At 60.8% G+C, this 82614-nt stretch carries 72 protein-coding genes and 1 pseudogene (1 of these 73 running past the window's edge); 29 read left to right on the forward strand and 44 right to left on the reverse strand.

Annotation, left to right across the window (positions count from 1 at the left end):
- Together htpX and AC3WJW_RS22685 are read right to left on the reverse strand one after the other, a co-directional pair.
- Nucleotides 1-476: the 5' portion of a protease HtpX gene (htpX, locus tag AC3WJW_RS22680; RefSeq protein ID WP_007973520.1), read on the reverse strand. It extends 415 nt beyond the left edge of the window; the window shows 476 of its 891 coding nt (coding positions 1-476); the start codon lies at nt 474-476; its stop codon lies off the left edge, out of view.
- A 317-nt stretch (nt 477-793) separates the two neighbouring features.
- A complete protein-coding gene (locus AC3WJW_RS22685; protein WP_007973513.1) occupies nt 794-2005 on the reverse strand; it encodes a pyridoxal phosphate-dependent aminotransferase in 1212 nt (403 codons plus the stop codon).
- Nucleotides 2006-2231: 226 nt separating this feature from the next.
- On the opposite strand from AC3WJW_RS22685, the gene msrB reads away from it, so the two are divergent.
- From msrB to AC3WJW_RS22700, 3 genes are all read left to right on the forward strand, one after another.
- Nucleotides 2232-2627 (forward strand): peptide-methionine (R)-S-oxide reductase MsrB, encoded by a 396-nt coding sequence (gene msrB, locus AC3WJW_RS22690; RefSeq protein WP_493727470.1) that lies wholly within the window; start codon nt 2232-2234, stop codon nt 2625-2627.
- A gap of 226 nt (nt 2628-2853) precedes the next feature.
- Complete coding sequence (locus tag AC3WJW_RS22695) at nt 2854-3339, forward strand: glutathione peroxidase (RefSeq protein WP_008002671.1); 486 nt, start codon at nt 2854-2856, stop codon at nt 3337-3339.
- Complete coding sequence (locus tag AC3WJW_RS22700) at nt 3336-3797, forward strand: MarR family winged helix-turn-helix transcriptional regulator (RefSeq protein WP_007973507.1); 462 nt, start codon at nt 3336-3338, stop codon at nt 3795-3797. The genes AC3WJW_RS22695 and AC3WJW_RS22700 overlap by 4 nt, the downstream gene beginning before the upstream one ends.
- On the opposite strand, the gene AC3WJW_RS22705 is transcribed toward AC3WJW_RS22700, so the two are convergent.
- Entirely contained in the window at nt 3781-6144 is a 2364-nt protein-coding gene (locus AC3WJW_RS22705; protein WP_493727471.1) for a hybrid sensor histidine kinase/response regulator, read from the reverse strand. The genes AC3WJW_RS22700 and AC3WJW_RS22705 overlap by 17 nt on opposite strands.
- A gap of 110 nt (nt 6145-6254) precedes the next feature.
- On the opposite strand from AC3WJW_RS22705, the gene AC3WJW_RS22710 reads away from it, so the two are divergent.
- Together AC3WJW_RS22710 and AC3WJW_RS22715 are read left to right on the forward strand one after the other, a co-directional pair.
- Complete coding sequence (locus AC3WJW_RS22710; RefSeq protein ID WP_218482884.1) at nt 6255-7145, forward strand: ATP-binding protein; 891 nt, start codon at nt 6255-6257, stop codon at nt 7143-7145.
- The gene (locus AC3WJW_RS22715; protein ID WP_493727472.1) at nt 7142-7624 is read left to right on the forward strand and encodes a GAF domain-containing protein; all 483 of its coding nucleotides are present in this window, start codon (nt 7142-7144) and stop codon (nt 7622-7624) included. The genes AC3WJW_RS22710 and AC3WJW_RS22715 overlap by 4 nt, the downstream gene beginning before the upstream one ends.
- Here AC3WJW_RS22715 and AC3WJW_RS22720 read toward each other — a convergent pair whose 3' ends face one another.
- From AC3WJW_RS22720 to AC3WJW_RS22755, 8 genes and pseudogenes are all read right to left on the reverse strand, one after another.
- Complete coding sequence (locus tag AC3WJW_RS22720) at nt 7625-10570, reverse strand: HD domain-containing phosphohydrolase (RefSeq protein WP_493727473.1); 2946 nt, start codon at nt 10568-10570, stop codon at nt 7625-7627.
- A 49-nt stretch (nt 10571-10619) separates the two neighbouring features.
- Entirely contained in the window at nt 10620-14261 is a 3642-nt protein-coding gene (locus tag AC3WJW_RS22725; protein ID WP_493727474.1) for a transporter substrate-binding domain-containing protein, read from the reverse strand.
- 8 nt (nt 14262-14269) lie between these two features.
- The gene (locus AC3WJW_RS22730) at nt 14270-14896 is read right to left on the reverse strand and encodes a response regulator transcription factor (protein ID WP_007973494.1); all 627 of its coding nucleotides are present in this window, start codon (nt 14894-14896) and stop codon (nt 14270-14272) included.
- Nucleotides 14897-15152: 256 nt separating this feature from the next.
- Nucleotides 15153-15536 (reverse strand): annotated as a pseudogene (locus AC3WJW_RS22735) (response regulator); the annotation flags it as partial.
- 176 nt (nt 15537-15712) lie between these two features.
- Nucleotides 15713-17041 (reverse strand): deoxyguanosinetriphosphate triphosphohydrolase, encoded by a 1329-nt coding sequence (locus tag AC3WJW_RS22740; RefSeq protein ID WP_493727475.1) that lies wholly within the window; start codon nt 17039-17041, stop codon nt 15713-15715.
- A gap of 215 nt (nt 17042-17256) precedes the next feature.
- The gene (locus tag AC3WJW_RS22745) at nt 17257-17601 is read right to left on the reverse strand and encodes a hypothetical protein (protein WP_126050018.1); all 345 of its coding nucleotides are present in this window, start codon (nt 17599-17601) and stop codon (nt 17257-17259) included.
- Nucleotides 17598-17987, reverse strand: a complete 390-nt coding sequence (locus AC3WJW_RS22750) for a phage holin family protein (RefSeq protein ID WP_102700817.1) — start codon at nt 17985-17987, stop codon at nt 17598-17600. The genes AC3WJW_RS22745 and AC3WJW_RS22750 overlap by 4 nt, the downstream gene beginning before the upstream one ends.
- 1 nt (nt 17988) lies before the next feature.
- Nucleotides 17989-18303 (reverse strand): ElaB/YgaM/YqjD family protein, encoded by a 315-nt coding sequence (locus AC3WJW_RS22755; protein WP_007973485.1) that lies wholly within the window; start codon nt 18301-18303, stop codon nt 17989-17991.
- A gap of 328 nt (nt 18304-18631) precedes the next feature.
- Here AC3WJW_RS22755 and AC3WJW_RS22760 point away from each other — a divergent pair, with 328 nt between their 5' ends.
- From AC3WJW_RS22760 to AC3WJW_RS22775, 4 genes are all read left to right on the forward strand, one after another.
- A complete protein-coding gene (locus tag AC3WJW_RS22760; protein ID WP_493727476.1) occupies nt 18632-19840 on the forward strand; it encodes an ammonium transporter in 1209 nt (402 codons plus the stop codon).
- A gap of 105 nt (nt 19841-19945) precedes the next feature.
- On the forward strand, nt 19946-20182 hold the full coding sequence (locus tag AC3WJW_RS22765; protein WP_007973483.1) for a glutaredoxin family protein: 237 nt from the start codon (nt 19946-19948) through the stop codon (nt 20180-20182).
- Nucleotides 20183-20353: 171 nt separating this feature from the next.
- On the forward strand, nt 20354-20671 hold the full coding sequence (locus tag AC3WJW_RS22770; protein ID WP_015094058.1) for a hypothetical protein: 318 nt from the start codon (nt 20354-20356) through the stop codon (nt 20669-20671).
- A 63-nt stretch (nt 20672-20734) separates the two neighbouring features.
- Complete coding sequence (locus AC3WJW_RS22775) at nt 20735-21625, forward strand: pseudouridine synthase (protein WP_493727477.1); 891 nt, start codon at nt 20735-20737, stop codon at nt 21623-21625.
- Between the two features lie 85 nt (nt 21626-21710).
- Here AC3WJW_RS22775 and AC3WJW_RS22780 read toward each other — a convergent pair whose 3' ends face one another.
- Both AC3WJW_RS22780 and mobA read right to left on the reverse strand, forming a co-directional pair.
- On the reverse strand, nt 21711-21932 hold the full coding sequence (locus AC3WJW_RS22780; protein ID WP_007973479.1) for a YgdI/YgdR family lipoprotein: 222 nt from the start codon (nt 21930-21932) through the stop codon (nt 21711-21713).
- 76 nt (nt 21933-22008) lie between these two features.
- The gene (gene mobA / locus AC3WJW_RS22785) at nt 22009-22611 is read right to left on the reverse strand and encodes a molybdenum cofactor guanylyltransferase MobA (RefSeq protein ID WP_493727478.1); all 603 of its coding nucleotides are present in this window, start codon (nt 22609-22611) and stop codon (nt 22009-22011) included.
- A gap of 81 nt (nt 22612-22692) precedes the next feature.
- On the opposite strand from mobA, the gene moaB reads away from it, so the two are divergent.
- Together moaB and AC3WJW_RS22795 are read left to right on the forward strand one after the other, a co-directional pair.
- On the forward strand, nt 22693-23232 hold the full coding sequence (moaB, locus tag AC3WJW_RS22790) for a molybdenum cofactor biosynthesis protein B (protein WP_007973474.1): 540 nt from the start codon (nt 22693-22695) through the stop codon (nt 23230-23232).
- Nucleotides 23216-24442 carry a molybdopterin molybdotransferase MoeA gene (locus AC3WJW_RS22795; RefSeq protein ID WP_493727479.1) on the forward strand — a complete coding sequence of 409 codons (1227 nt, stop codon included), beginning with the start codon at nt 23216-23218 and terminating at the stop codon, nt 24440-24442. Before moaB ends, AC3WJW_RS22795 begins: the two co-directional genes overlap by 17 nt.
- 65 nt (nt 24443-24507) lie before the next feature.
- On the opposite strand, the gene AC3WJW_RS22800 is transcribed toward AC3WJW_RS22795, so the two are convergent.
- Nucleotides 24508-24762 carry a hypothetical protein gene (locus AC3WJW_RS22800; RefSeq protein ID WP_493727480.1) on the reverse strand — a complete coding sequence of 85 codons (255 nt, stop codon included), beginning with the start codon at nt 24760-24762 and terminating at the stop codon, nt 24508-24510.
- Between the two features lie 207 nt (nt 24763-24969).
- On the opposite strand from AC3WJW_RS22800, the gene yegS reads away from it, so the two are divergent.
- The gene (yegS, locus tag AC3WJW_RS22805; RefSeq protein ID WP_493727481.1) at nt 24970-25887 is read left to right on the forward strand and encodes a lipid kinase YegS; all 918 of its coding nucleotides are present in this window, start codon (nt 24970-24972) and stop codon (nt 25885-25887) included.
- On the opposite strand, the gene AC3WJW_RS22810 is transcribed toward yegS, so the two are convergent.
- From AC3WJW_RS22810 to AC3WJW_RS22820, 3 genes are all read right to left on the reverse strand, one after another.
- On the reverse strand, nt 25871-26530 hold the full coding sequence (locus AC3WJW_RS22810; RefSeq protein ID WP_102700825.1) for a response regulator: 660 nt from the start codon (nt 26528-26530) through the stop codon (nt 25871-25873). The two genes, yegS and AC3WJW_RS22810, sit on opposite strands and share 17 nt — an antisense overlap.
- A complete protein-coding gene (locus tag AC3WJW_RS22815) occupies nt 26527-27420 on the reverse strand; it encodes a sensor histidine kinase (protein ID WP_493727518.1) in 894 nt (297 codons plus the stop codon). Before AC3WJW_RS22815 ends, AC3WJW_RS22810 begins: the two co-directional genes overlap by 4 nt.
- Nucleotides 27421-27865: 445 nt before the next feature.
- Nucleotides 27866-28336 carry a hypothetical protein gene (locus tag AC3WJW_RS22820; protein WP_493727482.1) on the reverse strand — a complete coding sequence of 157 codons (471 nt, stop codon included), beginning with the start codon at nt 28334-28336 and terminating at the stop codon, nt 27866-27868.
- A 461-nt stretch (nt 28337-28797) separates the two neighbouring features.
- Between AC3WJW_RS22820 and AC3WJW_RS22825 the strand changes: the two genes are divergently transcribed.
- Entirely contained in the window at nt 28798-29733 is a 936-nt protein-coding gene (locus AC3WJW_RS22825) for a chemotaxis protein CheV (protein ID WP_007973464.1), read from the forward strand.
- A 190-nt stretch (nt 29734-29923) separates the two neighbouring features.
- The gene (locus AC3WJW_RS22830; RefSeq protein WP_493727483.1) at nt 29924-30730 is read left to right on the forward strand and encodes an MOSC domain-containing protein; all 807 of its coding nucleotides are present in this window, start codon (nt 29924-29926) and stop codon (nt 30728-30730) included.
- An 84-nt stretch (nt 30731-30814) separates the two neighbouring features.
- Here AC3WJW_RS22830 and ppnP read toward each other — a convergent pair whose 3' ends face one another.
- The 8 genes from ppnP to AC3WJW_RS22870 all read right to left on the reverse strand — a co-directional run bounded on the left by ppnP (nt 30815) and on the right by AC3WJW_RS22870 (nt 40133).
- Nucleotides 30815-31099, reverse strand: coding sequence for a pyrimidine/purine nucleoside phosphorylase (gene ppnP, locus AC3WJW_RS22835; protein WP_007940055.1), 285 nt, complete (start codon nt 31097-31099; stop codon nt 30815-30817).
- A gap of 69 nt (nt 31100-31168) precedes the next feature.
- A complete protein-coding gene (locus tag AC3WJW_RS22840; RefSeq protein ID WP_223446357.1) occupies nt 31169-31711 on the reverse strand; it encodes a 3'-5' exonuclease in 543 nt (180 codons plus the stop codon).
- A 70-nt stretch (nt 31712-31781) separates the two neighbouring features.
- Nucleotides 31782-33743: an acetyl/propionyl/methylcrotonyl-CoA carboxylase subunit alpha gene (locus AC3WJW_RS22845; protein ID WP_493727484.1), complete on the reverse strand. Its 1962-nt coding sequence runs from the start codon at nt 33741-33743 to the stop codon at nt 31782-31784.
- A gap of 109 nt (nt 33744-33852) precedes the next feature.
- Nucleotides 33853-34650, reverse strand: a complete 798-nt coding sequence (locus tag AC3WJW_RS22850; RefSeq protein WP_493727485.1) for an enoyl-CoA hydratase/isomerase family protein — start codon at nt 34648-34650, stop codon at nt 33853-33855.
- Entirely contained in the window at nt 34647-35804 is a 1158-nt protein-coding gene (atuD, locus tag AC3WJW_RS22855) for a citronellyl-CoA dehydrogenase (RefSeq protein ID WP_095968084.1), read from the reverse strand. The genes AC3WJW_RS22850 and atuD overlap by 4 nt, the downstream gene beginning before the upstream one ends.
- Before the next feature lie 24 nt (nt 35805-35828).
- On the reverse strand, nt 35829-37445 hold the full coding sequence (gene atuC, locus AC3WJW_RS22860; RefSeq protein ID WP_493727486.1) for a geranyl-CoA carboxylase subunit beta: 1617 nt from the start codon (nt 37443-37445) through the stop codon (nt 35829-35831).
- Between the two features lie 3 nt (nt 37446-37448).
- Nucleotides 37449-38318, reverse strand: a complete 870-nt coding sequence (locus AC3WJW_RS22865) for an SDR family oxidoreductase (protein WP_493727487.1) — start codon at nt 38316-38318, stop codon at nt 37449-37451.
- A gap of 12 nt (nt 38319-38330) precedes the next feature.
- Nucleotides 38331-40133, reverse strand: a complete 1803-nt coding sequence (locus AC3WJW_RS22870) for an acyclic terpene utilization AtuA family protein (protein WP_493727488.1) — start codon at nt 40131-40133, stop codon at nt 38331-38333.
- 177 nt (nt 40134-40310) lie between these two features.
- On the opposite strand from AC3WJW_RS22870, the gene AC3WJW_RS22875 reads away from it, so the two are divergent.
- From AC3WJW_RS22875 to AC3WJW_RS22885, 3 genes are all read left to right on the forward strand, one after another.
- Nucleotides 40311-40937, forward strand: a complete 627-nt coding sequence (locus AC3WJW_RS22875; RefSeq protein WP_493727489.1) for a TetR/AcrR family transcriptional regulator — start codon at nt 40311-40313, stop codon at nt 40935-40937.
- Between the two features lie 153 nt (nt 40938-41090).
- The gene (locus AC3WJW_RS22880; RefSeq protein ID WP_493727490.1) at nt 41091-41849 is read left to right on the forward strand and encodes a substrate-binding periplasmic protein; all 759 of its coding nucleotides are present in this window, start codon (nt 41091-41093) and stop codon (nt 41847-41849) included.
- Nucleotides 41850-41925: 76 nt separating this feature from the next.
- Nucleotides 41926-42939 (forward strand): GNAT family N-acetyltransferase, encoded by a 1014-nt coding sequence (locus AC3WJW_RS22885; protein WP_493727491.1) that lies wholly within the window; start codon nt 41926-41928, stop codon nt 42937-42939.
- Between the two features lie 97 nt (nt 42940-43036).
- Here the strand turns inward: AC3WJW_RS22885 and AC3WJW_RS22890 are convergent, their stop codons facing one another.
- Entirely contained in the window at nt 43037-43585 is a 549-nt protein-coding gene (locus AC3WJW_RS22890; protein WP_102700836.1) for an RNA polymerase factor sigma-70, read from the reverse strand.
- A 385-nt stretch (nt 43586-43970) separates the two neighbouring features.
- Here AC3WJW_RS22890 and AC3WJW_RS22895 point away from each other — a divergent pair, with 385 nt between their 5' ends.
- Together AC3WJW_RS22895 and AC3WJW_RS22900 are read left to right on the forward strand one after the other, a co-directional pair.
- A complete protein-coding gene (locus AC3WJW_RS22895; protein ID WP_493727492.1) occupies nt 43971-56969 on the forward strand; it encodes a non-ribosomal peptide synthetase in 12999 nt (4332 codons plus the stop codon).
- A 196-nt stretch (nt 56970-57165) separates the two neighbouring features.
- Entirely contained in the window at nt 57166-57984 is an 819-nt protein-coding gene (locus tag AC3WJW_RS22900; protein WP_493727493.1) for an alpha/beta fold hydrolase, read from the forward strand.
- Between the two features lie 63 nt (nt 57985-58047).
- Here the strand turns inward: AC3WJW_RS22900 and dsbG are convergent, their stop codons facing one another.
- The 4 genes from dsbG to AC3WJW_RS22920 all read right to left on the reverse strand — a co-directional run bounded on the left by dsbG (nt 58048) and on the right by AC3WJW_RS22920 (nt 62250).
- Nucleotides 58048-58815 (reverse strand): thiol:disulfide interchange protein DsbG, encoded by a 768-nt coding sequence (gene dsbG, locus AC3WJW_RS22905; protein WP_102700840.1) that lies wholly within the window; start codon nt 58813-58815, stop codon nt 58048-58050.
- Complete coding sequence (locus tag AC3WJW_RS22910; RefSeq protein WP_493727494.1) at nt 58791-59645, reverse strand: TlpA family protein disulfide reductase; 855 nt, start codon at nt 59643-59645, stop codon at nt 58791-58793. Before AC3WJW_RS22910 ends, dsbG begins: the two co-directional genes overlap by 25 nt.
- Complete coding sequence (dsbD, locus tag AC3WJW_RS22915; RefSeq protein WP_493727495.1) at nt 59645-61381, reverse strand: protein-disulfide reductase DsbD; 1737 nt, start codon at nt 61379-61381, stop codon at nt 59645-59647. The genes AC3WJW_RS22910 and dsbD overlap by 1 nt, the downstream gene beginning before the upstream one ends.
- Nucleotides 61382-61476: 95 nt before the next feature.
- Entirely contained in the window at nt 61477-62250 is a 774-nt protein-coding gene (locus AC3WJW_RS22920) for a hypothetical protein (protein ID WP_493727496.1), read from the reverse strand.
- 250 nt (nt 62251-62500) lie between these two features.
- Here AC3WJW_RS22920 and AC3WJW_RS22925 point away from each other — a divergent pair, with 250 nt between their 5' ends.
- From AC3WJW_RS22925 to AC3WJW_RS22940, 4 genes are all read left to right on the forward strand, one after another.
- The gene (locus tag AC3WJW_RS22925) at nt 62501-63181 is read left to right on the forward strand and encodes a response regulator (protein WP_493727497.1); all 681 of its coding nucleotides are present in this window, start codon (nt 62501-62503) and stop codon (nt 63179-63181) included.
- On the forward strand, nt 63178-64503 hold the full coding sequence (locus AC3WJW_RS22930; RefSeq protein WP_493727498.1) for an ATP-binding protein: 1326 nt from the start codon (nt 63178-63180) through the stop codon (nt 64501-64503). The genes AC3WJW_RS22925 and AC3WJW_RS22930 overlap by 4 nt, the downstream gene beginning before the upstream one ends.
- A gap of 198 nt (nt 64504-64701) precedes the next feature.
- The gene (locus AC3WJW_RS22935; protein ID WP_493727499.1) at nt 64702-66102 is read left to right on the forward strand and encodes an aspartate aminotransferase family protein; all 1401 of its coding nucleotides are present in this window, start codon (nt 64702-64704) and stop codon (nt 66100-66102) included.
- A gap of 81 nt (nt 66103-66183) precedes the next feature.
- Nucleotides 66184-66414, forward strand: a complete 231-nt coding sequence (locus AC3WJW_RS22940; protein ID WP_493727500.1) for an MbtH family protein — start codon at nt 66184-66186, stop codon at nt 66412-66414.
- A 94-nt stretch (nt 66415-66508) separates the two neighbouring features.
- On the opposite strand, the gene AC3WJW_RS22945 is transcribed toward AC3WJW_RS22940, so the two are convergent.
- The 10 genes from AC3WJW_RS22945 to soxR all read right to left on the reverse strand — a co-directional run bounded on the left by AC3WJW_RS22945 (nt 66509) and on the right by soxR (nt 74025).
- Nucleotides 66509-67420 (reverse strand): metal ABC transporter substrate-binding protein, encoded by a 912-nt coding sequence (locus AC3WJW_RS22945; RefSeq protein ID WP_493727501.1) that lies wholly within the window; start codon nt 67418-67420, stop codon nt 66509-66511.
- Nucleotides 67421-68320: a metal ABC transporter permease gene (locus AC3WJW_RS22950; RefSeq protein ID WP_493727502.1), complete on the reverse strand. Its 900-nt coding sequence runs from the start codon at nt 68318-68320 to the stop codon at nt 67421-67423.
- A complete protein-coding gene (locus AC3WJW_RS22955) occupies nt 68320-69165 on the reverse strand; it encodes a metal ABC transporter ATP-binding protein (protein WP_493727503.1) in 846 nt (281 codons plus the stop codon). Before AC3WJW_RS22955 ends, AC3WJW_RS22950 begins: the two co-directional genes overlap by 1 nt.
- Nucleotides 69162-70088 carry a metal ABC transporter substrate-binding protein gene (locus AC3WJW_RS22960; RefSeq protein ID WP_493727504.1) on the reverse strand — a complete coding sequence of 309 codons (927 nt, stop codon included), beginning with the start codon at nt 70086-70088 and terminating at the stop codon, nt 69162-69164. Before AC3WJW_RS22960 ends, AC3WJW_RS22955 begins: the two co-directional genes overlap by 4 nt.
- A gap of 35 nt (nt 70089-70123) precedes the next feature.
- Nucleotides 70124-70696, reverse strand: coding sequence for a DUF6162 family protein (locus tag AC3WJW_RS22965; protein WP_493727505.1), 573 nt, complete (start codon nt 70694-70696; stop codon nt 70124-70126).
- Nucleotides 70693-71022 (reverse strand): hypothetical protein, encoded by a 330-nt coding sequence (locus AC3WJW_RS22970; protein ID WP_095968110.1) that lies wholly within the window; start codon nt 71020-71022, stop codon nt 70693-70695. Before AC3WJW_RS22970 ends, AC3WJW_RS22965 begins: the two co-directional genes overlap by 4 nt.
- Nucleotides 71019-71561, reverse strand: coding sequence for a PA2404 family protein (locus AC3WJW_RS22975; RefSeq protein ID WP_493727506.1), 543 nt, complete (start codon nt 71559-71561; stop codon nt 71019-71021). The genes AC3WJW_RS22970 and AC3WJW_RS22975 overlap by 4 nt, the downstream gene beginning before the upstream one ends.
- Entirely contained in the window at nt 71558-72760 is a 1203-nt protein-coding gene (locus AC3WJW_RS22980) for a PepSY-associated TM helix domain-containing protein (RefSeq protein WP_493727507.1), read from the reverse strand. Before AC3WJW_RS22980 ends, AC3WJW_RS22975 begins: the two co-directional genes overlap by 4 nt.
- Before the next feature lie 224 nt (nt 72761-72984).
- Nucleotides 72985-73443, reverse strand: coding sequence for a VOC family protein (locus AC3WJW_RS22985; RefSeq protein WP_104448869.1), 459 nt, complete (start codon nt 73441-73443; stop codon nt 72985-72987).
- A gap of 126 nt (nt 73444-73569) precedes the next feature.
- The gene (soxR, locus tag AC3WJW_RS22990) at nt 73570-74025 is read right to left on the reverse strand and encodes a redox-sensitive transcriptional activator SoxR (protein ID WP_493727508.1); all 456 of its coding nucleotides are present in this window, start codon (nt 74023-74025) and stop codon (nt 73570-73572) included.
- A gap of 95 nt (nt 74026-74120) precedes the next feature.
- Here soxR and AC3WJW_RS22995 point away from each other — a divergent pair, with 95 nt between their 5' ends.
- The 5 genes from AC3WJW_RS22995 (at nt 74121) to AC3WJW_RS23015 (ending at nt 78833) form a co-directional block, all read left to right on the forward strand.
- The gene (locus AC3WJW_RS22995) at nt 74121-74492 is read left to right on the forward strand and encodes an antibiotic biosynthesis monooxygenase (protein ID WP_493727509.1); all 372 of its coding nucleotides are present in this window, start codon (nt 74121-74123) and stop codon (nt 74490-74492) included.
- A gap of 117 nt (nt 74493-74609) precedes the next feature.
- A complete protein-coding gene (locus tag AC3WJW_RS23000; RefSeq protein WP_007973410.1) occupies nt 74610-74879 on the forward strand; it encodes a hypothetical protein in 270 nt (89 codons plus the stop codon).
- Nucleotides 74880-74980: 101 nt separating this feature from the next.
- Complete coding sequence (locus tag AC3WJW_RS23005) at nt 74981-75595, forward strand: LysE family translocator (protein WP_493727510.1); 615 nt, start codon at nt 74981-74983, stop codon at nt 75593-75595.
- A 206-nt stretch (nt 75596-75801) separates the two neighbouring features.
- Complete coding sequence (locus AC3WJW_RS23010; RefSeq protein WP_493727511.1) at nt 75802-76959, forward strand: cysteine desulfurase family protein; 1158 nt, start codon at nt 75802-75804, stop codon at nt 76957-76959.
- Between the two features lie 65 nt (nt 76960-77024).
- The gene (locus AC3WJW_RS23015; RefSeq protein ID WP_493727512.1) at nt 77025-78833 is read left to right on the forward strand and encodes an aminopeptidase P family protein; all 1809 of its coding nucleotides are present in this window, start codon (nt 77025-77027) and stop codon (nt 78831-78833) included.
- Between the two features lie 83 nt (nt 78834-78916).
- Here AC3WJW_RS23015 and AC3WJW_RS23020 read toward each other — a convergent pair whose 3' ends face one another.
- Nucleotides 78917-79507 carry a 2-hydroxychromene-2-carboxylate isomerase gene (locus tag AC3WJW_RS23020; RefSeq protein WP_493727513.1) on the reverse strand — a complete coding sequence of 197 codons (591 nt, stop codon included), beginning with the start codon at nt 79505-79507 and terminating at the stop codon, nt 78917-78919.
- Nucleotides 79508-79543: 36 nt separating this feature from the next.
- A complete protein-coding gene (locus AC3WJW_RS23025) occupies nt 79544-80272 on the reverse strand; it encodes an SDR family oxidoreductase (protein WP_407800394.1) in 729 nt (242 codons plus the stop codon).
- A gap of 92 nt (nt 80273-80364) precedes the next feature.
- Here AC3WJW_RS23025 and AC3WJW_RS23030 point away from each other — a divergent pair, with 92 nt between their 5' ends.
- A complete protein-coding gene (locus AC3WJW_RS23030) occupies nt 80365-80925 on the forward strand; it encodes a TetR/AcrR family transcriptional regulator (RefSeq protein WP_493727514.1) in 561 nt (186 codons plus the stop codon).
- 14 nt (nt 80926-80939) lie between these two features.
- Here AC3WJW_RS23030 and AC3WJW_RS23035 read toward each other — a convergent pair whose 3' ends face one another.
- Both AC3WJW_RS23035 and rhtA read right to left on the reverse strand, forming a co-directional pair.
- Nucleotides 80940-81221, reverse strand: a complete 282-nt coding sequence (locus tag AC3WJW_RS23035) for a hypothetical protein (RefSeq protein ID WP_493727515.1) — start codon at nt 81219-81221, stop codon at nt 80940-80942.
- A gap of 168 nt (nt 81222-81389) precedes the next feature.
- Nucleotides 81390-82277: a threonine/homoserine exporter RhtA gene (gene rhtA, locus AC3WJW_RS23040; protein ID WP_102700863.1), complete on the reverse strand. Its 888-nt coding sequence runs from the start codon at nt 82275-82277 to the stop codon at nt 81390-81392.
- Nucleotides 82278-82614 lie beyond the last annotated feature (337 nt).

Below are 82614 nucleotides of genomic sequence, written 5' to 3' on the forward strand. Positions count from 1 at the left end.
GTAACCATGTCGCCATTGGCCACGTGGCCGATTTCGTGGGCCAGGACGGCTTTCACTTCATCGGGCGAAAATCGCTCGAGCAAGCCCTGGCTCACGGCGACCAGTGCGTCGTTCTTGTTCCAGCCGGTGGCGAAGGCGTTGGCCTCGTAGGCGGGGAAGATACCGACTTCGGGCATCTTGATCCCGGCTTCGCGGGACAGTTGCTCGACGGTTTGCAGCAGCCATTGCTCGTGACGGGTGCGTGGCTGGGTGATGATCTGGGTGCTGGTGCTCATCTTCGCCATCCACTTGGAGATGAACAGCGAGAACAGTGAACCGGCGAAACCAAAGACCGCACAGAAAATCAGCAGCTGATTGAGGTTGAGGTCAACCCCATTGGCCGCCATGAACCCGTTGAAGCCGAAAAGGCTCAGGGTGATGCTGGCAATCAGCACGACCGCCAGGTTAGTGGCCAAGAACAGCAGGATGCGCATCATGGTTGTAGAAATCTCCTCATGCTTAAGATGTAGCGTACTGCGGGGTATATAAGGTGCTGCACCGGGGTATTCAACCGGGTGACTATTTCAAACTGTGTCCTACGGCAATAGTTTAGCTGCTTGCAGGGCATTTCCGACGCGAGTGCGGAAAGTGTTTGTCAGTCAATTCCTGTCGAAGGCCCCGCCTTTGTTGGGCGCGAGCAGGCGCGGCGTTGTCCGGCAGCGGGCAAGACGACTGCCGGTGACGCAATGCAAACAAATGTTGCCGGATGAAAATCACCGTGCGACGCGCAGGCGTGTCGCACGGTGGCGGGCGCTTACTGGCGGTAGGACTTGAGGAAGCCGCCGATGCGTCCGATGGCCATCTCCAGGTCATCGACACGTGGCAGGGTCACGACGCGGAAGTGGTCTGGCCATGGCCAGTTGAATGCGGTGCCTTGAACCACCAGCAGCTTTTCGGAGAGCAGCAGGTCGAGGACGAATTTCTCGTCGTTGTGGATCGGGCAGACTTTCGGGTCGATGCGCGGGAATGCGTACAGCGCGCCCATCGGCTTGACGCAGCTCACGCCCGGAATGTCATTGAGCAATTCCCAGGTGCGGTTGCGCTGTTCGAGCAGGCGACCTTGCGGAAGCACCAGGTCATTGATGCTCTGGTAGCCGCCCAGGGCGGTCTGGATCGCATGCTGGCTCGGCACGTTGGCGCACAGGCGCATGTTCGCCAGCATGTCGATGCCTTCGATGTAGCTCTGGGCGTGGTGTTTCGGACCGGAAATGGCGATCCAGCCGGAACGGAAACCGGCCACGCGATAGGACTTGGACAGACCGTTGAAGGTCAGGCACAGCAGGTCTGGCGCCAGGGAGGCGGTGCAGATGTGCACGGCATCGTCGTAGAGGATCTTGTCGTAGATCTCGTCGGAGAACACCACCAGGTTGTGTTGGCGGGCCAGTTCCAGCATGCCCAGCAGCACTTCCTTCGAATACACAGCGCCAGTCGGGTTGTTCGGGTTGATGATCACCAGGGCCTTGGTGTTCGGGGTGATCTTGGCCTTGATGTCGGCCAGGTCTGGCCACCAGTTGGCTTGCTCGTCGCACAGGTAATGCACCGGGTTGCCGCCGGACAGGCTCACGGCGGCGGTCCATAGCGGGTAGTCAGGCGCAGGTACCAGCACTTCGTCGCCATTGTTGAGCAGGGCCTGCATCGACATCACGATCAGTTCGGAAACACCATTGCCCAGGTAGATGTCTTCAATGCCGACGCCTTCTACCTGCTTTTGCTGGTAATACTGCATCACGGCCTTGCGCGCACTGAACAGGCCCTTGGAGTCGCTATAACCCTGGGCGGTCGGCAGGTTGCGGATCACGTCCTGGAGGATTTCATCCGGCGCTTCGAAACCAAAAGGCGCCGGGTTGCCGATGTTCAGCTTGAGGATGCGATGGCCTTCCTCTTCCAGGCGCTTGGCGTGCTTGAGCACCGGGCCGCGAATGTCGTAGCAGACGTTGGCGAGCTTGTTCGATTTGCTGACCTGCATGGCGATGTGTTCCCGAAAATGAACGATCCAGACGGCGTTTGGACAGCCGTGCTGGGAATCCTGCGTATTCACACAGGCCCGGCGCCTTGAGATGCAGCACCCATATTTCCGTTTGAATGCGCGTGGTCTGGCTGCCAGACTGGCGTTTTACGAGGCGCAATCATACGTGCCGCCCGATCCGTGGAAAAGGTACAGATCGGGCTTTTTCAGCCGCTGAGGTGTGATGATGGAAAAGTTGGAAAAAACCCTGGAAGAATGGAAGGCGATGCTCGATCCAGAGCAGTACAACGTGTGCCGCCTCAAAGGCACCGAACGGCCGTTTTCCGGTAAATACAACGCCACCAAAATCGACGGTGTCTACCACTGCATCTGCTGTAGCGAACCGCTGTTCGACTCCACGACCAAATTCGATTCCGGCTGCGGCTGGCCGAGTTTCTACGCGCCGATCGGCGACAGCGCCATGACCGAGATCCGTGATGTCAGCCACGGCATGATCCGCACCGAAGTGGTCTGCGCCAAATGCGACGCGCACCTGGGGCATGTTTTCCCTGATGGCCCGCCGCCGACAGGCCTGCGTTATTGCATCAACTCGGTGTGCCTGGACCTGGTTCCTCGCGACTGATCCGAACCGAGCGGACCATGCGCTGAACCTGTAGGAGCTGCCGCAGGCTGCGATCCTTTGATCTTGATCTTCTGCAATCCAGAAAAAACAAAATCAAAAGATCGCAGCCTGCGGCAGCTCCTACAGGGTTGCGTGCCGGATAGCTGGCCTGACTTGATTAATAGATTGCACACAATTCAATTGCTCGCTATTTTGTTGGCTCTGGCATTCACTCGGAACCTCAAACATGAGCGACAACCTGCTGAGCATTCCTTGCACCACGATCAAGGGAGAGCAAAAGACCCTGGCGGATTTCGCCGGCAAGGCCGTGCTGGTGGTCAACACAGCCAGCAAGTGTGGTTTCACCCCGCAATACAAAGGCCTGGAAGAGTTGTGGCAGACCTACAAGGACCAGGGCCTGGTGGTGCTCGGTTTTCCCTGCAACCAGTTCGGCAAGCAAGAGCCGGGTAATGAAGGGGCGATCTCCGAATTCTGCGAGCTGAACTTCGGTGTCAGCTTCCCGCTGTTCAAAAAGATCGAAGTCAACGGCGCCGGCGCCCATCCCTTGTTCGTGCAGTTGAAAAAGCGCGCTCCGGGTGTGCTGGGTTCCCAGGGCATCAAGTGGAACTTCACCAAGTTCCTGATCGGCAAGGACGGGCAACTGGTCAAGCGCTTCGCCCCGGCGACCAAGCCGCAGGACCTGACCCGCGAGATCGAAGCCCTGCTCAAATGAACACCTTGTCCGTCGATTCCCTGAAGCTCGACAGCCAGCTGTGTTTCAAGCTGTACGCCGCTTCCCGTGCGGTCATTCGCGCCTACAAGCCAATGCTCGATCAGTTGGGCCTGACTTACCCTCAGTACCTGGCGATGCTGGTGCTGTGGGAGTGGCAGGAAGCGGCCCCCGAGCAACCGACCGTGAAGGCATTGGGTGAGCGTCTGGCCCTGGATTCCGGCACGCTGACCCCCTTGCTCAAGCGCCTCGAACAACTGCAACTGGTGCAGCGTCAGCGTTCGGCGCGCGATGAGCGTGAAGTGCACCTGAGCCTGTCGCCAGCCGGAACGGCCTTGCGCGATCAGGTCGGGCCACTCAAGGCACGGTTGTTGTGCGACAGTGGGGTCGACCTGAATCGTCTCAACGACTTGCGCGATGGTCTCGATCACCTGCTGGGACAGATCAGGGCACTGTCGTAGCGGGGATCCACAAGTCCAGCAGGGCGGCCAGTTCTTCGCGCCGGAAGGGTTTGGCCAGGTAGTCGCTCATGCCCGCGGCACGACAGCGTTCGCGCTCCTCCGACATGGCGTTGGCCGTCAGGGCGACGATGGGCAGTTGGGGCCAGCGTCCGCTGCGGCGGATTTGCCGGCTGGCTTCATAGCCGTCCATCACCGGCATATTGCAGTCCATCAGCACCAGGTCGAACTCCCGTTGTTCGAGTTGATCCAGGGCCTCGGCACCATGGGCCGCGGTGGTGACCTCGCAGCCGAGTTTGCCGAGCATGCCCTTGGCCACCAACTGGTTCACCGGATTATCTTCCACCAGCAGCACGCGCCCGCGCCGTAGCGGGCTTTGCGTTTCGTGCCGGACATCGTTGATCGGCTGGGTTTCCGGCTGCAGGATCCGTCGCAAGCTCTGATACAGCGTATTGCGGGCCAGGGGGCGGGCCTGTTGTTGCAAAGGGGCGAGGGCGTTTACCTCTTCGCCGGGCATGAAATTGCCATACGCGGTGATCAGCAGGATCGGCGCGCTGAGGGCAGGGCGCAAATTGAACAGGCATTCGGGGCAGTCGGTGATGAGCACGTCGGCTGCCAGGCCAAGCAGTGAGTCATCCATGGAGCGCCGTTCATAGTCCAGCCCCCAGCCAGGCAACAGGCTGTTCAGCAGTTCGCCCAGCCCGCTGCTGGCGGCCGTGATGGCGACGACTTTGCCATTGAGCGCAACAGCAGGCATTGCGCGGGTATGGCTGGGTAATGGCAAATCCGCGCAGAACTGACTGCCAAAACCCGCTTCGGAGCTGATCGTCAGGCGCCCTTGCATGGCTTCGCAAAGGTTGTAGGTCAGTGCCAGGCCCAGCCCGGTGCCGCCAAATTGGCGGGTAATACCGGCTCCGGCCTGGGTGAAGGGCTGGAAGATCCTGGCCTGGGCTTCCTGAGGGATGCCGATGCCGGTGTCGCACACCTCGATTCTGACGCCGTCCCCGAACGTCGACAGGCGTACGTCGACACGCCCGAAACGGGTGAACTTGAGGGCGTTGGACAGCAGGTTACTGACGATCTGCCGCACCCGGGTCGGATCGCCGAGCACCAGTGCCGGGAAATGCGGATCGATCAGACAGGTCAGTTCGACGCTGGGGGCGGCGTTTTGCGACAACAGGTTGGCGGTGTCCTCGATCAGTGAACCGAGGTCGAAGGGAATGTGTTCGAGTTCGAGTTGACCGGCATCGAACTTCGACAAATCGAGGATATCGTTGAGCAGTTCCACCAGTACCTTGCCCGAGTCATGGGCAATCGACAGCTGTTGCTGTTGTTCGGCATTCAGTGGTCCGTCGAGGGACAGCGCGATCATGCCGAGCAAGCCATTGAGGGGCGTGCGTATTTCATGGCTCATGTTGGCCAGGAACACCGAGCGGGCTTCGGCCATGTCGAGGGCGGTGCTGCGCGCGGCTTCCAGTTCCTCGTTGGATTGGCTCAGCCGGGCGTTGATCGCCTTGAGTTCGGCGGTGCGGGCCGAGACGATGTTTTCCAGTTGGCCCAGATATTCGGTCAGGCGGTTTTCCGCGTTGCGCCGCTGCCGGATTTCGGTGGCGATGTTTTTGAATTGCTGGTTGGCGACCTTGACCAGTACACCGATCTCATCGTTGGCGTGCCCGGCGGGACACTCCAGCGACGTCGGTTCGGTGTTGCCCGGGTCGCGACCGCTGAGCTCACGGATCACCCGCACCAGGGGTTTGGTCAGCATCACATAGAACAACGCCAACAGGATGCCGGACAGCAGCAGGCTGCGGGCGAAGCCATTGATCAGGGTTACTTCGGCCCGGCGCAGGAACCGGTTGCCGAAGGCGTAAGTATCGACCTTCAGCCGCAGCGTACCCAGGGATTCGCTGGGTAAATGATCCAGGTAAAGCCGGTCTTCGAACTGTCGGCTGGCACCGAACAGGAAATCACTGAGCATCCGGTAGCCGTTTTGCACCTCGGGTCGCTTGGAGTTGGCCAGCACGGTGCCGTTGTTGTCGGTCAGTTTCGCGCCGATGATCGCCGGCGAGCGCAGCAGGCCCTGGGTCAGTTCCTTGGCGAGTTCGGCGTCGATGTTGTAGGCGATTCGCGAGGCCGGGTTGTGGCTGATTTCCAGTAATGAAAGGATTTCACGATTGATGGAGGCGTCTTCACTGGCATAATCGATGCCTATTTGCAGCAGGCTGAGCAGCGTGCCCAGAATGAAACCGACCAGCACGGTAAGCCGGGCTTGCTTGAATGACAGCCGGTTGGTGAATTTGATGTCCATGGGGGGGTGAACCACTTCCGTTTCCTTTCGCTGCTCAAGCATAGTCGATCATGCCTGCCTGTTGATGTTCTCGCGAGGCCTGTACCGCGGGGGCAGCCGCTTTTGTGACGCTGTATCACCATCATTACTGTGAACGTGCCCGAGGAGAAGTCGTGGATTCCCGATTGAATGCTTTTCTTGAACGCGCCGATGCCGTTCTGGCCCGTATCGAGCCGTTGCTGCCGGCACCCCGGCCAGCCATCGACTGGACGCAATGCCTGGCGGCGCGCTGGCAGCGTGAGTCTCGCGGCGGTTATCTGATGCCGCTGCAGGTCAGCCTCGACATGCGCCTGTCGGACCTGATCGGCGTCGACCGGCAAGTTGAGCAGCTTGGGCGCAACACCCAACAGTTCCTCGATGGCATGCCCGCCAACCACGCCTTGCTCTGGGGCTCGCGCGGCACCGGCAAGTCGTCGCTGGTGCGTGCCTTGTTGGCCGAGCACGCTCAAGCCGGTTTGCGTCTGATCGAGATTGAACGCGATCACCTGGCAGACCTGCCGCGCGTGGTCGAACAGATCGGCAAACTGCCCCAGCGTTTCGTGCTGTTTTGCGATGACCTTTCGTTCGAGTCGGGCGAGGGCGATTACCGAGTGCTCAAAAGCGTACTCGATGGCTCGCTGGAACAGGCGCCGGACAACGTCTTGCTGTACGCCACGTCGAACCGTCGCCACCTGGTGCCGGAAAAGGAAAGTGACAACGAGAACTGGAAGCGGGTCGACGGCGAGCTGCATCCGAGCGAGGCGGTGGAAGACAAGATCGCGCTGTCTGACCGCTTCGGCCTGTGGCTATCGTTCTATCCGTTTACCCAGGAACACTTCCTCGACGTCGTCGAGCACTGGATCGGCCAGTTGGCCGGCAAGGCCGGACTGGCATGGCAGCGCAGCGAAGAGCTGGACATCCTGGCGGTACGCTGGGCCACCGGCAGAGGCAATCGCAATGGACGTTGCGCTTATCAATTTGCCCGTTACTGGGTCGGGCTGAAACTGTTGGAGCACAAGGCATGATCGATTTACAAAAGAGCGGCCAGGGCCTCGAAGGTTACGGCATGCTGCACGCGCAGCTGGAGTCCTTGCTGGCGGACGAGCGGGACTTCATCGCCAATGCCGCGCAGTTCTCGGCGTTTCTGTTCAATCAGCTCGATGACCTGAACTGGGCCGGTTTCTACCTCAACCGCCATGAGGAGCTGGTGCTGGGCCCGTTTCAGGGGCAGATCGCTTGCGTGCGGATTCCGTTCGGGCGTGGCGTCTGCGGAACGGCAGCCGCCACCTTGCAGACCCAGTTGGTCGAAGATGTGCACGCGTTCCCCGGCCACATTGCCTGTGACAGCGCCTCGAACAGCGAACTGGTGGTACCGTTGGTCAAGGACGGCCGATTGATCGGCGTGCTCGACCTCGACAGCCCGAAACTGGCGCGGTTCAGCCCGCAAGACCAGGCCGGTATCGAGCAACTGGCGGCGATTTTCCTGCGTCTGACCGACTGCTGATCAAGACGCCAGGCCCGCCTTGGCCAGCAGGCCCGATGCGTCCACCGCATCGATCTGCGCAGGGTCGAGGAAGCGCCTGGCGTACTGCAAATAGATCTGTGCCTTGATGAACAGCCCGAACAGTTCCGGGTCGATGTGGGCATCACGGCACATGAACGCCATGATGCCCAGTGCCTCGCTCAGGGGCTTGGCTTTTTTGTAGGGGCGGTCGGCGGCCGTCAGGGCTTCAAAAATATCGGCAATCGCCATCATTCGCGCCGGCAGGCTCATGTCTTCTCGCTTCAAGCGTTTCGGATAACCACTGCCGTCCATTTTTTCGTGATGCCCGCCGGCTATTTCCGCAACGCTGCGCAGGTGCCCGGGGAACGGCAGATGGTTGAGCATCAGAATCGTCTGAACGATATGGTTATTGATGACATAACGCTCCTCGCTCGTCAGGGTGCCCCGGACAATGCTCAGGTTGTACAGCTCACCCCGATTGTATTTGTGGGGCGGAACGTCGAGTTTGAAGCCCAAGGGGTTGTCTTGCGGTATCACCTCGTTTTCGCCGCGTTCGAACAGGTGCTCGGGTTTGTCCGCCAGTAAGGGTTCGCTGACGGGCAGGGTGGGGGCGGGTGTTCGGGCCTGACGCCGGTTCTCTTCCCAGGACACGCCCAGCCGGTCATCCAGGGTCCGGGTCCAGGTGCGTTCAGCCACGTTGCGCAGGCGTTGCAGATCAGCGTCGGCCATGGCTTCGCCACCCAGATTGCAACGGGCAATGAAGGCGAAATCATCATCCAGTCCGGCGAGGCTGGCATCACGCAGTTCTGCCAGCGCTTGCTCGTCACCGCCCAGGGCAATGGCCTGCCAGTAGCTGATCCAGGCATCGCGCTTGAGTACCTCGAAGCGAGTGCGGATTTCGTGGATGCGATCGGTCAGGGTTTCCAGCTTCGTGGCTTTGTCGACGACGTATTCCGGCGTGGTGATCTTGCCGCAATCGTGCAGCCAGGCAGCGATGTGCAGTGCCTCCCATTCATCTTCGGTCGGCTGATAGGCGCTGAAGGCGGGGTCCTGGCTGGCTGCCGCCGCCCGAGCAAGCATCAGGGTCAGTTCCGGCACGCGCTGGCAATGACCGCCGGTATAGGGGCTTTTGGCGTCGATGGCACCGGCCAGCAGTTGAATGAAGGCGTCCAGCAGCTGTTTTTGCCGGGCTTGCAGGCGCTGGCTTTCAATACACACGGCCGCCGCGCCGGACACTGCCTGGAGAAACGCAATGCGGTCCGGCCGCAGTTTGTCCAGATCGCTTTGCTCACCGCTGTCGGCCAATAGCAACACCAGCAGGCCCACGGTTTCGTTGTGACGATTATGCAGGCGGATTCCGATCAGATGGACCCGGGGACTTTTCAGCGCGAGCAAGATTTTCTGCAGATCGCCCGCTTGCTCGAACCCCAGGTTACTGACGACGTTGTCGACGTTTGCCAGCTGCTGCAGCCATGGGGGGCTTTGCGGGTTTTCCAGTGAGTGTCCGCGGATGTCGAAGGATTGCAGGCTTTCGGCGGTGTCATTGATGACCAGTCCGTGGGGTTCCATGTGCCCGCCATCGCCTTCGCGCAGATAGATCAGGCCGGCCTGGGCCTGACCGATTTTCACGGTTTCAAACAACACCCGTTCCAGCAGCGGGGCGAAACGGGTTTCGGCGCTGAGGCTGTCAGTGATCTGGAAGAAGCTCGCCAGTGTGTCCTTCATCCGTGCCATCGATACGCTCAGTTGGTCGACTTCGAGCACCGGCGAGCGACGGGAAAGCGGAAAATTGAAATCGAAACTGCGAATCGCATCGGCCTCCTGCACCAGGGCGCGCAAGGGTTTGACCAAGACTCTGGAGGTCAACCAACCCAGCGGCACGCATAACAGCAGCGTGGCCAGGGTAATGAGCGCACCTTGCCAGCGCATCCGGTAAGCATCGACGAGCAACTCGTCTTCCGGTACCAACAGTGCCAGTTGCAGGCCTTGGGGGCCGCCCTCCTGAATGCTGCTGCGGGCCACGATCCACTGCCGGCCGTTGGCCTCCAGGCGACTGCCTTGAGAGGGGTTGTTGAGCAACGCACCCAAGCTGGGGCTCAGGTCCGCGGCCTTGATCAGCCGGGATGTCTGATCATCGATGATCAGCCTGCGGCTGTCGGGGTAGGCAATGGCATTGCCTTCGGCATCGAACAGCACGATTTCGGTATGGGGGGTCACGACGTGCTTGGCCAGGGTCGCGCTGAGTTCGGCCAGGGTCAGGTCGGCGGCCATGATCGCCTTGTCGCCACTGCGTCGTGCCAGCGTCGTGCCAATGTCATGGGTGGAAAAAAAGATATAGGGTTCGGTCGTGATCTGGTCATTGTCACTACGGGCGCTGGTAAACCAGGCACGGCTGCGAGGGTCGTAGGTGTCGTTCAGGTTGTCCTGGCGGCTGACGAGGGCCAGGTTCCGGTCGAAAAACAAAGACTGGGAGCGAGCCTGGCCGCTGCTGTCGTGCTCAATGCTCCAGACCTGGTAAGCCGCAGTGTCCGGGGCCTTGACCAGGGCTTTGACCTCCGGGGCATACAGCGGGCGGACCATGAAAAAGTCGCCGTTGTCGTAGCCCAGGTACAGCGACGCCAGGTCGGGGTTGTCCTCGAGTGACTGACTGAACGGTTCGAGCAGTGCCAGGCGGTGTTCCAGATCAGCGGACTGGCCCGCCGGATTGAGTGCCAGCAGGCTCAACAGGTGGCGAATGGGTTCATAGGTGGCGTGCAGGTCCAGCCGCACATCCTGCTCAATACGGTTGAAGAGTTTTTCACTGCTGGACAGTATGATCTGGGTTGTTTGCCGGTAGTTGAAAAGACCCAGCAGCACTCCGGTCAGCAACAACAGAAAGGTGAACATCACACTGATATGGACATGCAGTGGAAACCGGCGTGGGTCCGTGCGCAGTGGGTCAGGCATTGCGGGTTTCTCCATGAGGGTCAACACACTGCCGAGGGTCCAAGCATAGTTAAGGGTCTGTCTTTTTGCCTTCGTCGTAATGCTTGATCTGACGTAGTAACGCGTCCTCCAGCTCAAGCATGGTGCGTTCCATGGATTGGCAGCATCCGGCCACTTTTTCGCGATCGAAATCCGCATGGCAGGCTGCTTCGAGGGCCTCGCAGCGGTCGATCAGTGGAGAGGCTTGCACTATCCGGGCTGCGCCTTTGATTTTGTGGGCAATGTCCTGCAGCGCCTGCGTATCCCCGGAGCTGGATAGCGACAGCAGCGTTTGCAAATCCTGGCGGTTGCTGTTGACCAACTCGTTGAGCAATTTGCGATTCAACATGGGGTTGCCCCCGGTCAGCAGTTTCAACCCATGCAGGCTGAACGCCGGGGCTGCATGGGTGGGCTCAATGTTTTCCATCCACTGGCTCAAGGCGCCGAGGCTAAGGGGTTTGAACAGGCAGTCATCCATTCCGGCCTGTTTGCAGCGCTGTATTTCTTCCGGTTGCGCGTTGGCGGTAAACCCGAGCACGGTGCAGGAAGGGCGATGGTTTTGGCTTTCATGCTGGCGAATGGCACGGGCCAGCTCGTAACCGTTCATGACCGGCATGTTGCAATCGGCGATCACCAGATCAAACGGTTGGTCTTTCCATGCCTCCAATCCCTCTTGGCCATCGGCCGCGACGGTAAATCGATGGCCTAGAAACTCCAGTTGCTGGCAGGTGAGCAAACGATTGGCCGAGTGATCGTCGACGACCAGAACATTCAATGGGGTTGTGGCGACGACAATTTGCGTTTCGGCCACCTGGGCAGATTGTTGCAGCGGCAACGTTTCCAGGTGCAGCAATACCTCCACTTGAGTGCCGACACCCGGCTCGCTGCGCAATTGCAGACTACCGCCCATCATCTCGCAGAGATTGCGGCTGATGACCAGCCCCAGCCCTGCGCCCCCCCTGGCCGATTGAATGGCGTTGTCGGCCTGGGCGAAGGGCTCGAACAGCCGGTATTGATCCTGTTCGCTGATCCCGATGCCACTGTCGTGAACCTGCACCCGCATTTGCACACGATCTGGCTGCACTGCCGGGTGCAGGTCGACAATGACCCTGACCTGGCCTTGCTCGGTAAACTTGATGGCATTGCTGATCAGGTTGGACAGCACCTGCTTGAAGCGCAAAGGGTCCAGCAACACATCGAAGGTCGGCTTGGCCGGAGAAAACTCCAGCTTCAGTTCGAGTTCCTTCTGTCGGGCAAGGCCATCGAAAATCCGTACGACCGAGGCCACGAGTTCACCCGGATTAACGCGCTCCGGACTCAGGCTCAAGCGCCCGGATTCGATTCTGGCAATGTCGAGGATGTCGCCAATCAGCTCCAGCAACCCTTTCGCCGAGTTGTACGCGACATCGATGGCCTGACGTTCCGGGTGCCGATGATCAAGACGCTTGAGTGTCAGTTCAAGCATGCCGATGATTGCATTCATCGGCGTGCGGATCTCATGGCTCATCGTGGCCAGAAACGTGCTTTTGGCCCGGTTGGCGTTATCGGCGTGTTCTTTCGCGCAACGCAGATCATCGAGCAGTTGCCGGCGTTCGCTGATGTCGATCCAGCCACCGATAATGCCTTGCACTTTCGCGCTGGAATCGCGGTAGGGAAGAATCCAGTGATAGATCGTCAACCGCCGGCCACCAATATGCAGTTCGCGATCGACGATCAACGGTCTGCCCTCGGTCACCACGCGCTGGTAGTCAGCCTGGTACTCCCGGGCTTCGAACACATTGCTCATCGCCCCCTGCATGACGCTTTTGCCGATGACATCTTCGCGCCTGGCGCAGAACGCCTGCAGGTAACTGTCGTTGCAACTTTGCAGCAGCCCCTGGCGATCACGTACGTAGATCGGATGGGGCGTGCCATTGACCAGCGATCGCATGAACTCGAACTGATCGTTCAATGCACGCTCGGCGGCCTTGCGCTGCTTGATCTGGCGTCGCATGTAGTCGTTCCACGCTATGGAAATCAGCAATAGCGCACCGGCACCGATGGCGATTTGGTAGAACAGTCTTTGATAGTTGCGCCAGGTGCTTTGCGAGGACGCCGAATAGCCGCGCCAGCGACTGTTGATGATGCCCAGTTCCTCCGGCGAGATGCTCAGCAGCGCCTTGTTCAGAATGGCGTTCAGCTCTTTGGCGCCCCGTGCAGTGGCCAGCGAGAACGCTGCCTGCTCGGTGCCGATGGTGGTACTGATTTGCAAGGTGTGTTCGAACAGCCGCGACGAAATGAAGTAATTGGCAATGACCAGTGAGTTCACCACGCCCTCGGCCTGGCCTTCGGCGAGCATCTCTACGGCGCTGAAGGTGTCCGGGGTTTCGATCAGCTTGATCCGGGGAAACTCTCTGCGCAGGTAATCCTTGAGTGGATTGCCGCGGGCAATGGCCAGGCGTTTGTCCTGCAACTGCACGAGATTGGTCGGGCTGTCGGCGGCTTTACGGGTCAGCAGGACGTAGGAATTTTCCAGAAAGGGGCGGGTAAAGTTCAGTTGGGACTGACGTTTGGCGCTGGGGAGCAACGCGGCGATCACATCGGCCTGGTTGTTTTTGATCTGTTTGATCATCTCGTCATCGTTTCGACTGCGCTGGATGTCAAAGCGCAAGCCGGTGCGCAGCCTGATCAGCTCAAGCAAATCCGCGCTGACCCCGCGAAAGTTGCCATTGCTATCGAAAAACGTCAGTGGCGCATAGGCTTCGTTGACGACGACGCGCACTGTCGGGTGGTGTGCCAGCCAGCGTTCTTCCCGGTCAGTGAGTTGCAGCTTTTGATCGGTCAGCAGAATGTCGCTGCCGGCGCTCCAGCGTTTGGCGATGTTTTCTCGCTCACTGGAAGGGACGGCCCTGATCATCGCGTTGATGATGCCGAGCAGCTCGGGGTTGTTCCTGTTGATGGCAAAGCTGAAGCCATGGGCTTCATGTTTGCCAAAGTTGGCCATCCGGATGTTGTTCAAGTACCCCTTGTTGATCATGTAGTGAGTTGAAATCGTGTCGCCGAGAAACACATCCGCCTGATCGAAGGCAACGGCATTGATCGCATTCTGGTAGGACGGATAGGACGTGATGATCGCTTTTGGGTACAGCGCCTTGACTTCCTCTAGCGGCAAATAGTGATACACCATGCTCAGGCGCAATCCGGCCAGGCCATCGGTGAGGGATCGGGTTTCTCCTTCGCGGGTCACCAATACGGGCTGGTCGACGGCATAGGGTATGGACAGGGCAATCTCGGCAATGCCTGCTTCGAATCCATTGGCGCTACCAAGCAGATCGACATCGCCGTTCTGCAGCGCGGTGATCGCGGCCCCTCGGGATTCGAAACGCTGAACCTTGACCGGCAACCCGGTGGCTTTTTCCAGGAGGCCAGCGTAATCGGCGGTAAAGCCTTCATAGTCCTGACCACTGGTGGTCAGGTCGAAAGGGGGATAGTCCGGGGCCGACGTGCCGAGCGTCAGTTGATTTTTATTGTTTATCCATTGTTGCTGGGATTCATCCAGTCGAATCTCCAGCGCCCCGACCTTCGAGCGGCTGAGCAGTGTGTAGTGTTCATTGCCCGGTGCTCCGAACAACGAGGTGCTCACGCATAGACCTGCGGTCACTTGAATCAGATAGACCATCAAACGGCTGGGCATCCAGGTTCTCACACGAGTGCGTTACGTTTTGCCATCTCGATCAGTTCAACCAGGGATTTGGCTTTGAGTTTCTGCATGAGGCGCTTTTTGTAGGTGCTCACGGTCTTGTTGCTCAGAAACATGCCCTTGGCGATTTCCTTGTTTGTGCGACCTTGGGCAAAAAGTTGCAGGACCATCAGTTCCCGGTCGTTTACGGACTTGAACAGTTCCAATTCGATGCAGCGTGTTTCATCTCCGTGGATGGGGTTCAAGGCTTCACTCGGGAAATAGTTGTAACCTGAAAATACCGCTTTTATGGAACTCACCAGTTCACTGATGTCCTCTTGTTTGCAGACATAACCCGAGGCTCCGGATTGCATGCAACGAATACCGAAGAGTGTCGGGCACTGTGCGGTCAGTACCAGTGTTTTAGGAGGGTTACTCATTGCGTTGAACCGGGACAGTACTTCCAGGCCATCCAGCTTTGGAATGCTGATGTCGAGAATGACCAGGTCCGGCATGCATTCGCGAACCATCTGCATGGCGTCGACCCCATTGTCAGTTTCGCCGACGACTTTGTAACCTTCGTGTTCCAGTAACATTCGAACGGCAAGGCGGATAACCGGGTGATCGTCGACAATAAAAACGGAGTTCATAATCAAGTCCCATGCGAGCTCAAATAAAGCGCGCACCTTAGCTCAGATACTTGAAGGGACGCATGAACGGACCGGGCTGTAGCAGCAATATAGGAGAAGTCCTACAAATTAAAAGGAATTGGACTACGTATTAACTAGGTTTCTTAATAGGAAGTCCGGGGAAGTTTGGCGGTCTGGTGCACTTTTCAAGGAAGTTGTTTGTAGGTTTTACGCTGTGAATTTGTCGATTTTCATATGTGCTTTTTGTTTGTGTTGGTGCCATGGTCAACAGGTATCTAAATTCAGATTGTTTCAATGGTTTTATCAAGTAACCCAATAACGGCAGTCTGTGTTCAGTGGCCGTTTTTACAAGTTCATCCAGTTCAGACGTCGTCAGGCTGCTCAGTATGATCGCCTGTCTGACCAGTCCTTGCTGACTGGCGAACCGGACCAGATCGAGTCCTGTCAGATCGGGCAGGCATTGATCGCATAAAAGGATGTCGAATGGCTGGTCGACCCCGAGCATTTGCTGCATGGCGCATTTGGCGCTGTCGGCGGTAGTCAGTCGGGTGAAGCCATAACTTTCCAGCAGGTATTGAGTGGCTATCAGTTGGAAGGGATGGTCCTCCACCAGGAGGATGCGTAGATCGTCTTCGGCCATGGTGCGCACTTCATCTGTCGAACAGAGGGAGGCCGATTGTTTCGCGAGAGTGCCGGACAGGCGATCAGTTCGCTCGCCATGTGTTGTAGGGCGATTCGACGAGACTTGAGTGCTGTTGGAAGTTGAAGGGGGATCAGCCAAAACGAACGCCGTAATGGCTGATCAAACGAAGCACCTCAGTGGCTGGCACGCCCCGTCATTTCCAGGGCCATGTCACTGGCATAGCTGTCGGTCATGCCGGCGATGAAATCAATCATGCGCAAAAACGACGTGTGCAGCGGGCCGTGAGGATCGGGCGCATTGTTACCCAGCAGATCAAGGATGCGGCGGCTTTTGAATGACGGGGTCCGACCGTTGTGCTGCTCCAGTGCTGCGCCGCAAAAGGCGTTGAGGAGGATTTCCAGCGTGGTGTAGGCGCCGATCTCGTGCAGGGTCTTGCGCTTGTCCTGGAAGATTTTCTTGCGGGCCATGTCCTTGGCGTTCAGCACGCAACGCTTGGCGGGCCCGTGCATGTGCTCCACCAGGTCGCCGGGCAATGTGCCGGCCAGCAGCGCGTGCTGTTGCTCGACGAAAGCGCGGGCCGCGGCATTGGTCAAGTGTTCGATGGCCTTGCCGCGCAGGATCGCCAGTTTGCGTCGGCGCGAATCGCCGGGACCGAGCTGGCGGTAGGTCTCCGGCAAGTCGTCGCCCACCAGGTCCAGCAGCAGGGACTCGACTTCGGCATATTCCAGCAACTCCATTTCCAGGCCGTCTTCCAGGTCGATCAGTGCATAGCAGATGTCGTCGGCGGCCTCCATCAGGTACACCAGCGGATGCCGCGCCCAGCGTTGCTCTTCAAGTTGCGGCAGGCCGAGTTTATGGGCGATCTGCTCCAATAGCGGCAGCTCACTCTGATAACAGCCGAACTTGTGTTTCTTGTAGCCCAGCGAATCGGCGTGCCTGGCCGTCCATGGATACTTCAGGTAGGTGCCCAGGGTTGCGTAGGTCAGTCGGGTGCCGCCGTCGAACTGGTGATACTCCAGTTGAGTGAGCACCCGAAAGCCCTGGGCGTTGCCTTCGAAATTCAGGAAGTCATTGCGCTCGGCCTCACTCATCGCATCCAGCCAGCCACGCCCGGCGGCTTGCTGGAACCAGTGACGGATCGCGTCTTCACCGGAATGGCCGAAAGGCGGGTTGCCGATGTCGTGTGCCAGGCAGGCCGATTGCACCACCATTCCCAGATCGCTGGGTTCGCACCAGTCGGGCAGGGCGCTGCGGATGGTTTCGCCGACCCGCATGCCCAGCGAGCGCCCCACGCAACTGACTTCCAGCGAGTGGGTCAGGCGCGTATGAATGTGATCATTGCTGGACACCGGATGGACCTGGGTCTTGCGCCCGAGGCGGCGGAAAGCCCCCGAGAAAATGATGCGGTCGTGGTCTTTGTGAAAAGGGCTGCGGCCGAGTTCTTCAGGGCTGTGCAGAGGCTTTCCGAGGCGTTCGCGGGTAAGCAGGGTGTGCCATTCCAAGGCGGGACTCTCCGTCAGGTGACTGATGGCCTAGCTTCCCGTTTCGCGTCATGACCTGCAAGCGGAACTACAATCCGGCGGCGTCGATATCGAGGTCACCTTGCAAGAACTTTTTTCGCAGGGGGGCCAATTGACCGGACAGGCGCACAGGATTGCCCCCTCGATAGAGGGGGCATTCCGTCGACACTGCAAGAGCGTAGCCAGAAGGAAACTGGTCAGTCTTTGCGCGAAGAGCCCTGCATGATCAGTTTGATCAGTGGCCCCAGTGTGGTGCCGAGGCGGATCAGCCGGGTCAGGCTGCTGAGGCCCCCCCCGTTCTTTGCGCCCTTGCCGGTCAGAAAACCCAGCAAGGTGACGGCGGCCACGCCCCAGAGTGGAGCGTGTTTGATGCCGAAACCGTCCTGCAGGTTCTGCGTCATCCCGCGCACGCGTTTCAACGGTTGCAGCAGTTGCGCGGATTCGTGGCGGATTTCCTGGCGGTGCATTTCCATGCGCAGGCGAATCAGGGCCTTGCGCATTTCCGTGCGTGAGCTGTTGTGTGGCAATTCGGGCAGGTTCATGGCAGCAGGCGCTCCCGATCGTTGGCCAGCTCTTCCAGCGTACCGTGGAAGGGCGAGGACTCATCGAAAATCGCTGCCCTCAAACGCATCGCGCAGAATATGGCGGCGAGGGTGTAGAACACGCAGAGCCCGATGATGGCGGTCAGGCGATAGGTGTCCCAGAACACGATCAGCACCAGCGTCGACAGCCCTACCAGCAGCAGCAACGCAAACACCAGCGCCAGACCGGCAAACAGCAACAGGCTGACGGTGCGGGCTTTCTGTTCCTGCAACTCGATGCCGAACAGTTCGACATGGCTGTGCAGCAACCCCAGGAAGGCAGCACCCAGGCGCCGCGATGAGGAGCTTGTTCCCGTCGCAGACGGGTCGGATTCACCGATCGACATATCAGCGCCGGCTGGCCAGCAGGCCGATCAGGAAACCCACGCCGGCCGCGATCCCGACCGATTGCCAAGGGTTGGCCTGGACATAGTCTTCGGTGGCGGTGACAGCCGCCTTGCCGCGTTCGCGCAGGGAGTCTTCGGTCAGCTTCAGGGTTTCACGGGCACGCAAGAGACTGTCGTGAATCTGCTCGCGCAATTCGTCGGCCTGATCGCCGGCCAGGGTCGCGGTGTGCTCCAGCAACCGCTCGGTGTCACTGACCAGTGTCTGAAAATCGTTCATCAGGATTTCTTGAGCAGTCTTTGCCTGGATGCGGGCCATGGTGGATCTCCATAAGTGGCTTTCTGATGCGTTCGAGTATGAGCCTTCGGCGAAGGTTCAGTACAAATGACTGGTACAACTTTTGCTGTGTCGTGGTGCGCCGGTCCGCACCATTGCGCTATAGCCGGGCATGATTTCAGTAAAACCGTAGGACCAACAATCAAAAACTCGCGCAAACGTCCGGGTCACGTTTTTCCCGGACGGTGTCCGTGCACCAAGGCGGTTCAGCAAGATCAGTCTTCTGAGGCTTCGAAGCTGCAACTTGGTGCGTGGGCGGTCATCGCGAACTGCTTTGGTGCTTTTTTCTGCCATAAGGTCTGCCCATCCCATGGAAAATCTGCAAAGCGCCGTGGACACCCTGGTCCATAGCTCCAACACGCTGTTCATTCTGATCGGTGCGGTCATGGTTCTGGCCATGCACGCCGGTTTTGCCTTTCTCGAAGTCGGAACCGTGCGACAGAAAAACCAGGTCAACGCCTTGTCGAAAATCCTCAGCGACTTCGCGGTATCGACACTGGCCTACTTCTTTATAGGCTATTGGATTTCTTATGGCGTGACGTTCATGCAATCGGCGGCCGTGCTCAATGCCGACCATGGTTATGGACTGGTGAAGTTTTTCTTCCTGCTGACCTTTGCCGCGGCTATCCCCGCGATCATTTCCGGAGGAATAGCCGAGCGCGCCCGGTTTGTCCCGCAACTGTGTGCAACCGCGTTGATTGTCGCGTTCATCTATCCGTTCTTCGAAGGCATGGTCTGGAACGGCAACCTGGGTTTGCAAGCCTGGCTGCTGGAACGCTTTGGCGCCGGTTTCCATGATTTCGCAGGTTCGGTGGTGGTGCATGCCATGGGCGGTTGGCTGGCACTGGCGGCGGTGCTGTTGCTCGGGCCGCGCAATGGCCGCTATCGCGACGGTCGGCTGGTCGCGTTCGCGCCTTCGAGCATCCCGTTTCTGGCGTTGGGCTCGTGGATCCTGATTGTTGGCTGGTTCGGCTTCAACGTCATGAGTGCGCAAACCCTGCAAGGTGTCAGTGGACTGGTGGCGGTGAACTCATTGATGGCCATGGTGGGCGGTACGGTGGCCGCGTTGATTGTCGGGCGCAACGACCCCGGCTTTCTGCACAACGGACCCTTGGCGGGACTGGTGGCGATCTGCGCCGGTTCCGACCTGATGCATCCGGTGGGGGCGCTGGTGACCGGCGCCGTCGCGGGGGCGTTGTTTGTCTGGTGCTTTACCGCCGCTCAGGTCAAATGGCGCATCGACGATGTATTGGGTGTCTGGCCGCTGCATGGCTTGTGCGGCGTCTGGGGCGGTATTGCCTGCGGCATTTTCGGCCAGAGCGCTTTGGGCGGGCTGGGAGGAGTCAGCCTGATCAGCCAGTTGATCGGCACGGCACTGGGCGTCACCGTTGCACTGGCCGGCGGGTTCGCCGTTTATGGCGTGATCAAGGCTCTTCATGGATTGCGCCTGAGTCAGGAGCAGGAGTATTACGGCGCGGACCTGTCGATCCACAAGATCGGCGCCGTGAGCCAGGACTGACACAGGTCTCATCATCGTCGGTGGCATCAGGACAGGAGACTCAATGGCTCGACGGTTTTTCGGTGCAGGCCTAGAATGGTCACTTCATTTTCTGGTTGAGCGCTCATGCTTCCCGAATGTCAGCTGTTCGGCACCCTTGGATGCCATCTCTGTGAAGTAGCCGAAGCCATGTTGATGGAGTTTGTCGAGCGCGGTCTGCTGGTGGAGCTGGTGGATATCGCCGACGATGAAACCTGGTTCGCCGCCTACAGCCTGCGTATTCCGGTGTTGCGGCGGGTCGACACCGGCGCTGAACTGGGCTGGCCGTTCAGTGCCGATGAGGTGGTGGCGTTCTTGCGTTAGGCGGTTTTTGCGCTGGCGGTTTTTCCCGCCTGTCGAACTTTGCGATTGATCCCCTTGGCTTATCCGGCATTGATCGGATACTGTATGTGCATACAGTTATTCGTGTGCCTGTGTTGCCGCTGCTGATTTTCGGCAGCGAGCAGACAAGCCCGGGCGTGAGAGGGATGAATCGTGGTCAATGTCGAACAGTTGAAGAACAGCGTGAACCGGATGTCCGCAGACGTCGTGAGTGAAGCCGTTCTTGAGTTGCGTCTGGATGGTCTGGTGACCGAGGGCAAGACGCCCTTCAATAAAACGCATTTCAATACCTGTTTCGCAGAAATCGAAGCCTTGTTTCAACGCGCGGGTTATCACCGGCAACTCGATGTCGTGGGTTATCAGGGGTTGTTGTACGCCCTCTATGACCCCGCTCGCTGGGAGGCAGTCGATGTATTGCGCTGGCTCAAGGAATACACCGAAGCGGCGGCGCGCACACGGATTCCGGCTTGAGGCTAGGCTCATTCCCCGTGCTGTTGGATAATGCCGCTCTGCACTGAGGGTTAGAGCTTTCGTATGTCCACTTCTTCTTTTTCTGCGGCACACAGCCAGGCCAGTACGCTGTACTTGCCACCTGGCCCGTGGCAGACCGTTGTCGATTGCCTGTGCGAGCATTTCAGCGCCATCGGTCGTGAACAATGGCTGGACAGAATCGCCCGTGGTCGCGTCCTCGATGGGCAGGGCATGCCGATTGCCCTCGATCTGGCCTACCGGGAAGGTTTGCGGATTCATTATTTTCGCGAAGTGCCGGATGAAAAGCCGATCCCGGTGATCGAGTCGATTCTGTATGCGGACGAGCATCTGGTGGTGGCCGACAAACCGCACTTTCTGCCGGTGACGCCGGCTGGCGAATACGTCGAACAGACGTTGCTCAGGCGCTTGATCCGTCGCCTGGACAATCCGCATCTGGTGCCATTGCATCGCATCGACCGGCATACCGCAGGGCTGGTACTGTTTTCCGCCAATCCGCAGAGTCGTTCGGCTTATCAGTCGTTGTTTCCAACCCGGCAGATCGAAAAACGCTACGAGGCCATCGCAGCGGCGTTACCTGAACTTGCTTTCCCGCGGGTTCATAAAAGCCGGCTGGTCGATGGCGAGCCGTTCTTCCGCATGCAGGAAGGGCCTGGGGCCTGCAACACCGAGACGGCGATCGAAGTCAGGGAGAAACAGGAGAAGCTCTGGCGGTATGGTCTTTACCCGGTGACGGGCAAGAAACATCAGTTGCGGGTACACATGGCGGCGTTGGGCGCCGCTATCTGCAACGACCCGTTTTACCCCGAGGTGCTCAAGGATGCGCAGGATGACTACGCCAATCCTTTGAAACTGCTGGCTCAGGGACTGAAATTCATCGATCCGGTCTCGGGCCAGGCGCGTGAGTTCGAGAGTGAAATCACCCTGCAATGGTGATCCTGAACGGCGCTCCTGAAGTGCTGTTCTTCAGGCATGAAAAAGCCCGCATCAAGCGGGCTTTTCTGTATCCGGTGGCACCCGATTACAGCTCTTTAACGGTACGGACCTGATCTTTGTTGATGCGGGTCTGTTTGCCATCGAGCTGTTCGAATTCGTAGAAACCGGAATCCTTGTCGAATTCTGGCGTGTCGACGGCCTGGATTTCGCGACCGTCATTCAAGGTAATCACCGTAGGCGATGCGCAACCGGCGAGGGTGGCGAGGCCCAGTGCGAGCATGAAAGTGGCGAGGGTCCGTTGCATCATGAGTGTGTCTCCGAATAAGAATTCTTTGGTTGCTGAACTTGAGACGTGAACCGTCCGCGCAAGTTCCTGATCAATGTCAGTCTGACACAGTGTCATGGCCGCTTAATAGTTCCGGTGTGTTCAGATTGGCCAGCCGAGGGTCTTTGTCGGGGCATTGCAGCGCGGTCGCGCCGAGCTTGCGCATCAGCCGGCCAGGGCTGCGCTCACCCTCGTTCCAGGCCTTTTCAAAGGCTGCCCTGTGCAGCACCGGAATCACACACAACAACGGCTCCCAGTGGTCATCGTGCCGCACCATCAACGGCTTGTCGGGATTCAGGTTGGCGGTCTCGCGCATCGTGCCGATCAGCGCCGCATCAATGCCCGGAACGTCACAGGGCAGGACCAGCATATGAGTATGGCGAGCAGCTTCCAGGCCCGCCCGAATTCCCGCCAGGGGGCCGGGGAAGTCACCTTCATCGTCGTGGACCAACTGGTCGGCGTAAGGCGCATACTTCTCGAGGTTGCGGTTGCAGGAGATGATCAGGTCATCGGTCAGCGGGCGGGTCTTGCGATGCAAGTGAGCAATCAGCGGTTCGCCGCGCCAGTCCAGCAACCCTTTGTCACGCCCCCCCATGCGTTGGCCGCGACCGCCCGCCAGGAGCAGAATGGAGCAGGGTGGCAATTGTGAATTCATGGTCATGGCAGGTCTCCATGGGAGCGGCGAAAAAACGGAGCGCTGTGATATAACACCGGGCTGTTTCTCCTACAACTGGACGAGCCTATGAAAGCCAAGGCTGATGTACCTTTCGCACCGCTGAACATTGCAGTGCTGACTGTCAGCGATACCCGCACGCTGGACACCGACACCTCGGGCCAGCTCTTTGTCGACCGCTTGACCGCTGCCGGTCATTACCTGGCAGCCCGGGTGTTGCTCAAAGATGACCTCTACAAAATTCGTGCGCAAGTCGCCAACTGGATTGCCGACGATGTCGTGCAGGTGGTGCTGATCACCGGCGGAACCGGTTTTACCGGGCGTGACAGCACACCGGAAGCCGTCAGCTGCCTGCTGGACAAGCAGGTCGATGGATTCGGTGAGCTGTTCCGCCAGATCTCGGTTGCCGATATCGGCACCTCGACCGTCCAGTCCCGGACGTTGGCCGGTCTGGCCAATGGCACGCTGGTTTGCTGTTTGCCGGGTTCGACCAATGCCGTGCGCACCGGTTGGGACGGCATTCTGGCCGAACAGCTGGATTCGCGGCATCGCCCGTGCAATTTCGTGCCCCACCTGAAACAGGCCGCGCCTTGTGAATCCCGTGGGTAAGCCGGGCAAGACCGGCAGCTTGATGCCTGTCGAGGAGGCGTTGGCCCGCTTGCTGGAAATGGCCGAGGCCTCGAGGATCGTCGAGCGTGAACGTTTGCCGTTGGCGCAGGTGCAGGGGCGTGTACTGGCTGAAGACCTGCTGTCGACCCTTGATCTGCCGCCCTGGCCCAACAGTGCCATGGATGGGTATGCCTTGCGCATGGCTGACTGGACGGGAGAGCCGTTGGTGGTCAGCCAGAAGGTGTTTGCCGGCCAGGCCCCCGATCCGTTGCAGCCTGGAACCTGTGCGCGCATTTTCACCGGCGCGCCTGTACCCGCCGGTGCCGATTGCGTCGAGATGCAGGAAAACGCCGAGGTCCAGGCGGATGAGCGAGTGCGTTTCACGCAAGCCTTGACCGAGGGCCAGAACATCCGTCCGCAAGGCCAGGAAGCGACCGTCGGCGAGTTGATTCTGCCGGCAGGCACGCCGCTGGGGCCGATCGAGCAAGGATTGGCTGCCTCATTGGGCTGCGCCGAGCTGGAGGTCGTTCGCAAGGTGCGTGTGGCGGTGCTGTCGACCGGCGACGAATTGATTGAACCGGGCCAGGCGCTGGGGCCGGGACAGATCTACAACAGCAACCGTGTGTTGTTGTGCAGCTGGTTGCAGCGTCTGGGCTGTGAGGTCGTCGACGCGGGCATTCTTCCGGACGATCTGCAAACCACTCGTTCCCGATTGGGTGAGTTGAAGGATGTCGACCTGATCCTCTCGACCGGTGGCGTATCGGTGGGAGAAGCCGATTTTCTGGGTATCGCCTTGCGCGAAGAGGGCGAACTGACGCTGTGGAAACTCGCCATCAAGCCTGGTAAACCACTGACGTTCGGGCATTTCCGCGGTGTACCCGTGATCGGCTTGCCGGGCAATCCGGCATCGACCCTCGTGACCTTTGCCTTGTTGACCAGGCCCTACCTCCTGCGTCGTCAGGGTGTAAGGGAAATCGAGCCGCTGAAGGTGCAGGTACCGGCGGGGTTTGACTGGCCCCAACCTGGCAATCGGCGGGAATATTTGCGTGGACGGCTGGAAAACGGCAGGGCGACGATCTACAAAAACCAGAGCTCCGGCGTACTGCGCAGCGCTGCCTGGGCTGATGGGCTGGTAGAAGTCCTGGAAGGTCGCACGCTGGTTCAGGGCGATAGCGTTTTCTTCATTCCGTTGAGCGAAGTCCTGGGCTGACCGCTTCGGCGGATTGGCCAACCAGAAACCCGGTTGATTGAACCGGGTTTCTGGTTAATGGCCATTCAATGTGCCAGGAACAATGAAATGACCTGCTCGAAGCGGCTATTGGCGATCCAGCCAAGGAGACCGAGGATCACGACCGTTCCGCAGGCGGAGTAGGCAAGCCTGTGCTTGATGGATTTGACGTCACCGCGGATGTCGTCCAGGTCCCTGCGTATGTGCTTGAGGTGTGTTTCCAGCTCGGTGACGCGAGGTTCCATATCATTTTCTCCCGTGGCTTTTGTGCTGGCCGGTAATCCAGGGTTTTGGCCTTGCATGGCACGTCCCTGTGGGGTCCTGCTGAAGCCCCAAGGTCTACCAATTCGGATTTCCGGTCAATTGAGCAGATTCCTCACGTTTTGTAAGAAAAGTCCTGCCGTGGGGGATCAAGTTGCCTGACTGGAAATAATTGGTTTTCTGGCGACCTTTAACGGCGCCTGCGCGGTCAACATCTCCCAGATGCCATTCAACCCGGGAGTGAAGTAATGAGCGATCGCAAGGCACTGTTGATTCTGCATGGCAAACAGGCACTCAACGAGGCGGTTCGTGCCGCCGTCGAAAGCCGGCGTGAGCAAGGTTGGGAGCTTGCTGTTCGATTGACCTGGGAAGCTGGCGATGCACAGAGACTGGTGGACGAAGCGTTGGCGGCCGGTTATCGGCAGATCATTGCCGGTGGCGGTGATGGCACTTTGCGCGATATCGCCGAGGCCATGGCGGAGCACTCGAAAAAAGCCAGCCTGGTACTGATGCCGCTGGGAACTGCCAACGATTTTGCGCGTGCGGCGGGCGTGCCCCTGCAGCCTGATCAGGCGCTGGCGCTGCTGGATGCCGTGCCGACCGCCATTGATCTGGGGGAGGTCGACGGGCAGATATTCCTGAACATGGCGACCGGTGGGTTTGGCAGTCATGTCACGGCGAACACCCCGGAGGAGTTGAAGAAAATCCTCGGCGGTGCTGCGTACCTGTTCACCGGCCTGTCACGCTTCAATGAGCTGCATACCGCCTACGGTGAATTGCAGGGTCCGGATTTCCACTGGAGCGGCGATCTGCTGGCGCTGGGCATCGGCAATGGCCGGCAGGCCGGCGGTGGGCGGGAATTGTGCCCACAGGCCCTGGTCGATGATGGTTTGCTGGACATCAGTATCCTGCCGGCACCGCAGGAGGTGGTCGGTACCTTGAAAAACCTGCTGACCGAAGGTTTTGGCATCGACAGCATGTTTGTCCGGGTGCGCCTGCCCTGGGTCGAGATCAAGGTCTCGGAAGGGCTCTGCATCAACCTCGATGGTGAACCGCTGGTCGGGGACAACCTGCGTTTCTCGGTCCGCCCGGCGGCGTTGCTCGTGCATTTGCCTGAAGATTCGCCGCTGCTACGGGCCAGTGAAGTGGCTAGTCATCAAGGCTGATGATTTGTTCACGCACGGCGAACAGCACCAGGCCGGCCACATCGTAGATCTGCAAACGCTTCATGATCTGCGAACGGTGGGTTTCGACGGTCTTGACGCTCAACCCCAGGCCGTTGGCGATCTCTCGGGTGGATTTGCCGCGAACGATCAACCGCAGGATTTCCAGCTGGCGTGCCGTCAGGTTGTGCGAGTCGGCAGGTTCGGGCTGGTGCTTCTGATTCCGGCTCAGGGCCTGGGTGATCACCGTGTGGGCAATGGCCGGGCTCAGATAGCGCTCGTTGTTGCGCAAGGCGTCCAGCGCGTGCTCGAGTTCGGTCGCCGTGGTGTCCTTGAGCAGGTAGCCATGGGCGCCGGACTCCAGGGCCTGCATGATGAGGGCCGGGTCGGTGTGCATCGACAGGATCAGGACCTTGCTCTGCGGGCGCACCCGCTTGAGCTGTTGCAAGGCTTCGAGGCCGCCGGTCTGGCGCATCGAAATATCCAGCAGGACAATATCCGGGGACAGATGCCCGACCATTTCGAGCAACTGCGAGCCGTCATTGGCCTCACCGATGACGGCGTAGCCGGGCAGGTCCATTACCAGGGCGCGCACGCCAGCCCTGATCAGCGAGTGGTCATCCACCAGTAGTAAATTACAAGTCAATGCATAACCTTATTCGAACTGGCCCGTTCGAGCGCACGGGGCGCCCAGGGAAATAGAGCTTCGATTTGAGTGCCTTTGCCCGGCTCGCTGGTAACGGTCAGCGTGCCGCCCAGTTGATCGATCCGTTCCGACATCCCGGCCATACCGCGTTGCCCTTCGCGACCTGGGTCCGTTGCGGGGGCGAAGCCCTGACCATCATCGCTGATCTGCAACCTCAGGCCTTGGGGCAGGCGCTGCAGGCATACCAGCAGGTTCTTGGCCTGGGCATGTCGCAGGATGTTGGTGACCGCTTCCTGGGTAATGCGAAAAGCCGCCACGGCCATTTCCTCCGGTATGCCGGTCAGGCGCTGCTGGCATTCCAGGCTCCAGTGCACCGGGGTGTTGGCCAGGGTCTTGAGCAGGTGTGCCCGCAGACTGGCTTCCAGCCCGAGGCTGGTCAACTGCCGGGGATTGAGAATGGCGGATACGTCACGAACTTTGGCCAGGGTTTCTTCCAGCGTGTCGCAGAGGACCGTGCATTGTCCCTGGAGCTCTTCGGGCATCCGGCGTTTGAGCCAGTCACTTTGCAGTTTTGCGGCAGTCAGCAATTGACCGATGTCGTCATGCAGTTCACGGCTCAGTCGGTGACGCTCGTTTTCCTGGACCTGCAACAACCGGTCGGCCAGCTCCTGAGGCTGGAATTTGATCGATTTGCGCGAAAGGCAGTACTGCACGGCAACACTGGTCAGCGCCGCAATGTTGAGCACCAGCAATGACAGGGGCAGCGGAATGGACAAGCCATGGACCAGCAAACTGCCGAGGGTCGAGCAGGCGCAAAGCAACAGCGTGAATCTGCGAGCATTTTCCCGGGAGGGTGGCCACTTGGCGATTGACTTGAGGCTGGCGTACATAGCGGATGGAGCCAATGGATGTTCGCTGCGGGCCGACCGGTCATGCTGGCTGACTGGTCCCTGTTTTTATGTGGAGCGCCGACGAGTTCGGCTGCGATCACACAGCCATTAATTGGCGTCAACTAACAGGCGGCATGGTAGCACTTAAGATACCGTTGGTCGCGTCCGTATGCATGTCCGAAAAGTCAGGAATCCAGTCGTTTAGACCATGCTTCCCTTACGGAACAAGTTGGTTGTTGCCATCGCAAAATACCGATAGCCCCGAGGGGGCTGTTGATACCAGGCAATACCTGATCAAGACTGGCGCGCAATTGCCGATGGGCAATAGTGATTGTTTTGAAGATGTCGCTTATAGCTATGAAATATTCATTTGCGACATATGCGCACTCAAGTAAACAGTGCGGTACTGATAACCAAACCACACCATAGGCATAGTTGGATTAGTTCAAGCCCGTCGTTCCGAATAGGGCACGAGGGTGAGCGGCCTGGCATTGACCGGTGGCTGAAACCGGCTTTGTCCGACCTGAAAGGCAAAGGCTTCGATAAGGGTGGCCTGCTCGCTGTCGTCGAGGCTGAGCTGCCCGGTGGTCTGGTCGATGAGTTCGAGTTGCCAGGCAATCAGGGTCAGGCAGTCTTTCAGGGCGCTCAGCGCCTCGTCGTGCAGGCTCATGGTGTTCTGTGCGTGGTTCAGCAAACCATGAATATGCAGCGAAAACTCAGACACGGCCGCCAACGCCAGGGTATCGGCCTTGTTGGCCAGCTTGAGCAGCGTGCTGAGCATGCAGTCGATGGCATCCTTGTCATTGCTGATCAACTGCAGATGGCTCAAGCATTCCTCGGTTTTAGCCAGGAGTGTTTCAGCCTCGACGAGAAACTCCGGGAGCTGCTGGGCCCACTCTTTACGGTCGTTCGGCATACTTATCTCCACAACGTCATGTCAAATGAGGGGATATCGTGTGTGTCGACGAGGGCGGTCGGAACCCCGGCATTGCCGAGTCGTCGGGTGAACGAACGGCGGCTGGCCCGGAGGCAGGCTGGGGAACACGAGTGGGTGGTTGGCCACTGGCTAGCGATCGCACACAAAAGCCTGACTCCGTTCATGCAATGAGAATGGCGTCACATTAATGGCTATTGGATATTGCGAATATCAGGTTGCACCTGATTGTTGATAGGGGAATCCCTTACACAGCGGAACCTTTCGCAAGAATCGGGGTCGCGGCGCAGAAGTGCAGCAGATGTAATCACAGCGCCAGTAAAGCATGATGTTAATGTGACATCAATGCCCGTGCGTGGCATTTTAGAGTGGGTCAAGCTTCGGCAAAAACAGCCGATAACCTTCTCTAAGTGAATTCATCCGAACAAGACCAGGAGTCATTGATGGCCGGCATTCTCGACACGGTAGACCAACGCACGCAACTGGTGGGTGAGAATCGCCTGGAAATTCTCATGTTCCGGCTCGCCGGACGGCAATTGTTCGCGATCAACGTCTTTAAAGTACAGGAAGTCCTGCAGCTGCCAAAGTTGACGCTGATGCCGCAGCGCCATCCTTTTGTCTGCGGCGTGGTCAACCTGCGCGGACAGACCCTGCCGGTGATCGACCTGTCCCAGGCCATTGGCATGCGTCCGTTGGTGCCGGGGCCTGGCAGCACAATTATCGTCACCGAATACAACCGTTCGGTTCAGGCCTTCCTGGTCGGTGGCGTGGACCGGATCGTCAACATGAACTGGGAAGCCATCCTGCCGCCACCGAGCAGTGCCGGTCGCCAGCATTACCTGACCGCCATCAGCAAGGTCGATGATCAACTGGTGGAAATCATCGACGTCGAAAAGGTCCTGGCCGAGATCGTTCCGTACAACGCCAAGGTTTCCCGTGACAAGCTCGAGGATCCGGTACTGGAACGCGCCCGTGGCCGTGAGGTGCTGCTGGTGGACGACTCGAACGTGGCCCTGGCGCAATTGCGCGATACCTTGGGACAGTTGGGCGTGAAGATGCACATCGCCAGCGACGGATTGAAGGCCTTGAACATGCTCAAGGCCTGGGCCGATACCGGCGTGGACATGACCGAAAAACTGCTGATGGTCTTCACCGATGCGGAAATGCCGGAAATGGATGGCTATCGCCTGACCACCGAAATTCGCAACGATCCGCGCCTGCGCGGCTTGTACGTGGTGCTGCACACCTCTTTGTCCGGCAGCTTCAACGATTCGATGGTGAAAAAGGTCGGCTGCGACAATTTCCTCTCCAAATTCCAGCCGGACAAACTCGTCGACGTGGTACGTCAACGCCTGATGCTTGACGAAGTACCGGCATAAGCGGGGCCTGCACAACCTGTGGGAGCGGGCTTGCTCGCGAAGGCGGAGTGACAGTTGGCATAGTGATCGACTGACACTCCGCTTTCGCGAGCAAGCCCGCTCCCACAGGGTTTACGGTGTTTGGTTATCAGTCTTTGATTCAGTGATCAAGCTCGTATAGGGTGGCGTTTTGCCTAACAGGGAGCTGGCCATGTTGCGTCTGAGCGCGCTGTATCGTTATCCGTTGAAGTCCGCCAAGGGCGAGACGCTGCAACAGACCGGTCTGGATAAACTCGGTCTGGACGGCGATCGCCGCTGGATGCTGGTGGATGAAGCCAGCGGTCGTTTCCTGACCCAGCGTGCAGTGGCGCAGATGAGCCAGTTGTCGGCGTTGTGGAATGCCGAAGGCGGCTTGACCCTCAGTGCGCCTGGTCATTCGCCGATCGAGGTAGCCTTGCCCGGTCGTGATGCAGAACTGCGTGGCGTGACGATCTGGCGCGATACCTTGCGGGTCCCCGATGCAGGCGATGAAGCCGGAGCCTGGGTCAGCCAGTTCATTGGTAAACCGACACGCCTGGTGCAAGTGCCGCTGGATCGGGCGCGGATGACGGAGGCGGGCTACGGCAAGGATGACGACCAGGTGGCCTTCGCCGATGGCTATCCGCTGCTGCTGATTGGCCAGGCCTCCCTCGAGGACTTGTCGAAACGGGTCGGGCGTCCGTTGGAGATGCTGCGTTTCCGGCCCAACCTGGTGATCGAAGGCAGTGAAGCCTTCGCCGAGGACGGCTGGAAGCGTATCCGCATCGGCGATGTCGAGTTCCGCGTGGTCAAGTCCTGCTCACGCTGCATCCTGACCACCATCGACCCGCAAACCGGCGAGCGCAGCGAGGACCGCGAACCCCTGGCAACCTTGCAGAAATACCGTTCGCAGGCGGACGGCGCGATGTTTGGCCAGAACCTGGTCAACGACGGCAACGGTCGACTCGAAGTCGGCATGCCGGTGGAGATCCTCGAATAATTTTGCGCAGAACAAAAAAATGCCCGTGTCGGAAAACACGGGCATTTTTATTGCGCTGACCTTTACTTCGGCAAAGCCTGCGGTTTAGCCGCGGTATTCACACAGGTAAGCGGTGTCGACGGCCACTTTCAACTGGAACTTGCTGTTGGCTGGCACGTTGAACTGGCTACCGGCGGCGAAGGTTTCCCAGTCGCTGCTGTCTGGCAGTTTGACGGTCAATGCGCCGCTGACCACGTGCATGATTTCACGCTGGCTGGTGCCGAATTCGTATTCGCCCGGAGCCATGACGCCGATGGTCGCTGGACCTTCTGCGGTGCCAAAGGCGATCGACTTGACGGTGCCGTCGAAGTACTCGTTGACTTTAAACATGGGCGATTCCTCGAAAAGGGCTAAAAAGGGCCGGCCAGTATGCACAAGGCCCTGAGTGGCGTCACCTGTCTAAAGCGGAAGAACCAGTGGCAGCAGGCGTGCGGTATTGCGCGCATCTTCCAGCGCCCGGTGTTGCTGGCCGGTGAACTGCAGACCGGCCAGTTGCAGGGCGCCGTTGAGCCCCAGCGGGCGTTCCAGGCGTCGGGCCTTGGCAAAGCGCTGTTTGAGGTTCATGTGGGGCACGTTGGCCAGCACACTGGCGAGCCCGAGCCGCTGCCATTCCTGAAGCAGCTGTTTGCGATCGTAGTCGCCCCAGCTGACCCAGCCTTCAAGTCGCGTGTGGTGTTGGCCGAGCCAGCGTTCAAACGCCGGCCAGACTTCGCCCAGCGGTTGCGCCGCATCGATGTTGGCTTGGGTGATGTGCGTCAGCTCGCGGCAAAACGGCGTCAGCAACGGCCGCCGCAAGGGGCGGACGAAGCGCTGGAACTGGTCCAGCTCACGTCCCTTGCGGTCCACCAGGGTGGCACCGATTTCAATGATTTCCATATCCGTTACGGGCCATCCACCCTCATCGGTGGTGGCCTCCAGATCAATGACCAGCCAGTGAGGCATTGCAGGGTTCCTGGTATCCGCGTCCTGTAGGGTTTGAGCGTAGCCAAACCCGGCGGTTCCGCCTAGCGCCTTATTCGACCTCCAACAGTATCTGCCGGTTTTTCACCTGATCCCCGACTTTGACCTGCAAGCGTTTCAGGACACCGTCGATGCCCGATTTCAAGGGGTGCTCCATTTTCATCGCTTCCAGTACCACCAGCAGCTGGCCCTTGATGACCGGGCTGCCTTCATTGACCAGGACGTCGACAATCGCACCGTCCATCGGGGCCTTGAGGGTGCCGGAACTGACACTGGCCCGGCTGGAAACCTGCGCCTGAGTGCGATCGGCAAACTGCAAGCTGCCCGGCCGGGTAAACAGCCAGAGTTGCCCGGCCTCCAGGCGATAGGCGTGGCGCTGGCGGATGCCATCGATTTCGAGGGTGGCCCGGCGTCCGTCGCAGTGGAGGACCTTCAGCTCGAGGCAGCGTTCGGCGACCTGAATGCGCAATGGTTCACCCGGGATTGCCTGCAACGTCACCACCCAGTCCTGATCCTCAAGGCCGATGCGATAGTGCAGGGGCACACTGGCATTGTTGCGCCAACCACCCAGCGGGGCGGGATGAGCCTGTGCCGAAGCCTGGTAGAAGAGGGCGGTTGCGATAGCCAGGTGTTGCGCGCCCGGGGCATGGGACTGCAGGCAGGCATGGTCTGCAAAGTGCTGTGCGATGAACCCGGTACTGAAGTCACCGCTGGCGAACTGCGGGTGCTCCAGCAGGCTTTCGAGCAACCGCTGATTGCTTTGCACCCCCAGCAGTACGCTGTCCTGTACCGCCCGCAGCAATTTGCGCCGGGCCTCCTCGCGGGTGGCGCCGTGGGCGATGAGCTTGCCGAGCATCGGGTCGTAGAAGGGACTGATGAGCTGACCTTCGATCAGGCCATGGTCGATCCGCACGTCCTCCTGCAATCCCGGTTCCCAGGCCACGACGCGACCGGTTTGCGGCAGGAAACCCTGGGCCGGGTCTTCGGCATACAGGCGCACTTCCATGGCGTGGCCCGTGAGTTGCACCTGCTCCTGGCGCAAGGGCAGCGGTTGTCCTTCGGCGATGTTCAATTGCCAGGCCACCAGATCCAGCCCTGTGATCAATTCGGTCACCGGGTGTTCGACTTGCAGTCGGGTGTTCATCTCCAGGAAATAGAACTGCCCGCGGGCATCCAGCAGAAACTCCACGGTGCCCGCGCCGACGTAATGCACCGCCCGGCCGGCCTTGAGCGCTGCTTCGCCCATGGCCTGCCGCAGTTCAGGGGGCATCACCGGGCAGGGGGCTTCCTCGATGACTTTCTGATGCCGACGCTGCACCGAACAATCGCGCTCGCCGAGGTAAATCAGGTTGCCATGCCGGTCACCGAACAGCTGAACCTCGACATGACGGGGTTCGATCAATGCCTGTTCGAGAATCAGTTCGTCGCTGCCAAACCCGTTCAGAGCTTCGGAGCGCGCGGTGCGAATCTGTTCCAGCAGATTGCCGGCTTCTTGCACCAGGCGCATGCCACGTCCACCGCCGCCAGCGCTGGCCTTGATCATCAACGGATAGCCGATGCGCTCGGCTTCGCGGCTCAGGGTGGCGTCGTCCTGTTCGGCACCTTGATAACCGTCGATGCAGGGCACGCCGGCTTCGATCATGGCGATCTTCGACAGGCGCTTGCTGCCCATCAGTTCGATGGCCTCGGGGCTGGGGCCGATGAAGGTGATGCCGGCGTCCTGGCAAGCGCGGGCAAACCCGGCGTTTTCCGAGAGGAAACCGTAGCCCGGATGGATCGCATCCGCCCCCGTGCGCCGGGCGGCGTCGAGAATGGCCGGGATGTTCAAATAAGACTGTTGCACCGCGGCCGGACCGATGTTGACCGCCTCGTCGGCCATCTGCACGTGCAATGCATCGGCGTCCGCGTCGCTGAACACGGCGACCGTGCGATAGCCCAGCGCCTGGGCCGTGCGCTGGATGCGGCAGGCGATTTCACCGCGGTTGGCGATGAGGATTTTCTTGAGTCCGGGCATGGGCTGTTCCCTTGGGTTTATCGGTGAATGTGATGGCCTCATCGCGAGCAGGCTCGCTCCCACAGGGGAATGCATTTCAAATGTGGGAGCGAGCCTGCTCGCGAAGCTTTTAAATGGCCCAGCCCGGTTTGCGTTTTTGCACGAAGGCCATCGTTCCCTCGACGCCTTCTGCCCCGGTCACCGCTTCGCTGAACCATTCGGCAGCTTGATCCAGCAGGGCATCCGACGGTTGTCCGGCACTCGCCAGCAGGAGTTTCTTGGTCGCCGCATTCGCCCCCGGCGCACAACACAAGACATGGGCCAACACCTCATCGAGACGCTCGGCCAGGGCCTGCGGATCATGCTCGACAAAATGCACCAGCCCCATGCGCCGTGCCTGGTGGCCATCAAACCGGGCCGCAGTCAGGGCCAGGCGCCGGGCTTGGGTCAAGCCGATGCGTTGCACCACGAACGGTGCGATCTGCGCCGGCAACAGTCCCAGGCTGGTTTCCGGCAGGCCGAATTGCGCCTGGTGATCTGCCAGGGCGATATCGCTGACGCAGGCCAGGCCGAGTCCACCGCCGAGTACCGCGCCTTGCAGCACCGTGATCACCACTTGCGGTGCGTGTTGCACCTCTTGCAGCAGTGCGCCGAACACCCGGTTCAGGTCCCGGTGCGCAGTGGGGCCCTGAGCGCGGGCGTTGGCCATGTCCTTGATGTCGCCGCCAGCACAGAAGTGCCCGCCGACACCACCGATCACCAGTGCGCGAACCCCTGGTTTATCGCGTACCGCCGCCAGCACCGAGCGCAACTCGGTGACCATCTGCAAGCTCATCGCATTGCGGCATTCCGGACGGTTGAGGGTGACGTGCAACACGCCGTTGTGCAGTTCCAGCAGCAAGGTCTGGCAAACCGGTAGGTTGTTCATTTCCTTTTCCCCGGCAGGATGCCCATTAACTTGCAGATGATCCCCAGCATGATTTCGTCGGCGCCGCCGCCAATCGACACCAGCCGCACATCGCGGTAGGCGCGGGCCACCGGGTTGTCCCACATGAAGCCCATGCCACCCCAATACTGCAGGCAGCTGTCGCTGACTTCGCGGCCCAGCCGCCCGGCCTTGAGCTTGGCCATCGAAGCCAGGCGCGTGACGTCCTGGCCTTTGACGTATTGCTCGGTGGCCTGATAGACCAGTGCCCGCAGGCATTCGATTTCGGTTTGCAGCTCAGCGAGACGGAAGTGGATGACCTGATTGTCGATCAGCGCATTGCCGAAGGTTTTGCGTTCCTTGCAGTATTCGATGGTGCTGTCGACGCAATATTCCAGGCCCTTGATCATGTTGGCCGCGCCGAACAGGCGCTCTTCCTGGAACTGCAGCATCTGCATCATGAACCCCGCGCCCTCATGGCCGATGCGGTTGCGCTGCGGCACGCGCACGTTGTCGAAAAACACCTGGGCGGTTTCCGAACTGCGCATGCCGAGCTTGTCCAGGTGCGAACTCAAGCTGATGCCCGGCGTATTCATCGGCACCATGATCAGCGACTTGTTGATGTGCGGCTTGTCGTCCGACGTATTGGCCAGCAGGCAGATGAAGTCAGCGCTCGGCGAGTTGGTGATCCACATCTTGCTGCCGTTGATCACGTAATCGTCGCCGTCCTTGCGCGCAGTGGTTTTCAATCCGGCCACGTCGGAACCGGCACCGACTTCGGAAACACCGATGCAGCCGACCTGCTCGCCGCTGATGGCCGGGCGCAGGAATTCCTCGCGCAGCTCATCGGAGCCGAAGCGGGCCAGTGCCGGCGTGCACATGTCGGTCTGCACGCCGATGGACATCGGGATGCCACCGCAATGAATGGTGCCGAATTCTTCGGCAGCGACGATCGAATAGCTGTAGTCGAGCCCCATGCCGCCGAATTTTTCCGGTTTGGATATCCCCAGCAAGCCGAGATCACCGGCCTTGCGGAAGATGTCGTGGATGGGGAAGCGCCCGGCCTTTTCCCATTCCTCGACGTGCGGGTTGATCTCGTGCTCGACGAATTGGCGCACGGTGCGGCGCAGTGCTTCGTGTTCCTGGGTGAAGATCATTTTTATTGTTCTCCTTGAGCCGGCCTAGAGCCGGGCTACGCCAAAACTGTTGGCTTGCAATGGCCGCACCTCGGCCTCGTGACAAATGTCCAGCAAGTAACCGAGCAAGGTCCGGGTATCGCGCGGGTCGATCAAACCGTCGTCCCACAGATTGGCACTGCCGTAGAGCGCCGTGGACTGGCTGTCGAGTTTCTGCGCGGTGACCTGTTCGAGCATGTCGAGCATTTTCGGATCGGGCACCAGGCCGTCCTTGGCCTGTTTGGCCTCGGTGACGATGCGCAGCACCTTGCCCGCTTGCGCGCCGCCCATCACCGCGGTGCGGCTGTTGGGCCAGGCGAAGATGAAACGGGGGTCGAGGCCGCGCCCGCACATTGCATAGTTGCCGGCACCGTAGGAGCCACCAACGACGATGGTCAGCTTCGGCACCCGGGCGTTGGCCACCGCTTGAATCATCTTCGCGCCATGCTTGATCACGCCCTGCTGTTCGGATTCGGTGCCGACCATGAACCCGGTGGTGTTGTGGAAAAACAGCAACGGCGTCTGACTCTGGTCGCACAACTGAATGAATTGCGCAGCCTTGCTCGCGCCCTTGGGCGTGATCGGGCCGTTGTTGCCGATGAAGCCACAGGCGCGACCCTGAACTTTCAGGTGACCGCAGACGGTCTGCTGATCGAACTCGCCCTTGAACTCAAGAAAGTTCGAAGCGTCGGCAATCCTGGCGATGATTTCGCGTACGTCGTAGGGTTTTTTCGGGTCATCCGGGATCAGGCCGAGCAGTTCGTCGATAGGGTACAGCGGCTCCTGCCAACGTCGTTCGGGCGGTTGGGGCAACTGCTCGTTCCACGGCAGCAGGCTGACGATCTCGCGTACCTGGCGCACACCGTCGGCGTCGTTTTCAGCCAGGTATTCGGCGGTGCCGGCGATTTGTGCGTGCATCTCGGCGCCGCCCAGTTCTTCATCGGTCGCGACTTCGCCGGTGGCGGCCTTGAGCAATGGCGGGCCAGCCAGAAACAGCTTGGCCTTGCCGCGCACCACCACCACGTAATCCGACAAACCCGGCTGATAGGCGCCGCCCGCCGTGGCCGATCCGTGCACCACAGTCACCTGCGGCAAACCCATGGCCGACATCCGCGCCTGATTGGCAAAGCTGCGCGCGCCTTCGACGAAAATCTCCGCCGCGTAATTGAGGTTGGCGCCGCCGCTTTCGGCGAGAGTGATCACCGGCAGTTTGTTTTCCATGGCGATCTGTTGCAGGCGCAGGGATTTCTTCAAGCCGGTGGGGGAGATGGTCCCGCCCCTGATCGCGCTGTTGTTCGCCACCACCAGCACGCGCACGCCAGACACATAGCCGATGCCGGCGATCAAGCCGCCACCGGCAGAGCTGCCGTCCTTGTCGTCGTGCAGCTTGTAGCCGGCCAGACTCGCCAGTTCGAGAAACGGCGCGCCGGGGTCGAGCAGCAGATTGAGGCGCTCGCGGGGCAACAACTGACCGCGTTTTTCAAACCTGGGTTTGGCTTCGGCGGCCTTGTCCAGCAGGTTCTGTTCGAGCACGCGGACTTGTTCGATGGCGCTCAGCATCGCCGTACGGTTCTGGGCGAACGGCTCGCTGTGGGGATCGAGTTGCGACTGAATCACCGGCATGGGTTATTCCTTGTCCTTCAACACGTCGGGTATGTAGGCGCGGTGGAAACCGTTGTACGACTCGCTGTTGGTCGCCTTGTGGATCGGCCAGGCGCGCCCGCCGAGGCTGGCGGCGCCGTCGATGCGTAGGGTGCTGCCGCTGACGAACGCCGCAGCCGGACTGAGCAGGAAAACGATCGCCGCGCTGACTTCCGATTCGGTGCCGATGCGCTTGAGCGGTACGTGTTCGCGCAGGGTCGGGATCACGGCCTTGAATGCGCCTTCGTAGGTGTCCATGCCGCTGGAGGCAACCCAGCCTGGCGCCACGGCATTGACCCGCACGCCGGCATGACCCCATTCGTACGCGGCGGTCTTGGTCAGGTTGTCCATGCCCGAACGTGCCGCGCCGGAGTGGCCCATGCCGGGCATACCGCCCCACATGTCGGCAAGCATGTTGACGATGGCGCCGCCGTGCTGGCTCATGGACTGGTTGAACACTTCCCGGGCCATCAGGAAGCCGCCCACCAGATTGGTGCGCATCACGGTTTCGAAACCCTTCTGGTTGATCGAGGACAACGGCGACGGGTACTGACCGCCGGCGTTGTTGACCAGGCCATGAATGGGGCCATGCTTGCGGATCAGTTCGCTGACCAGGTGCTGCACCGATTCCTCCTCGCGGATATCGCAAACGGCCCAGTCGGCCTTGCCGCCGTCTTCGGCGATCTCGGCCGCAACGGTTTTGAGCTTGTCGGCCTTGCGCCCGACCAGCAACACATGGGCGCCGAGGGCCGCCAGTTCGTGGGCGGTGCAGCGGCCGATGCCACTGCCGCCACCGGTGACGATGATGTTTTGGCCGGCAAACAAATCGGCTTTGAAAATCGAATCGTAGGCCATGGCGGCAATCCTCTAGTTGAACTGGTCGGCGATGCGCTGCGGCACCGGGATCTGGATTTCCAGCAGTTGCTGGGCGAAAGCCTTGCCTTGCGGGTCGATGCGCAGGCTGGCGACACCGCCGCCGCCGAGGGCGTTTTCCAGCAGGAAATTCAGGCTGTGGCTGGCGGGCAAGTACCAGCGTTCGACCCGCCCGTGGATGGGATCGAGGACGTGGCCCATCCAGTCGACGATCACCTCCGGGGTCAGGGCTTCGGCGATCCATGGCAGGAATTCGGGATCGCGGGCCATGACGCCGATGTTGCTGTGGTTGCCCTTGTCGCCAGAGCGGGCGACCGCCAGCTTGACCAGGGCCACGCTGGCGTCGGCCTGGCCGGTCGGCTTCGGCGCAGCGAGCGGGACTGGCAGGTCCAGCGGGTCGAGCGTATCGAGGGCGGGCAGGGCACACGGGTGGCGCCGGCCCATGAAATCAATGTCCAGCGTGCAGGCGGTTTTGTCGATGAGGAACGAGAACAGTCGGATCAGCGGATACACCGTCGGCCGGCCACCGACAATGCCGGTCAGCCCTGGCGCCATGCCGGTGGCGGCCTGGGCAATCTCCCGGGAAAACACGATCAAGGCCTGCTTGTCCGGATGGCGCACGGCGAGTTTGATCACCACTTCGCGACTGTCCTGCCGCTGGCCGTGGGGGCCGTAGGTGGCCTCGCTGCCCAGCAACTCGATATTCACCTCGCTGTACGGCGCCCAGCCGCGCTGGCTGAACATTTCCGAGGTCTTGTCGATGATCGCCGCGCTGACCCGTCGCGCCTTGTCGACGGCATCGATGCCGGCAATCAGGCAACTGGCGGTACAGCGAAAACCATCGGGATACGTGGCGCTGACCTTGTATTGAGCCGTCGGCGGCAGGCCTTTGGCGCCGTGCACCTGCACCGCGTTCTTGCCTTGTTGCAGCAGTTTGACCTGAGTGAAGTCGCACACCACGTCGGGCAGCAGATACGCGCGCGGGTCACCGATTTCATACAGCATCTGTTCACCCACCGTCAGCGGCGTGACCAGCCCGCCGGTACCTTGCGGTTTGCTGACGATGAACTGGCTGTCGGCGCTGACATCGACGATGGGAAAACCGATGTGTTCGTAGTCGGGCACGTCGCGCCAATCGGTGAAGTTGCCACCGGTGCACTGGGCGCCGCATTCGATGATGTGCCCGGCCAATGCGGCCTGGGCGAGCTTGTCGTAGTCGTGCCACGACCAGCCGAATTCATGCACCAGCGCAGCGCTGACCACGGCACTGTCGACCACGCGCCCGGTGATCACGATGTCCGCGCCCAGGCGCAGGGCTTCGACGATACCGGGTGCGCCGAGGTAGGCATTGGTCGAGACGCACCTCGATGGCAGGGGCGCACCGCTGAACATTTCATGAATGCCTTGGCTGCCCAGCTGTTTGAGTTGCGGTTGCAGGTCGTCACCCAGCAGCACGGCGATCTTCAGCGCCACGCCGGCCTTGTCGCAGGCCGCTTGCAGGGCGGCGGCGCAGGCTTGGGGATTGACCCCGCCGGCATTGCTGATGACCCGGATGTTGTGCTGCGCGAGCTGCGGCAACAAGGGCGCGAGCACTTCGATGAAGTCACCCGCATACCCGGCCTGGGGATCTTTCATCCGTGCGCCGGCCATGATCGACAGCGTGATCTCGGCCAGGTAATCGAAGACCAGATAGTCCAGATGCCCGTGTTCCACGAGTTGTGCGGCAGCGGTCGAGGTATCGCCCCAGAACGCGCTGGCGCAACCGATGCGAATTGATTTTGGCGCAGTCCGTTCCATAGCCACCTCCAACCCAAGTGCGTCGACATTACCAAGCAAGCGCTTGGTTTGTAAATGACCGGGTTATCTTCTGCCAAGCGCTTGCTTGGTTGCATCCATCAGCTTAAATTGCCCGCGCAACCCCGTTGTTTTCGGGGTGATCGGCGTTATTGATTGATCGACTGTAGGAGAGAACGGGTGGACGAGCAAAAAGCCCTGAGGGTCATGCGTGAATTGGTGGACGACGGCCAATTGACCGACCCGGACAGCGCCCGTGGCAAGCTGCTGCAAGTGGCGGCCCACCTGTTCCGCAATAAAGGCTATGAGCGCACGACCGTGCGCGATCTGGCGGGTGCCGTGGGCATTCAATCCGGGAGTATTTTCCATCACTTCAAAAGCAAGGACGAAATCCTGCGCGCCGTGATGGAGGAAACCATCCGCTACAACACCGCATTGATGCGTGCGGCCATCGCCGAGGCCGGCAATGTGCGCGAACGGGTGCTGGCGCTGATCCGTTGTGAATTGCAGTCGATCATGGGCGGTAGCGGCGAGGCCATGGCCGTGCTGGTCTACGAATGGCGCTCGCTGTCCGAAGAAGGCCAGGCCAAGGTCCTGGCACTGCGCGAAATCTATGAAGGCATCTGGTTGCAAGTACTGGGCGAAGCCAAGAGCGCCGGGTTTATCCGCGGCGATGTGTTCATCACCCGTCGCTTCCTGACCGGCGCATTGTCCTGGACCACCACCTGGTTTCGCGCCGGCGGTAGCATGAGCCTTGATCAGTTGGCCGATGAAGCGTTGATTCTGGTGCTGGAAGACCGGCAATAAACTTGTGTTGGCCAGCATTAAACTGGCTAACTTGACGAAAACGCCTAGCTTGAAGGCATCGATGCCGTTTTATTGGGGAGTGAGCTTGTTTTGAGGGGGTCGCCAATTCGGACAGCTTCGCGGCTTTTGCTCGCGACACTTGCGGTGTCAACGATGCTGCCATCCCAGGCTGCGCAACTGGTGCGCATTGGTGCCGCGCATTTTCCGCCCTACACCGTGCGCCCGGAATCCGGGGCCGATACCGGGTTGCTGCCGCAGTTGGTAGAGGCCCTGAACGCAGCGCAAAGTGACTATCAGTTTGTCCTGGTGCCCACGTCCATTCCACGGCGTTTCGGTGACTTGAAGCAGGGCCGGGTCGACATGGCCATCTTCGAAAATCCGGCCTGGGGTTGGGAAGACATTCCCCATACCGCCGTCGACATGGGGCTGGAAGACGCCGAGATTTTTGTCGCGCAGCGCCTGCCCGATCGGCAGCAAAGCTATTTTGCCGACCTGAGCGGCAAGCGCCTGGCACTCTTCAGCGGCTATCACTATGAGTTCGCCAACTTCAATGCCGAGCCCCAGTACCTGGCGAAAAACTACAACGCCACGCTGACCTATTCCCATGACAGCAATCTGCTGATGGTGTTACGCGGTCGCGCCGACATCGCCCTGGTCACGCGCTCTTACCTGAACGACTACTTTTTGCGCAATCCGAATGTCGCCAAGGAGTTGTTGGCGTCCGATCGCATCGATCAGGTCTATCACCATTACGCCATCCTGCGCCCGGCGGCCCCCATCAGCGGCGAGGCCTTTGGCAAGTTGTTGCAAGGCTTGCGGGACGGTGGCCAGATGCTGAGGATTTTCGATCCGTACAAGATTGCGGTGGTGCCGGTCCCGCACAAAGAACCGCCACCTCAAGTCGTCAATTGACGTTCTTTTCCTAAATTTCCCGCCGTGGCTGACGTCACCTCGTTGAACTGTCGACGATTATCGTGAGCCCGCCCCCATGTCCAATCTGAATGAACTGATTGCCCTGTGCCTGCCGACCGGCCGTTGTCTTGCCGCTGATGAAACGCAAGGCCGCCTGAGCCTCAGCCTGGAAGGGCAGCCCTTGCTCACCCTGCGGCTCAATCGTGACCCCGAGTTGCACGTGCAATTGCTGGAGCGCTTCAGTCACCCCGAAGGGCAAGCGATATGGGCGGCCTGTTACTGGCTGTTCGCTCGCGACCCCGACTGTCAGCGCCTGGTCTGGCAACTGCAAGAGGTGCCGCACGAAGCCGTGCTCAGTGGTTTGCTGATTCCGGCTTCCGTCAACGGCCAGTATTGCTGCGAGCGCACCTTGTTCTGGCAGTTGCCGCAGCCATGGCTGGGGCATTCCCTGACCGGCAGCTTCCCACAGCAAATGGTCATCACCGGCGGCAAGCGTCACCCACTGCGAGCGGTGAAACCCCGGGGTGAGGTGTATCGACGATTCGATGCGCGGCTGGGCGCCTGGGTTTCCCTGCGTACCCTGGAAATCGAGCAAGACCTGGCGCGTTTCAATCGCTGGCAAAACAGCCCACGCGTCGCCAGCTTCTGGCAGGAGGAGGGCAGCCTCGAACAACATCGCCAATACCTGAACAAACTCGAGGCCGATCCGCACACCCTGACGCTGATCGGGTGTTTCGACGATCAGCCGTTCGCTTACTTCGAAGCCTACTGGGCCAAGGAGGATCGCATCGCACCCTTCTATGATGCCGGCGATTACGACCGTGGCCTTCACATGCTGGTGGGTGAGGAAAACCATCGCGGTCCGCACAAGGTGGCGAGCTGGTTATCGGCGCTGGTGCATTATCTGTTTCTCGATGATCCGCGCACGCAGCGCGTGGTGGCCGAGCCTCGTGCCGATAACGCGAAGATGATCGGGTACATGCACAACCAGTGCTTTCACTGCGAGAAAGAGTTCGACTTCCCGCACAAGCGCGCGGCCTTGATGGTGTTGGGGCGGGAGCGGTTTTTCGATCGGTGCAGTCTGGCCTGAAAAAAAGATCGCAGCCTTCGGCAGCTCCTACATGGAATTGCGTTCCCCCTGTAGGAGCTGCCGAAGGCTGCGATCTTTTAGAGCGGACAACACAAATTCAACGATGGGAAAAGCTATCCGCCCGATTCCCCGACACCTTGCGGCAGTGCACCAGCGCATCGCGAATCATGAAGTTCACCAGGGTCGGCGAGACCCCGAGTTCCTTGGCGATGTCTTTTTGCGGTACGCCGTGCAGGCGATACATCTCGAAGGCGTAGCGGGTGCGGCTCGGTAATTCGGTCAACGCATCGGCAATGTGCTCCAGCGTCGAGAAATTGATGTGCGAAGTTTCCGGTGACGCACCCTGGATCACCACATTCAGCCCTTCCTCTTCAGGGCCGGAATACTTCTGCTCCAGCGCCTGCTTGCGGTAGTGGTCGATCGCCAGGTTGCGCACGATCTGGAACAGGTAGCTGAGCTGGGCCTTGATCGAACTGGTGATGGGCGGGGCCGACTGCAACCGGAAGAACGCGTCCTGCACAACATCTTCGGCACGTGAGCGGCAACCGGTAATACGGGCTGCGATCTTCACCAGAATCAGTCGATTGTCGACGAATGCCTGAAGTAGCGGTGTATCGCACCTGCTTGTGGATACTGGTTCCATCATGGAAATCACCTTGCTGCCAAAAGGTTAGTGGGACGGGGATAAACCGGGGGGGCCGTCCTGCACAATCGAGCGACAAACTAGGCTTAATGATAATGATTGTCAAATGAGAAAGATAATTACTGCGTAGCAGGGGCGCAGAGTGCGAACTGCGACACGTTGACGCCCCCTTCAGCCCGCCTGGCGTTGCAACCTGGCGACTAATTATTTCAAGACGTCATCCGTTCTCATTGGTGAATTGCACAGCGCAACCCTCATCACCCCGTAGGAGCGAGCTCGCTCGCGATGGTCGTCAACGATGACGATGGGCGCCTGACACCCCGCGGTGTTCTCCGGATTTTCGCGAGCAGGCTCGCTCCTACCAAGCCGAAATCAGGCAGGAAACCTCATGACCGACGCGTTCGAACTCCCCAGCACAATGGTCCAAGCCCTTCAGCGCCGCGCGGCCCTGACGCCGGATCGGGTGGCCCTGCGTTTTCTTGCCGAGACCCCGGAACAGGCTGTGGTGCTCAGTTATCGCGAGCTGGATCAGCGGGCGCGGATGATTGCCGGCGCCTTGCAGGCTCAAGCGGATTTCGGCGACCGCGCCGTGTTGTTGTTCCCCAGCGGCCCGGATTACGTCGCGGCGTTCTTCGGTTGCCTGTACGCCGGGGTGATCGCGGTCCCGGCCTACCCGCCGGAGTCGACGCGCCGTCATCACCAGGAGCGCCTGCTGTCGATCATCAGCGATGCCCAGCCGCGCTTGCTGCTGACCAGCGCCGGGCTGCGCGATGCATTGCAGCAAATCGAAGGGGCGCCGCCGTTGCTGTGTGTCGACACCCTCGACGGTGCACTGGCCGAACGCTGGGTCGCGGCGGATTTGCAGGACGATCACATCGCCTTCCTGCAATACACCTCCGGTTCCACCGCGATGCCCAAGGGCGTGCAAGTCAGCCACGGCAATCTGGTGGCCAACGAATTGCTGATTCGTCACGGGTTTGGCATCGACCTCAACCCCGACGACGTGATCGTCAGCTGGCTGCCGCTGTATCACGACATGGGCCTGATCGGCGGCTTGCTGCAGCCGATTTTCAGCGGCGTGCCTTGCGTATTGATGTCGCCGGCGTACTTCCTCGGCCGGCCGTTGCGCTGGCTGGAAGCGATCAGCGAATACGGCGGCACCATCAGCGGCGGGCCGGATTTTGCTTATCGCCTGTGCAGCGAGCGGGTCAGCGAATCGGCCCTGGAACGGCTGGACCTGAGTGGCTGGCGCGTGGCGTATTCCGGTTCCGAACCGATTCGCCTCGACACCCTGGAACGCTTCGCCGAGAAGTTCGCGACCTGCGGTTTCACCGCGGACAGCTTCATGGCCTCCTACGGTCTGGCCGAAGCCACCTTGTTTGTGGCCGGTACAGCGCGCGGCGAAGGCATCGGCAACCTGCGGGTGGACGATCAGGCCCTGGCGCAGAACCGGGTGGAAGCGGGCGAGGGCAGCCCGATCATGAGTTGTGGCATCAGCCAGCCGGCTCACGCCGTGCTGATCGTCGACCCGGTCTCGCTCAGCGAACAGGCCGACAATGCCGTCGGCGAAGTCTGGGCCAGCGGGCCGAGCATCGCCCTCGGTTTTTGGCGCAACCCTGAAGCGTCAGCCAGGACGTTCGTCCGGCACGCCGGCCAGACCTGGCTGCGAACCGGTGACCTGGGTTTCATGCGCAACGGCGAGCTGTTCATCACCGGCCGCCTGAAGGACATGCTGATCGTGCGCGGGCACAACCTGTACCCGCAGGACATCGAGCAGACCGTCGAGTGCGAAGTGGAAGTGGTGCGCAAGGGCCGCGTTGCCGCCTTTGCCGTCACGGTCGATGGTCAGGAGGGCATCGGCATCGCCGCCGAAATCAGCCGCAGCGTGCAGAAAATCCTGCCGCCCGCGTCCCTGATCAAGGCCATTCGCCAGGCCGTCGCCGAGGCGTATCTGGAAGCACCGAGCGTGGTGGTGCTGCTCAATCCGGGTGCGCTGCCCAAGACGTCCAGCGGCAAACTGCAACGCTCGGCGTGCCGCAGTCGACTGGTGGACGGCAGCCTCGACAGCTACGCGCTGTTCCCGTCGGCCAGCACCGACAGTGCAAGCCAGGTCGAGTCGGGCTCTGAGCTGCAAAGCCTGATCGGCGGCATCTGGTGCGAGCAATTGCAGGTTGGGCAGGTGAGCGCCGACGATCATTTCTTCCTGCTCGGCGGCAACTCCATTGCAGCGACGCAAGTGGTGGCGCGCCTGCGTGAAGCGCTGGGACTGGAGTTGAACCTGCGCCTGCTGTTCGAAGCCCCGACCCTCGGCGCATTCGCCGATGCCGTGGCCCGTCAGCAACAGGACGGTGGCCTGGCCCAGGGCGCGATCACGGCGCTGTCGCGCCAGCAACCTATACCGCAATCGCTGGCACAAAACCGTTTGTGGATCACCTGGCAACTCGCCCCCCACAGCAGCGCCTACAACATTCCGGGTGCCTTGCGCTTGCGTGGCGAGCTGGACGAGGACGCATTGCGCGCCAGTTTCCAGCAGTTGATCGAGCGCCACGAATCCCTGCGCACACGCTTTTTCGAACGTGATGGCGTGGCCCAGCAGCAGGTCACTGCGGGTGCTGAGTTCAACCTGCAAATGATCGACATCAGCGATCTGCCGGCCGCCGAGCGTGAAGCCCGCGCACTGCAAATCCGTGAGGACGAGGCGCATACCCAGTTCGATCTGGAGAAAGGCCCGCTGCTGTGGGTGACGCTGGTTCGCCTCGACGATGAAGACCATCAGTTGTTGGTGACGATGCACCACATCATTGCGGACGGCTGGTCGCTGAATGTGCTGATCGACGAGTTTTCGCACCTGTATGCGGCGGCCTCCCAAGGCCAGCAAGCGCTGCTGGCGCCATTGCCGACGCAGTACGCCGATTACGCCAGCTGGCAGCGCCAATGGCTGGCGCAAGGGGAGGGCGAGCGGCAACTGGCCTACTGGAAAGGCCGTTTGGGCGATGAGCATCCGACCCTGAGCCTGGCCAGCGATCATCCACGCTGCGCACAACAACTGCACAGCGCCGCCCGCCATACCTTGCGTCTGGATGCGGCCCTCAGCGATAAAATTCGCCAGACCGCCCAGGCCCACGAATCGACCTCCTTCATGCTGCTGCTCGCCGCATTCCAGGCCTTGTTGCATCGCTACAGCGGTCAGCGTGACATCCGCATCGGCGTGCCGAACGCCAACCGTCCGCGCCTGGAAACCCAGGGCCTGATCGGCTTTTTCATCAACACCCTGGTGCTGCGCGCCGAGGTGGATTCGCGGCTGCCATTCACTGAACTGCTGGGGCAAACCCGTGAGGCAGCGCTGGGTGCGCAAGCGCATCAGGACTTGCCGTTCGAACAGCTGCTTGAAGCCTTCCCGCAGGCCCGTGAACAGGGTTTGTTCCAGGTCATGTTCAACCACCAGCAGCGCGACCTCAATGCCTTGAAACGTCTGCCGGGGTTACTCGCCGAAGAGTTGCCGTGGCACAGCCGGGAAGCCAAGTTCGATCTGCAATTGCACAGTGAGGAAGATCGCAACGGTCGCCTGAGCCTGTCCTTCGACTATGCCAGCGAGCTGTTCGATGCGGCGACCATCGAACGTCTGTCCGAGCATTACGCCAACCTGTTGCGTGCAGTCTGCGAGCGTCCGCAAACGGCCCTCGGTGATCTGCAACTGCTCACTGAGCCTGAGCACCATCAGCAAGCGAACTGGTCCGTTGCGCCCTGCACACCGGCCAGTCAATGGCTGCCGGAACGGCTTGACCAACAAGCCCGACTGACCCCGCAGCGTACGGCGCTGCTGTGGGACGGCGGTCAGTTGGACTTCGCCGGACTGCACACCCAGGCCAACCGCCTGGCCCACTACCTGCGCGACAAGGGCGTCGGTCCGGACGTGTGCGTGGCCATTGCCTGCGAGCGTTCGCCGCAACTGCTGATCGGCCTGCTGGCGATCATCAAGGCCGGTGGTGCCTATGTACCGCTGGACCCGGACTACCCGGCCGAGCGCCTGTCCTACATGCTCAGCGACAGCGGTGTCGAATTGCTGCTGACGCAAACCGGGTTGCTCGATCGCATGCCGGCCAGCCAGGGCGTCAGTGTGATCGCCATGGACACCTTGCACCTGGACAACTGGCCAAGCCAGGCGCCGGGCCTGCATCTGCAGGGCGACAACCTCGCCTATGTGATTTATACCTCGGGATCGACTGGTCAACCCAAAGGCGTCGGCAATACCCACGCGGCGCTGGCCGAGCGCCTGCAATGGATGCAGCAAACCTATCAGTTGAACGAAACCGATGTGCTGATGCAAAAGGCGCCGATCAGTTTCGACGTGTCGGTGTGGGAGTGCTTCTGGCCGCTGATCACCGGCAGTCGCCTGTTGCTTGCCGGCCCCGGCGAACACCGCGATCCGCATCGCATCGCGCAGCTTGTGCAAGCGTACGGCGTGACCACGCTGCACTTCGTGCCGCCGCTGCTTTCGTTGTTCATCGACGAACCGCTCAGCGCGCAATGCACGAGCCTGCGCCGCGTATTCTCCGGCGGCGAAGCCTTGCCAGCGGAGCTGCGCAACCGCGTGCTGGCGCAACTGCCGGCCGTACAGTTGCACAACCGCTACGGCCCGACCGAAACCGCGATCAACGTCACCCATTGGCAGTGCTCCAGCGCCGATGGCGAACGCTCGCCGATTGGCCGGCCACTGGGCAATGTGATCTGCCGCGTGCTCGACAGCGAGCTCAATCCGGTGCCGGCCGGTGTACCGGGTGAGTTGTGCATCAGTGGCAGCGGTCTGGCGCGTGGCTACTTGGGCCGTCCGGGCCTGACGGCCGAACGTTTTGTCGTCGATCCATTGGGCGAGCACGGCGCGCGTCTGTACCGCACCGGTGATCGTGCACGCTGGACTGGCGATGGCGTGATCGAGTATCTCGGTCGCCTCGATCAGCAGGTCAAGCTGCGGGGCTTGCGCGTCGAGCCGCAGGAAATCGAAGCCCGCCTGCTGGCGCAGGAGGGTGTCGCCCAAGCGGTGGTGCTGGTGCGCGAAACGGCGATGGGTGGACAACTGATCGGTTACTTCACCACCACCGAAACTGCTGAATCCATCGATGCTCAAACGACTCGCCTGAAAGCGGCGCTGACGGCGCAGCTGCCGGAATACATGGTCCCGGCCCAGCTGATGCATCTGAACCAAATGCCCCTCGGCCCGAGCGGCAAACTCGACCGTCGCGCCTTGCCGGAACCGCAGTGGCAGGTTCGCGAACACGTCGAGCCCGTGACCGAACTGGAGCAACAGATCGCCGGCATCTGGCGCGAAGTGCTGGGCCTGACGCCAGTCGGCCTGCGCGATGATTTCTTTGCCCTCGGCGGCCACTCGCTGCTGGCCACGCAAATCATCTCCCGCACCCGTCAGGCCTGTGACGTCGAGTTGCCGCTGCGGGCGCTGTTCGAACACAGCGAACTGGGTGCATTTGCCGAACAGGTCCGCTTGATCCAGGCCAGCGGCGGCACCAACAAACAGCCGCCGATTGAAACAATCGACCGTCGCCAGGCGGTGCCGCTGTCCTATTCCCAGCAGCGCATGTGGTTCCTCTGGCAGATGGAGCCGGACAGCCCGGCCTACAACGTCGGCGGCATGGCGCGGCTACGCGGTGTGCTGGATGTCGCGCGTTTCGAAGCGGCGCTGCAAGCCTTGATCATGCGCCATGAAACCCTGCGCACGACGTTCCCGAGCGTTGACGGCGTCGCCCGCCAACAGGTGCACATGCAGACCGGCGTGCGCATGGCGTGGAAGGATTTCACCGCGCTGGATGCCGAAGGCCGCGAGTGGCAGGTCCAGCAACTGGCCGATGACGAAGCGCACCAGCCGTTTGATCTGGAAACCGGTCCGCTGTTGCGTGCGTGCCTGGTCAAGACCGGCGAGCAGGAACACTACTTCGTTCTGACCTTGCACCACATCGTCACCGAAGGCTGGGCGATGGACATCTTTGCCCGGGAGCTCAGCGCGCTGTACGAAGCCTTTGTCGACGACCGTGAGTCGCCGCTGGCGCCGTTGCCGGTGCAGTACCTGGATTACAGCGTGTGGCAACGGCAGTGGCTGGAGTCGGGCGAGCGTCAGCGTCAGCTCGATTACTGGACCACGCAACTGGGCCGTGAGCATCCGTTGCTGGAGTTGCCGGCCGACCGTCCGCGTCCGCCGGTACAAAGCCATCAGGGTGAGCTGTATCGCTTTGACCTGAGCGACGAGCTCGCGGCACGGGTGCGTGCCTTCAATGCCCGGCACGGCCTGACCCTGTTCATGACCATGACCGCCACACTGGCGACCCTGCTGTACCGCTATAGCGGCCAGACCGATCTGCGCATCGGCGCACCTGTGGCCAACCGCATTCGTCCGGAAAGCGAAGGGCTGATCGGCGCATTCCTCAACACCCAGGTGTTGCGCTGCCAGCTCGACGGGCAGATGTCTGTCGGCGAGCTGTTCGAGCAGGTGCGGCACACGGTGATCGAAGGCCAGTCCCATCAGGACCTGCCGTTCGATCATCTGGTGGAAGCCTTGCAACCGCCACGCAGTGCGGCCTACAACCCGTTGTTCCAGGTGATGTGCAACGTGCAGCGCTGGGAGTTCCAGCAAAGCCGCACCCTGGCCGGCATGACGGTCGAGTACCTGGCCAACGATGCCCGCGCGACCAAGTTCGACCTCAACCTGGAAGTCACCGACCTCGACCATCGCCTGGGTTGCTGCCTGACCTACAGCACCGATCTGTTCGACGAACCGCGCATCGCCCGTATGGCCGGGCATTGGCGCAACCTGCTGGAGGCGCTGATTGCCGATCCGCAACAACGCTTGAGCGAACTGCCGCTGCTGGCGTCCGGCGAGCAACAACGTCTGCTCGACAGCCTCGGCGTCGAGGCGGGCGAACATCGGCTGGATCAGTGCATCCATCACCTGTTCGCCGAGCAAGCCCTGGTGCGCCAGGACGCGCCGGCCCTGACTTTCGCCGGGCAGACCCTGAGCTACGCCGAACTCGATAGCCGCGCCAACCGCTTGGCCTGGATGCTGCGCGAGCGAGGTGTCGGACCGCAGGTTCGTGTGGGCCTGGCACTTGAGCGCTCGCTGGAAATGGTGGTCGGCCTGTTGGCGATCCTCAAGGCGGGCGGCGCCTATGTGCCGCTGGATCCGGAATACCCGCTGGACCGCTTGCACTACATGATCGAAGACAGCGGCATCGGTTTGCTGCTCAGCGATGCGGCGATGTTCAAGGCCCTGGGCGAGTTGCCGGCGACCGTCGGCCGCTGGTGTCTTGAGAAAGACGCCGCTGCGCTGGCCAATTTCCCGGCCACCGAGCTGCCGCCGATCAGTCTGGCGCAGCATCAGGCCTACCTGATCTACACCTCGGGCTCGACCGGAAAACCGAAAGGCGTGGTGGTGTCCCACGGTGAAATCGCCATGCATTGCCGCGCGGTGATCGAACGTTTCGGCATGCGCCCCGACGACTGTGAACTGCACTTCTATTCGATCAACTTCGACGCCGCCACCGAGCGGTTGCTGGTGCCGCTGCTCAGCGGCGCGCACGTGGTGTTGCGAGCGCAAGGGCAGTGGGACGCGGAAGAAATCTGCGGCCTGATCCGTCGTCATCGGATCAACGTACTCGGTTTCACGCCGAGCTACGGCAGCCAGTTGGCGCAATGGCTGGCGACCCAGGACCAGACCCTGCCGGTGCGCATGATCATCACCGGCGGCGAAGCGCTGACCGGTGAGCACCTGGCACGGATTCGTGCAGCGTTCAAGCCGAGCCGGTTCTTCAACGCCTACGGCCCGACCGAAACCGTGGTCATGCCGCTGGCCAGTCTTGCTCCGCAAGTATTGGAAGAGGGCGCCGGCAGCGTGCCGATCGGCAGTGTGATCGGCGACCGCGTGGCCTACATTCTCGACGCCGACCTGGCGTTGGTGCCGCAAGGCGCGACGGGCGAGCTGTACATCGGTGGCGCGGGTCTGGCCCAGGGGTATCACCAGCGTCCGGGCATGACAGCGGAGCGCTTTGTGGCCGATCCGTTTGCCGCCAATGGCGGGCGTATCTACCGCACCGGTGACCTGGTGCGCCAGTGTGCCGATGGCCTGGTGGAATACCTTGGACGCATCGACCATCAAGTGAAGATTCGCGGATTCCGCATCGAACTCGGTGAAATCGAAACCCGCCTGCTGGACCATGATTCAGTCCGTGAGGCGGTCGTGCTGGCGCTTGACGCACCGAGCGGCACGCAACTGGTCGGCTATCTGGTGACGGATGTCGCCGAACAGGGCGAAGCGCAGCAATCGATGTTGCGTGAAGCCCTCAAGGCGCATCTGAAATCGCAACTGCCGGATTACATGGTGCCCACGCACCTGATCCTGCTGGCGAGCATGCCGTTGACCGGCAACGGTAAACTCGACCGCCGCGCGCTCCCGGCACCGGACCCGGAGCTGAATCGCCAAGACTACGTGGCGCCAAGCAACGAGCTCGAAGTCACCCTGGCGCAGATCTGGTGCGAAGTACTGAACGTGGAGCAGGTCGGTCTCAACGACAACTTCTTCGAACTGGGCGGCGACTCGATCCTGTCGATCCAGGTGGTCAGCCGGGCGCGGCAGCAGGGCATTCACTTCAGCCCTCGTGACCTGTTCCAGCACCAGACCGTGCAGACCCTCGCCGCCGTGGCCACCCGCAGCGAGCAGGTCAACGCCGAGCAGGGTTTGATCATGGGCGAGTCGCGCCTGACACCCATCCAGCACTGGTTCTTCGACACCGATATCGCGCAACGCCAACACTGGAACCAGGCGTTGTTGTTGCAACCGACAATGGTACTTGAATCTCATCGCCTGGAGCAAGCGTTGCTGGCGGTGATCGAACAGCACGACGCCTTGCGCTTGCGCTTTGGCCAGGTTGCCGGCCAGTGGCAGGCCTTGCACCAGCCGGTTTCCGATGCGCCGGTGTTGTGGCAAGTGCGTGTTTCGTCGATGGATAAATGCGCGGCCTTGTTCGCCGATGCCCAGCGCAGTCTCGACCTTGAACAGGGACCGTTGCTGCGCGTGTTGCTGGTCGACGGCCCTGAAGGCCAGCAACGCTTGTTCATCGCCATTCATCACTTGGTGGTGGATGGTGTGTCGTGGCGGGTGCTGCTGGATGACCTGCAAACCGTGTATCGCCAACTGGAAGCACGGCAGTCGGTGAAACTGTCGGCGAAAACCAGCGCCTTCAAGGACTGGGCCGTACGCTTGCAAGCCTACGCCGGCAGCGAGTCCCTGCGCGAAGAGCTGGGCTGGTGGCAGGCGCAACTGGCCGGACCAAGTGCCGATCTGCCCTGCGATCATCCTGAAGGCGGGCGGCAAAACCGTCATGCGCAAACCGTCAGCGTGCGTCTCGACAGCGAGCGTACGCGGCAGTTGCTGCAGCAGGCGCCAAGTGCCTATCGCACCCAGGTCAACGACTTGCTGTTGACCGCTTTGGCCCGCGTGCTGTGCCGCTGGAGCGGTCAGCCATCGGCGCTGATCCAGCTGGAAGGCCACGGCCGCGAAGCGCTGTTCGACGACATCGACCTGACCCGCACGGTGGGCTGGTTCACCAGTGCCTATCCGTTGCGCCTGACGCCGTCGAACATCGAAGAAGCCGCCGGGCAGGGGGCCTCGATCAAGGCGATCAAGGAGCAGCTGCGTGCCGTGCCGCATAAGGGCTTGGGTCATGGCGTGCTGCGTTACCTCGCCGATGAGCCGAGTCGCCACAGCATGGCGGCGTTGCCGCAGGCACCGATTACCTTCAACTACCTCGGCCAGTTCGACCAGAGCTTCGGCGCGGACGCGCTGTTCCATCCACTGGATGAAGCCGTCGGCGCCGCCCACGATGCCCATGCACCGTTGCCCAACGAGCTGAGCGTCGACAGTCAGGTGTATGGCGGTGAACTGGTATTGCGCTGGACGTTCAGCGCCGAACGCTTCGATCCATCAACCATCGGCGAGTTGGCCGATGCCTACCTCGGTGAGTTGAGCAGTCTGATCGAGCATTGCCTGCGCGACGACGCCGGTGGCCTGACGCCGTCGGACTTCCCGCTGGCGCAGCTCAATCAGACGCAACTGGATGCGCTGCCAGTCCCGGCCACCGCTATCGAAGACGTCTACCCGTTGACCCCGATGCAGGAAGGCATGCTGTTGCACACCTTGCTGGAGCCGGGCACCGGCCTGTACTACATGCAGGACCGCTACCGCATCAACAGCGAGCTGGATCCGCAGCGTTTCGCCCAGGCCTGGCAAGCCGTCGTCGCCCGCCACGAAGCGTTGCGCGCGTCGTTCTGCTGGAACGTCGGCGCGGACATGCTGCAGGTGATCCACAAGCCGGGCAGCACACCGATCGAGTACCTCGACTGGCGTGATATCGCCGAAGCCGAGCAAGAGCCGAAGCTGCAAACCTTGCTCAGGACCGAACGCGAGGCCGGGTTCGATCTGCTCAACCAGGCGCCGTTCCACTTGCGCCTGATCCGGGTCGGCGCGGCGCGCTACTGGTTCATGATGAGCAACCACCACATCCTCATCGATGCCTGGTGCCGCTCGCTGCTGATGAACGATTTCTTCGAGATCTACAGCGCCCTCGGCGAAGGCCGGGAAGCGCAGCTCGGGCCTGTATCGCGTTATCGCGACTACATTGGCTGGCTGCAACGCCAGAGCCTGGACGAAGCGCGGCAATGGTGGAAAACCAACCTGCAAGGGTTTGAGCGGACCACGCCGATCCCGAGCGACCGGCCGTTCCTGCGTGAACATGCCGGCGACAGTGGCGGCATGATCGTCGGCGACCGCTACACCAGGCTCGATGCCTGTGACGGTGCGCAACTGCGCGAACTGGCCCAGGCCCATCAGCTGACCATCAACACCTTCGCCCAGGCGGCGTGGGCGCTGGTGCTGCGGCGCTTGAGCGGTGATCGCGACGTGCTGTTCGGCGTCACCGTGGCCGGGCGTCCGGTGGAGATGCCGCAGATGCAGCGCACCGTCGGCCTGTTCATCAACAGCATCGCGCTGCGGGTGAAGATGCCCGAGGACGGCCAGCGATGCAGCGTGCGCCAGTGGCTCACCGGTCTGCTCGACAGCAACATGCAATTGCGCGAATACGAATACCTGCCGCTGGTGAACATCCAGGAACAAAGCGAGCTGCCCAAGGGCCAGCCGCTGTTCGACAGCCTGTTCGTGTTCGAAAACGCCCCGGTGGAAGTCTCGGTGCTGGACCGTGCGCAGAGCCTCAACGCGACCTCGGACTCGGGCCGGACCCACACCAACTTCCCGCTGACGGCCGTGTGCTATCCGGGTGATGACCTGGGCTTGCACCTGTCCTACGACCAGCGCTACTTCGATGAAACCACGGTCGAGCGCATGCTCGGCGAGTTCAAGCGTTTGCTGCTGGCGCTGGTGGAAGGTTTCCATGGCGACATGGCCGACCTGCCGTTGCTGGGGGCCGAGGAGCAGGACTTCCTCCTCCATGGCTGCAACCGGAGCGAACACGAATATCCACTGGAGCAGAGCTACGTTTCATTGTTTGAGACGCAGGTCGCCCGACACCCGCAGCGCATTGCGGCCAGTTGTATTGACCGGCAGTACAGTTATCTGGAGCTGAACCAGCGCAGTAACCGTCTCGGTCATGCGTTGATTGCCGCCGGTGTCGGGCGCGATCAACCGGTGGCATTGCTGGCCGAACGCAGTCTCGATTTGCTCGGCATGATCATCGGCAGCTTCAAGGCCGGCGCGGGTTACCTGCCGCTGGACCCGGGCCTGCCGAGCCAGCGTCTGAGCCGGATCATCGAACTGAGCCGAACGCCACTGCTGGTGTGCACACAAGCGTGCCGTGAACAGGCGCAGGCCTTGCTTGACGAGTTCGGCTGCGCCAGCCGGCCACGGCTGCTAGTCTGGGAGGAGGTCCAGGCCCTTGCGCTGTCGGCGGACAATCCCGGCATCTACAGCAGTGCGGACAACCTGGCCTATGTGATCTACACCTCCGGTTCCACCGGTTTGCCCAAAGGCGTGATGGTCGAGCAGCGCGGCATGCTCAATAACCAATTGAGCAAAGTGCCGTACCTGAACCTGAGCGACGCCGACGTGATCGCCCAGACCGCCTCGCAGAGCTTCGACATTTCCGTGTGGCAGTTCCTCGCCGCGCCGTTGTTCGGCGCACGGGTGGACATCGTGCCGAACACCATCGCCCACGATCCGCAGGGGTTGTTGGCGCATGTTGCAGCCCAGGGCATCACCGTGCTGGAAAGCGTACCATCGCTGATCCAGGGCATGCTCGCCCAGGAGCGCATGAGCCTCGACGGCCTGCGCTGGATGCTGCCGACTGGTGAGGCGATGCCGCCGGAGCTGGCGCATCAATGGTTGCTGCGTTATCCGCAGATCGGCCTGGTGAATGCCTACGGTCCGGCGGAGTGCTCGGATGATGTGGCGTTTTTCCGCGTTGATATGGCTTCGACTCGCGGCAGCTATTTGCCGATCGGTACGCCGACCGACAATAACCTGTTGTATGTGCTCGATGGCGCACTGGAACTGGTACCGCTGGGTGCCGTGGGTGAACTGTGCGTCGCCGGCACCGGGGTCGGACGCGGTTATGTCAGCGACCCGCTGCGCACGGCTCCGGTGTTTGTGCCGAACCCGTTCGGCGCGCCAGGCGAGCGCCTGTATCGCACCGGCGACCTGGCCCGCCGTCGCAGTGACGGCGTGTTGGAGTACGTGGGGCGCATCGACCATCAGGTGAAGATTCGCGGCTACCGCATCGAGCTGGGTGAAATCGAGGCTCGCCTGCATGAACAACCGGAAGTCCGCGATGCGGCGGTGGGTGTGCAGGAAGGGGCGAACGGCAAGCATCTGGTGGGCTATCTGGTCGCGGCGGAGGTTGCGTTGAGTCCGGCCGAGGGATTGGAGCGGATCAAGCAACGCCTGCGCGCCGAATTGCCGGAATACATGGTGCCGCTGCATTGGCTGTGGCTGGGCAAGATGCCGCTCAACGCCAATGGCAAGCTGGACCGCAAGGCCCTGCCGGCGCTGGAGATCGGCCAGATGCAGAGCCAGGATTACCAGGCGCCGCGCAATGACCTGGAGCAGACCCTGGCGGACATTTGGGCCGAAGTGTTGAAGGTCGAAAAAGTGGGTGTTCGCGACAACTTCTTCGAACTGGGCGGGCATTCGTTGCTGGCGACGCAGATCGCCTCGCGGGTGCAGAAAACCCTGCAACGGGACGTGCCGTTGCGGGCGATGTTCGAGTGCAGCACGGTGGAGGAGTTGGCGACGTACATCGACGGGTTGGCGGCCAACGAAATCACCGAGGAGAAGGTGGATCGCCTGAATGACCTGATGGCGGAGCTGGAGGGGTTGTAATCTCCAGCGGCTTTACCGGCCTCATCACGGGCAAGCCCGCTCCCACAGGTTCAGTGGTGTATGTATGAACACCTGAAACCTGTGGGAGCGGGCTTGCCCGCGAAGGCGGTGGTACAAACGCATACATTCTCGCGATTGACTGTGATCCGTGAGCCGCTCAGTCTTCGGGCTCCCTTTTTGCTCGCGGAGACAGTCGATGCCCTTCGTAACGATAGACGGACAAGCCCTTCACTACATCGATCAAGGCACCGGCCCCGCTGTACTGCTGGCCGGCAGTTACCTGTGGGACCAGGGCATGTGGGCGCCGCAGATTGCCGCGCTGGCGCAACAGTATCGCGTGATAGCCCTGGACCTGTGGGGGCACGGTCAATCCGGGCCGTTGCCTGTCGGCACTGAATCGCTGGATGACCTGGCGCGTCAGGCATTGGTCTTGCTCGATCATCTGGACATCGAGCGGGTCACGCTGGTCGGTTTGTCGGTCGGTGGCATGTGGGGAACGCGCCTGGCCTTATCGGCTGCACACCGGATCAACGGGCTGGTGCTGATGGACACCTACGTCGGCGCTGAACCCGAGCCGACTCGCCAGTATTACTTTTCACTGTTGAAGCAGATCGAAGAGGCAGGCGTCATCACTCCTGCGCTGCTGGACATCGTGGTGCCGATCTTCTTTCGCCCCGGTATCGACCCGCAATCGGCGCTGTATCGTAACTTCCGTGCGGCGTTGGCTGCCTTGCCCGCCGATCGCCTGCGTGAAAGCATCGTGCCGATGGGGCGCATTACCTTTGGCCGTGATGACTGTATGAACCGGCTGGGCGAGCTGGACGGTGCCAGCACACTGGTGATGTGCGGTGATCAGGACATCCCGCGTCCACCGGAGGAAACCCGTGAAATGGCTGAGCTGATTGGCTGCCCGTGGGTGCTGGTGCCGGAGGCGGGGCATATTTCCAGTCTGGAGAATCCGCAGTTTGTCACCCAGGCGCTGCTGGAGTTTTTGGCTGAGCGCAATCCGGCGTAGGGTTTTCGAAAAAAGATCGCAGCCCTGTAGGAGCTGCCGAAGGTTGCGATCTTTTGATCGTGCTTACTTCGGCCCGAGAATCTTCACCAGTTTGTCCGGTGACGGCGCGCCTTGCTGTTGTTGCAGGTTACCCTTGTCGTCCATGTAGAAAATCGCCGGGGTCGCCTGCAACTCCAGCTCTTCCATCAATTGCATGTTGGCCGCGAACTTTGCCTGAATCGCTGGCGGCACTTCCTTCAAGGCCTTGAGCGAGCTGCCCTTGCCGGCGGCTTCGTGGTCTTGCAGGGCTTTTTCCGGGTCTTTGGCGGCGAGCAGTGCGGCGGATTTCCCCGGGCTGTCTTCGCGGATGATGCCCACCATGATGTGGCGCAACTGCACCTTGCCGGCCTTGACCCAAGGCCGCGCCTGTTCCCAGAACATGTTGCAGTACGGGCAGTTCGGGTCACTGAACAGGTACACCACGCGCGGCGCATCCTTCTTGCCGTCGCCGATCCAGTTACTGGTTTCGAACTTGGCCCAGACTTCCTTGGCCATCGGCGCGTACACCAGTTTCTGCAATGGCGCGCTGCTCAGGTCATTACCCTCTGCGTCGTACAGGTTGCCCAGCAACACGTGTTTACCGTCCGGGGTCAGGTACAGCGCCATGCCGCGGCCCTGGTATTGCGCGGCATAACCGCGCAAACCGTCGGGGGCGTCGAACTGGCCGACGATTTTCGCGCCCTTGGCCTCGATTTTCCTGATCGCATCGGGCAACTCTTCGGCCTGCACCGACGGCAGGTGCAATAGGGCAGCACCGAGGCTCAGGGTCAGCAGGTGGCGGAGGCGGGGCATGGCAGTTTCCTTGAAGAGGTGGCGGGTACGGTGTCGAAGTTTTCCAGTGCGCGAGCCAGGCTGGCGTTTGACAGCTCACCCAGATGGCTGCCCAGCAGGCGACCTTCGGGGCTGTAGAACAGCGTAGTCGGTAATGCCATGGAGCCGACGGCCTGGCTCAGTCGCCCGCCGCCGTCGAACAGCACGTTGGACAGGCTCAGGCCCTGGGTTTCCAGAAAGGTCGCGACGCTTTGCATGCTTTCCGCCTGGTTGACGAACAGGAACGTCAGGTCCGGACGTTGTTGCTGGGCGCTTTCCAGCACCGGCATTTCACGGCGGCACGGCGGGCACCAGGTGGCCCAGAGATTGATCACCAACGGGCCGCCCTTGTAGTCGGCCAGTTGCACGGTTTCGCCGGCGGCGTTGCGCAGGGCGATTTCCGGCAGGCGTGTGCCTTGTTCATAAATCGACAGGGAGTACGTTGCCAACAACCAGAACGCCAGGCCGCTGGCCGCGCCAAAGCCCAGTGGGCGGCGCAGACCCGGGCGACGCCAGCCGCGATACAGCGTGGTGAGCAGCACGACAATCACCCCCGGCCAGGCGAGAAAACCGCCATCGCGCAGGTCGATGATCTGCCACGGATCATTGCGGTAGTGCGCCCAATAGACCACCACGAAACCGATCCTGGCCGCCAGCATGCCCAGTAGGAACAGGCTGAACAGCGCGGACTCGGGGTTATCACCGCCACGCTTGGCCACCCGCCAGCCGACAAAAGTGGCCAGCGCCAGCGCACTGATCAGCAGCAGGTGATTGAGCGCGATGGCAAAGGTGCCGAGGGTGAAGGTCAGCATTAACGGGCGTCTCGGGTGGTGATCCAGCGTTGCAGGAAAGTGTCGGCATCGACCTCGCCGGTGATGCGCTGGCTGCGCCGCTCTTCACCGTCAGCGCCAATCCACAGCAGGCTCGGTGGCCCTGGCACTTTGTAACGGCCGAGCAACTCGCGGCTGGCGGCATTGTCGGCGGTGACGTCCAGGCGGAGCAAGCGCACATCGCTCAAGGCTTCAAGCACTTGGGGTTTGCCAAACACCTGCTTTTCCATGACTTTGCACGACACGCACCAGTCGGCGTAGTAATCCAACAGCACCCACTGGCCCTGAGCCTGCGCCACATCGAGCTCCCTTTGCAGCGCAACCGGGTCCTTGATCGTAGTGAACGCATCGTGGCCGGTCGGCATGGCAGCGACGGCAGAATTGGACGCGCGGAAGACCTGTAACGGCTTGAGCAGATCATCACTGCCGCCGGCCGCACCGATCATCAACAGACTGCCCCACAAGCCGAGCAGCAACGAGCTGGCACCGAATAGGTGAGCAATGCGACCGAAGCCATCCGACTGTTTCCAGGCACTGTACGCCGCAATCAACAACAACGCCCCGCACAGGCCGACCCACAGCGACTCATCCAGCACCGGGCGCAACATCAGCAGCGCCGTGGCGAGGAACAGGAAGCCGAAAATGCCTTTGACCAGGTTCATCCATGCGCCCGGCTTGGGCATGAAGCGATTGCCAACGGTCACCAGCAACAGTAGCGGCACACCGATGCCGATGCCCAAGGCGAACAGAATCAATCCACCATGCAATGCGTTACCGCTTTGCGCGATGTACAGCAGCGCGCCGGCCAGGGGGGCGGTCATGCACGGGCCGACCAACAACCCCGACAACGCACCCAGCACACCAGCGCCGACCAGGCTTCCGCCGCGCTGATTACGCGAAACGTTTTCCAGTCGATCCCGCACAGCCACCGGCAGTTGCAGCTCGAAGTAGCCGAACATCGGTAGCGCCAGCAACACGAAAATCGCCGCGAAACTGCCCAGCAGCCAGGGGTTCTGCAACCAGGCTTGCAGGTTCGCCCCGAGGGAGGCGGCCAGGACACCCATCGCCGCATACACCAGCGCCATGCTGATCACGTAACTGCCGGCCAGGGCGAAACTGCGTTTGGGCGAGGCGCCGCTGCCAACGATCAGCCCGGCCAGAATCGGCAGCATCGGCAGCGAGCAAGGGGTGAAGGCCAGCAGCAGACCCAGACCGAAGAACACCAGCAGGCTCCAGCCCAGCGCCCGTTGTTGCAGGTCGCTGGCCAAGGCCTGATCTGGCGCTTCGGTGGCTGAATTAACGGTGGCACTGTCGCCCAGGTCCACGATCTGGGTTTGCGGTGGATAACACAAACCGGCATCCGCACAGCCCTGGAAGCCTACCTTGATCTGGCCACTGGCCCCGGCAGGGATTTTCAGTTCCAGGCCTTGTCGATAAACCTGTTGCTCACCGAAAAACTCGTCGCTGTGGGCCTCGCCCTCCGGTAGCGCGGGTTTGTGCTGTTCCGGCAGGCCATCGAATTTCAGGCGCTTCTGATACAGGTAATAGCCGTCGGCAATCTGCCAGAACAGCTGGGTCTCGCCGGATTCCAGGCGTTCGGAGGTAAAAATGAAGGCTTTGCCGACCGGAAGAAAGTCGGGTTTGGTTTCGAACGGATTGGTTCCCGCCTGGGCCAGACCCGAGATCAAGAGAACAAAAAACAAAAACAGTCGACGCATGGAAAAACCTTGGCTCAGTGCAGGTGAGGTGCACAATGTGCGGCGGCGATTAACCGATGATTAACCGCCGCTCGCCTGCCATGGTCTGGCCAGGTTCAGTCGCGAAGCAGACCCGGCCAAGTGTCTTCATCGACCTTCCTGGGGCCGTGCACGAGTTCGCTGTTAGGGATGGTATAGGTCATGAACTCATTATCGGTCAGGAAGATATGGAAATGACTCTGGGCCATCGTTCGGTCATTTTGAACGCCAGTGAGAATCCGATCCTTGTACGGTGCCAAGCCAGGCCAGGTGCTTTCATCGATGGGCTGAAGGAGCACATCCGATTTATAAATATCAAACCAGAAGGACTGCCCGTCGTTCATGAGGAATCGAAAGGGTGACACTTTTCCTATCCAGTTTGCACCGCCGGTTTCCCACCATGTGGCCGCTACAATTTTGTCAAAGTACGGAAGAATAGGGCGCCAATGAGTATCTGCCACAGGTTTGCGGAAAATTGCCTTGTCCTGGTCTTGATCGTACCAACAGCACATGGGTGTATTGCCGTTGTAGTAGAAAAGCATTAGAAAGTCCGCGTCAAAAGCTTCCTGTCCAGCGAACTTGTAGATATTGGTAGTCGAGAATCCGAATCGAAGGTTTTTGACGTATGAGTGAAATTTGTCCCAGTTGCCTGAGTTGACTGGTGCGGGGTATCCGTCAGGAACGCCGTGATCTCCAATATCGAATCGTGTGTAGGTTTCGGTGTCTTTGAAAAAGAAGTAATAACGATCTTTTCCGGATCGCCAATCAACGGCGACCATGTTTTTTAATGTGCGCATATTCTGATTCCTTTCAGTTTTATTGATGTTGTTCAGCGGTACGTTCAGATCCATTTTCACTCTGTCGATAGTGATTCGCTGGTGCATGATTTTATGCAGTTGTTAAAGGTCTGTTCAGTGTGCTTTGTTTCGTTATTTAAATGTTCAGATTGCTATTAGTTGTTTAAGGCTTGTTCCAGACGGCAAGTAATAGCTGATACAACGACTCCGGGCGGACCTGGCGCTTCTCCTCATTCACATGGCTTGTCATAATTGGGCCTTAATCCTCACCTGCTTGACTCATGTTTTTATCCACGGAGCTGTCATGCACGTACTGGTTTGCGAAGACGATGCGTTAATCGCCAGCGGCATCGTTGCCGGCCTGACCGCCCAGGGCCTGACCGTGGAGCACGTGGCCACGGCGTCCGCTGCCCGGGCGATGCTCAAGGTGGCCGAGTTCGACGTGATGGTGCTCGACCTCGGCTTGCCGGACGAAGATGGCCTCAAGTTGCTGCAGCAGTTGCGCCATCAGGGCCTTGAGTTGCCGGTTTTGATCCTCACCGCGCGGGATTCGGTCACCGACCGCGTCGATGGCCTGCAAGCCGGTGCCGATGATTACCTGCTCAAACCCTTCGACCTGCGCGAACTCGCTGCGCGCCTGCACACGCTGTTGCGACGGGTGGCGGGGCGCAGCGTCAACCTGATCGAACACGGCGCCCTGACCTACGACCCGAGCAGCCGCGAAGCCACACTCGCTGGCCAGCCGGTGGACCTATCGCGTCGCGAGCAGTCCCTGTTGCAAGCCTTGTTGCATAACCGTGGCCGGGTGCTGTCCACCGAGCAACTGAAGGACAGCGTCTACGGTTTCAACGACGAGCTGGAAAGCAACGCCCTCAACGTCCATATCCATCACCTGCGGCGCAAGCTCGGCAATGGCATTGTCGAGACCGTGCGTGGCCTGGGCTATCGCCTGGGGCCGGCTGATGGCGGAGAAGAATCGAAGTGATGAGTCTGCGTTTGCGCCTGAGCCTGACGCTCGGTGCCGCGTTTGCGCTGATCTGGGCCCTGGCTGCGGCCTGGATGCTCAGCGATTTGCGCAATCAAATGATGTTTTCCCTCGACCAGCGCCTGGTGGCGTCGGCGCGCATGGTCGCCGGCCTGATGGAGCAACTGCCGCCCGTGCCGAGCAAGGGCGAGGGCACCCACTTCAGCGCCGAACAACTGAACATACCGGGTGGCATGGCGTGCCAGGTCAGTTCGCTGCGCGGTGAAATCCTTGCCCGCAGCCACACCGATCCGCAGCAGGCTCTGGAGGCCGAGAAGCTGGGTTTTCACGATCAGATGATCGACGGCGCGCCGTGGCGCAGTTTCACACTGGCCCGGGGCGATCTGCGCATCACCACCGCCGACCGGCAGATTGAGCGTGAGGCGTTGAACATGTCGATCCTGCTGGCCGCTTCGGTACCGGTGGGCGTGGCGCTGCTCGGTTGCCTGTGCCTGCTCTGGCTGGGCATCGGCCAGGGGCTGGCGCCGCTCAACCGCATGCGCGACGCCTTGATGCGCCGCAGCGCCGACTCCCTGGAACCCTTGCAGATCCAGCCATTGCCCAGCGAACTGCAGCCCTTGCTGGAAACCCAGAACCAGTTGCTCCAGCGCATCGGCAAGACCATCGAGCGCGAACGTCGCCTGACCGGTGACGCGGCCCACGAGTTGCGCAGCCCGCTGACCGCCATCAAGACCCACCTGCAAGTGGCGCGCATGACCGACGGTAGCGCCCGGGACCAATCCCTGGCGCGCGCCGAAGAAGGGGCGGATCGCATGCACCGCACCCTCGAGCAATTGCTGTTGCTGGCGCGGGTCGAGGGCAGCCTGTCGTTTGACGACGGTGTGCAGTGCAACGCCGAGCAAGTGGCAAAACTGGCGATTCAGGATGCGGCGAGCGGCGATCGCCAGCGCATCAGGTTTCAGGCGCCGGGCAAGGTCTCCGCTGCGCCAGTACAAATGCCCGCGGTGTTGTCGATCGCCGCGCTGCGCAATTTGCTCGACAACGCACTGCGCCATACTCCCGCCGACAAAGCGGTGGAGTTGAGCCTGGAAACCACCGGCAATCGTGTGCAGTTCGTGGTGCGCGACCATGGGCCGGGGATTGCCGAAGAGGATTTGCAACACTTGACCCAACGCTTCTGGCGCAACGGCCAGAGCACGGGTTGTGGCCTGGGGCTGGCGATTGTCCAGGCGATCGTTCAGCGTTGCGGTTGTACGCTGCATTTCGATAGTCGACCGGACGGCTTGCGGGTCGAGCTGACGATGCCGCTGCAACCTGCCTGAAAAACACCACAACCCCCTGTAGGAGCGAGCTTGCTCGCAATGGTCGATAACGATAACGCGTGCTTTCTGAATGCACGCGGTGTTCTTGAGTCCATCGCGAGCAGAGCTCGCTCCTACAAAGGTTTCCGTGTTACCGCCTAAATCCCTCAAGCGCTGATGCGTTTCCAGAACAGGAAAACCGTATTGAGGGGTCGAGATATGTCAGTCGCTACCAGCCTTATCGAAGATCAGCCGGCGACGTCCGCCGAGAGGCTTTATCAATTCAACGAATCACCGCTGCTGGCCCGCCAGAGCCAGCAGGAATCCAACGCCCGCAGCTATCCGCGACGGATTCCCCTGGCGCTCAAGCGCGCCAAGGGTATTTACGTCGAAGACGTCGAAGGCCGCACGTTCATCGACTGCCTGGCCGGTGCCGGGACCCTGGCCCTGGGGCACAACCACCCGGTGGTGATCCAGGCCATCCAGCAAGTGCTGACCGATGAACTGCCGCTGCACACCCTGGACCTGACCACCCCGGTCAAGGATCAGTTCGTCCAGGACCTGTTCGGTCTGCTGCCGCCGGCCCTGGCCGCTGAAGCGAAGATTCAGTTCTGCGGTCCCACGGGCACCGACGCCGTGGAAGCCGCCCTGAAGCTGGTGCGTACCGCCACTGGCCGCAGCACCGTGATCTCGTTCCAGGGCGGGTATCACGGCATGAGCCAGGGCGCATTGAGCCTGATGGGCAGCCTCGGGCCGAAAAAGCCGCTGGGCGCCTTGCTCGGCAGCGGCGTGCAGTTCATGCCTTACCCTTACGATTACCGCTGCCCGTTCGGGTTGGGCGGTGCGCAAGGGGTAAAAGCCAACCTGAGTTATCTGGAAAACCTGCTCAACGACCCCGAGGCCGGCGTGCAATTGCCAGCGGCGGTAATCGTGGAAGTGGTGCAGGGCGAGGGTGGGGTGATTCCGGCCGACCTGGACTGGTTGCGCGGTGTGCGGCGGATCACCGAAAAGGCGGGCGTCGCCCTGATCGTCGATGAAATCCAGAGCGGATTCGCCCGTACCGGCAAGATGTTTGCCTTCGAACACGCCGGGATCATTCCCGATGTCGTGGTGATGTCCAAGGCCATCGGCGGCAGCCTGCCGCTGGCGGTGGTGGTCTACCGCGACTGGCTCGACACCTGGCTGCCGGGCGCCCACGCCGGGACCTTCCGTGGCAACCAGATGGCCATGGCCGCCGGTTCCGCAGTGATGCGTTATCTGGTCGAACACAAGGTCTGCGAGCATGCCGCCGCCATGGGCGAGCGCCTGGCCGAGCACTTGCGCATCCTGCAACGGGACTTCCCGCAACTGGGTGATATTCGTGGGCGTGGCTTGATGCTCGGTGTCGAACTGGTCGATCCGACGGGTGCGCAGGATGCCCAGGGTCACCCGCCGGCGTTCGCCCGCCTGGCACCCCTGGTACAGCGTGAATGCCTCAAGCGTGGCTTGATCCTGGAACTCGGTGGCCGCCATGGCGCGGTGGTGCGCTTCTTGCCGCCACTGGTGATCAGCGCTGCGGAAATCGATCAGGTAGCCGGGATTTTCGGCCGGGCCCTGGCTGCTGCCACCCGCGATCAGTAAATTTTTCGCGCCGCGCAACGTTCCTTTTACATAACGGCTGCGCACACGGCGCAGCCCGCCCAACATCGATGGAGAGACAGCATGACTTCAGTATTCGACCGCGAGGACATCCTCTTTCAGGTCGTGGTCAACCATGAAGAGCAATACTCGATCTGGCCCGATTACAAAGCCGTGCCGCAGGGCTGGCACACCGTGGGCAAAAGCGGGCTGAAAAAGGAATGCCTGGCCTATATCGAAGAGACCTGGACTGACATGCGTCCGTTGAGCCTGCGCCAAAAAATGGATGAGCAGGCGGCTGTGAAGCCCGCTTGAATCAGCGGGCTTCCTGGTAAAAGATCGCAGCCTTCGGCAGCTCCTACAAGATGCGCATCCTGTAGGAGCTGCCGAAGGCTGCGATCTTTTGATCTTAGGCCGAAGGCCCGTTGCTCAACCCCTTGATCACGCTGTCCACATTCCCCTCCAGTTCACCCACCGGGTCTTCAGCATCGGTACTCAATACCACCAACCGACTCCCGGCCTCAGCAATCGCGGCTTTCACCGTTTCCGAAGGCTGCCGGTGATGCAACACTACCGCCACGTCGTTGTCCTTGAGCATCGCGCTCAACGCCTTGAGCGCTTCCGGTGTCCATTGCGCATCCGGTCGCGCATCCAGCCCTACCAGCTCCAGATTGAGCCCACCGATCAGGTAGCCGAAATGATCGCTGAGGCTCATCACACTGAGGTTATCGGCCGTCGCCAGCCGCGCTTCGCTGTCAGCACTGAGCTTGAGCAAGCGTTGCTTGAGGGCTGCCAGGTTGGCTTCGATTTTCGGCTTGGCTTCGGGGGCCAGGCGTACCAGGTCCGCCGCCATCACATCGGCCATGCGCCCCATGTTGTTGCTGGAAAACCACGGCTGGCTGTTGAGGCCATCCACCCTGTTGCCCGGCTGCACGGCGATGCCGGGCAGGGCGCCGTCCACCGGGCGGGCGGCATCGACTTCGACGATACGGATATTGCTGCGCCGGGAGATCGGGTACAGCGGGTCATCCGGCCATAGTGAGCGCAGGCCGATCACCGCATCGGCATCCTTCGCCAGCTGGGCCAGTGCCGGGGCACCTCGGCCGGTGAAGTAGGCCGTCTGGCGGCTGCCGGGCAGATTGGCCGGCGCGGCGCGTTCGAGGCTGACGTCGGTGTCTTTGAGCAGCAGTTCACCGAGACCATAGGTAATCGGCAAAGAGGCCAGCACGCGCAGCGGTTTGCCGTTGCTTGCGGCGAAGGTCGTGGCGGCCAGCCCGCACAGGGCCACCGCGAGGGTCAGTTGGCGCAGAGAAAAAATCATTTATCCAAGGTTCCCTTTCAGGCTGGGGACGATGCCGCGCGCAATGGCGGCCAGGGCGAAGGCGATACCGGCCACGAGGATGATCGCGGCGCCGGATGGAATGGGCAGGTCGAAGACGATCGGCGCGAGAATCCCGCACAGTGTGCTGACGGTGGCGATCAGCACCGAACACCAGAAAAAGCCCTTCAGCGATTGGCTGAGCAAACGCGCCGCCGCTGCCGGAATCACCAGCAGCGCGCCGACCAGAATCGCACCGATGACCTTCACCGCGGCGACGGTGATCAGCGTCACCAGGATCACGAACAGATAATCCAGGGCCTTCACCGCCACCCCGCGCACCGCCGCCAGTTGCGGATTGAAGCTGGCGAGCATGATGCGGTTGTACAAGGGCAAAGCCAGGATCATCACCAGCGAACCGACAATGGCCAGCACCAGCAGGTCATTGCCGTTGACCGTCAGCACCGAACCGAACAGCACGTTTTCCAGGATGTGCACGTTGATCTTGCCCGCCAGAATCAACAACAGGCTGGCGCCCAGGGCGAGCGACACCGAGAGGAACACGCCGATCAAGGTGTCCGGTGCCAGGCCGGTGCGGTTGCGCAGGTAGTTGAGCAGAATGCCGAACAGCAGGCAGTAGCCGAACAGACTGCCGTAGGGACCGGTGTAGGGTTCGCCGAGCAAAATGCCGATGGCCACGCCGGTCAACGCGGCATGGCCGACGGCTTCGGAGAAAAACGCGAAGCGCTTGACCACCACCAGCGTACCCAGGCCGCCCAGCACCGGGCCGATCAGCAGGCCGGCGAGCAGCGCATTGACCACAAACCCATAGGCCAGCGCCTCGGGTAGATAACCCGACGATGCCCAACCCTGGACCATCAGGCGAAAAGCTTCGTAACTCATCAGGCAAGGCTCCGTGGGTGAGTCGAGAACAGGGTCAGCAGGCGCTCCGGCGTCAGTGCCTGTTGTGGCGTGGCGTCGAACAGCACGCGGCGATTGAGGCCGGTGACGTGATCGGCCAGGCGCCCGACCGCTTCCAGGTCGTGCTCGATCCACAGCACGGTGATGCCCGCTGCTCGCCAGTCGCCGAGCAGACGTTCGAACACCCGGATCCCGGCTTCATCGAGGGCCGACATCGGCTCGTCGAGCACCAGCAGTTGCGGAGGCGGAATCAGCCCCTGGGCCAGCAATACCCGCTGGCGTTCGCCGCCGGACAATGCGCCCATGCGGCGCTTGCGCTTGTCCTGCATGCCGACCCGTTCAAGGGCCTCACCAATCGCCGCCGCGTAATGTTTGCTCAAGCCGAGAAAGGCCGGGCGACGCTGGCACATGGCAGCCATGAAATCGTCGACGGTCATCGGCAAACCCCGGTCGAACTCCAGCGCCTGTGGCACGTAGCCAACGGTCCCCGGCCCGGCCGACCATTGCAGGGTCAAGCGGCCCTGATGCGGCATTTGCCCGAGCAGGGTCTTGATCAGCGAACTCTTGCCGCCGCCGTTGGGGCCGACCAGCGCATGCACGCTGCCGGGACGGACCTTGAAGGTTACCTTGTCGAGGATCGTCGTGCGTCCCAGCGTCAGGCTGACGTCGGCGAAATCCAGAGTCGGTCCCAAAACCTGTGGGAGCGAGCTTGCTCGCGATAGCGGTGTGTCATTCAATGACGAAGTCGCCTGACTGGACGCGTTCGCGAGCAGGCTCGCTCCCACAGGGGACTCTGCATCGGCCAGGATGGTTTCTTTCGATGTCATGCCCCCGACTCCTGAATCGCCCGCACCACGGTGTTGAGGTTGCCGGTCATTTCCTTTTCGTACTTGTCGGCGGTGTACTCGCCGTAGGAAATATGCGACAGCGGATACAGCTTCACGCCGGATTCGCGCTGGATGGTGTCGACGTAAGTGGAGGGAAAATCCATCTCCGAGAAGATCACCTTCACGTCCAGCTCACGCAGTTGGTCGATGGTCTTTTTCAACTGGCTCGGGCTCGGCTCGATACCGTGGGCCGGCTCGACCACGGCTGTCACTTCCAGGCCGAACTCGCGCAGCAGGTAGTCGTAGGCGGCGTGCACCGTGGCCACGCGCAACTCGGCGTTCGGCGCCTGGGTCAGTTTGGCCAGGGCATCGGCGCGCATCTTGCGCAGGCGCTTGCCGTAGGCGCGGGCGTTCTCGGTGTAGGTTTTGGCATTGGCCGGATCGAGCTTGCCCAGCTCCCGGGCGATGTTGTTGACCTGGGCGATCGAGGCGCTGATCGACAGGAAGGTATGCGGGTTCACCACTTTGCCGGCACCCCGGGCGGCAACACCGGTGGCGGCGAGCAGCGGCACGTTTTCATTGGCTTCGATCACCGGCACGTTCGGGGTTTCGCTGGCAGCGATCATGCGGTCGGCGAAATCATCATGGCCTACGCCGTTGAGCACGATCACGTCCAGCCCGCTGATGCGCTTGATGTCTTCGGCGCGAGGTTCGTAGGCATGCGGGTTGAAACCGGCCGGAATCAGCGGCACCACTTCGGCCTTGTCGCCGACAATGTTCGCCACGTAGCTGTAATACGGGTGCAGGGTGATGCCGATGCGCAGGCGCTTGGCTGCCTCGGCACTGGCAAGGGATGGCAGCAGGCAGGCCAGCAGGCCGATCAGCAGCACGCGCAAGATAGAGCGTTGAGATGGAATGGGCATGGGAAAGCGGTCTTCTCTCGGGTGAGTGCGAGGGTTCAATGCCGGTGCTGGCGGGTCACGCCGGCATCGAATTGCGCGACGATCTGTTGCCAGCCGGCGCTTTCGAGCGCGCTGTCGCTGAGGTCGGCCGGAGCGGTGAGCGTGCTGGCGCGGTTGAGCCAGATGTCCGGAGCGTCATCGGTGGCGGTCAGGCGCATCAGGAATGAACCGGCGACCGTCGGTGTCTGGCTCTGGCCGAAGTAGGCCTTGGCGTTGAGCAATTGCCAGGCATGGCTGCCACGGCTGACGGAGCTGGCATCCCGGGCAAACGGGGCAAAACCCTCGTCGGCGAGGGCCGCGGGAGTCGGCAGGGTTTGCTGTTCCTGGCGCAGCAAATGAATCTCGTCCAGGGTCACCCGCAAATCGGCGTAGATGCCTTGCTCGGCGGCGCTGAGGTCGCGGCGGGCATCCAGTTGGTGGCTGTTGACGCTGCTCACCTCAGGGGATTCCCCGCGCCAGAGCACCACCGAACCGGCGACCGCAAGGATCATCAGGCACAGCAGCAGGACGTAGAGGGTTTCGTGGCCGGCACCGGCCGGGCGCACAACTTGGGTCGTTGAAGTATTCATGGCGCCTGGATGTCCGCTTGGTCGATTTCCACCACGTGACCGGGGCCTGCGTCGAACAGCACGTAGAACTCGGCGCCGGGTTTTTTGAACGTCAGGGTCGAATCGGCTCCGAGTTTGCCAGGCACCAGAATGGTTTCGTCGTAGCCGATCACATCGAGGGTCACGCCCGGTGCGCCACTGCCGTCGGAAAAACCGCCGGTGCATTTGATCTGCTCGGCGTCGATCGCCTTGCATTCGCACATCGGGTTGTGGGCCAGGGCGCTGGCGCTGAAGCCGGCGCAGAGCAGCAGCAACAGGGTGTTGAGTGGACGAAGCGGGTTGATCATGGTCTGCCTCCTTGTTTGTTCAGCCAGGCGATGGTGGCGGGGGAGGCCTGGCTCAAAGGCATGGATGCCTGATGCATGGCGCCGTCCCAGCCTTCCATGGTGATCCACAGCTCGGCGTCGGCCGTGGTCTTTTCCGGGACGGGCAGTGAAGCGCCCATGCGGTACGGCGTGCCGAAGAAAATCACGCCGGCGGCACGCAGGCTGCGGGGTTTGCCGATACGCAGGTAAGTGGCCTTGACCTGTCCGATACAGGCCTCGCACAGGGCCGCGTTGAAACCCTTCATGTAGCCCGCCGGGCCATCGAGCGTGGGGGCGGCGTTGCGCAATTCCGCCAGGCGCAGGCTCCAGGGGCCGACCTGGACTTCGCCGACTTCGCGTTCGCCCAGGCCACTGTCGCCACGCATCAATGCTTCATCCGCGAAGTACTTGGGCATGAACCCGAGTGGAATCAGCAGCAACAGGACGTTCAGGTGAAAGCGCCATTTGTGCCAGAACACGCTCAGGCGCGAGGGTGGTGAGACCGCAATGTCTTTGCTCACAGGTTGGCCTCCGATGTTTCCTTGCGGGTGGCCGGTTGCGCCGTGGCGCCGCGCGGTGTCCTGTTACTGCGCTTGAAGGCATTGGCCGTGGCCAGTGCCGTGCGCTTGGTCCAGATCAGCAAGCCGCTGAGCACCATCATGCTCAGCAACAGGCCGAAGAACGCCCAGATCAGCTTGATCCACAGGCCACCGAAGTCGCCGGTGTGCAGCGGGCGCATGGACTCGGTGACGAACTCCAGGGTCGAACGGTCCGAAATCAGGCGCGAAGCGGCGATTTCGCCGTTGTACGGGTTGAGGGTCGCGGTCTGGAACATCAGTGGATACCAACCGCGACCTCCGACATCCAGATGGCTGTAGGCATTGCCCGGCAGGCTGACGAAGCTGGCTTCCAGCCCGGAGATTTTCTGCGTGGCGATTTCAATCGCGCGATCAAGGTCGATGCGCGGCGGGGGCGACCCATCGGGCGACAGCGGTACCGCTTCGCGGGACATCGCCGGAATGATCTTTTCCGTGGAGATGGAAATCTGGTTGTCGAACAGGAATGCCTGGATCAGGAACCAGGTGCCGGTGATGGAAATCACCGCGATGAACCAGATCGACCAGATGCCGCTCAAACGGTGGAAGTCGCCCCAGAAAATCCGCGCGCCATGGCGAATCCGCAGGGTCGGGCGGAAAAAGCCTTTCCAGAAGCGTTTGTAGACCACCAGCCCGGTGACCAGCGAAGCCAGCAGCGGCAAGCCGAGAAACGACACCAGGTACCAGCCCCAGCTGTAGCCGTTGGTGAACGGCACCAGCCACCAGCCGTGCAGCGCCCGGGTGAAGGCGCGGAAGTTGAACTCCGGCGCGACGCCCTGGATCACGCCGCTGTATGGATTGACATAAATCACCACCGAGCGTCCGTCGGGATAGCTGACTTCGACATCCAGCGCGAAGTGCGACTCGTCGGGCCGACTGATGCTCTGCACCACTGTCTGCGGCTCGGCCATGTTGATGGCCTCGATGACCTGCTGATAGCTGAGCAGCGGTGCATCGTCCGAGGGCTGGCTGGCGCGCATGGGCGGGTTGGCCAGCCAGACGATTTCCTGGCTGATCACCGCCAGGGTGCCGGTCACGCAGACGATCAGCACGAAAAACCAGATCGGCAGCGCCAGCCAGCTATGGACCAGGAACCAGATTTTTGAACGGGATTTCTTTGACATATTGAAGGTCTTGCCTGGATGAGAGGCAGCTCGGCTGCGGGCTTCGCAGGGATGAGCGCCCTGAAGGTCCAGTCGTGGCTTTTGCCTACGCGACAGGACCGCATCTAGGTAAGACGGATGAGCAAAGGAAATCCCGAAAGAGAAAATGAAAGTAAATGTTTCGCATTATCGGGAGGGTGGGAGCGAGCCTGCTCGCGAAGAGGCCCGCTCCAGCATCGAAGATTTCAACCCTGCTGAAACATCTCCTTCGCCCGTTGTTCAATCTGCTCCTGGGTCAGGTCTTCCTTGCGCGTCGCCAGGAACCACAGATGCCCGTAGGGATCCTTCAAGGTCCCCGAGCGATCGCCGTAAAACTGATCCTTGACCTCGGATACAACGGTGGCACCGGCATCGATGGCCTGTTTGTAGGACTTGTCGACATCCGTCACATACAAATGCAGACCCACGGACGGCGAATTGTCCGGATTGCTCAGCGGTCCCTGATCGCACGGTGTGCCCAGCATGATCGGGCAATCGCCGATGCGCAGTTCGGCGTGACCGATGCCACCATCGGGCATGGCCAGGCGCATGACCTCAATGGCGCCGAAGGCTTTCTTATAGAAATCGATGGCTTCGGCAGCTTTGTGGATGCCCAGATAGGGGGTGATGCTGTGATACCCCTCCGGAATGGGTTTGACACTCATGATGGATCTCCCTGTTCTTGTTCTGTGAATGGAAAGTACCTGCTTCGTTGTACAGCCGGATAAATATAGGCCAGCCGCTTTCACCTCACCGAGCGCCCGACGAGCAGCAACGCCACACAAGTGCCATCAGCTAGGCTCCAACCAGTGTGCTCCCGGCCCGCGCTCTCCCAGCACATCGCCTGCGTTGCGCAGTGGGCAAGCCTCCATCGACAGGCAACCACAACCGATGCAGCCGTTGAGCCTATCGCGCAGCAGAGTCAGTTGGTTGATGCGCTCATCCAGATCCCGGCTCCATTGCGCCGACAGGATTTTCCAGTCCGCCGCCGTTGGCGCCCGGTTGTCGGGCAGTGATTTGAGCGCTTCGCCGATCTCCGCCAAAGGAATCCCCAGGCGCTGGGCAACCTTGATCAATGCCACCCGCCGCAGCACTTCCCTGGGGTAGCGGCGCTGGTTGCCCTGATTGCGGTTGCTCTTGATCAGCCCTTTGGACTCATAGAAATGCAGCGCCGTGACCGCCACACCGCTACGTGCCGCGACTTGGCCGACGGTGAGTTCCTTATGCAGGTTTTGCGGGGTGATCATTTAAAAATTGCCTCTTGACCTCTAGTTAACTAGAGGTTTTACCCTGCACGCCTTCGGATCGCAAGATTCGCCTTCCTATGAGTGGGGGACATTTCATGCAAGCCTCAGCGAAGAATCGCAGCTTTACCCAACTGATCGAGTTCCAGATCGAGCCGCATCAACAGCCCGCGCTGGTGTTGGCCTTGTCGGCACAGACCGAGCATCTGGCCCGACACCACCGTGGTTTACTCAGTGCCAGCATCCAGGCCAGTGACGATGGCCGGCGCGTACTCAACTATCTGCAATGGCAAACCCGCGAAGCAGGGGAGGCCGCGTTCCAGGCCTTTGAAAACGGCGAACAGGATTTCTGGCAACTGATCCGCGTCCATCAGGCGAAGTCAGTGACCTTCGGATCGTTCCAGGTGCTGCACAGCCTGGAGCGCAGTCACGACAACGCACTGCATTGCAGTCTGGTGGGCGAGCGCTGATAGGGGCAATGATCGCCATTTCCTGATAGCCACTATTGAAAGCGTTGATTTCTGCTACCCGGGAGGCGCGGGTAGCCTGTGTTCATTGCCTCGAACCCAGTCGCCAGGACGCCAGAAATGAAACCGATGATCGCCACTTTGCTGATGCTCGCCGTCTCCGTGCTCGCCGGATGTGCCAGCCATGTTTCCCCGGAGCTTCGCCCTTACACGGCTGAAGAAAGCAAGGAGCTGGCGCTGGAGGCGCTGAACCGCCGGGGATTGTCCTTCGACGAATACCACGCGAAAAAAGCCGAACTGCTCGGCCAGCCGCAAAAGTCGTTCAGCTACGACAACCAGGGGGAAATGAATGCCGGGCGATCTGTACAGCTTCACGGTCGTCCAAGCTGAGGTAAAACTGTACTGCTCCAAGTTTCGCGTAACTGTCCATGGGTTTCGCCCAAGGTGTGCGATAGGGTCAACACCTGACCGACCCTGACGGACTGCCACCCATGACGCTCTCACTCGACCTGCTGCTGGGCTTTGCCCTGTTCGCCCTCGTCACCTCGATCACACCCGGTCCGAACAACACCATGTTGCTGGCTTCCGGGGTGAACTTCGGCTTCAACCGCACGATTCCGCACATGCTCGGCATCACTTGTGGCTTCTTTGTACTGGTGGTGGCGGTCGGATTCGGCCTTGGCGCGGTGTTCCAGGCTTACCCTTTGCTCTACACCGTGCTGCGTTACGTGGGGGCGGCGTATTTGCTGTATCTGGCGTGGAAAATCGCTCATTCCGGGCCCATGTCGGAGAGTCAGCAGAGCGAGGCGAAACCGATCAGCTATCTGGGCGCCGCCGCGTTCCAGTGGGTCAACCCCAAGGCCTGGATCATGGCCATTGGCGCCATCAGCACCTACACGCCGATGCAGGGTTACTTCGTTAATGTGATCGTGATTGCGGCCGTCTTTGCCATCATCAACCTGCCGAGCGTCGGCGTCTGGGCCGCTTGCGGCACGCTGTTGCGCAACGTTCTGAAGGATCGCCGCTGGCTGCGTCTGTTCAATTGGGGCATGGCCGCGCTGCTCGTGGGGTCGTTGTATCCGCTGATGCTCGAAAGCTTTGGCTGACGCATTGCTTCAACCGGTTGCCCGATGCCTGTTAAGCTGACTTTTCAGGAGCGTTCCTACGCACTATTAAATGAAGTAGTTCTTCTTTAACGGCATCCGATCAGGTATTGGTAGCGTTCTGAAAACAGCGCGCAGCTCACAAGGCTGCGTTTTGCCGTTTGCAGTCACGAGCTTCCTGATCCCGGAACACGCTCTGCGAGTCTTTTATGAACAAACGTCCGTTGTATTTCGATTACGCCGCCACGACGCCGGTGGATGAGCGGGTCATCAAGGTGATGGTCGAGTGTCTGGGTTTTACCGGCAATTTCGGCAACCCGGCCTCAAGCTCTCATGTCTTCGGTCAGCAGGCCCGACAATCGGTGGAGCAGGCGCGACGCCAGGTCGCCGAACTGGTCGGCGCGACACCTGAACAGATCGTCTGGACCTCAGGCGCCACCGAATCCAACAACCTCGCGCTCAAAGGTGTAGCCCAGGGCCGCGGTACTGGCGGTGGCCATATCATCACCAGCCAGATCGAACACAAGGCCATTCTCGATACTGCCAGGCAACTGCAGGATGCCGGTGTCGCCGTGACCTACCTGGTGCCGAATGCCGATGGGCTGATTACCGCGCAAGCGGTCAGCGAAGCCATGCGCGAGGACACTTTCCTGGTGTCGCTGATGCTGGTCAACAACGAACTGGGGACGCTCAACGATATTCCTGTCATCGGTCAGGTGGTGCGTGCACGGGGGGCGTTGTTCCATGTCGACGCCGCACAGGGCGCGGGCAAGGTGGCGATCGACCTCGGGCAGTGGCCGGTGGACCTGATGTCGTTTTCCGCGCATAAACTGTACGGCCCCAAAGGCATCGGTGCGTTGTACGTCGGTCCGCGTGCCCAGCAACGATTGCAGGCGCAGATCCATGGCGGCGGGCATGAGGGCGGATTGCGTTCGGGCACCCTGGCGACCCATCAGATCGTGGCCATGGGCTCGGCCTTTGCACTGGCGGCCGCTGCGTTCGATGAAGAGAAAGCCACCATCGTGCGATTGCGTGAACGCTTGCTCGAGCAATTGCAGGGCATTCCCGGCGTGCGTCTCAACGGCAGCCCGACCCGGCGCATTCCCCATACCCTGAGCCTGACCTTCGCAGAAGGCGAGTTCAATCCGGCGGCGTTGCTGTCCTCGATCGCGTTTTCTGCGACCTCGGCCTGCAATTCCGCGAGCAATACCCCATCCCATGTGCTGCTGGCCCTGGGGCATGATGCCCGCTCGGCCGGCCGCACCATCCGCTTGAGCCTCGGGCGTTTTACCACCGAGCAGGACATCGACCAGGCGGTTCAACTGATCAAGGCAGCCTGCGCCAGTGCTCCGGCATTCTGGCAATAGGGCGACGAAGCGCCGACGTTGATCGGCACTCAACAATAATGATGAAGTGGTTAGCAGGAGACACGATGAATACGCAGCTTTCGATCAATGGATCGGTGCCCCAGCGCCTGGCGCAAACCCGCGAACTGATGAGCCGGGAGGGCATTCACGCCTTGCTGGTGCCGTCGGCCGACCCGCACCTGTCCGAATACCTGCCAGGTTACTGGCAGGGGCGTCAGTGGTTGTCGGGTTTCCATGGTTCGGTCGGCACCCTGATCGTGACCCCGGATTTTGCCGGCGTCTGGGCCGACAGCCGTTACTGGGAGCAGGCGACCAAGGAACTCAAGGGCAGCGGCATTGACCTGGTCAAGCTGCAACCGGGTCAACCCGGGCCACTGGAGTGGCTGGCCGAGCAAACTCCCGAGGGTGGCGTTGTCGCGGTCGATGGCGCGGTCATGGCCGTGGCGTCGGCGCGGACCTTGGGCGCTAAACTCGAAGAGCGTGGCGCCCGTCTGCGCACCGACATCGACCTGCTTGGCGGGGTCTGGAACGACCGCCCAAGCCTGCCGAACGAACCGATCTATCAGCACTTGCCACCCCAGGCGACCGTCAGCCGTGGCGAAAAACTCGCCAAACTGCGTGAAACCCTTCAGGCCCGCGGTGCCGACTGGCATTTCATCGCCACCCTTGATGACATCGCCTGGCTGTTCAACCTGCGTGGCGGCGACGTGTCGTTCAATCCGGTATTCGTTTCCTTCGCCTTGATCAATCAGCAACAGGCCACGCTGTTTGTCGCCCTGAGCAAAGTCAGTGCCGAACTGCGCGCCATCCTTGAGCAGGACGGCGTGACCTTGCGCGACTACAGCGAAGTCGCTGCCGCACTGCGCGCCGTGCCGAGCGGCGCGAGCCTGCAAGTCGACCCGGCGCGGGTCACGGCGGGGTTGCTGGACAACCTCGACAGCGGGGTGAAACTGATCGAGGGCCTGAACCCGACCACCCTGGCCAAGTCGCAAAAAAGCCTGGCCGACGCCGAACACATCCGCCAGGCCATGGAGCAGGACGGCGCAGCACTGTGCGAATTCTTCGCCTGGCTGGACTCGGCGTTGGGCCGTGAGCGCATCACCGAACTGACCATCGACGAAAAACTCACCGCCGCCCGTGAGCGCCGTCCGGATTATGTGTCGCTGAGCTTCAATACCATTGCCGCCTACAACGCCAATGGCGCGATGCCGCACTACCACGCCACCGAAGAGGAACACGCGGTCATCGAAGGGGACGGTCTGCTGTTGATCGACTCCGGCGGCCAGTACCTGGGTGGCACTACCGACATCACGCGGATGGTTGCAGTGGGCACCCCGACCGATGAGCAAAAACGCGATTGCACCCGCGTGCTCAAGGGCGTGATTGCCTTGTCCCGCGCGCAGTTCCCGAAAGGCATTCTGTCGCCGCTGCTCGATGCCATCGCCCGTGCGCCGATCTGGGCGGAAAGTGTCGACTACGGTCACGGTACCGGTCATGGCGTCGGTTACTTCCTCAACGTACATGAAGGTCCGCAAGTCATCGCCTATCAGGCTGCGCCTGCGCCACAGACGGCGATGCAGCCGGGCATGATCACGTCCATTGAACCGGGCACCTATCGTCCGGGCCGTTGGGGCGTGCGGATCGAAAACCTGGCGATGAACCGTGAGGCAGGCAAAAGCGAATTCGGTGAGTTCCTGAAGTTCGAAACGCTGACCCTGTGCCCGATCGACACCCGTTGCCTGGAAACCTCGCTGCTGAGCGAAGACGAAAAGCAGTGGTTCAACGCCTACCACGCCGAAGTGCGCGAACGCCTGAGCCCATTGGTCGAGGGTGCAGCCCTCGAGTGGCTGAACACCCGTACCGCGGCTATTTGATTGCTTTCAGTTCGGGCGCTGTCTCCAGCGCCCGGCTCATGTAGTCAACAAAGGCTTTGACCCTGGCGGCTGGTCATCGAGGTCTAACGCAGGGCTTCGAGCACGAAGTCCAGTCGATCCTGGCCGAAGTACAGCTGATTATCGACAAACATGCTCGGTACGCCGAATACGCCGCGCTGAATCGCTTTCTCGGTATTGTCCTTGAGCGTTGCCTTGACGGTATCGTCGGCGGTCAGCGCCAGTACCTCATCGGGATCGAAACCGTTGTCGCTCAGCACCGTTGCCACGGTTGCCGGGTCATTGAGGTTGCGTCCGTCAACCCACAGGGCGTTGAAAAGGCAGTCAATGAAGGCGACAAAGCGCTCGGGATGGTGCAATTGAATACCGGTCACGGCTCGCATCAGCATGAGGGTGTTGATCGGGAAATGCGGATTGAATTTCAGTGGCACGCCATAGCGCCGGGCATAACGGTCGAGGTCCTGAATCATGTGGCGGCCCTTGGCCGGAATGGTCGCCGGGGAGGCGTTGCCGGTGGCCTTGAACACACCGCCGAGCAGGATCGGGATGTAGATCAGCTGGCTGTCGGTCTGCTCACAGATTGCCGGTAGTTGGGTGTACGCCAGGTAAGTGGTGGGGCTGCCCAGGTCAAAAAGAAATTCCACGGTTTTGCTCATGGTCGGTGCGCTCTGCTTATTGTTGTAGGGGAGGGCTTACCAGCGTTCGCTCCAGGGGCGAAGGTCCAGCTCGAAGGTCCAGGCATCGCGTGGCTGGCTGTGGAGGTACCAATAGTTTTCGGCGATATGCTCGGGATTGAGGATGCCGTCCTGATCCTTGGTAGCGTATTTCTCGGGGAAGCTTTCACGGATGAAATCGGTATCGATGGCGCCATCGACGATGACATGGGCAACGTGAATATTCATCGGCCCAAGCTCTCGGGCCATGCTTTGCGCCAATGCTCGAATGCCGTGCTTGGCACCGGCAAATGCGGCGAACCCGGCAGCGCCACGCATGCCTGCGGTGGCGCCGGTGAACAGGATCGTGCCGCGCTGGCGCCTGGCCATGCGCTTGGCCACTTCCCGCGCATTGAGAAAACCGGAAAAACAAGCCATTTCCCAAATCTTGAAATACTTGCGGGCGGTTTCTTCGAGAATGCTGCACGGCACGTTGGCGCCGATGTTGAAGACAAATGCTTCGATGGGGCCGATCTGGCTTTCGATCTGCTCGACCAGCGCGATCACGTCTTCTTCTTTACGCGCATCGCAGGCAAAGCCGTGGGCCTCGCCGCCATCAGCCTTGATGGCCTCCACCAGCGGCTGGAGCTTGTCCGCGCTGCGGCGGGTGACACAGGCGACAAAGCCTTCTTGGGCAAACCGCTTGGCAATGGCGCCGCCCGTGGCATCACCTGCACCGACGACCAATACGACCTTCTTGTTATTCATGGGTTGATCCCTTTGGTAAACGATCGTTAACTAAACGAACGTTATGCTATGATTCGACAGACGTCAAGGTGAGCAATTCAGGGGGAAGGGCAATGCGTTATTCGGCCAGTCACAAGCTGGAAACCAGGCAAAGGCTGCTGGAAAGCAGCGCGTTGTCGGCCAAGAAGTCCGGTTTTTCCACGGTGGGCGTGGACGGCCTGATGAAAGCCATTGGCTTGAGTGGTGGGGCCTTCTACAGCCACTTCTCGTCGAAAGACGAGTTGTTCGCAACCATTGTCGAGCGTGAGTTGGGTCAAAGTCTGGCGCGGCTGGGCGAAGGGCAGGACCGTGACAAGCTTGAGCGCTGCCTGAAAATGTACCTGAGCATGTCTCACGTCGAGAATCCGGAAACCGGTTGTGCATTGCCGGCATTGGGGGCGGAAATCGCCCGTTCCGATGTGAGTGTCCGCCAACAGGCAGAGCACTGGATTTGTCGCCTTCAGGAAAGTTGGGCGGGTGTCCTGCAAAGCGACAGCCTGGCGTGGGCAATTCTGTCGCAATGCATTGGCGCGTTGGTCGTGGCGCGCATGCTGGCTAGTCCGGATGTCCAGCGCACGGTGCTGAAGTCCAGCTACGAGGAAATCGGCCGTCAGATCGCAAGTTCGGGAACCTGACGCGACGGCCCTGCCTATTTGCAGATGACAATCATGCTGCGGCTGGTATAGCCCGCGGGGTTGAGGCCAAACGGATAATCACCGGGTTCTTCCACGGCGTCTCCCGACTTGGCGATGACCTTGTATCCCTTGGGTGCGCAGGAGTTGGCAGCGCTGGCGTAGCACTTGTCCCAGGACGAAGACAGTCCGGAACAGTTGATGTGTAGCCCTTTCCTGCCGTGCTTGGTCTGTGTTTCGGATGTCGCTGCGCAGCCCGCAATTGCAAGTACGGCGATCAGCATCAAAAATCGTTTCATTACTGTCCTTATAGCGTCCCCGGATCTTGTGCCCGGGTCTGGCTGCATTCGCTTTCGCTTGAAGCGTACCGATATCCCTATCTGAAATTGTCCATGGCATGACTCTGGGTGCGGGGCTAAACATGGCCTAATTGAGCGGCAAATACCAGACCTGCGTCATATCTGCTATCAATCTGCCGCGACTGCTGGCCTGGTGGAATTGCCCATGGTCATGGTTGCACCGACGGAGGCCAGAATGATGCACATGATAGCCATCCACTGTGACAGCGAGAGGTATTCATGAAGGAACAGCAAGCCTGATAACGCGCCGAAGGCGGGCTCGATGCTCATCAGCGTACCGAAGGTCCTGGCAGGCATGCGGGTCAGGGCGACCATTTCCAGGGTGTAGGGGAGGGCAGTGGACAAGACGGCGACGCCGAGGGCTATGGGGATCAATGAAGGGGTCAGCAAGGCGGAACCAGCATGGACAATGCCGATAGGGGCTACGAAGAGCGCGGCGATCATTACCCCCAGCGCGGCGGTTTGCACGCCATTATCGGCTCCCGCCTTTTGCCCGAACAAAATGTACAGTGCCCAGCAGACCCCCGCCCCCAAGGCATAACCGGCGCCTACCAGATCGATTCCTGCGCTCGCTTCTCCAGTCGGTATCAGCAGCAGCAAGCCGACGGCGGCCAGGGCTATCCACAAAAAGTCGATCGCGCGACGCGAGGCATAGATCGCCACGGCCAATGGACCGGTGAATTCAAGCGCCACCGCGATGCCCAGCGGTACGGTTTGCAGTGACATATAGAAGAGGAAGTTCATGCCGCCCAGTGCCATACCGTAGACGATGACGGTGCGCAGGGACCTTGCAGTGAGCTTTGCCCGCCATGGACGCAGTATCAGCATCATGATCACACTGGCAAAAATCAGCCGTAATGTTGTCGTCCCTTGGGGGCCGACGACGGAGAACATGCTTTTGGCCAAGGAGGCTCCGGACTGGATCGACGCCATGGCGATGAGCAGCAGCCCAACCGAGAACAGGGTAGAGGCCAGGCTGCGAGGCTGATCATTCATTAGGTGGCATCGTCCGAAATATGGGAATCTAGGGCTTTTCTATTTGTGTTGGGCAATATACTGCGCATTCCCCGCAGGCGCGTCTATATATAAGCAGTGTTTTTGCACATATCGATAGAAAACCTGAATCAGTGCTTGACGGCAGATTTCAGATGTCTATAATTCGCCCCACTTCCGGCGCAGTCGAAACGAAAAACTCCTTGGTAAACAAAGAGTTACGAGGTTTTCGGCAGCAGGTTGCTTCAGGTCATCGAAGCGCAAAGGAAGTTGAAAAAGAGGTGTTGACAGCAGCGAGTAACGCTGTAGAATTCGCCTCCCGCTGACGAGAGATCGAAAG

Source organism: Pseudomonas sp. GW821-FHT07G06, from assembly GCF_058986625.1.

Coding starts and splice junctions, on each gene's coding strand:
- AC3WJW_RS22705 (WP_493727471.1), bottom strand. CDS start 6,144: ATGCTTGAGCAGCGAAAGGAAACGGAAGTGGTTCACCCCCCCATGGAC.
- AC3WJW_RS22850 (WP_493727485.1), bottom strand. CDS start 34,650: ATGAACAACCTACCGGTTTGCCAGACCTTGCTGCTGGAACTGCACAAC.
- AC3WJW_RS22695 (WP_008002671.1), top strand. CDS start 2,854: ATGAGCGACAACCTGCTGAGCATTCCTTGCACCACGATCAAGGGAGAG.
- mobA (WP_493727478.1), bottom strand. CDS start 22,611: ATGACCATGAATTCACAATTGCCACCCTGCTCCATTCTGCTCCTGGCG.
- AC3WJW_RS22725 (WP_493727474.1), bottom strand. CDS start 14,261: ATGCCCAGCCGTTTGATGGTCTATCTGATTCAAGTGACCGCAGGTCTA.
- AC3WJW_RS22765 (WP_007973483.1), top strand. CDS start 19,946: ATGCTTCCCGAATGTCAGCTGTTCGGCACCCTTGGATGCCATCTCTGT.
- AC3WJW_RS22925 (WP_493727497.1), top strand. CDS start 62,501: ATGCACGTACTGGTTTGCGAAGACGATGCGTTAATCGCCAGCGGCATC.
- AC3WJW_RS22970 (WP_095968110.1), bottom strand. CDS start 71,022: ATGATCAACCCGCTTCGTCCACTCAACACCCTGTTGCTGCTGCTCTGC.
- AC3WJW_RS22890 (WP_102700836.1), bottom strand. CDS start 43,585: ATGATGGAACCAGTATCCACAAGCAGGTGCGATACACCGCTACTTCAG.
- AC3WJW_RS22910 (WP_493727494.1), bottom strand. CDS start 59,645: ATGCTGACCTTCACCCTCGGCACCTTTGCCATCGCGCTCAATCACCTG.
- AC3WJW_RS23005 (WP_493727510.1), top strand. CDS start 74,981: ATGACGCTCTCACTCGACCTGCTGCTGGGCTTTGCCCTGTTCGCCCTC.
- moaB (WP_007973474.1), top strand. CDS start 22,693: ATGAAAGCCAAGGCTGATGTACCTTTCGCACCGCTGAACATTGCAGTG.
- atuC (WP_493727486.1), bottom strand. CDS start 37,445: ATGCCGGTGATTCAGTCGCAACTCGATCCCCACAGCGAGCCGTTCGCC.
- AC3WJW_RS22750 (WP_102700817.1), bottom strand. CDS start 17,987: ATGTCGATCGGTGAATCCGACCCGTCTGCGACGGGAACAAGCTCCTCA.
- ppnP (WP_007940055.1), bottom strand. CDS start 31,099: ATGTTTAAAGTCAACGAGTACTTCGACGGCACCGTCAAGTCGATCGCC.
- AC3WJW_RS23015 (WP_493727512.1), top strand. CDS start 77,025: ATGAATACGCAGCTTTCGATCAATGGATCGGTGCCCCAGCGCCTGGCG.
- AC3WJW_RS22800 (WP_493727480.1), bottom strand. CDS start 24,762: ATGCAAGGCCAAAACCCTGGATTACCGGCCAGCACAAAAGCCACGGGA.
- dsbD (WP_493727495.1), bottom strand. CDS start 61,381: ATGCGTCGACTGTTTTTGTTTTTTGTTCTCTTGATCTCGGGTCTGGCC.
- AC3WJW_RS22900 (WP_493727493.1), top strand. CDS start 57,166: ATGCCCTTCGTAACGATAGACGGACAAGCCCTTCACTACATCGATCAA.
- AC3WJW_RS22885 (WP_493727491.1), top strand. CDS start 41,926: ATGTCCAATCTGAATGAACTGATTGCCCTGTGCCTGCCGACCGGCCGT.
- AC3WJW_RS23030 (WP_493727514.1), top strand. CDS start 80,365: ATGCGTTATTCGGCCAGTCACAAGCTGGAAACCAGGCAAAGGCTGCTG.
- AC3WJW_RS22935 (WP_493727499.1), top strand. CDS start 64,702: ATGTCAGTCGCTACCAGCCTTATCGAAGATCAGCCGGCGACGTCCGCC.
- AC3WJW_RS22870 (WP_493727488.1), bottom strand. CDS start 40,133: ATGGAACGGACTGCGCCAAAATCAATTCGCATCGGTTGCGCCAGCGCG.
- AC3WJW_RS22845 (WP_493727484.1), bottom strand. CDS start 33,743: ATGCCCGGACTCAAGAAAATCCTCATCGCCAACCGCGGTGAAATCGCC.
- AC3WJW_RS22965 (WP_493727505.1), bottom strand. CDS start 70,696: ATGAATACTTCAACGACCCAAGTTGTGCGCCCGGCCGGTGCCGGCCAC.
- AC3WJW_RS22995 (WP_493727509.1), top strand. CDS start 74,121: ATGCAAGCCTCAGCGAAGAATCGCAGCTTTACCCAACTGATCGAGTTC.
- AC3WJW_RS22920 (WP_493727496.1), bottom strand. CDS start 62,250: ATGGATCTGAACGTACCGCTGAACAACATCAATAAAACTGAAAGGAAT.
- dsbG (WP_102700840.1), bottom strand. CDS start 58,815: ATGCCCCGCCTCCGCCACCTGCTGACCCTGAGCCTCGGTGCTGCCCTA.
- AC3WJW_RS22980 (WP_493727507.1), bottom strand. CDS start 72,760: ATGTCAAAGAAATCCCGTTCAAAAATCTGGTTCCTGGTCCATAGCTGG.
- AC3WJW_RS22715 (WP_493727472.1), top strand. CDS start 7,142: ATGATCGATTTACAAAAGAGCGGCCAGGGCCTCGAAGGTTACGGCATG.
- AC3WJW_RS22955 (WP_493727503.1), bottom strand. CDS start 69,165: ATGACATCGAAAGAAACCATCCTGGCCGATGCAGAGTCCCCTGTGGGA.
- AC3WJW_RS22760 (WP_493727476.1), top strand. CDS start 18,632: ATGGAAAATCTGCAAAGCGCCGTGGACACCCTGGTCCATAGCTCCAAC.
- soxR (WP_493727508.1), bottom strand. CDS start 74,025: ATGATCACCCCGCAAAACCTGCATAAGGAACTCACCGTCGGCCAAGTC.
- AC3WJW_RS22830 (WP_493727483.1), top strand. CDS start 29,924: ATGTTGCGTCTGAGCGCGCTGTATCGTTATCCGTTGAAGTCCGCCAAG.
- AC3WJW_RS22880 (WP_493727490.1), top strand. CDS start 41,091: ATGCTGCCATCCCAGGCTGCGCAACTGGTGCGCATTGGTGCCGCGCAT.
- AC3WJW_RS22840 (WP_223446357.1), bottom strand. CDS start 31,711: ATGCCTCACTGGCTGGTCATTGATCTGGAGGCCACCACCGATGAGGGT.
- msrB (WP_493727470.1), top strand. CDS start 2,232: ATGGAAAAGTTGGAAAAAACCCTGGAAGAATGGAAGGCGATGCTCGAT.
- AC3WJW_RS22780 (WP_007973479.1), bottom strand. CDS start 21,932: ATGATGCAACGGACCCTCGCCACTTTCATGCTCGCACTGGGCCTCGCC.
- AC3WJW_RS22895 (WP_493727492.1), top strand. CDS start 43,971: ATGACCGACGCGTTCGAACTCCCCAGCACAATGGTCCAAGCCCTTCAG.
- AC3WJW_RS22745 (WP_126050018.1), bottom strand. CDS start 17,601: ATGAACCTGCCCGAATTGCCACACAACAGCTCACGCACGGAAATGCGC.
- AC3WJW_RS22730 (WP_007973494.1), bottom strand. CDS start 14,896: ATGAACTCCGTTTTTATTGTCGACGATCACCCGGTTATCCGCCTTGCC.
- AC3WJW_RS22940 (WP_493727500.1), top strand. CDS start 66,184: ATGACTTCAGTATTCGACCGCGAGGACATCCTCTTTCAGGTCGTGGTC.
- AC3WJW_RS22720 (WP_493727473.1), bottom strand. CDS start 10,570: ATGCCTGACCCACTGCGCACGGACCCACGCCGGTTTCCACTGCATGTC.
- AC3WJW_RS22815 (WP_493727518.1), bottom strand. CDS start 27,420: ATGTACGCCAGCCTCAAGTCAATCGCCAAGTGGCCACCCTCCCGGGAA.
- AC3WJW_RS23020 (WP_493727513.1), bottom strand. CDS start 79,507: ATGAGCAAAACCGTGGAATTTCTTTTTGACCTGGGCAGCCCCACCACT.
- AC3WJW_RS23010 (WP_493727511.1), top strand. CDS start 75,802: ATGAACAAACGTCCGTTGTATTTCGATTACGCCGCCACGACGCCGGTG.
- rhtA (WP_102700863.1), bottom strand. CDS start 82,277: ATGAATGATCAGCCTCGCAGCCTGGCCTCTACCCTGTTCTCGGTTGGG.
- AC3WJW_RS22820 (WP_493727482.1), bottom strand. CDS start 28,336: ATGCCGAACGACCGTAAAGAGTGGGCCCAGCAGCTCCCGGAGTTTCTC.
- AC3WJW_RS22700 (WP_007973507.1), top strand. CDS start 3,336: ATGAACACCTTGTCCGTCGATTCCCTGAAGCTCGACAGCCAGCTGTGT.
- AC3WJW_RS22960 (WP_493727504.1), bottom strand. CDS start 70,088: ATGCCCATTCCATCTCAACGCTCTATCTTGCGCGTGCTGCTGATCGGC.
- AC3WJW_RS23035 (WP_493727515.1), bottom strand. CDS start 81,221: ATGAAACGATTTTTGATGCTGATCGCCGTACTTGCAATTGCGGGCTGC.
- AC3WJW_RS22945 (WP_493727501.1), bottom strand. CDS start 67,420: ATGATTTTTTCTCTGCGCCAACTGACCCTCGCGGTGGCCCTGTGCGGG.
- AC3WJW_RS22755 (WP_007973485.1), bottom strand. CDS start 18,303: ATGGCCCGCATCCAGGCAAAGACTGCTCAAGAAATCCTGATGAACGAT.
- yegS (WP_493727481.1), top strand. CDS start 24,970: ATGAGCGATCGCAAGGCACTGTTGATTCTGCATGGCAAACAGGCACTC.
- AC3WJW_RS22685 (WP_007973513.1), bottom strand. CDS start 2,005: ATGCAGGTCAGCAAATCGAACAAGCTCGCCAACGTCTGCTACGACATT.
- AC3WJW_RS22865 (WP_493727487.1), bottom strand. CDS start 38,318: ATGGCCTACGATTCGATTTTCAAAGCCGATTTGTTTGCCGGCCAAAAC.
- AC3WJW_RS23000 (WP_007973410.1), top strand. CDS start 74,610: ATGAAACCGATGATCGCCACTTTGCTGATGCTCGCCGTCTCCGTGCTC.
- atuD (WP_095968084.1), bottom strand. CDS start 35,804: ATGATCTTCACCCAGGAACACGAAGCACTGCGCCGCACCGTGCGCCAA.
- AC3WJW_RS22950 (WP_493727502.1), bottom strand. CDS start 68,320: ATGAGTTACGAAGCTTTTCGCCTGATGGTCCAGGGTTGGGCATCGTCG.
- AC3WJW_RS22775 (WP_493727477.1), top strand. CDS start 20,735: ATGTCCACTTCTTCTTTTTCTGCGGCACACAGCCAGGCCAGTACGCTG.
- AC3WJW_RS22825 (WP_007973464.1), top strand. CDS start 28,798: ATGGCCGGCATTCTCGACACGGTAGACCAACGCACGCAACTGGTGGGT.
- AC3WJW_RS23025 (WP_407800394.1), bottom strand. CDS start 80,272: ATGAATAACAAGAAGGTCGTATTGGTCGTCGGTGCAGGTGATGCCACG.
- AC3WJW_RS22985 (WP_104448869.1), bottom strand. CDS start 73,443: ATGAGTGTCAAACCCATTCCGGAGGGGTATCACAGCATCACCCCCTAT.